The following is a 115,343-nucleotide window of genomic DNA, read 5'->3' as shown; positions in this document are numbered from 1 at the left end:
ACCAATCTGGCCGGCCACCCGGTGACGGGCCGGCGGCGGACCACCGTGCGGATCCCGACCTCTCGCATCTTCGACGACCGGGCGCTCTGCGAGATCATGACGCGGGTCGGGACGGGAGGGAGACCCTGATGCACCGCCCGATCGACGAATCCGCACCGCGGCCGGGCCGCTCCCCCGCGGTGCCGCACGCCCGCCCCGTGCCCCTGCCGTTCCCCGACGGGGTGCCCGCGCCCTGGTACGGCAGCGGAACCCCCGACCCCGCCCTGGTCGACCCCCTGGTTCTCGGCGCGCTGCTGCACCGGCACGGTTGGCGCAGACGCGGCGGGGCGGCCGGCCGGTACGCCCGCTGGACACCGCCCGGGCCCGGAGCCGGTGGCACGAGCCTGCTCGTGCCCGAGAGCCGGGAGTTCCCCGACTGCGAGGACCTGCTGGCCGAGGCTCTCACCGCGCTCGCCCGGTCCGCCGCGCCCTCGGCCCGCGAGGTGCTGGTCGGGCTGGCCGTGCCGAGCGACGAGATCCGCTGGTGGCGAGACGTGCCCCAGGGCCCGTCCGGCGCGGCGTCCTGGGCCGTGCAGGAACAGCTGAGGTCCGCCGCCCGGCAACTGCTGCTCGCGGGGGCGCTCGCCGTGCGCGGGCGCGCCGGCTACTACGGGGCGCGCCACCGGCGGCAGGCGCAGGCGGTGCTGGAGGGCGTCCTGGTCGGCCCGGCGCCGGGCGGGCGCGGACTGACCGCGTTCGTGCCCGTGGACACCGGCCGGTCCGTCGCCGTCCGGCTGCACCACGCGCTGCACGCGGCACGCGAGGCGATCGACTACCGGCGTGCCGCCGGCGGTATGGACGCCTTCGACGCGGCGGTCGCGGCGGGGGTCAGCCGCGAGCTGACCGAGGCGCTGGTGGCGCTGGTGCGGGGGGCCGAGGGCGCCCGGATCGCGGTGGCGTGGTCCCCCTCGGCCGGAGTGCCGGAGGGCTGCGCGGCCCGGCCCGAACCGGTGGAGTTCTCGCCCGGCGACCTGCCCGCCCTGCGCGCGGCCGGCGCGCGCTATCTGCGGAACGAGCCGTCCGTTCCGGTCCGCGTCACCGGCACGGTCGTCCGGATGCGGCGCTCGGACACGCGCGGCGAGGGGACCGTGCGGCTGCGCGTCCTCGCCGGAGCGGAGGTCCCGCACGTACGCGCGGTCCTGGACGAGGAGTCGTACCGGACCGCGGGTCACGCCCATCTCGTGGGGCTCCCGATCCGCGTCGTCGGCCGCCTCGAGAGCCGCGGCGGCTTCCGGCGCCTCAGCGACGCGACGGACGTCGTGCCGGTGCAGGTGGACGAGGCGGAACGGGACAGGCTGATGAAGGCGCTGCACGAGAATCTGGACTTCTTCGAGGAGGCGTGCGGAGGGGACGACTGACGGGCCCGCCGGGGTGCGCCCGCGTGACGGCGGGACGGTGCCGCGCCGGTGCGCGACGGCGGGCCGAGGGGACACCGGCGGATCCCGGCCCGCCCGGATCGCCTGGGGGACTCCCGGCTCCCGGATTCCCGGATGCGGGGCAGTCCTCGGTGAAGCCGGGCGGCACCGGTGGACGCGGTCGGCGGCGGGCGCTCGGCCGGGGGACGCCGCACACGGCGGCGGGACGCAGGCAGGTCCAACGGCTCGCAGGCAGAGAGGGTGCCGCGGGTCGAGTCCGCGCGCCGAAGCCGGCACGCCGCGACAGCCCGCGCTGCGACAGTCCGCCCTGCGACGGCCTGCGCTGCGACGGCGGGCACTGTGACGGCGGGCGCTGTGACGGCACGGCGCCGCGGCGGCCCGCCCTGCGACGGCCTGCGCTGCGACAGAGTGCGCTGTGACGGCATCGTGCCGCGGCGGGAGCGCACCCTTTCGGCCTCCCGGACGGGCGGGGTACGAGGCAGCCGGAACGTCCCGATCACCGCAGGCGCGCAGCGCGTTTCGCGGGGCCGATCCGACGCTCGGTAGCATGACGTAGTGCACGCGCGATACCTCGGCGCGTGCTCCCCCTTCAGACAGGAGAGACCGGTGTCAGACGTCCGTGTGATCATCCAACGCGATTCCGAGCGGGAAGAGCGCGTGGTGACCACGGGCACCACGGCGGCCGATCTCTTCGGCGGCGAGCGCACCGTGATCGCCGCCCGGGTCGGCGGGGAGCTGAAGGACCTCGCCCACGAGGTGAAGGACGGCGAGACCGTCCAGCCCGTCGGGATCTCGTCCGAGGACGGCCTGAACATCCTCCGCCACTCCACCGCGCACGTCATGGCGCAGGCCGTGCAGGAGCTGTTCCCCGAGGCCAAGCTCGGCATCGGCCCGCCGGTCCGGGACGGCTTCTACTACGACTTCGACGTGGAGAAGCCCTTCACCCCCGAGGATCTCAAGGCCGTCGAGAAGAAGATGCAGGAGATCCAGAAGCGCGGACAGCGCTTCTCGCGCCGCGTCGTCACCGACGAGGCCGCGCGTGAGGAGCTCGCGGACGAGCCGTACAAGCTGGAGCTCATCGGGATCAAGGGCTCCGCCTCGCACGACGACGGCGCCGACGTGGAGGTGGGCGGCGGCGAGCTGACCATCTACGACAACCTTGACGCCAAGACCGGCGAGCTGTGCTGGAAGGACCTCTGCCGGGGTCCCCACCTGCCCACCACCCGTAACATCCCGGCGTTCAAGCTGATGCGCAACGCTGCCGCGTACTGGCGCGGCAGCGAGAAGAACCCGATGCTGCAGCGCATCTACGGCACCGCATGGCCGTCCAAGGAAGAGCTGAAGGCGCATCTGGACTTCCTCGCGGAGGCCGAGAAGCGGGACCACCGCAAGCTGGGCAACGAGCTGGACCTCTTCTCGTTCCCGGACGAGGTCGGCTCCGGGCTCGCGGTCTTCCACCCCAAGGGCGGTGTGGTCCGCAGGGTCATGGAGGACTACTCGCGCAAGCGCCACGAGGAGCACGGCTACGAGTTCGTGTACTCGCCGCACGCGACCAAGGGCAAGCTGTTCGAGAAGTCGGGCCACCTGGACTGGTACGCCGAGGGCATGTACCCGCCCATGCAGCTCGACGAGGGCGTGGACTACTACCTCAAGCCCATGAACTGCCCGATGCACAACCTGATCTTCGACGCACGCGGCCGCTCGTACCGTGAACTGCCGCTGCGTCTCTTCGAGTTCGGCACCGTGTACCGGTACGAGAAGTCGGGTGTCGTGCACGGTCTGACCCGTGCCCGCGGCTTCACCCAGGACGACGCGCACATCTACTGCACCCGCGAGCAGATGGCGGAGGAGCTGGACAAGACCCTCACCTTCGTCCTGGACCTGCTGCGTGACTACGGTCTGACCGACTTCTACCTGGAGCTGTCCACCAAGGACCCGAACAAGTTCGTCGGCTCCGACGAGGTCTGGGACGAGGCCACCGAGGTCCTGCGGCAGGTGGCCGAGAAGCAGGGCCTTCCGCTCACCCCCGACCCGGGCGGCGCGGCCTTCTACGGCCCGAAGATCTCCGTCCAGGCCAAGGACGCGATCGGCCGTACCTGGCAGATGTCGACGGTCCAGCTCGACTTCAACCTGCCGGAGCGCTTCAACCTCGAATACACCGGCCCGGACGGCACCAAGCAGCGTCCCGTCATGATCCACCGGGCGCTGTTCGGCTCCATCGAGCGCTTCTTCGCGGTGCTGCTGGAGCACTACGCCGGCGCCTTCCCTGCCTGGCTGGCGCCCGTCCAGGCGTTGGGCATCCCGATCGGCGACGCCCACGTCCCGTACCTGCAGGAGTTCGCCGCGAAGGCGAGGAGGCAGGGGCTGCGCGTGGAGGTGGACGCCTCATCGGACCGCATGCAGAAGAAGATCCGCAACGCCCAGAAGCAGAAGGTCCCCTTCATGGTCATCGCGGGCGACGAGGACATGGAGCACGGTGCGGTGTCGTTCCGCTACCGCGACGGCTCCCAGGAGAACGGCATCCCCGTCGACGAGGCCATCGCCAAGATCGCCAAGGTCGTCGAGGAGCGCGCCCAGGTCTGAGCCGGTCCCGGCTCGCGAGTCCGGGCCGGCCGGGGACGCCGCTCCGCACCGTCAGGAGGAGGCCCCCGGAGGACGTCGGTCCTCCGGGGGCCTCCTCTCGTCCTCACGGGTGAAGACCTGGATCAGCCAGGACGAGAACGAGCCGGTCACCGCGCCCAGCAACGCCAGCCCGCAGATCATCAGCCCCACCGCGATGATCCTGCCCCACGCGGTCACGGGCGTGACGTCCCCGTACCCGACGGTGGTCAGCGTCTCGCACACCCACCACACCGCGTCGCCGAAGGTGAGGATCGTCGCCCCGGGAGCGGTCCGCTCCGCGTGGTAGACGGCGAGTGCCCCGGCCCAGCCCAGCAGCACCGCTCCCATACCGGCGTAGACGATCACCCGCGCGTAGAGGCTGAGGACCGGCTCGTCACGCCGCCGCTGGAGCGTCGTGTACAACTTCACCAGGCGCAGCGGGCGCAGCAGCGGCAGGAGCAGCACCAGGGCGTCCAGCCAGTGCGTCCGCAGGAAGCGGTGGAGCCGCCTTCCGCTGAGTCGCAGCCGCACCACGAAGTCGGTCAGGAAGACCAGCCACATCAGCAGCATCGTGGCGAGGGCGATCTCCCTCCACACCACGTCCACGCCGTGGGCCAGGATCCGCACCGAGTACGCGGCCAGGAAGACCAGTGAGGCGTAGAACAGCGGGAGCTCGGCCCGCTGCTCCCAGCGGTCCAGTGGGGTGTCTGCCCGTTCGGCGTCCATTCGGCCAGCATCGCCGGGAGCTGCCCGGGTCCGCCCCCGGCGACACGCTCCGTACGGGCGAAGTCATATGCTGCACCACATGACGAGTGAGCCGGAGCAGCAGATCGGGGTCGGCATCCAGGACGCCTTCCAGCGGCTGTGGACGCCGCACCGGATGGCCTACATCCAGGGCGAGAACAAGCCGACCGGCCCCGGGGCCGCCGACGGCTGCCCCTTCTGCTCCATCCCCGCCAAGTCCGACGAGGACGGGCTCGTCATCGCGCGCGGCGAGAGCGTGTACGCCGTGCTCAACCTGTACCCGTACAACGGCGGCCACCTGATGGTGGTGCCGTACCGGCACGTGGCCGACTACACGGACCTCGACGGGGCCGAGACCACCGAACTCGCCGAGTTCACCAAGCGGGCGATGACCGCACTGCGGACCGCCTCCGGAGCGCACGGCTTCAACATCGGCATGAACCAGGGCACGGTGGCCGGTGCCGGTATCGCCGCGCACCTGCACCAGCACGTGGTGCCGCGCTGGGGTGGTGACACCAACTTCATGCCGGTCATCGGCCACACGAAGGTACTGCCCCAACTCCTCGCCGACACCCGGAAGATGCTCGCGGACACCTGGCCCGCCCCGTAGCCGGCGGCCCTCCCGGCCCCGGGCGCCCCGGGGACGCTCCGGCATCCCTTCGTCACGTTTCGTACGTCTCACGCTTCGTACGCGTCCGCCTTGCGCGGCATCGGGTCCTGCACACCCGTGCTCAGGAACGACGAGCGGGTGCTGAAACGCTCCGTGTCCACACCGTGCTCCTCGAGCACCCGCATCGCGGCGGAGTGGGCGACCCGCAGCACCGGCGTCGCCGCCCGCATGGCGTCGTCGGCCATGAAGCGGTGCCGCCACGGCTGCTCGGCCCACGCGTGCCGCAGTCCGAACGGCTCGGGAAGGATCAGCTTCCCCCCGAGGAAGTCCAGCATCGGCGGATACCACGTGAACGGTGCCCGGACCATCTGCCGCACCACCTCCGGGGTTTCCACCAGCGGCAGCTGCCGCTCGACGGTCTCCCAGAACCGGACGGTCTTGGCGACCTCCACGGTCTTGGGTGCGGGCTTGCTGGTGAACAGGGAGTGCACCGGGCCGAGCGCGTGCCCGGTCACCTCGATGCGCAGCGTTTCGAACAGCACCGTCACCGTGATCATCATGGTGATGACCAGCTGGCCGTCCCACAGGGTGAACTGGACGCCCAGGTAGTGCCGGTTGCCGCTGCCGAACTGCTGGTGGTCGCAGATCCGCTGTATCTCGTGGCGCTTCACCTGGAAGGTGTCCACGTCCTGGCCCTCCGGCCGGGCCACCTCGGCCGCGCCCTCCCCGACCGGGACCACGATCCAGTGCTTCACCGACGGCTTGGGGAAGCCGCCCGTGTTCAGCGGGCCGCGCTGGAGCAGCGTCAGCTGGTCGTGGATGACCTTGACGACGTCCCAGCTGCGGAACTGGTGGAACTCCTTGCCCGGTTCCCTGGCCACCAGCTCCTCGGCGAGCTGCCAGCTGCCCCAGCGGGTGCCCATGCCGAGTATCCCCTTGGGGCCGGCGTAGAAGACCGAGTTGGACTGCTGTTCTGCGGTGAGCTTCTCCAGGCCCTGGCGCAACTGCTCGGCCGCGGTCTCGTTCGGGTTCCCCGGCACGGCCTCCGGGACCTTCGCCCCGATGCCGCCGCCGGAGAGGAGGCCGTCCCAGCGGGCCCGCAGGTCCTTCGCCGTGGACTCGCAGATGCGCTTGGCGAACAGCCAGCCGATCACGGGCGCGACCACCATGGCCCGCAGGTAGTACCCCCAGAAGCCGCTGAACGGCAGTGCGATCAGGAAGACCACCGCGAGCACGCCCACCGCCATCAGCAGCGCCGATCCGACGGCGCCGGCCTTCCGGTCCTTCGAACCGGCGAGCGTCCGGCGCAGCTGGAACACACCGATCCACAGCAGCGCGCCGGGCAGGAAGAGCAGTCCGAACACCACCATGACCGCGGTCAGCCGGGCGTCCCGCTGCTTGCGGATCCGGCTCGCCGCCAGCGCGTGCTCCACCACGGCCTGCGGCTCGGCTCCGAACGACTGGATCAGCGGTTTGCGGGCCCCGCCGAGCATCCGGACCTGGACCGCCCGTGAGAAGGCCTCGCCCAGGTTCGGCTCGAAGAGCGAGAACTTGCCCTTCTTCACCTTGGACTGGTGCCACTCGTTGTTGGCCTTGAGTATCTCCTCGAGCGGGCTGTCACGGTAGGCGGCCGAGGCGAGGGCATGTGTCGCCGCCGTCTGGCCGGCCGCCCCATGCACCGGGATCTGGGCCCCGGGAGAGAAATCGAATGCCTGGTCCGCCACTACCGCCCCCATCGCCGCCTCATCCGCACTGCGGCCTTCCCGACTACCGCGCCCCGCACACCTTCCGAGCGGCGCGACACAGCGTATCGGGGCGGTGGCCCACGCGTCAGCACCGCGTTCCGGCCCTGGGGGGCGACGGACCGGGCACGCGAGTGCCGCCCGCCGAAGGGGCGGTCGGCGGGCGGCACTCCCCACCGGGGCCGCTCCCCGCGTCCTGCCGCGCCCTGCGGCAGGGCGCGGCAGGGTGGGCCCCGGCTCCTACGCGGCCGTGCTCTCCTCCCGGACCTTGGCCGCCATCTGCGGCGGCATGGCCTCGTGCCGGGCGTACGTCCGGTCGAAGCGGCCCGTGCCGTGCGAGACGGACCGCAGGTCCACCGCGTAACGGCCGATCTCGATCTCCGGCACCTCGGCGCGTACGACCGTTCTGCCGGTGCCCGCCTGCTCGGTGCCGACCACCCGGCCGCGCCGGCCCGACAGATCGCTCATGACGGCGCCGACGTACTCGTCCGGCACCATCACCTGCACCTCGGCCACCGGCTCCAGCAGGTCGATCCGGGTCTGCGCCGCCGCCTCGCGCAGTGCCAGCGCGCCCGCGGTCTGGAACGCGGCGTCGGAGGAGTCCACCGAGTGCGCCTTGCCGTCCAGCAGTGTCACGCGCACGTCGACCAGCGGATGGCCGGCCGTGAGGCCCTTCGCGGCCTGTGCCCTGACGCCCTTCTCCACCGAAGGGATGAACTGGCGGGGGACGGCGCCGCCCACCACCTTGTCGACGAACTCGATGCCCGAGCCCGGCGGCAGCGGTTCGACCTCTATCTCGCAGATCGCGTACTGGCCGTGCCCTCCGGACTGCTTCACATGGCGGCCCCGCCCCGCCGACGGCCCGGCGAACGTCTCCCGCAGCGACACCTTGTGCGGCACCACGTCGACCTGGACCCCGTACCTGCTGCGCAGCCGCTCCAGCGCCACGTCCACATGGGCCTCGCCCAGACACCACAGCACCACCTGGTGGGTGTCCTGGTTCTGCTCCAGGCGCATCGTGGGGTCCTCCGCGACCAGCCTGGCCAGTCCCTGGGAGAGCCGGTCCTCGTCGGCCTTGCTGTGCGCCCGGATGGCCAGGGGGAGCAGCGGGTCGGGCATGGCCCAGGGTTCCATCAGCAGCGGGTCCGCCGTCGAGGAGATGGTGTCGCCGGTCTCGGCCCGTCCCAGTTTGGCGACGCAGGCGAGATCGCCCGCGACGCACTGGCCGACGGTGCGCTGCTGTTTGCCGAACGGTGAGGAGAGGGCACCCACCCGCTCGTCGACGTCGTGGTCCTCGTGCCCGCGGTCGGCAAGGCCGTGCCCCGACACATGCACCGTCTCGTCCGGGCGGAGCGTTCCGGAGAAGACCCGGACCAGGGACAGCCGGCCGACGTACGGGTCGGACGCGGTCCTGACGACCTCGGCGACCAGCGGCCCGTCCGGGTCGCAGCTGACCGCCGGCCTGGGCCGGCCCTCCGGGGTGGTGACCGCGGGCGCCTCGCGCTCCAGCGGGGTCGGGAACCCGCCGGTGATCAGCTCCAGCAGCTCGACCGTGCCGAGTCCCTGCCTCGACCCGTTCACCGCAGGCGCCGCGGCCAGCACCGGATGGAACGCGCCCCGCGCGACGGCCTTCTCCAGGTCGTCGATCAGCGTCTCGAGGTCGACCTCCTCGCCGCCCAGGTAGCGCTCCATGAGCGTCTCGTCCTCGCTCTCGGCGATGATCCCCTCGATCAGGCGGTTCCTGGCCCCGGCCAGCAGGGCCTCCTCCTCGGGTCCGGGCGTCTTCTCGACTCGCTCGCCGCCCGAGTAGTCGAACAGCTTCTGCGAAAGCAGCCCGACCAGTCCCGTCACCGGTGCGTGGCCGTCGGCCGCCTCCGGGCCGTACCGCGGCAGGTAGAGCGGCAGCACGGCGTCCGGGTCGTCACCGCCGAACAGCTGCCCGCAGACCTCGATCAGTTCGTCGAACCCGGTGCGGGCCGTCTCCAGGTGGGTGACCACGATGGCCCGGGGCATCCCGACCGCCGCGCACTCCTCCCACACCATCCGGGTCGAGGCGGGCACGGCGTCGGCCTCCTGAGCTGCCGAGACGACGAAAAGGGCCGCGTCCGCTGCTCGCAGACCGGCCCTGAGTTCCCCCACGAAGTCGGCGTACCCGGGGGTGTCCAACAGGTTGATCTTGTACCCGCCCCATTCGACGGGGACGAGACTCAGCTGTACGGAGCGCTGCTGGCGGTGCTCGATCTCGTCGTAGTCCGAGACCGTCCCGCCGTCCTCGACGCGTCCCGCCCGGTTGACCGCCCCGGCCGTCAGGGCCAGGGCCTCCACCAGGGTCGTCTTCCCCGATCCGCTGTGGCCGACCAGCACCACGTTCCGTACGGATGTCGGCCGGTCGGCCGCCGTAGCCCTGCCGGCGGCCCCGGATTGTGCATTCGCCTTGTCGCCCATGATTCGTTCCTCCCGACTCGGTGCACGGTGAGGTGAGGGCGCGGACCCGGGGGCGCGCGATGGGGAGACCCCCGGCCGGAGCCCGGGGGACGCGCCGGCGAAGCCCGCGGTTGTCCTTCGAGCTTTCCACTCCCGTCATGGTGCGTCCATACGTCGTACGCGACCGGGCCAGGCCGCTGGGCCGCCGCGTGCCTGGCTACGATGGGCCCGCCGGTGGCCGAAGGGGCCGCACGGCCCACCGACCCCTCGGGAAGGCCATGCTGAACAAGTACGCGCGTGCGTTCTTCACGCGTGTCCTCACGCCGTTCGCCGCGTTTCTGCTACGCCGCGGAGTGAGCCCCGACGCGGTGACCCTCGTCGGCACGGCCGGAGTGGTCGCGGGCGCGCTGGTCTTCTTCCCCCGCGGAGAGTTCTTCTGGGGGACGATCGTCATCACCCTGTTCGTCTTCTCCGACCTCGTCGACGGCAACATGGCCCGTCAGGCCGGGGTCTCCAGCCGCTGGGGCGCCTTCCTGGACTCCACGCTCGACCGGGTCGCGGACAGCGCCATCTTCGGCGGCTTCGCCCTCTGGTACGCCGGCAAGGGCGACGACAACGTGCTGTGCGCGGTGGCCATCTTCTGCCTCGCCAGCGGCCAGGTCGTCTCGTACACCAAGGCGCGGGGCGAGTCGATCGGGCTGCCGGTCGCCGTGAACGGGCTGGTGGAGCGGGCCGAGCGGCTGGTTATCTCGCTGGTCGCGGCCGGGCTCGCCGGACTCCACGCCTTCGGGGTCCCCGGTGTCGACGTACTGCTCCCCGTCGCGCTGTGGATCGTGGCCGCGGGCTCGGTGGTGACGCTGGCGCAGCGGGTGGTCACGGTGCGCCGGGAGGCGGCCGAGGCGGACGCCGCCACGCCCGGCGACGGCCCCCCGCCCGGGCCCTCGCACGGGACCACCCAGGGCACCTCGCAGGGGAGTGAGGCATGAGCGGCATGCAGGACCGGCTGACGGACACGCTGTACGGGCTGGGCTGGGGGACGGTCAAGAGGCTCCCCGAGCCCGTCGCCGCCGCGCTCGGACGCTCCGTCGCCGACACCGCGTGGAAGCGGCGCGGCAAGGGCGTGCTGCGGCTGGAGGCCAACCTGGCCCGGGTGGTGCCCGACGCCGGGCCGGAGCGGCTCGCCGGACTGTCCAGGGCCGGGATGCGCTCGTACATGCGCTACTGGATGGAGTCCTTCCGGCTCCCGGCCTGGGACGAGGAGCGCGTGCGCCGGAGCGTGGACATCGAGAACATTCAGCGCCTGCACGACGGCATGGCCGAGGGCAGGGGCGTCGTCCTGGCGCTGCCGCACCTGGCGAACTGGGACCTGGCGGGGGTCTGGGCGACCCGCGCGCTCGGCATACCGTTCACCACGGTCGCCGAGCGGCTGAAGCCGGAGACGCTGTACGACCGGTTCGTCGCCTACCGCGAGTCCCTCGGCATGGAGGTGCTGCCGCACACCGGCGGTTCCGCCTTCGGCACCCTGGCCCGGCGGCTGCGCGCCGGCGGGCTGGTCTGCCTGGTCGCCGACCGCGACCTGTCCGCCTCGGGCACCGAGGTGAAGTTCTTCGGCGAGACGGCCAGGATGCCCGCGGGACCCGCGCTGCTCGCCCAGCAGACCGGCGCCCTGCTGCTGCCCGTGACCCTCTGGTACGACGGGACGTCCGTCATGAAGGGGCGGGTCCATCCGCCCGTCGACGTACCCGAGACCGGCACCCGGGCCGAGAGGACGTCCGTGATGACACAGGCGCTGGCCGACGCCTTCGCCACCGGAATCGCCGACCACCCGGAGGACTGGCACATGCTGCAGCGGTTGTGGCTCTCGGACCTGGGAGACCGGGTCGACACGGGGGAGTCCCGGACGTGAGGATCGGGATCGTCTGCCCCTACTCGTGGGACGTCCCCGGCGGCGTCCAGTTCCACATCCGCGACCTCGCGGAGCACCTGATCGGACTGGGCCACGAGGTGTCCGTCCTCGCCCCGGCCGACGACGACACCCCGCTGCCGCCGTACGTCGTGTCGGCGGGCCGTGCCGTGCCCGTGCCGTACAACGGCTCGGTCGCCCGGCTCAACTTCGGCTTCCTCTCCGCGGCCCGGGTGCGGCGCTGGCTGCACGACGGCACCTTCGACGTGATCCACATCCACGAGCCGGCCTCGCCGTCCCTGGGCCTGCTGTCCTGCTGGGCGGCCCAGGGGCCGATCGTGGCGACCTTCCACACCTCCAACCCGCGTTCGCGGGCGATGATCGCGGCCTACCCGATCCTCCAGCCCGCCCTGGAGAAGATCAACGCTCGGATCGCGGTCAGCGAGTACGCCCGGCGCACGCTCGTGGAGCACCTCGGCGGCGACGCCGTGGTCATCCCCAACGGAGTCGACGTCGACTTCTTCGCGAAGGCCGAGCCGAAGGCGGAGTGGCAGGGCGCGACCCTGGGGTTCATCGGGCGCATCGACGAGCCGCGCAAGGGCCTGCCCGTCCTGATGAAGGCCCTGCCGAGGATCCTGGAGGCACGGCCGGACACCCGGCTGCTCGTCGCGGGGCGGGGCGACGAGGAGGAGGCAGTCGAGTCGCTCCCCGCGGCGATGCGCGAGCGCGTGGAGTTCCTGGGGATGGTCAGCGACGAGGACAAGGCCCGGTTGCTGCGCAGCGTCGACGTGTACGTCGCACCCAACACCGGCGGTGAGAGTTTCGGCATCATCCTGGTGGAGGCCCTGTCGGCGGGTGCGCCGGTACTCGCCTCGGACCTCGACGCGTTCGCCCAGGTACTGGACCAGGGGGCCGCGGGCGAACTCTTCGCCAACGAGGACGCCGGCGCGCTGGCCGACGCCGCGATCCGGCTGCTGGGCTCGCCGTCCCGGCGCGCCCGGCTCAGCGCCCGCGGGAGCGCCCATGTGCGGCGCTTCGACTGGTCCACGGTCGGCGCGGACATCCTCGCCGTGTACGAGACCGTGACGGACGGCGCGGCCTCGGTGGCCGCGGACGAACGTCCGGGCGGTCTGATGGCGCGCTTCGGCCTGGCCCGCGACTGAGGCGTCCAGGGCGGGTCGGGGTGCATCCGGAGCCGGCCCGGGGCCCGGGCGCGAGGGCGCTCCCCGACTCACCGGTAGATTGACCCGGCGTGACCGCAACCCTGATCTGGATCCTCGTCGCGCTCGTCGCCATCGGCCTGTACCTCAGCTGGACCGCCGGCCGGCTCGACCGCCTGCACGCCCGGATCGACGCCGCGCGGGCGGCACTGGACGCCCAGCTCCTGCGCCGCGCCTCGGTCACCCAGGAGCTCGCCACCTCAGGGGTGCTGGACCCCGCCGCCTCGATCGTGCTCTACGAGGCCGCGCACGCGGCCCGTCAGGCGGACGAGGAGCACCGCGAGGTGGCCGAGAGCGAGCTGAGTCAGGCGCTGCGCGCCGTGTTCGGTGAGGCGCAACAGGTGGAGGCCGTGCGGCAGGCGCCCGGGGGAGACGACGCCGCCGACGAACTGGCCGCGGCCGTACGGCGCGTCCCGATGGCGCGGCGCTTCCACAACGACGCCGTGCGGGCGGCGCGGGCGCTGCGCCGGCACCGCAAGGTCCGCTGGTTCCGCCTCGCCGGGCACGCCCCGTTCCCGCTGGCCTTCGAGATGGACGACGAGCCCCCGGTCGCGCTGGCGGACCGACCTTAGGACCTGCCCCGCGGCCCCGGAACCGGCGGCCCCGGGATCGGCGGCCTCTTCCGTGCCGGGGGACCGCCCGTGCCGGGACACCGCCGCGCGGGGCCGCCGTCCGGACAACCGGTCCGGACGGGTGTCCGGCGCCACCCCGCCCCTCGCACCGTCCCCGGCGCCCCTCGCGCGGCTCCGCGGCCGACGCCAAAACGATCCACAGGGTCCCCATTGGCCCTTGCCGTGGCCTGGCACCGGACTGTTTCCTCGTCGGAGCACCATTTGTCGTCACCGAATGAGGTCGATCGTGTCCAGCACGTTCCCCAACTCCCCGCAGGCTCCCGAGACCGGCACCGCGCGCGTGAAGCGAGGCATGGCCGAGCAGCTCAAGGGCGGCGTGATCATGGACGTCGTCACGCCTGAGCAGGCGAAGATCGCCGAGGACGCGGGCGCCGTGGCCGTCATGGCCCTGGAGCGCGTCCCCGCCGACATCCGCAAGGACGGCGGTGTGGCCCGGATGTCCGACCCGGACATGATCGAGGGCATCATCGACGCCGTCTCGATCCCGGTGATGGCCAAGTCCCGCATCGGCCACTTCGTCGAGGCCCAGGTCCTGCAGTCGCTCGGCGTGGACTACATCGACGAGTCCGAGGTGCTCACCCCGGCCGACGAGGTCAACCACTCCGACAAGTGGGCCTTCACCACCCCCTTCGTCTGCGGCGCCACCAACCTCGGCGAGGCCCTGCGCCGGATCGCCGAGGGCGCGGCCATGATCCGCTCCAAGGGCGAGGCCGGCACCGGCAACGTCGTCGAGGCCGTCCGCCACCTGCGCCAGATCAAGAACGAGATCGCCCGCCTGCGCGGCTTCGACAACAACGAGCTGTACGCCGCCGCCAAGGAGCTGCGCGCCCCGTACGAGCTCGTCGCCGAGGTCGCCCAGCTCGGCAAGCTGCCGGTCGTGCTCTTCTCCGCCGGTGGCGTCGCCACCCCCGCCGACGCCGCGCTGATGCGCCAGCTCGGCGCCGAGGGCGTCTTCGTCGGCTCCGGCATCTTCAAGTCCGGCGACCCGGCCAAGCGCGCCGCGGCCATCGTGAAGGCCACCACCTTCTACGACGACCCCAAGATCATCGCGGACGCCTCCCGCAACCTCGGCGAGGCCATGGTCGGCATCAACTGCGACACCCTGCCCGAGGCCGAGCGCTACGCGAACCGCGGCTGGTAGTCACCCATGAGCACACCCGGCACCCCTGTCATCGGAGTTCTGGCTCTGCAGGGCGACGTACGGGAGCACCTGATCGCCCTGGCCGCGGCCGATGCCGTGGCCAGGCCGGTCCGGCGCCCCGAGGAACTCGCCGAGGTCGACGGCCTCGTCATCCCGGGCGGCGAGTCCACCACCATCTCCAAGCTGGCGCATCTCTTCGGGGTGATGGAGCCGCTGCGTGAGCGCGTGCGCGCGGGGATGCCGGTCTACGGCACCTGCGCGGGCCTGATCATGCTCGCCGAGAAGATCCTCGACCCGCGGTCGGGCCAGGAGACCATCGGCGGCATCGACATGATCGTGCGCCGCAACGCCTTCGGTCGGCAGAACGAGTCCTTCGAGTCCGCGGTCGCGGTGACGGGTGTCGAGGGCGGTCCCGTGGAGGGCGTCTTCATCCGCGCCCCGTGGGTCGAGTCCGTCGGCGCCGAGGTCGAGGTGCTCGCCGAGCACGACGGCCACATCGTCGCGGTCCGCCAGGGCACCGCGCTGGCCACGTCGTTCCACCCGGAGCTGACCGGGGACCACCGTGTGCACGCCCTGTTCGTCGACATGGTGCGCACCGCGGGACCGGAAGGTGCGCGCGTCGGCGCTCCGTGAGGGGTGGTGGTCGGGCGGCGGTCGGAAGGTGCGCGCGTCGGCGCTCCGTGAGGGGTGGTGGTCGGGCGGCGGGTGGGAGCGTCCCGGTAGGATCACTGGGGAACGGAGCAGGGATTGGTTACGCGAAGGAGACAGGCAGATGTCCGGCCACTCTAAATGGGCCACGACGAAGCACAAGAAGGCCGTGATCGACGCCAAGCGCGGCAAGCTCTTCGCGAAGCTGATCAAGAACATCGAGGTCGCGGCCCGCACCGGCGGCGCCGACCCGGACGGCAACCCGACCCTATTCGACGCCATTCAGAAGGCGAAGAAGCAGTCGGTCCCCAACAAGAACATCGACTCCGCGGTCAAGCGCGGCGCGGGCCTCGAGGCCGGCGGCGCCGACTACGAGACGATCATGTACGAGGGCTACGGTCCGAACGGTGTCGCGGTGCTCATCGAGTGCCTCACCGACAACCGCAACCGCGCCGCCTCCGACGTGCGTGTCGCGATGACCCGCAACGGCGGCTCGATGGCCGACCCCGGTTCGGTGTCCTACCTGTTCAACCGCAAGGGCGTCGTCGTGCTCCCGAAGGGCGAGCTGACCGAGGACGACGTGCTCGGCGCGGTGCTGGACGCCGGTGCCGAAGAAGTCAACGACCTGGGTGAGAACTTCGAGGTCATCAGCGAGGCCACGGACCTGGTCGCGGTCCGCACCGCGCTCCAGGACGCCGGTATCGACTACGACTCGGCCGAGGCCAACTTCGTCCCGACCATGCAGGTCGAGCTGGACGAGGAGGGCGCGCGCAAGATCTTCAAGCTGATCGACGCGCTGGAGGACAGCGACGACGTGCAGAACGTCTTCGCCAACTTCGACGTCTCGGACGACGTCATGGAGAAGGTCGACGCCTGATCCCGCTTCGTGCGACGGGCCGACGGGGACACACCCCCGTCGGCCCGTCGCTTTTCGCCCGTCGCGTTGTCGGTGGTTGTCAGCGGCAGCCGATAGCCTGCACAAACGCCGGGAACACCTTCCGGTGGTGGCCGGGGGACGGCGAAGTGAGGGGTGGGCGTGTGCGTGTGCTGGGGGTGGACCCGGGGCTGACCCGGTGCGGCATCGGTGTCGTCGAGGGCGTCGCCGGGCGTCCGCTGACGATGCTCGGCGTCGGCGTCGTCCGTACCGACGCGGGCGCGGAGATCGGCGACCGGCTCGTCGCCGTCGAACGCGGGATCGAGGAGTGGCTGGACACGCACCGGCCCGAACTGGTCGCGGTCGAGCGGGTTTTCAGCCAGCACAACGTACGCACGGTCATGGGCACGGCCCAGGCCAGCGCTGTCGCCATGCTGTGCGCGGCCCGTCGCGGACTGCCCGTCGCCCTGCACACCCCGAGCGAGGTCAAGGCGGCCGTCACCGGCAGTGGCCGCGCCGACAAGGCGCAGGTGGGAGCGATGGTGACCCGGCTGCTGCGGCTGGACGCGCCGCCGAAGCCGGCCGACGCCGCCGATGCCCTCGCCCTCGCCATCTGCCACATCTGGCGGGCGCCCGCGCAGAACCGCCTGCAGCGGGCGGTCGCCGCCCATCACGCGACGAAAGGCCGTACCGCATGATCGCCTTTGTGAGCGGCCCGGTCGCCGCCCTCGCCCCGACCACCGCCGTGATCGAGGTCGGCGGCGTCGGCATGGCCGTCCAGTGCACGCCCGACACCCTTTCCGGCCTGAGAGTGGGTCAGGAGGCCCGGCTCGCCACGTCGTTGGTGGTCCGCGAGGACTCCCTGACGTTGTACGGCTTCGCCGACGACGACGAGCGGCAGGTATTCGAGCTGCTCCAGACCGCCAGCGGCGTCGGACCCCGGCTGGCGCAGGCGATGCTCGCGGTGCACAGCCCGGACGCGCTGCGGCGAGCGGTGACCACGGGTGACGAGAAGGCGCTCACGGCCGTCCCCGGTATCGGGAAGAAGGGCGCCCAGAAGCTGCTGCTCGAGCTCAAGGACCGCCTGGGCGAGCCGATCGGGGCCCCGGGCCGTGCCGTGGGTGCCCCGGTCACCCAGTCCTGGCGCGACCAGTTGCACGCCGCGCTGATCGGACTCGGCTACGCCACCCGCGAGGCCGACGAGGCGGTCACCGCCGTGACCCCGCAGGCGGAGGCGGCGGCGGGCGAGCCCCAGATCGGGCTGCTCCTCAAGTCCGCCCTGCAGACGCTGAACCGCACCCGCTGACCCCGAACCGCACCCGCCCACCCACGCGAGGCAATCCACTGTGAACTGGGACGACACCGCACCGCCGACCGACGACGCCGCCGACGGCAGGCTCGTGGGGGCCTCCGCCGACGGCGAGGACCAGGCCGTGGAGGCCGCACTGCGGCCGAAGTCGCTGGACGAGTTCGTCGGCCAGGAGCGCGTCCGCGAACAGCTCGACCTCGTACTGAAGGCGGCGCTCGCGCGTGGAGCCACCGCCGACCACGTCCTGCTCTCCGGAGCCCCCGGGCTCGGCAAGACCACGCTCTCCATGATCATCGCGGCCGAGATGGGCGCCCCGATCAGGATCACCAGCGGCCCGGCGATCCAGCACGCGGGAGACCTCGCCGCCATCCTCTCCTCCCTCCAGGAGGGCGAGGTGCTCTTCCTCGACGAGATCCACCGGATGTCCCGGCCCGCCGAGGAGATGCTCTACATGGCCATGGAGGACTTCCGCGTCGACGTGATCGTCGGCAAGGGCCCCGGCGCCACCGCCATCCCGCTGGAACTTCCTCCGTTCACCCTGGTCGGCGCCACCACCCGGGCCGGGCTGCTGCCCCCGCCGCTGCGCGACCGCTTCGGCTTCACCGCACACATGGAGTTCTACGAGCCCGCAGAGCTCGAGCGCGTCGTCCACCGCTCCGCACAGCTCCTGGACGTGGCGGTCGACAGGGACGGAGCGGCGGAGATCGCCGGACGCTCCCGCGGCACCCCGCGCATCGCCAACCGGCTGCTGCGCCGCGTCCGCGACTACGCCCAGGTCAAGGAGGACGGCCGGGTCACCCGTGAGATCGCGGCGGCCGCCCTCGCGGTGTACGAGGTGGACGCCCGCGGCCTCGACCGGCTCGACCGCGCGGTGCTCCAGGCGCTCCTCAAGCTGTTCGGCGGCGGCCCGGTCGGGCTGTCGACCCTGGCCGTGGCCGTGGGGGAGGAGCGGGAGACCGTCGAGGAGGTCGCGGAGCCCTTCCTAGTCCGGGAGGGCCTGCTGGCCCGCACCCCGCGGGGCCGCGTGGCGACGCCGGCGGCATGGGCGCACCTCGGCCTGGTGCCGCCCCGGCAGGGCTCCGGCGCAAGCGGACAACCAGGTCTGTTCGGGACGTGACGGCGCGGAGGGTCGCCCGGGCGGGAACCGGGGTGCGATGCTGGGCGTTGTTCCATCGATGCGGACTCGCTTAGACTCCGCCGATGCCGCCCGTGAAGGTCGGCGTACCCACCCCCGTAGACCAGGCCGCTCCTTACCGCGGTCGTGCGAAGGAATTCCGTCCCGTGGATATCGTGACCCTCCTCCCGTTCATCGTGCTCATCGGGGCCATGTTCCTGATGACCCGCTCCGCCAAGAAGAAGCAGCAGGCGGCGGTGAACATGCGGAACCAGATGCAGCCCGGCACCGGCGTCCGGACCATCGGCGGCCTTTACGCCACGGTCAAGGAGGTCAACGACGACACGGTCCTCCTCGAGGCCGCGCCCGGTGTGCACCTCGTCTTCGCCAAGAACGCCATCGGGGCCGTTCTGGAGGACGCCGAGTACAACCGGATCGTGCACGGCGACGGGGACGACGACCTCAAGGGCGACACGCCGATCGTGCCGGACGACGCCTCCTCGCTGACCGACGCGGGTGCTGCCGACGCCGCCCAGGATGCCAAGATCGACCTCGGCAAGAAGGACGAGGCGGACGACGCCGAGTCGGCGCCGGAGGCCAAGGACACCAAGGGCGCCAAGGGCGACGACAAGAGCGGCGGCGACACCGACGCGAAGTAGCCGCGACCGGGGACCGCGGCGCGCCCACCGGCGCGCGCGGTCCCCGGCGCGTGCCCACTTCCTCCGCGGGGGCAGGTCCCCACAACACATCGTGGCCGACCCGTCGCATACCCGGCGCGGGACGGTTGGACAGGGAGAAACGACAAGGTGGCAGCACCGAAGAAGGGCCGAAAGGCGCCGGGGGGTCAGGGGAAGCCGGGGCGCACCCTCGCGCTGATGCTGATCGTCATGGCCGGTCTCGTCGGCGGGATGTTCTGGTCCGGGGATACCACGCCGCGACTCGGTATCGACCTCGCGGGCGGTACGACGATCACTCTCAAGGCCGAGGCTGAGCCCGGCAAGGAGAGCGCGGTCAACGAGACCAACATGAACACGGCGGTCGGCATCATCGAGCGTCGTGTCAACGGTCTGGGTGTCTCCGAGGCCGAGGTCCAGACCCAGGGCAAAGAGAACATCATCGTCAACATCCCCAAGGGGACGGACTCGGAGCAGGCCCAGAAGCAGGTGGGCACGACGGCCCAGCTGTACTTCCGTCCCGTGCTCAACGTGGTGCCCGCCGGCCCGGCGAATCCCGAGCCCTCCGGCAGCCCGAGCGCCTCGCCCTCCGGCAAGCCCGGTGACAAGGCCACCGACGGCAAGGACAAGGCCACCGCGCCGAGCAGCAGCCCGACCACGCAGGGCCGTGCCGTCACCGACGCGCTGAAGGCGCCCTCGCCCTCGCCGAGCGGCGCGGCCTCGGACCAGCCGAAGGCCCCCGAGAGCCCCAACCCGGTGCCCACGCCGAGCGGTGCCGCCGCCGATCCCGCGCTGGAGAAGCAGTTCGCCGCCCTGAACTGCCTCGACCCGAAGGCCCGCTCCAACGCCGGCAAGGACGCCAAGCCCGAGCAGGCCACCGTCGCCTGCGGCAGGAACAGCGTCGGAGGCTGGGAGAAGTACCTGCTCGGCCCGGCCGAGGTCGACGGCAAGGACGTCGACGACGCCAAGGGCGTGCTGGACCCGCAGCGCGGCATCTGGATCGTGCAGATGGACTTCACGAACGCCGGCTCCAAGAAGTTCGCGAAGATCACCGGCAAGCTCTCGCAGCAGCCGTCGCCGATGAACCAGTTCGCGATCGTGCTCGACGGCGAGGTCGTCTCCGCTCCGCAGGTCAACCAGACCCTCAGCGCCAGCGCCGAGATCTCCGGCAGCTTCGACCAGCAGTCGGCCCAGGACCTGGGCAACATCCTGTCCTACGGCGCCCTGCCGCTGAGCTTCGAGCAGCAGAGCGTGACCACGGTCACCGCCGCGCTCGGCGGCGAGCAGCTCAAGGCGGGTCTCATCGCGGGCGCCATCGGCCTCGCGCTCGTCGTGATCTACCTGGTGGTCTACTACCGGGGTCTGTCGCTCGTCGCCCTGCTCAGCCTGCTGGCCTCGGCGATCCTGACCTACGCCCTGATGTCGCTGCTCGGCCCGGCCATCGGCTTCGCGCTGAACCTGCCGGCCGTCTGCGGTGCCATCGTCGCCATCGGTATCACCGCCGACTCCTTCATCGTGTACTTCGAGCGCATCCGGGACGAGATCCGCGAGGGCCGCACGCTGCGCCCCGCCGTCGAGCGCGCCTGGCCGCGCGCCCGGCGCACGATCCTCGTCTCCGACTTCGTGTCCTTCCTCGCCGCCGCGGTGCTCTTCGTCGTGACCGTCGGCAAGGTCCAGGGATTCGCGTTCACGCTCGGCCTGACCACCCTGCTCGACGTGGTCGTGGTGTTCTTCTTCACCAAGCCGCTGATGACGATCCTCGCCCGCACCAAGTTCTTCGCGAGCGGACACCCCTGGTCCGGTCTGGACCCGAAGCGCCTCGGCGCCAAGCCGCCGCTGCGCCGCTCGCGCCGTGTCTCCGCCCCCGTCGACCCGAAGGAGGCGTGAGATGTCGCGTCTCGGCACCCTTGGCGCCAGGCTCTACCGCGGTGAGGTCGGCTACGACTTCGTCGGCAAGCGGAAGATCTGGTACGGAATCTCGATCCTGATCACCATCACGGCCATCGTCGGCCTGGCGGTGCGGGGTCTGAACATGGGCATCGAGTTCAAGGGCGGTGCCGTCTTCACCACTCCGCAGACGAGCGTCTCCGTCACGCAGGCCCAGGAGTTCGCACAGGAGGCGTCGGGTCACCCGGCGATCGTCCAGAAGCTCGGCAACGGCACCCTTCGCATCCAGGTCAGCGAGCTGGACACCGAAGAGGCCAACCAGGTCGGCAAGGAGCTGTCCGAGGACCTGAAGATCCCGGCGGGCCAGATCAACGCCGAGCTGGTCGGTCCGAGCTGGGGCGAGCAGATCGCCAACAAGGCGTGGACCGGCCTCGGCGTGTTCATGATTCTCGTGGTGATCTACCTGGCCATCGCCTTCGAGTGGCGCATGGCACTCGCCGCCCTCGTGGCGCTGATCCACGACATCACGATCACGGTGGGCATCTACGCGCTCGTCGGGTTCGAGGTCACGCCGGGCACGGTGATCGGTCTGCTGACGATCCTCGGTTACTCGCTGTACGACACGGTGGTGGTCTTCGACAGCCTCAAGGAAGGCACGAAGGACATCACCAAGCAGACCCGCTGGACGTACGGCGAGATCGCCAACCGGTCGATCAACAGCACCCTGGTCCGTTCCATCAACACCACGGTCGTGGCGCTGCTGCCGGTCGCCGGCCTGCTGTTCATCGGCGGCGGCTTCCTCGGCGCGGGCATGCTGAACGACATCTCCCTGTCGCTCTTCGTCGGTCTCGCCGCCGGTGCCTACTCGTCGATCTTCATCGCCACTCCGCTGGTCGCCGACCTGAAGGAGCGCGAGCCCGCGATGAAGGCCCTGAAGAAGCGGGTCCTCGCCAAGCGCGCGGCGGCCGCCGCCAAGGGCGAGTCCGGCGAGGACGGCGACGCGGAGCCCCACGGCGAGTCCCGGGACGTCCTGCCCGGCGAGGCGGCGACAGCCGGAGCGGTCGTCGGGCAGCGCGGCCGCGGCCGGGGCCGTCCCTCGGGAAGGCGCCGATGACCGCGGACATGCGGGAGCTGCTGCTCAGCCGTATCCGGGACGTCTCCGACTACCCGCAGCCGGGCGTGATGTTCAAGGACATCACCCCGTTGCTCGCGGACCCGGCGGCCTTCACCGCGCTCACCGACGCCCTCGCCGGTGTGTGCGCCCGGCACGGCGCGACGAAGGTCGTCGGTTTGGAGGCCCGGGGATTCATCCTCGCCGCCCCGGTCGCGGTCCGTGCGGGCCTCGGCTTCATCCCCGTGCGCAAGGCGGGCAAGCTCCCCGGGGCGACGCTGTCGCAGGCGTACGAGCTGGAGTACGGCACGGCCGAGATCGAGATCCATGCCGAGGACCTCGGTGGCGACGACCGGGTCATGGTGATCGACGACGTCCTCGCCACCGGCGGCACCGCCGAGGCCTCGCTGGAGCTGATCCGCCGGGCCGGCGCCGAGGTCGCGGGCGTCGCGATCCTCATGGAGCTGGGCTTCCTCGGCGGGCGTGCCCGTCTGGAGCCCGCGCTGCAGGGTGCTCCGCTGGAGGCGCTGCTCACCGTCTGACCTGCTCAGCACCTCCGTGACGGCAGGGGAACGGGCACTCGGGAACACCGGGTGCCCGTTCCGCGTTGTGGACAGTCCCCGTCCCGGGGCGAGGTGAACGCCCGGGGTCGATACCATGGCCTTTCCGGGCCTGACCGGGGGACCCGGACCCGCACGAGGAGCGCTCTTGCCAGACGAGGCCCGTCCCGCCACCGCGCAGCCCGACCAGCAGGCCGACAAGGCTGTCGCGGCCCCTGCCACGCCCGAGAAGAAGCACGCGGAACGGACCGCGGCCGCTCAGGGGAGTGCGAACGGCCCGGCCTCCGTTCCCGTGACCGCCCCGAAGCCGGCGCCGCCCGCCCCGGCTCCCGCGCGCTCCGGTGGCTCCTCCAACCGGGTCCGCGCCCGTCTGGCCCGTCTGGGCGTCCAGCGCTCCAGCCCGTACAACCCGGTACTCGAGCCGCTGCTGCGTATCGTCCGCAGCAACGACCCGAAGATCGAGACCGCCACACTGCGCCAGATCGAACGCGCCTACCAGGTCGCCGAGCGCTGGCACCGGGGCCAGAAGCGCAAGAGCGGTGACCCGTACATCACGCATCCGCTGGCCGTCACCACGATCCTCGCCGAGCTCGGCATGGATCCCGCCACGCTGATGGCGGGGCTGCTGCACGACACGGTCGAGGACACCGAGTACGGGTTGGACACCCTGCGTCGGGACTTCGGCGACCAGGTGGCCCTGCTCGTCGACGGCGTCACCAAGCTGGACAAGGTCAAGTTCGGCGAGGCCGCCCAGGCGGAGACGGTCCGCAAGATGGTCGTCGCCATGGCCAAGGACCCGCGCGTCCTGGTCATCAAGCTCGCGGACCGCCTGCACAACATGCGCACGATGCGCTACCTCAAGCGGGAGAAGCAGGAGAAGAAGGCCCGCGAGACCCTGGAGATCTACGCCCCGCTGGCCCACCGGCTGGGCATGAACACCATCAAGTGGGAGCTCGAGGACCTCGCGTTCGCGATCCTCTATCCGAAGATGTACGACGAGATCGTCCGCCTTGTCGCCGAGCGCGCCCCCAAGCGCGACGAGTACCTGGCGATAGTGACGGACGAGGTGCAGTCCGATCTGCGGGCCGCCCGTATCAAGGCCACCGTCACCGGCAGGCCGAAGCACTACTACAGCGTCTACCAGAAGATGATCGTCCGCGGCCGGGACTTCGCGGAGATCTACGACCTGGTCGGCATCCGCGTCCTCGTCGACACCGTCCGCGACTGCTACGCCGCGCTCGGCACGGTCCACGCCCGCTGGAACCCCGTTCCGGGGCGGTTCAAGGACTACATCGCGATGCCGAAGTTCAACATGTACCAGTCGCTGCACACGACGGTCATCGGTCCCAGCGGCAAGCCGGTCGAACTCCAGATCCGTACGTTCGACATGCACCGCAGGGCCGAGTACGGCATCGCCGCGCACTGGAAGTACAAGCAGGAGGCCGTCGCCGGCGCGTCCAAGATCCGTACTGACGTCCCCAAGGGCTCGGGCAAGGACAAGGACGCCATCAACGACATGGCGTGGCTCCGGCAGTTGCTGGACTGGCAGAAGGAGACCGAGGACCCGGGCGAGTTCCTGGAGTCGCTGCGCTTCGACCTCTCCCGCAACGAGGTCTTCGTGTTCACGCCGAAGGGCGACGTCATAGCGCTCCCCGCCGGCGCCACGCCCGTCGACTTCGCGTACGCCGTGCACACCGAGGTCGGCCACCGCACGATAGGAGCACGCGTCAACGGCCGGCTGGTCCCCCTCGAGTCGACGCTGGACAACGGCGATCTGGTCGAGGTCTTCACGTCCAAGGCGACCGGCGCGGGCCCCTCGCGCGACTGGCTGGGCTTCGTCAAGTCGCCCCGGGCCAGGAACAAGATCCGCGCCTGGTTCTCCAAGGAGCGCCGGGACGAGGCGATCGAGCAGGGCAAGGACGCCATCGTGCGGGCGATGCGCAAGCAGAACCTGCCGATCCAGCGCATCCTCACCGGGGACTCGCTGGTCACGCTCGCGCACGAGATGCGCTACCCCGACATCTCGTCGCTGTACGCGGCGATCGGCGAGGGGCATGTCGCCGCACAGGGCGTCGTCCAGAAGCTCGTACAGGCACTCGGCGGCGAGGAGGCGGCCAGCGAGGACATCGCCGAGTCGACGCCGCCGTCCCGCAGCCGCGGCCGCAAGCGCCGAGCCAACGCCGATCCGGGTGTGGTCGTCAAGGGCGTCGACGACGTCTGGGTCAAGCTCGCCCGCTGCTGTACGCCCGTCCCCGGAGACCCGATCATCGGGTTCGTCACCCGCGGCAGCGGCGTCTCCGTGCACCGGGCGGACTGCGTCAACGTGGACTCGCTGTCGCAACAACCCGAACGCATGCTCGACGTCGAGTGGGCGCCGACGCAGTCCTCGGTCTTCCTGGTCGCCATCCAGGTCGAGGCGCTGGACCGGTCCCGGCTGCTGTCGGACGTCACCCGCGTGCTGTCCGACCAGCATGTCAACATCCTGTCCGCGGCCGTCCAGACCTCCCGCGACCGTGTCGCCACCTCGCGTTTCACCTTCGAGATGGGCGACCCCAAGCACCTGGGCCACGTCCTGAAGGCGGTCCGCGGGGTCGAGGGCGTCTACGACGTCTACCGCGTGACGTCGGCGCGGCGCCCGTAGCGCCCGCCGGCGGGCGCTACGGGCGCCGGTGAGGCCGGCCGGGGGGCGTCCCGGGCTCACCGGCACACATGCCCGCGTCCGGTGCCGAAGCAGCCCACGGGTACGGGACGGGCCCGGCAGCAGCTGCTGCCGGGCCCGTCCCGTACCCGTGTATCCGCGGTGTCAGCCGCCGAACTCCTCCAGGCCCTTCAGCGCCTGGTCGAGCAGTGCCTGACGTCCCTCGAGCTCACGCGAGAGCTTGTCGGCCTTCGCGTTGTTGCCGGCCGCACGAGCCGCGTCGATCTGCGTGCGCAGCTTGTCGACCGCGGCCTGCAGCTGACCCGTCAGGCCCTCGGCACGCGCCCGCGCCTCGGGGTTGGTGCGGCGCCACTCGGCCTCCTCGGCCTCCTGGATCGCCCGCTCCACCGCGTGCATCCGGCCCTCGACCTTCGGGCGGGCGTCACGCGGGACGTGACCGATGGCCTCCCAGCGCTCGTTGATGGAGCGGAAGGCGGCTCGCGCGGCCTTCAGATCCGTCACCGGCACCAGCTTCTCCGCCTCGACCGCCAGCTCTTCCTTGAGCTTCAGGTTCTCGGACTGCTCGGCGTCCCGCTCCGCGAACACCCCGCTGCGGGCGGCGAAGAAGATGTCCTGGGCCCCGCGGAAACGGTTCCAGAGGTCTTCCTCGTGCTCGCGCTGCGCTCGGCCCGCGGCCTTCCACTCCGCCATCAGCTCGCGGTAGCGCGCGGCCGTGGGACCCCAGTCGGTCGATCCGGACAGCGCCTCGGCCTCGGCGACCAGCCGCTCCTTCGTCTGCCGGGCCACCTCGCGCTGGGCGTCCAGCGCGGCGAAGTGGGCCTTGCGGCGCTTGGAGAACGCCGAGCGTGCGTGGGAGAAGCGGTGCCACAGCTCGTCGTCGGACTTCCGGTCGAGCCTGGGCAGGCCCTTCCAGGTGTCCACGAGAGCCCGCAGCCGCTCGCCGGCCGCCCGCCACTGCTCGCTCTGCGCCAGCTCCTCGGCCTCGGCGACCAGGGCCTCCTTGGCGTGCCGGGCCTCGTCGGTCTGCTTCGCCTTCTGGGCCTTGCGCTCCTCGCGCCGGGACTCGACCGTCGTCACGAGCGCGTCCAGCCGCTTGCCGAGCGCCTCGAGGTCGCCGACCGCGTGGTGCTCGTCGATCTGCCCGCGAATGTGGTCGATCGCGGTCATCGCGTCCTTCGCCGACAGATCGGTGGTCTTCACCCGCTTCTCGAGGAGGCCGATCTCGACAACCAAGCCCTCGTACTTGCGCTCGAAGTAGGCCAGCGCCTCCTCGGGAGAGCCGGCCTGCCACGATCCGACGACCTTCTCGCCGTCGGAAGTCCGCACGTACACGGTGCCCGTCTCGTCGACGCGGCCCCACGGGTCGCTGCTCACAGCGCCTCCTCCACATGATGCCCCGAGGGGCTCGGCCCCCGGGCATCGTCCACAGTTTCCTGGACGGGCATCGCCCGCCCTCCCGCAACGCGGACCCGGTCCGCGCTGCACAACGCCAATCTAGGCGACCGGCCGCCCGGCTGTCCGCACTCGGCGCCGCCGAATTCGCCGGGTCACCCCTTGCTGACCGCCGCCTTCTTCACCGTGACGGCCTTCGCGGGGGCACCGTCCGAGGTCCCGCCGACGGCGCCCGCCGCCCCGACCGCCTTGACCACGGACAGCCCTGCCTCGTCGATGCTGCCGAAGGGCGTGTAGGAAGGCGGCAGTTCGCTGTCCTTGTAGACCAGGAAGAACTGGCTTCCGCCGCTGTTCGGCTGACCCGTGTTCGCCATGGCCACCGTGCCCGCGGGATACGTGACCTTGCCGTCCGCCGCCGGCTTGCCGAGCGCCGTCAGGTTCTCGTCCGGGATCGTGTAGCCCGGGCCGCCGGTGCCGTCGCCCTTCGGGTCTCCGCACTGCAGCACGAAGATGCCCTCCGTGGTCAGCCGGTGGCACGTGGTGCCGTCGAAGAAGCCCTTGTCCGCGAGGTGCTTGAACGAGTTCACGGTGCGCGGCGTCTTGGCGGCGTCCATCGTGAACGCCACGGCGCCCTGGCTGGTGTCCAGCGACATCCGGTACGTGCCCTTGGCGTCGATGGCCATCTTCGGCTCGGGCGCGGTGCTCTCGCTCTCGGTGGGCGTCGGTGTCGGGGCGGCCTGCTGCGAGGCGTCGTCCCCCGCGTCGCCGTCCGCCAGACCCACCGAGAGGTACGCGGCGCCGCCCGCCGCCAGGGCGACGGCGAGACCGGCCGCGATGACCGCGTTGCGGCGCTTGGCCTTCCTGCGGGCCTCCTCGCGGCGCCGCTGCTGCCGCTCGAACTTCTCCCTGGCGAGCTGGCGCCGCCGCTGATCGCTGCTGACCACCGGGTCTTCTCCTTGGTGATGGTGTGATCCGTGGGGCACGGGTGTGCCCGTACCGTATACGGGTTGGCTGTGAAATGAGCAGCGCCGGTAGGCTCTGACCTGTTGCAATCCGTGACGCCATATCCCCGTCGGACGACACACCGAGGACGATCGTGCTTATTGCCGGGTTCCCCGCAGGGGCCTGGGGGACCAACTGCTACCTGGTCGCCCCGGCCGCAGGCGAGGAGTGCGTGATCATCGACCCGGGCCACCAGGCCGCCGCGGGAGTCGAGGAGACGCTCAGGAAGCATCGGCTCAAGCCCGTCGCCGTGGTGCTCACCCACGGCCACATCGACCACGTCGCCTCGGTCGTCCCGGTGTGCGGAGCCCATGACGTACCGGCGTGGATCCACCCCGCCGACCGGTACATGATGAGCGACCCGGAGAAGGCCCTCGGCCGCTCCATCGGGATGCCGCTCATGGGCGAGCTGACCGTGGGGGAGCCGGACGACGTCCACGAGCTCCACGACGGCGCCGCGCTGAAGCTGGCGGGTCTGGAGATGACCGTGCGGCATGCGCCCGGCCATACCAAGGGGTCGGTGACGTTCGGTCTGCCCGAGGCGGAAGACATTCCGCCGGTCTTCTTCTCGGGCGACCTGCTCTTCGCCGGCTCCGTCGGACGCACCGACCTGCCCGGCGGTGACATGGCCGAGATGCTCGACTCGCTGGCCCGCGTGTGCCTGCCGCTCGACGACTCGACCGTGGTGCTGTCCGGCCACGGCCCCCAGACGACCATCGGCCGCGAGCGAGCCGCCAACCCGTATCTGCGGGAGGTGGCCGCCGGCCAGGGAGACGGCGGCACCGCCGCTCCCCGACGAGGAATGTGACGAGACCTTCCGTGACGACCTTCCAGGCCCCCAAGGGCACGTACGACCTCATCCCGCCGGACTCCGCGAAGTACCTGGCGGTGCGCGAGGCGATCGCCGCGCCGCTCCGCAACTCCGGCTACGGCTACATCGAGACGCCCGGCTTCGAGAACGTGGAGCTGTTCGCGCGCGGCGTCGGCGAGTCCACCGACATCGTGACGAAGGAGATGTACGCCTTCGAGACCAAGGGGGGCGACAGGCTGGCCCTGCGGCCCGAGGGCACCGCGTCCGTGCTGCGCGCGGCGCTGGAGGCCAACCTCCACAAGTCCGGCAACCTGCCGGTGAAGCTCTGGTACTCGGGCTCGTACTACCGCTACGAGCGGCCCCAGAAGGGCCGGTACAGGCACTTCTCCCAGGTCGGCGCCGAGGCCATCGGTGCCGAGGACCCGGCGCTCGACGCCGAGCTGATCGTCCTCGCCGACCAGGCGTACCGCTCGCTGGGCCTGAGCGACTTCCGGATCCTGCTGAACTCGCTCGGCGACAAGGAGTGCCGCCCCGTCTACCGGGACGCGCTCCAGGGCTTCCTGCGCGGGCTCGACCTGGACGAGGACACCCGCCGCCGCGTCGACATCAACCCGCTGCGGGTGCTGGACGACAAACGCGACTCGGTCCGGAAGCAGCTCGTGGGCGCGCCGCTGCTGCGCGACTACCTGTGCGACGCGTGCAAGGGCTACCACGAGGAGGTGCGCGAGCTGCTGACGGCGGCCGGCGTGGCCTTCGAGGACGACGAGAAGCTGGTGCGCGGGCTGGACTACTACACGCGCACGACGTTCGAGTTCGTCCACGACGGACTCGGCTCGCAGTCCGCGGTGGGCGGCGGAGGGCGCTACGACGGGCTGTCCGAGATGATCGGCGGACCGGCGCTGCCGTCGGTCGGCTGGGCGCTCGGCGTGGACCGCACGGTCCTGGCGCTGGAGGCCGAGGGCATCGAGCTCGAACTGCCCGCGTCCACCAGCGTGTTCGCGGTCCCGCTCGGCGAGGAGGCGCGCCGTGCGCTCTTCGGCGTCGTCACCGGGCTGCGCAGGGCAGGGGTCGCCGCCGACTTCTCGTACGGCGGCAAGGGCCTCAAGGGGGCCATGAAGAACGCCAACCGCAGCGGCGCCCGGTACGCCGTCGTCGCCGGTGAGCGGGATCTCGCGGACGGTGTGGTGCAGCTCAAGGACATGGAGTCCGGCGAGCAGGCGCCGGTCGCCCTCGACTCGGTGGTGGAGGAGATCCGGTCGAGGCTGGGCTGACCGGGACCTGGTTCCGAAGGCCCGGCCCGCTGGGGCCGGGCCTTCGCGGCCCTGTTCCCGGGGCGGGACGGAGCCGGATCTTATGTCCACCGAACGGTGGACGGCGGCGTGAGTGCGGCAGAATGACCGTGCCAGAGCAGTGACCGAGCGATGGAAACGGCGATATGACGACTGCAGCGGTTGACGGCGTGTCCTCCGGCCGGGAAGCGGAGCGGGATCGCGGCGCCGTCGGCGGCAGCCGTGCGTTCGCATGGCTGCTGGTGATCACCGGAGCGGCCGGGCTGCTGGCCGCGTGGATCATCACGATCGACAAGTTCAAGATCCTCGAAGCCAAGATCGCCGGGACGACCTTCACCCCCGGCTGCAGCCTGAACCCGATCGTCTCCTGCGGCAGCGTGATGGAGAGCGAGCAGGCCGCGGCGTTCGGGTTCCCCAACCCGATGCTCGGCCTGGCCGGCTACGCCGTCGTGATCGGCGTCGGCATGAGCCTCCTCGCCGGTGCCCGCTTCCGCCGCTGGTACTGGTTGACGTTCAACGCGGGCACGCTCTTCGGCGTCGCGTTCTGCACCTGGCTCCAGTACCAGTCGCTGTACAGCATCAACGCCCTGTGCCTCTGGTGCTGCCTGGCCTGGGTCGCCACGATCTTCATGTTCTGGTACGTCACCTCGCACAACATCCGCAACGGACTTCTGCCGGCCCCGGCCTGGGCGAAGAACTTCCTGGCCGAGTTCACCTGGGTCCTGCCGGTGCTGCACACCGGCGTCATCGGCATGCTGATCCTGACGCGCTGGTGGGACTTCTGGCTCGGCTGAGCCGCACGGCCCCTGAACCACGGACGGCCGGTGGCCTGCGCGGGGTCCGCACGGAGGCCACCCCGACCGGGGTTGTCAGTGCCCTCACTTAGGCTTCCTCACGTGGAGCCCGATCTTTTCACCGCCGCCGCCGAGGAACGCCAGGAGAAGGACCCGTCGGCGAGCCCGCTGGCCGTCCGCATGCGTCCCCGCACTCTCGACGAGGTCGTCGGCCAGCAGCATCTGCTCAAGCCGGGGTCCCCGCTGCGCCGACTCGTCGGCGAGGGCTCCGGCGGGCCGGCGGGAGCCTCCTCGGTGATCCTCTGGGGGCCACCCGGCACGGGCAAGACGACCTTGGCGTATGTCGTCTCCAAGGCGACCAACAAGCGCTTCGTCGAGCTCTCCGCGATCACCGCCGGCGTCAAGGAGGTCCGGGCCGTCATCGACGGGGCCCGCCGCGCCGCGGGCGGATTCGGGAAGGAGACCGTCCTCTTCCTCGACGAGATCCACCGCTTCAGCAAGGCCCAGCAGGACTCCCTGCTCCCCGCCGTCGAGAACCGCTGGGTGACGCTGATCGCCGCCACGACAGAGAACCCGTACTTCTCGGTGATCTCCCCGCTGCTGTCCCGTTCCCTGCTGCTCACGCTGGAGCCGCTCACCGACGACGACGTGCGCGGACTGCTGCGCCGGGCCCTGACCGAGGCGCGCGGTCTCGACGGTGCCGTGACCCTGCCCGACGACTCCGAGGAGCATCTGCTGCGGATCGCCGGGGGAGACGCGAGACGTGCCCTGACCGCGCTGGAGGCCGCGGCGGGTGCCGCGCTCGCCAAGGGCGAGGCGGAGATCTTCCTCCAGACCGTGGAGGAGACGGTCGACCGGGCGGCGGTGAAGTACGACCGGGACGGCGACCAGCACTACGACGTGGCGAGCGCGCTCATCAAGTCCATCCGGGGCTCGGACGTGGACGCCGCGCTGCACTACCTGGCGCGGATGATCGAGGCCGGGGAGGATCCGCGTTTCATCGCCCGGCGGCTGATGATCTCGGCCAGTGAGGACATCGGGCTCGCCGACCCGACGGCGCTGCCGACCGCCGTCGCGGCCGCGCAGGCCGTGGCCATGATCGGTTTCCCGGAGGCGGCGCTCACCCTGAGCCACGCCACCATCGCGCTGGCCCTGGCGCCGAAGTCCAACGCCGCCACGACGGCGATAGGCGCAGCCCTGGCGGACGTGCGCGACGGACTGGCGGGACCCGTCCCGCGCCATCTGCGCGACGGGCACTACAAGGGCGCGGCGAAGCTCGGCCACGCCCAGGGCTATGTGTATCCGCACGACGTCCCGGGCGCGATCGCCCCGCAGCAGTACGCGCCGGACTCCGTCCACGGCAGGCGCTACTACGAGCCGACGCGGTACGGAGCGGAGGCGCGCTACGCGGACGTGGTCGAGAAGGTCCGCGAGCGGTTGCGGGGCGCGACCTCGCCGGGTGACTGACCCCGCAGCCCGGTTCGGCGTCCGGTCACCCCGTGGCCGCGGCGAAGAGGGTGTGCATCGCCCGCCGAAGCTCCCTGGTGTCCTTCACGGGCTCGGGGAAGTCGAAGCGCGCGTCGAACGCACGGCCGTCCGCGGTGGTGCAGCGCAGCCGCAGCCCGAAGCGGTCGAGCGCCAGCGGCACCACGTCGCGCACCGCGGCATCCTGCTTCCCCGTGCGCCCGCCGAGGAGGCACGCCAGCCCATGCACCTGGTCGCCGTGTGCCGAGTGCAGATGCTGCAGCAGTTCCGCCTCGTGCCGTGCGACGGGGTCGGGCTCGGCCGCCCCGAGGTCCACGGGCTCGGCGCTGCCCGCGCCCCACAGGTCGTCCACCGAGATCTCACCGGTCTCCAGCCGGACGAGCATCCAGGCGGGACGGTCCGCCTGCGTGTACGCGGGGGAGTGCTCGGGGTGCCGCTCGGCGAGCAGCCGCTCGTACCGCGCACGCTCGTCGTTGCGCACGGCGGTGAGCCAGCCGGCCAGCCGGGCCCGGCCCCGAATCCGTTGCCGCACCGCGACGGGTGCGACATCGGTGATCTCCATCACGCAGGACAGGTCGTCGTCCTGGGCGTAGGCGGCCGCCCGGGCCGTGGGAGAATCCCACGGCACAAGGAGAACGACGTCCCCCTCGGGCGTGACGGTGCGTGCGGCGGGTTCCCAGTAGCCGGGACCGTGGTCGCGAGCACCCGGCAGCGTGAGGGATACTGAGGCGTTGTTCTCAACGAGGGTTCGTACGCGCTCGGCTTCGGTGGGCTGCCGGGCGCCTTCCCTGGGACGCGGCTGACCTTGTTCATCGTCGTCGCAAGCGGACATCGATTCTGTCGAGTCGTCCGAACTGCGATGCGCACTGGGCAGGGGGATCCCATGCGGTCGAGACATTACGTCCTCCTCGAATAAGGTAAGGCTCACCTAACTTACATGGAGGTAGGTTCCCCGTGAACCAGTCGCGACCCAAGGTCAAGAAGTCGCGTGCTCTCGGCATCGCCCTGACGCCGAAGGCCGTCAAGTACTTCGAGGCTCGCCCCTACCCGCCGGGTGAGCACGGCCGCGGCCGCAAGCAGAACTCGGACTACAAGGTCCGTCTGCTCGAGAAGCAGCGCCTTCGCGCGCAGTACGACGTCTCCGAGCGTCAGCTGGTCCGCGCCTACGAGCGCGCCAGCAAGGTGCAGGGCAAGACCGGTGAGGCCCTGATCATCGAGCTCGAGCGCCGTCTCGACGCCCTGGTGCTCCGTTCCGGCATCGCCCGGACGATCTACCAGGCCCGTCAGATGGTCGTCCACGGCCACATCGAGGTCAACGGCCACAAGGTCGACAAGCCCTCGTTCCGTGTCCGCCCGGACGACGTCATCACGGTCCGCGAGCGCTCGCGCGACAAGCACCCGTTCCAGGTCGCCCGTGAGGGTGGCTACGCGCCCGACGGCGAGACCCCGCGTTACCTGCAGGTCAACCTCAAGGCGCTCGCCTTCCGCCTGGACCGGGAGCCGAACCGCAAGGAGATCCCGGTGATCTGCGACGAGCAGCTCGTCGTCGAGTACTACGCCCGCTGATCCAGCGGCGCAGTACCACCGGCCTTCGCGCCACGGCCCGCCGCCTCCCCCGCCCTCACCGGCGGGGGGAGCGGCGGGCTCTCGCGTTCCGCGCCCCCGGACGCCGGGGACCACGGAGCGTGTGCGGAGAGCGGCCGCCCGTGGAATCCCCGCAACTCCCGTTCCGCGGTCACTGATCCGTTACGGGGTCCGACCCCGGGCGCGATAGGGTCGGACGAAGACTTTCGAAGTGACCCTCGACGAGCAGAGAGCGGTGCAGCGTGACCGGTGGAGAGGTTGCCGGGATCCTGGTGGCCGTCTTCTGGGCGATCCTGGTCTCCTTCCTCGCCGTGGTCCTGGTGAGGCTGGCCCAGACGCTCAGGGCGACCACCAGGCTGATGGCGGAGGTGACCGAGCAGGCGGTGCCGCTGCTGGCCGACGCCTCGGCCACCGTCCGCTCCGCGCAGACCCAGCTCGACCGGGTCGACGCCATCGCCTCCGACGTCCAGGAGGTCACCTCGAACGCGTCGGCGCTCTCCACCACCGTCGCCTCGACGTTCGGCGGCCCGCTCGTGAAGGTCGCCGCGTTCGGCTACGGAGTGCGCCGAGCGATGAGCCGCAACAAGGACGGCGCGCCGCCCGCGCAGACCCGGCGCACGGTCGTCGTCGGCCGCACCGTACCGGCCGCGAGGCGCCGGAAGCAGAAGGACTGAGACCCGATGTTCCGTCGTGCGTTCTGGTTCACCGCCGGCGCCGCAGCCGGCGTGTGGGCCACCACCAAGGTCAACCGCAAGCTCAGGCAGCTGACCCCCGAGAGCCTCGCCGCCCAGGCGGCGAACAAGGCGATCGAGACCGGGCACCGGCTCAAGGACTTCGCACTCGACGTCCGGGCCGGGATGGCCCAGCGCGAGGCCGAGCTCGACGAGGCGCTGGGGATCGAGCGCCCCGTCGACCTGGGACTGCCCGCGCAGCGCCGCCGGGCCGCCCTGGAAAACCACAAGCACCACAGGAAGCACTACGAGATGCTTGACGAGAAGCGCTCGTACAACCGGAATGAGGACCACTGATGGAGTCGGCTGAAATCCGCCGCCGCTGGCTGAGCTTCTTCGAGGAGCGCGGGCACACCGTCGTGCCTTCGGCGTCGCTCATCGCGGACGACCCGACTCTGCTGCTGGTCAACGCGGGCATGGTCCCCTTCAAGCCGTACTTCCTGGGCGAGACCAAGCCGCCCGCCCCGCGCGCCACCAGCGTGCAGAAGTGCGTGCGCACCCCCGACATCGAAGAGGTCGGAAAGACCACCCGGCACGGCACGTTCTTCCAGATGTGCGGCAACTTCTCCTTCGGCGACTACTTCAAGGAAGGGGCCATCAAGTACGCCTGGGAGCTGCTGACCTCACCGCAGGACAAGGGCGGTTACGGCCTGGAGCCCGAGAAGCTCTGGATCACTGTCTACCTCGACGACGACGAGGCCGAGCGCATCTGGCGCGAGGTCGTCGGCGTCCCCGCCGAGCGCATCCAGCGCCTGGGCAAGAAGGACAACTTCTGGTCCATGGGCGTCCCCGGACCGTGCGGGCCCTGCTCGGAGATCAACTACGACCGCGGCCCCGAGTTCGGCCCCGAGGGCGGCCCGGCCGTCAACGACGAGCGCTACGTGGAGATCTGGAACCTGGTCTTCATGCAGTACGAGCGCGGCGAGGGCTCCGGCAAGGAGGACTTCGAGATCGTCGGCGACCTGCCGAGCAAGAACATCGACACCGGTCTCGGCCTCGAACGTCTTGCCATGATCCTGCAGGGCGTGCGGAACATGTACGAGACGGACACCCTGCGTGTCGTCATCGACAAGGCCACGGAGCTCACCGGCGTCCGCTACGGCGACAGCCACGAGTCGGACGTCTCGCTCCGCGTGGTCGCCGACCACATCCGCACATCCGTGATGCTCATCGGCGACGGCGTCACCCCCGGCAACGAGGGCCGTGGCTACGTCCTGCGCCGCATCATGCGCCGCGCCATCCGCAACATGCGGCTCCTCGGTGCCACCCGCCCCGTCGTCTCGGCGCTGGTCGATGTGGTGATCAAGACCATGGGGCAGCAGTACCCGGAGCTGGAGACCGACCGCAAGCGGGTCGAGACCGTCGCACTCGCCGAGGAGGCCCGCTTCCTCAAGACTCTCAACGCCGGCACGAACGTGCTGGACGGCGCCGTCACCGAGGCCCGCAGCGCCGGCTCGACCGTCCTCTCCGGCGACAAGGCCTTCCTGCTCCACGACACCTGGGGCTTCCCGATCGACCTCACCCTCGAGATGGCCGCCGAACAGGGCCTGTCCGTGGACGAGGAGGGCTTCCGCCGCCTGATGAAGGAGCAGCGGGAGCGCGCCAAGGCCGACGCCAAGGCCAAGAAGACCGGCCATGCCGATCTGTCCTCCTACCGCGAGGTGGCCGACACCTCCGGCTCGACCGAGTTCACCGGCTACACGCACACGGAGGGCGAGTCGACCGTCGTCGGCCTGCTCGTCGACGGCGTGCCCTCGCCGGCCGCCTCGGAGGGCGACGAGGTCGAGGTCGTCCTCGACCGCACCCCGTTCTACGCCGAGGGCGGCGGTCAGCTCGCCGACCAGGGCCGCATCAAGCTCGACACTGGTGCCGTCATCGAGGTCCGCGACGTGCAGCAGCCCGTCCCGGGCGTCTCCGTGCACAAGGGCTCGGTGCAGGTCGGCGAGGTGACCGTGGGCGCCTCCGCCCACGCCGCCATCGACGTCCGGCGCCGGCGCGCCATCGCCCGCGCCCACAGCGCCACCCACCTCACCCACCAGGCGCTGCGCGACGCCCTCGGCCCGACGGCCGCCCAGGCCGGCTCCGAGAACTCGCCGGGCCGCTTCCGCTTCGACTTCGGTTCGCCGGCCGCCGTCCCCGGCACCGTGCTGACCGACGTCGAGCAGCGGATCAACGAGGTCCTGGCCCGTGAGCTCGACGTCCAGGCCGAGGTCATGAGCATCGACGAGGCCAGGAAGCAGGGCGCCATCGCCGAGTTCGGCGAGAAGTACGGCGAGCGGGTCCGCGTCGTCACCATCGGCGACTTCTCCAAGGAGCTGTGCGGTGGCACGCATGTGCACAACACCTCGCAGCTGGGCCTGGTGAAGCTGCTCGGCGAGTCGTCGATCGGTTCCGGAGTGCGCCGCATCGAGGCCCTCGTCGGGGTCGACGCCTACCACTTCCTCGCCAAGGAGCACACGGTCGTCGCCCAGCTCCAGGAGCTGGTCAAGGGCCGTCCGGAGGAGCTTCCGGAGAAGATCGCCGGCATGCTCGGCAAGCTGAAGGACGCCGAGAAGGAGATCGAGAAGTTCCGCGCCGAGAAGGTCCTCCAGGCCGCCGCCGGTCTCGCCGAGAACGCCAAGGACGTCCGAGGCACGGCGCTGGTCACCGGCCAGGTCCCGGACGGTACGTCCGCCGACGACCTGCGCAAGCTGGTCCTGGACGTCCGCGGCCGGCTGCAGCAACTGCCGGGGTCGGGCGACCGTCCCGCCGTCGTGGCGCTGTTCAGCACCGCCAACGGACGTCCGCTGACCGTCATCGCCACCAACGAGGCAGCCCGTGAGCGCGGGCTCAAGGCGGGCGAGCTCGTCCGTGCCGCCGCCAAGACCCTCGGCGGCGGCGGAGGCGGCAAGCCGGACGTCGCCCAGGGCGGCGGCCAGAATCCGGAGGCCGTCGGCGACGCCATCGACGCCGTCGAGCGCCTGGTCGCCGAGAGGGCCTGATGCGCAGGGGACGCCGTCTCTCGATCGATGTCGGGGACGCCCGGATCGGGGTCGCCTCGTGCGACCCCGACGGGGTCCTCGCCACCCCGGTGGAGACCGTGCCGGGACGGGACGTCCCGGCCGCCCACCGGCGGCTGGGACAGCTGGTCGAGGAGTACGAGCCGATCGAGGTGGTCGTGGGGCTGCCGCGTTCGCTGAGCGGTGGCGAGGGCCCGGCGGCGGCCAAGGTCCGGACCTTCGCGCAGGAGCTCGCCCGCGGTGTCCAACCGGTGCCGGTGCGACTGGTCGACGAGAGGATGACCACAGTGACGGCCGGTCAGGGCCTTCGCGCTTCGGGTGTGAAGTCCAAAAAGGGCCGGTCTGTGATCGACCAGGCCGCGGCAGTTGTCATCCTTCAGAACGCTTTGGAGGCCGAACGGACCTCGGGGCGTCCCCCGGGCGAGGGCGTCGAAGTGGTCATCTGATCGCGATACGGTAACGTTCCGCGCGATGCGGCGGTGTTCGAACAACCGCCGCACAACGTAGAGGCGGAGCGTTCGGCGCTCGTCTCGCGGCTCTAGGGGATCGATGACTGAATATGGCCGGAGCCCCGGCTCCGAACCGTGGCACCCCGAGGATCCCTTGTACGGGGACCAGGGGTGGAGAGGGGAGCAGGGCGGCGCCGGCCCCGCGTCCTACGGCGGCCGGCCGCAGCAGCAGTACCCGCAGCAGCCGCAGGACCAGGCCCGGCACGCGGACGCCCGCTACCAGACGGGTCATGAGCAGCAGTACGGGCAACAGCAGTACGCACAGCAGCAGTTCGGGCAGCAGCAGTACGACACGGGACAGTACGACACCGGGCAGTACGACGCGGGTCAGTACGCCCCGCAGCAGTACGGCACGGGTCAGTACGACACCGGGCAGTACGGCCACCAGGACCACGCCGCCGCCCAGCAGTACGACGGCACCTGGGACACCGGGCAGCAGACCGGGATGCCGTACGACCCGAACGCGGGAGCCGCCCCCTACGGCGCCGGCGCGGACCACTACGCCACCCCCGATGCCTACCCGCCCCCGCAACCTCCCGGCCACCGCACCGCCCCGCCGCCCCAGGGGCAGCAGCAGCCTGCGGAAGACGACTGGGCGCCGGACCGGCAGGACGAGGACCATCCCTTCTTCACGGGGGACGACCGTCGCGGCGGCGACGATGACGACGAGCCGGGCGCGGCGTCCGGCAGCGGTGGCGGCCGCGGCCCGGCCAAGAAAAAGAAGAAGGGCCGCAACGGCTTCGCCTGCCTCTTCGTGGCCCTGGTCCTGGTCGGCGGCGCCGGCGGCGCAAGCTACGTCGGATACCAGTTCTGGCAGGGCCAGTTCGGTGAGGCACCCGACTTCGACGGCCCGGGCAGCGGAAGCGTGCAGGTCGAGATCGCCCTGGGTGCCAGCGGCACGGACATCGGCAACGCGCTCAAGAAGGCCGGCGTCGTGAAGAGCGTCGACGCCTTCGTCTCCGCGCAGAACGACAATCCTCGCGGCACCAGGATCCAGGACGGCATCTACACCCTGAAGAAGGGGATGTCGGCCGAGGAGGCCGTCAAGGCGATGCTCGACCCGAACAACCGCAACGCCCTCAGCATCGCCGAGGGGGCGCGGAACGCCGCGATCTACGAGCTGATCGACAAACGACTCGAACTCGATCCCGGCACCACGAGGTCCGTCGCCCTGAAGGAGGCGAAGAACCTCGGACTTCCCGTGTGGGCCCAGAACCACGAGAACGTCAAGGACCCGCTGGAAGGATTCCTCTACCCGGCCACGTATCCGGTCGCGCCGGGCTCCAAACCGGAGACGATCCTCAAGGCCATGGTCGCCCGGGCCAACCAGGAGTACGGGAAGATCGACCTCGAGGCCAAGGCGAAGCAGTTCAAGCTGAAGAACGCCTGGGAACTGATCACCGTGGCCAGCCTGGTGCAGGCCGAGGGCAAGAACGAGGACGACTACAGGAAGATGGCCGAGGTCGTCTACAACCGTCTGAAGCCCACCAACACCGAGACCAACCAACTGCTCCAGTTCGACTCGGCCTTCAATTACCTCAAGGGCCAGAGCGAGATCGACATCAGCGAGCGGGAGATCAACAGCAACCAGGACCCGTACAACACCTACACCCAGAAGGGGCTGCCGCCCGGGCCCATCGGCAACCCCGACCTGACGGCGCTCAACGCCTCGATCGCGCCGACCTCGGACGGCTGGCTGTACTTCGTGGCGACCGACGGCAAGCACAAGACCGAGTACGCCAGGACCCACGCGGACTTCGAGAAGCTCAAGGCCAAGTTCAATGACCAGCGCGACACGAACTGACAGGCGCAGGGCCGCGGTCCTGGGCTCCCCCATCGCCCACTCCCTCTCGCCGGTGCTCCACCGCGCCGCCTACGCGGCGCTCGGTCTGACCGGCTGGTCGTACGACCGCTTCGAGGTGACCGAGGGGGACCTGGCGGGCTTCCTGCAGGGGCTGGACACGAGCTGGGCCGGACTGTCGCTGACCATGCCGCTGAAGCGGGCCGTCATCCCGCTGCTCGACGGGATCAGCGACAGCGCCGCCGCCGTCGAGGCCGTCAACACGGTCGTCCTCACCGAGGACGGCCGGCGCACCGGCGACAACACCGATATTCCCGGCATGGTCGCCGCCCTGCGCGAGCGCGGCGTCGAGAAGGTCGACCACGCGGCCGTCCTGGGAGCCGGCGCGACCGCCTCCTCGGCGCTCGCCGCGCTCGGCCGGATCTGCACGGGGCCGGTCACCGCCTATGTGCGCAGCAGGGCCCGGGCCGACGAGATGCGCGGTTGGGGCGAGCGGCTCGGCGTCGAGGTGCACACCGCCGACTGGGCGGAGGCGGCACACGCCTTCGACGCTCCGCTGGTCGTCGCCACCACCCCCGCCGGGGCGACGGACACCCTGGTCCCGTACGTCCCGGAACGTCCCGGCACCCTCTTCGACGTGCTCTACGACCCGTGGCCGACACCGCTCGCGGCGGCGTGGACCGAGCGGGACGGCTCCGTCGTCAGCGGCCTCGACCTGCTGGTGCACCAGGCCGTCCTCCAGGTCGAGCGGATGACCGGGTGCTCGCCGGCACCGCTGGCCGCGATGCGGGCGGCCGGCGAGGAGGCCCTCGCCGGGCGCTGACCAAAGGGACGCTCCACGGCCCCGGATCGGCCGGGTCCCGTTCCGTCCGGCCGTCCGACTGTTGGACCACTGGCCTGGTGCGCGGGCCGGACGTGGGAGGATCGGTGTAGGCGGGCCCGGGCCGCGCCGCTCCCGGCCACCACAGGGCGGGGGTGTCTCCAGCCGCTGGAGGAGTGCCCCGAGGCCGCGCTGTCGCAGTTCCAGGCGCGAGCATGAGGAGCACCGTTGAGCAGGTTGCGTTGGCTGACGGCGGGGGAGTCGCACGGACCCGCACTGGTGGCGACGCTGGAGGGTCTTCCCGCCGGTGTCCCGGTCACCACGGAGATGGTGGCGGACCACCTGGCACGGCGGCGCCTGGGCTATGGACGCGGTGCCCGGATGAAGTTCGAGCGGGACGAGGTCACCTTCCTCGGCGGCGTGCGCCACGGGCTCACCCTCGGCTCCCCGGTCGCGGTCATGGTGGGCAACACCGAGTGGCCCAAGTGGGAGAAGGTCATGGCGGCCGACCCGGTCGACCCGGCCGAGCTCGCCGAACTGGCCCGCAACGCCCCGCTGACCCGGCCCCGGCCCGGCCACGCCGACCTCGCCGGGATGCAGAAGTACGGCTTCGACGAGGCCCGGCCGATCCTGGAGCGGGCGAGTGCCCGGGAGACCGCCGCTCGTGTCGCCCTCGGCGCCGTCGCCCGCTCCTACCTCCGGGAGACCGCGGGTATCGAGATCGTCTCCCATGTGACCGAGCTGGCCTCCGCCAGGGCCCCACAGGGGGTCTACCCCACCCCCGGCGACGTGGAGAGGCTCGACGCCGACCCCGTGCGCTGCCTGGACGCCGACGCGTCGAAGGCGATGGTCGCGGAGATCGACCAGGCACACAAGGACGGCGACACCCTGGGCGGGGTGGTCGAGGTACTGGCCTACGGCGTTCCCGTCGGGCTGGGTTCGCACGTCCACTGGGACCGGCGGCTCGACGCCCGCCTCGCGGCCGCGCTGATGGGCATCCAGGCCATCAAGGGCGTCGAGGTGGGCGACGGTTTCGAGCTCGCCCGGGTGCCCGGTTCCCGGGCCCATGACGAGATCGTCTCCACGGAGGACGGCATCCGTCGTGCCTCCGGCCGCTCGGGTGGGACCGAGGGCGGTCTGAGCACGGGCGAGCTGCTGCGGGTCCGGGCGGCGATGAAGCCGATCGCGACCGTGCCGCGCGCGCTCGGGACCGTCGACGTCAGCACCGGTGAGACCACCGTGGCGCACCACCAGCGTTCCGATGTGTGTGCGGTGCCTGCGGCGGGCATCGTCGCCGAGGCGATGGTGGCACTGGTGCTCGCGGATGCCGTCGCGGAGAAGTTCGGCGGGGACAGCGTCGGCGAGACCCGCCGCAATGTGCGCTCGTACCTCGAGAACCTGGCCATCCGGTGAGCGACGGGCAGGACACCGGGACCCCGCGGCCGGACACCCCGGTACCCGGCGGACCGAGGGTCGTACTGATCGGACCGATGGGCGTCGGCAAGTCCACGGTCGGCGCCCTGCTGGCGCAGCGGCTCGGCACCGGCTACCGCGACACCGACGCCGACATCGTGGCGGCCGAGGGCCGGGAGGTCTCGGACATCTTCATCGAGGACGGCGAGCCGCACTTCCGTGAGCTGGAGCGCGCGGCGGTCCGCACCGCCGTCGCCGAGCACACGGGCGTGCTCGCCCTCGGCGGCGGCGCGATCCTCGACCAGGGCACCCGCGAGCTGCTTTCCGGGCTCCCCGTCGTCTACCTCTCCATGGACGTCGAGGAGGCGGTGCGCCGCGTGGGGCTGAACACCGCCCGCCCGCTGCTGGCGGTCAACCCGCGCCGCCAGTGGCGTGAGCTGATGGAGGCCCGCCGGCAGCTCTACACCGAAGCCGCCCGGGTCGTCGTCGCCACCGACGGCCGTACGCCCGAAGAGGTCGCCCAGGCGGTCCTCGACGCACTCGAATGGAAGGACGCATGACCGAGCAGGCAGTCACCCGCATCCAGGTCGCAGGCTCCGCGGGCACCGACCCGTACGAAGTGCTCGTCGGCCGCAGCCTGCTGGGCGAGCTCCCGGGGCTGATCGGGCCCAGGGCCAGGCGCGTCGCCGTCATCCACCCCGAGGCACTGGCCGAGACCGGTGACGCCGTCCGCCAGGACCTCGCCGACCAGGGGTACGAGGCCGTCGCCATCCAGGTGCCCAACGCCGAGGAGGCCAAGACCGTCGAGGTCGCTGCGTACTGCTGGAAGGCCCTCGGGCAGACCGGCTTCACCCGCACCGACGCCGTCGTCGGCGTCGGTGGCGGCGCCACGACCGACCTCGCCGGGTTCGTGGCCGCGAGCTGGCTGCGCGGAGTGCGCTGGATCGCCGTGCCGACGACGGTGCTCGCCATGGTGGACGCCGCCGTGGGCGGCAAGACCGGGATCAACACCGCCGAGGGCAAGAACCTCGTGGGCGCCTTCCATCCGCCCGCCGGGGTGATCTGCGACCTCGGCGCCCTGGACTCCCTGCCCGTCCACGACTACGTCAGCGGCCTCGCCGAGGTCATCAAGGCCGGCTTCATCGCGGACCCGGTCATCCTCGACCTGATCGAGGCGGACCCGGAGAGCGCCCGCACCCCCGCCGGCCGGCACACCGCGGAGCTGATCGAGCGCTCGATCCGGGTCAAGGCGGACGTCGTCTCCAGCGACCTCAGGGAGTCCGGTCTGCGGGAGATCCTCAACTACGGGCACACGCTGGCGCACGCCATCGAGAAGAACGAGCGCTACAAGTGGCGGCACGGTGCCGCGGTGTCCGTCGGCATGGTCTTCGCCGCCGAGCTCGGCCGCCTGGCCGGAAGGCTCGACGACGCGACCGCCGACCGGCACCGGACCGTGCTGGAGTCGGTCGGCCTGCCACTCACCTACCGAGGTGACCAGTGGCCCAGGCTGCTGGAGACGATGAAGATCGACAAGAAGTCCCGCGGCGACCTGCTGCGCTTCATCGTGCTCGACGGCCTCGCCAAGCCCACCGTGCTGGAGGGCCCGGACCCGGCCGTGCTGCTCGCCGCGTTCGGTGAGGTGTCCGGGTGAGCCGCCGGGTCCTCGTCCTGAACGGCCCGAACCTCGGGCGCCTCGGTTCCCGTGAGCCGGACGTGTACGGCTCCACCTCGTACGCGGGCCTGGTCGACGCGTGCCGGACGCTGGGCAGGGAGCTCGGCTTCGACGTCGACGTCCGGGAGACCAACGACGAGGGCGAGATGATCCGCTGGCTGCACGAGGCCGCCGACGGCTCGATCCCCGTCGTCGTCAACCCCGGAGCGTTCACGCACTACTCGTACGGCATGCGCGACGCCGCCGCCCAGCGGACCGCCCCGCTGATCGAGGTGCACATCTCGAACCCGTACGCACGCGAGGAGTTCCGCCACACCTCGGTGATCGCGGCGGTCGCCTCGGGAACCGTCGCCGGATTCGGGATCGGCTCGTACCGGCTGGCGCTGCGCGCGCTGGCCGAGGAACTCGCCGGCTGAACCCGCCGGCCCCGGGCACGTCGCACCCTGCCCGGCCGTTCCCACAGGAGCGGCCGGGGAGGGTACCGTTCGGTGCGGACGGGCCAACTCCCGTCCGACCAGCGTGAAGTCGTACGAGACGGAGTGGCGCCGGATGCAGCACGCAGTGGGAGCTCCGCTGCCTCCCCACGGGCCGGGACACGTCCCGGGACCCGTACCCGGGCACGACCCGGCGGCCGGATGGCCACACCGGTCCCAGCACCCCGGCCCGCCGCCGCGGACCCCTCCGCCTCCGCAGGGGCCGCCCGCCCCGGGCTGGAGCGACCCCGGGCAGCAGGTCCCCGCGCCGCCCGCCCCGGACACGGGGCACGTCGCACTCCCGCCGGGCGGACCGGTTCCGCTCCCCGCACCGCCCGCCGACAACGGCACCGGCAGCGCCACCCTCGCGGTCCTGCTGATCGGCCCGGCGGGCGCGGGCAAGACGACCGTCGCCCGGCACTGGGCACAGCGCCGCCGCGTCCCCACCGCGCACATCAGCCTCGACGACGTCCGCGAATGGGTCTGCTCCGGCTTCGCCGACCCCCAGACCGGCTGGAACGACCAGTCGGAGGCCCAGTACCGCCTGGCACGCCGGACCTGCGGCTTCGCCGCCCGCAACTTCCTGGCCAACGGCATCTCCTGCATCCTCGACGACGCCGTCTTCCCCGACCGTCCCGTCGTCGGACTCGGTGGCTGGAAGCGCCACGTCGGACCCGGACTGCTGCCCGTGGTGCTCCTGCCCGGCCTGGATGTCGTCCTGGAGCGCAACGCCGAGCGCAGCGGCAACCGCCGTCTCTCGGACGAGGAGGTCGCCGGCATCCACGGCCGCATGGCCGGCTGGTACGGCTCCGGCCTCCCGATCATCGACAACTCCCAGTGCGACGTGGAGACGACCGCGCGCGTCCTGGACGACGTGCTGGCCAGGGCGCTGCAGAGCCCACCGGCCTGGTAGGCGCGTTGCGTGGCGCGGGGCCGTGCGCGGTGCGTACCCGCCGGGGGTGCCCCTCGCGGCGGCGGGGAGGCGCCGGGGCGCGGAGGCGGCGCGGGTCCGGGCTTCGAGCGTGGCGGTGGCGCGGAGAGCCGCCCTGCCCAGCGGGAGCGTGGGAGGGCCGTCGAGCACGCCGTCCCGGTCACGAGCCCCGGAGCGCGCCGGACGCCGGACGCCATGATCGGCCCCGCCGCCGCGAGAGGCGCCCCCCCTGCCCGCGCGGCAGCGGACCGCCCCTGCCCGCGCCGCGGCGCCGTCCGCCCGCCCGCCCCGCGAGGGCGCACCTCGGAGGAACCCCGCACGGACGCTCTCAACCGGCCGGATCCGCTCCGCGCTCTTAGGCTCGTCTCATGTCCGAGGTGTTCGCTGTCCGCCGCAGCCGGCTGCGCGACCGGTGTGTCGCGACCGGGAGCGCCGCGGCGCTGATCTCCCGGCCTGCCAACGTCCGTTACCTCGCGGGCGGCGCTCCGCCCGGCGCCGTCCTGCTCCTGGGGGCCGCCGGGGAGTCCGCGGACGAACTGCTGTGCCCCACCGCGCCCACCGGCGACCCCGTGGACGGACGTCTGGACGAGCAGCTGCGGCTGACCGTCCTGCCGCTGCACGGTCATGATCCCGCCGTCGCCGCGGCGGAGACCGCGGCCGGCTCCGGCGCGGACGGACTCGCCGTCGAGGAGAACCACCTCACCGTCGCCCGCCACCGCGCCCTCGGCACGGTCGCGCCGGGTCTCCGGCTGACCGATCTGGACGGCGCCGTCGAACAGCAGCGGATGGTGAAGGACGAGGACGAGATCGCGTGCCTGCGGATCGCGGCCGAGATCACCGACCAGGCCCTCGGTGAACTGCTGGAGTCCATCCTGGTCGGCCGCACCGAGCGCCATCTCGCCCTCGAGCTCGAACGCCGGCTCGTGGACCACGGTGCCGACGGCCCCGCCTTCCCGACCTCGGTCGCCACCGGGCCCAACGCCGGACGTCGCCGGCACCGGCCCTCGGACCGGCGCGTCGAGGAGGGTGATTTCCTCTCCGTCTGCCTCGGCGCCAACTACCGTGGCTACCGCTGCGAGATCGGCCGGACCTTCGTCATCGGCACCTCTCCCGCGGACTGGCAGATCGACCTGTACGACCTCGTCTTCGCCGCTCAGCGGGCCGGTCGCGAGGCGCTCCTGCCGGGTGCCGGGTACCGGGACGTCGACCGCGCGGCCCGCCACCTCCTCGACTCGGCGGGCTACGGCGAGGGACTCGCGCCCCTCACCGGCCACGGTGTAGGACTGGAAATCGACGAGGACCCGCAGCTGGCACCTGCGGCCATGGGTAAACTGGACGCTTGTGTGCCGGTCACCGTCGAACCGGGGGTCCACCTCCCGGGCCGGGGCGGAGTCCGGATCGATGACACGCTCGTCGTGCGCCAGGAGGCGGACGGCGGACCCGAGCTACTCACCATCACGACCAAGGAGCTGCTCGCGCTGTAGCTCCGCTCGCAGCGCGCACCTTCGCTCCTCCCCGGTCGTCCACCAGCGTCAGTCCAGGAGATTCCGCAACCGTGGCCACCACGAACGACCTCAAGAACGGCATGGTGCTCAAGCTCGACAACGACCAGCTCTGGTCCGTCGTCGAGTTCCAGCACGTCAAGCCCGGCAAGGGCCCGGCCTTCGTGCGCACCAAGCTCAAGAACGTGCTCTCCGGCAAGATCGTCGACAAGACCTTCAACGCCGGCGTGAAGGTCGAGACGGCCACCGTCGACCGCCGCGACATGCAGTTCTCGTACATGGACGGCGAGTACTTCGTGTTCATGGACATGCAGACGTACGACCAGCTGCACGTCGCCCGCAACGCCGTCGGCGACGCCGCCAACTTCCTCATCGAGGGCTTCACCGCCACCGTCGCGACGCACGAGGGCGAGGTGCTCTACGTCGAGCTGCCCGCGGCCGTCGAGCTCGTCATCCAGGAGACCGAGCCGGGCGTCCAGGGCGACCGCTCCACGGGCGGCACCAAGCCCGCCACCCTGGAGACCGGCTACACCATCCAGGTCCCGCTCTTCATCACCACCGGTGAGAAGATCAAGGTCGACACCCGTTCCGGCGACTACCTCGGCCGGGTGAACAGCTAACCGTGGCTGCCCGCAACAAGGCCCGCAAGCGTGCCTTCCAGATCCTCTTCGAGGCCGACCAGCGCGGTGCCTCCGTGCAGGAGGTCCTCGCGGACTGGATCCGGCACTCGCGGTCCGACGACCGTCAGCCGCCGGTCAACGAGTACACGATGGAGCTGGTCGAGGGGTACGCGGAGCACGCGGACCGGATCGACGAGCTGATCGCCGCATACGCGGTCGGCTGGACGCTCGACCGGATGCCCGTCGTGGACCGCAACATCCTCCGGCTCGGCGCTTACGAACTGGTCTGGGTGGACGACACCCCGGACGCCGTGGTGATCGACGAGGCGGTGCAGCTCGCCAAGGAGTTCTCCACGGACGAGTCGCCGTCCTTCGTGAACGGCCTGCTGGGGCGCTTCAAGGACCTGAAGCCGACCCTGCGCGACGCGTAGGCCCGGCTGGGGCCGGCCGAGCCGCGAAGGTCCGCAGCACCGCGGTGCTGCGGACCTTCGGCGTTCCCGCGCGGGGCGGGGCCCCGGGCAGTCGCTCGCCGTGGTGTCGGCCCGAGGGACCGCTGCGGGCCCGTCCCGGCGGCGGCACGTACAGGGGACGGAACACGGTCGGGCCGTGGGAGGCAGCCCCTCCCACGGCCCGGCGGCAACGTTTCTGCTGTTGGGGCGTCAGCCCTCTTCGTGGGCGACAGCGCGACGCGCGTCGGCGTCCAGCACGCCCCAGCTGATCAACTGCTCGGTGAGCACCGAGGGCGACTGGTCGTAGATGACGGCGAGCGTGCGCAGGTCGTCCTGGCGGATCGAGAGCACCTTGCCGTTGTAGTCCCCGCGCTGGCTCTGGATGGTCGCCGCATAGCGCTGCAATGGTCCGGCCTTCTCGGCGGGGACGTGGGCAAGACGCTCGAGATCGAGAACGAGCTTCGGCGGCGGCTCGGCGGCACCGCCCGGCGTGGTGCCGGGAAGGAGCTCCTGCACCGGAACACCGTAGAAGTCCGCCAGCTCGGCCAGGCGCTGAACCGTCACCGCGCGGTCCCCGCGCTCGTACGACCCGACGACGACGGCCTTCCAGCGGCCCTGGGACTTCTCCTCCACCCCGTGGAGCGAGAGCCCCTGCTGGGTACGGATGGCGCGGAGCTTGGCCCCGAGCTGTTTTGCGTATTCGCTGGACATATAGCTCCCCGGACGCTGTATCACGTGCGGCTCGGCCGCGCGGCTGGTCACTCACTGTGAAGGTTACGCAGCGTTACTTGGCCTCGTCAAGCCGAATGGTCCGTACGCCCCTCCCGAGGGGGTGGTCAGGGCCCCTCGCGGACCCTGGTAGCGTGGACGGCGCAAAATCCGACGTCCTTTAAGGTCCGTCCCGTGAGGCGGAGAAGGAGGTCCGTTTCGTATGGACGCACACACTTCCGACGTCGCGCGCCCCGTTCTCGAGGGCCCCGACATCGCGCGGGTACTGACCCGCATCGCCCACGAGATCGTCGAGCGCGCCAAGGGCGCCGACGACGTGGTGCTCCTCGGCATCCCGACCCGCGGCGTGTTCCTGGCCGACCGGCTCGCCGCCAAGCTTGCCGGGATCACCGGCCGCACCATCCCCGTCGGCTCGCTCGACATCACCATGTACCGCGACGACCTGCGGCTCCGTCCCGCCCGTGCCCTCGCGCGCACGGACATCCCGGCCGACGGCATCGACGGCCGGCTGGTCGTCCTCGTCGACGACGTGCTCTTCTCCGGCCGCACCATCCGCGCCGCCCTCGACGCGCTGAACGACATCGGCCGTCCGCGCGCCGTCCAGCTCGCGGTCCTGGTGGACCGGGGCCACCGCGAGCTGCCCATCCGCGCCGACTACGTCGGCAAGAACCTCCCGACGTCGCTGCGGGAGACGGTCAAGGTCCAGCTCTCCGAGGAGGACGGTCGCGACACCGTGCTCCTGGGCGTGCGGGAGACCGCCCCGGCCGGCGAGCAGTAGCAGCCCGGTCCGGCCCCCGTCACCGCCCCCGGGCAGCGCTCGCGCGCCCGCATGCCCGCACATCTCCACACCCTGGAGCACACCCAGATGAAGCGTCACCTCATCTCGGCCGCCGACCTCACCCGTGACGACGCCGTCCTGATCCTCGACACCGCCGAGGAGATGGCCCGGGTCGCCGACCGGCCGATCAAGAAACTGCCGACCCTGCGCGGCCGGACCGTCGTCAACCTCTTCTTCGAGGACTCGACCAGGACCCGGATCTCCTTCGAGGCCGCGGAGAAGCGGCTGTCCGCGGACGTCATCAACTTCGCCGCCAAGGGCTCGTCCGTCTCCAAGGGCGAGTCGCTCAAGGACACCGCTCAGACCCTGGAGGCGATGGGCGTCGACGCCGTCGTCATCCGGCACGGCGCCTCCGGCGCCCCCTACCGGCTCGCGACCTCCGGCTGGATCGACGCCGCGGTCATCAACGCCGGTGACGGCACCCACCAGCACCCCACCCAGTCGCTGCTCGACGCCTTCACCATGCGCCGCCGCCTCGTCGGGCGGGACGCCGGCCTGGGGCAGGACCTGTCGGGCAAGCGCATCACGATCGTCGGCGACATCCTGCACAGCCGTGTCGCCCGCTCCAACGTGGACCTGCTGCACACCCTCGGCGCCGAGGTCACCCTGGTCGCGCCGCCCACCCTGCTGCCCGTCGGCGTCGGCCACTGGCCCTGCGAGGTCTCCTACGACCTGGACAGCACGCTGCCGAAGAGCGACGCCGTGATGATGCTGCGGGTCCAGCGCGAGCGCATGAACGCGGCCTTCTTCCCGACCGAGCGCGAGTACTCGCGGCGCTACGGCCTCGACGGCGACCGCATGGCGCGGATGCCCGAGCACGCCATCGTGATGCACCCCGGCCCCATGGTGCGCGGCATGGAGATCACCGCCGAGGTCGCCGACTCCGGCCGCTGCACCGCCGTCGAACAGGTCGCCAACGGCGTGCACACCCGGATGGCGGTCCTCTACCTGCTTCTCGGCGGCAACGAGCCCGCCGTCACCCACGCCCGTACCGAGGAGACGAAGTAACCCATGAGCAAGATCCTTATCCGTGGCGCGAAGGTGCTCGGCGGCGAGGCGCGGGACGTACTGATCGACGGCGAGACCATCGCCGAGGTCGGCACCGGGATCGAGAGCGGCGACGCGACCGTCGTCGAGGCGGAGGGCAGGATCCTGCTCCCCGGCCTGGTCGACCTGCACACCCACCTCCGTGAGCCCGGCCGTGAGGACTCCGAGACCGTCCTCACCGGCACCCGCGCGGCGGCGAGCGGCGGTTACACGGCCGTGTTCGCCATGGCCAACACCTTCCCGGTGGCCGACACCGCCGGCGTCGTCGAGCAGGTGTGGCGGCTCGGCAGGGAGCACGGCTACTGCGACGTCCAGCCCATCGGCGCCGTCACCGTCGGCCTGGAGGGCAGGAAGCTCGCCGAGCTCGGCGCCATGCACGACTCCGCCGCCGCCGTCACCGTCTTCTCCGACGACGGCAAGTGCGTCGACGACGCGGTGATCATGCGCCGGGCGCTGGAGTACGTGAAGGCCTTCGGCGGCGTGGTGGCGCAGCACGCGCAGGAGCCCCGGCTCACCGAGGGCGCCCAGATGAACGAGGGCGTCGTCTCCGCCGAGCTGGGACTGGGCGGCTGGCCGGCCGTCGCCGAGGAGTCGATCATCGCCCGGGACGTGCTGCTGGCCGAGCACGTCGGCTCCCGCGTCCACATCTGCCACCTGTCGACCGCCGGCTCCGTCGCGATCGTCCGCTGGGCCAAGTCCCGCGGCATCGACGTCACCGCCGAGGTCACCCCCCACCACCTGCTCCTCACCGACGAGCTGGTCCGCACGTACGACCCCGTCTACAAGGTCAACCCGCCGCTGCGCACCGAGCGGGACGTGATGGCGCTGCGCGAGGCCCTGGCCGACGGCACGATCGACATCGTCGCCACGGACCACGCCCCGCACCCGCACGAGGACAAGGACTGCGAGTGGGCCGCGGCCGCGATGGGCATGGTCGGCCTGGAGACCGCGCTCTCCGTCGTCCAGCACACGATGGTCGACACCGGGCTGCTGACCTGGGAGGGCGTCGCCGACCGGATGTCGTTCAAGCCCGCCCGGATCGGCCGCGCCGAGGGCCACGGGCGGCCCGTCTCGGCAGGTGAGCCCGCCAACCTCACCCTGCTCGATCCGGCATACCGTGGAACCGTGGACCCCGCGGGCTTCGCCTCCCGCAGCCGCAACACCCCCTACGAGGGCCGCGAGCTGCCGGGGCGCGTCACCCACACGTTCCTGCGGGGCCGCGCGACGCTCATGGACGGGAAGCTGGCGTGACGACACCACTGATCATTCAGGCGGCCGGAGAGGTCGAGCGGAAGTCGGCGGAGGTGACCGACTGGGCCGCACGGCTCGGCTGGGTCGCCGGACTGCTGCTGTTCATCGCCCTCGTCTACTGGCTGATGCGCCAGGGCTGGAAGTGGCGGGGTGAGCTCCAGTCAGGGCTGCCCGAGCTTCCGACCGCCCCCGAGGACGCCGGTGAGGCCAAGCTCCGGCTCAGCGGCCGCTACCACGGCTCCACGACCGCCGGTCAGTGGCTCGACCGCATCGTCGCCCGGGGACTCGGCAACCGCAGCCGCGCCGAGCTGACGCTCACCGACGCCGGGATCGACGTCGTGCGCCCCGGGGCCGCCGACTTCTTCGTCCCGGCCGCGGCCCTGCGCGGGGCCCGCCTCGACAAGGGCATCGCCGGGAAGGTCCTCACCGAGGGCGGACTGCTGATCGTCACCTGGGAGCACGGCGACCGGCTGATCGACTCCGGTTTCCGCTCCGACCGGGCCGCCGGGCACCCGGCCTGGGTCGAGGCCCTCAACTCCATGACCAAGAACGACACGACGGAAGGCGCCGCACGATGACGACCTCCACCAGGGGAACCCGCGTTCCCGCCGTACTCGTCCTGGAGGACGGCCGCACCTTCCGCGGCCGCGCCTACGGGGCCGTGGGGGTGACCTTCGGCGAGGCGGTGTTCTCCACCGGTATGACCGGCTACCAGGAGACCCTGACCGACCCGTCGTACCACCGCCAGGTCGTGGTGATGACCGCCCCGCACGTCGGCAACACCGGCGTCAACGACGAGGACCCCGAGTCGTCGCGCATCTGGGTGTCCGGCTACGTCGTACGCGACCCCGCCCGGGTCCCCTCGAACTGGCGCTCCCGCCGGTCCCTCGACGAGGAGCTCGCCGCCCAGGGCGTGGTCGGCATCAGCGGTGTCGACACCCGCGCCCTCACCCGCCACCTGCGGGAGCGGGGCGCGATGCGCGTCGGCATCTTCTCCGGCAACGCCCTGCCCGACGAGGGCACGATGCTCGCCGAGGTCCGCCAGGCGCCCGAGATGAAGGGCGCCGATCTCTCCGCCGAGGTCGCCACGAAGGAGTCGTACGTCGTCCCCGCGATCGGCCCCGACGGCGAGGCCGTGGCGGTCGGCTCGGCGAGGTTCACCGTCGCCGCCGTCGACCTGGGCATCAAGGGCATGACACCGCACCGCATGGCCGAGCGCGGCATCGAGGTGCATGTGCTGCCCGCGACCGCCACGGTCGAGGACGTGTACGCGGTCGCCCCCGACGGCGTGTTCTTCTCCAACGGCCCCGGCGACCCGGCCACCGCCGACCACGCCGTGTCCGTCATGCGGGGCGTGCTGGAGCGTCGGACCCCGCTGTTCGGCATCTGCTTCGGCAACCAGATCCTGGGCCGGGCGCTCGGCTTCGGGACGTACAAGCTCAAGTACGGCCACCGCGGCATCAACCAGCCCGTGCAGGACCGCACGACCGGCAAGGTCGAGGTCACCGCGCACAACCACGGCTTCGCCGTGGACGCCCCTCTCGACAAGGTCTCCGAGACCCCCTACGGCCGCGCCGAGGTCTCCCACGTCTGTCTCAACGACGACGTGGTGGAGGGCCTCCAGCTGCTCGACCAGCCGGCCTTCAGCGTCCAGTACCACCCTGAAGCGGCCGCGGGCCCGCACGACGCCGCGTACCTGTTCGACCGCTTCGTCTCCCTGATGGAGGGCCAGCGTGCCTAAGCGCACCGATATCCAGTCCGTCCTGGTCATCGGCTCCGGCCCGATCGTCATCGGTCAGGCAGCCGAGTTCGACTACTCCGGCACCCAGGCCTGCCGGGTCCTCAAGTCCGAGGGCCTGCGCGTCATCCTGGTGAACTCCAACCCGGCGACGATCATGACCGACCCGGAGATCGCCGACGCCACGTACGTGGAGCCGATCACTCCCGAGTACGTCGAGAAGATCATCGCCAAGGAGCGCCCCGACGCGCTCCTGCCCACCCTCGGCGGCCAGACCGCGCTCAACACGGCGATCTCCCTCCACGAGGCGGGGACGCTGGAGAAGTACGGCGTCGAGCTGATCGGCGCCAACGTCGACGCGATCAACAAGGGCGAGGACCGCGACCTGTTCAAGGAGGTCGTGGAGGAGGTCCGCAAGAAGATCGGCCACGGCGAGTCCGCCCGCTCGGTGATCTGCCACTCCATGGACGACGTGCTCGCGGGCGTCGAGACCCTCGGCGGCTACCCCGTGGTCGTACGGCCCTCCTTCACCATGGGCGGCGCGGGTTCCGGCTTCGCGCACGACGAGGACGAACTGCGCCGCATCGCCGGCCAGGGCCTGACCCTGTCGCCCACCACCGAGGTGCTCCTGGAGGAGTCCATCCTGGGCTGGAAGGAGTACGAGCTGGAGCTGATGCGCGACAAGAACGACAACGTCGTGGTCGTCTGCTCCATCGAGAACTTCGACCCCATGGGCGTGCACACCGGCGACTCGATCACGGTCGCGCCCGCGATGACGCTGACCGACCGCGAGTACCAGACCCTGCGCGACATCGGCATCGCCGTCATCCGCGAGGTCGGCGTCGACACCGGCGGCTGCAACATCCAGTTCGCCGTCAACCCCGAGGACGGCCGGGTCATCGTCATCGAGATGAACCCGCGGGTGTCCCGCTCCTCCGCGCTGGCCTCCAAGGCCACCGGATTCCCGATCGCGAAGATCGCGGCCCGGCTCGCCGTGGGCTACACCCTCGACGAGATCCCCAACGACATCACGGAGCAGACACCCGCGTCCTTCGAGCCGACCCTCGACTACGTGGTCGTCAAGGCCCCGCGCTTCGCCTTCGAGAAGTTCCCCTCCGCGGACAGCACGCTCACCACCACCATGAAGTCCGTGGGCGAGGCCATGGCCATCGGCCGCAACTTCACCGAGGCCCTGCAGAAGGCGCTGCGCTCGCTGGAGAAGAAGGGCAGCCAGTTCGACTTCGCGGGCGAGCCCGGCGACAAGGACGAGCTGCTGCGCGAGGCGGGCCGCCCGACCGACGGCCGGATCAACACGGTGATGGGGGCCATCCGTGCCGGAGCCACCCAGCAGGAGGTCTTCGACGCGTCGAGGATCGACCCCTGGTTCGTCGACCAGCTCTTCCTGATCAAGGAGATCGCCGACGACCTGGCCGCCGCCGAGAAGCTCGACCCCGAACTGCTGGCCGAGGCCAAGCGGCACGGCTTCTCGGACGCCCAGATCGGCGGCATCCGCGGCCTGCGCGAGGACGTCGTCCGCGAGGTGCGCCACGCCCTGGGCATCCGCCCGGTCTACAAGACCGTCGACACCTGCGCCGCCGAGTTCGCCGCGCGCACCCCGTACTTCTACTCGTCCTACGACGAGGAGTCCGAGGTCGCCCCGCGCGAGAAGCCCGCGGTGATCATCCTGGGCTCCGGCCCGAACCGCATCGGCCAGGGCATCGAGTTCGACTACTCCTGCGTCCACGCCTCCTTCGCGCTCCACGACGCCGGCTACGAGACCGTCATGGTCAACTGCAACCCCGAGACGGTCTCCACCGACTACGACACCTCCGACCGGCTGTACTTCGAGCCGCTCACCCTGGAGGACGTCCTGGAGATCGTGCACGCCGAGCAGCAGGCCGGACCGGTCGCCGGTGTCGTGGTCCAGCTCGGCGGGCAGACCCCGCTCGGTCTCTCGCAGGCCCTGAAGGACAACGGCGTCCCGATCGTCGGCACGTCACCCGAGGCCATCCACGCCGCCGAGGACCGCGGCGCCTTCGGCCGGGTCCTCGCCGACGCCGGCCTCCCGGCGCCCAAGCACGGCACCGCGACCACCTTCTCCGAGGCCAAGGCCATCGCCGACGAGATCGGCTACCCGGTGCTCGTCCGCCCCTCGTACGTGCTCGGCGGCCGCGGCATGGAGATCGTCTACGACGAGACCCGGCTGCAGGCGTACATCTCGGAGTCCACCGAGATCGGACCCGACCGGCCGGTCCTGGTCGACCGCTTCCTCGACGACGCCATCGAGATCGACGTGGACGCGCTCTACGACGGCTCCGAGCTGTACCTCGGCGGCGTCATGGAGCACATCGAGGAGGCCGGTATCCACTCCGGCGACTCGGCCTGCGCCCTTCCTCCGATCACGCTCGGCGGTTTCGACGTCAAGCGGCTGCGGGCGTCGACCGAGGCCATCGCCCGCGGCGTCGGTGTCCGCGGACTGATCAACATCCAGTTCGCGATGGCCGGCGACATCCTGTACGTGCTGGAGGCCAACCCGCGCGCCTCCCGCACCGTCCCGTTCACCTCGAAGGCGACCGCCGTACCGCTGGCCAAGGCCGCCGCGCGGATCTCGCTCGGCGCCACCATCGCCGAACTGCGCGAGGAGGGCCTGCTGCCGGCCCAGGGCGACGGGGGCACGCTCCCGCTGGACGCCCCGATCTCCGTCAAGGAGGCCGTGATGCCGTGGAGCCGTTTCCGCGACATCCACGGACGCGGTGTCGACACCGTCCTCGGTCCGGAGATGCGCTCCACCGGCGAGGTCATGGGCATCGACAACGTCTTCGGCACGGCGTACGCGAAGTCGCAGGCCGGGGCCTACGGCCCGCTGCCCACCAAGGGCCGCGCCTTCATCTCGGTCGCCAACCGGGACAAGCGCTCGATGATCTTCCCGGCCCGGGAACTGGTCGCGCACGGCTTCGAACTGCTCGCCACGTCGGGCACCGCCGAAGTGCTCAAGCGCAACGGCATCCATGCCACGGTCGTGCGCAAGCAGTCCGAGGGGGAGGGGCCCGGCGGTGAGAGGACCATCGTCCAGCTCATCCACGACGGCCAGGTCGACCTCATCGTCAACACTCCCTACGGCACGGGCGGCCGCCTCGACGGCTACGACATCCGCACCGCGGCCGTGGCCCGCGGCGTGCCCTGCCTGACGACGGTCCAGGCGCTCGCGGCGGCGGTCCAGGGCATCGACGCGCTCAACCTCGGCGGGGTGGGCGTCCGTTCACTCCAGGAACACGCGGAGCAGCTGACCGCGGCCCGCGACTAGCAGCCCACGAGGGGGACACCGGAGCGGTGTCCCCCTCTTCGTGAGGACACCCGTCCTCGTGAGGACACACAGGACACCACTGAGATGTACAAGCTCTTCTTCAACCTGGTCTTCAAGCGGATGGACCCGGAGGAGGCCCACCACCTCGCCTTCCGGTGGATCCGGCTCGTGGCCCGCGTCCCGGTGCTGCGCACGTTCGCCGCCGCCGCGCTCGCACCCCGCTACGAGGAACTGCGCACCGAGGCCCTCGGACTGCGGATGCACGGCCCGTTCGGGCTCGCCGCGGGCTTCGACAAGAACGCCGTCGCCATCGACGGCATGTCCATGCTCGGGTTCGACCATGTGGAGATCGGCACCGTCACGGCACAGCCCCAGCCGGGCAATCCCCGCAAAAGGCTCTTCCGGCTCGTGCCGGACCGGGCGCTGATCAACCGCATGGGCTTCAACAACGACGGCTCCGCCGCCGTCGCCGCCCGGCTCGCCGCCCGCCGGGAGATCTTCCGGACGGTCGTCGGCGTCAACATCGGCAAGACCAAGGTCGTCCCCGAGGACGAGGCCGTCGGGGACTACGTGACCTCCACCGAGCGGCTCGCCGCCCACGCGGACTACCTGGTCGTCAACGTCAGCTCGCCGAACACCCCCGGCCTGCGGAACCTCCAGGCCACTCAGGCGCTGCGCCCCCTGCTCAGCGCGGTGCGCGCGGCCGCCGACCGCACGGTCACCGGCCGTCGCGTCCCCCTCCTGGTCAAGATCGCCCCGGACCTCGCCGACGAGGACGTGGACGCCGTCGCCGATCTCGCCGTGGAGCTGGGCCTCGACGGCATCATCGCCACCAACACCACCATCGCCCGCGACGGTCTCGGCCTGAGGTCCGACCCGGCGCTGGTGAAGGAGACCGGCGGGCTCTCCGGCGCCCCCGTCAAGGAGCGCTCCCTGGAGGTGCTCCGCCGCCTGTACGCACGCGTGGGCGACCGCATCACCCTCGTGGGCGTCGGCGGCATCGAGAACGCCGAGGACGCCTGGCAGCGCATCCTGGCGGGGGCCACCCTCGTCCAGGGCTACAGCGCGTTCGTCTACGAGGGCCCGTTCTACGCCCGGGCCGTCCACAAGGGCCTGGCCGCCCGGCTCGCCGCGAGCCCCTACGCCACCCTCGCCGAGGCCGTCGGCGCCGAGACCCGAAAGGCAGCCACCGCATGAGCCCCACGGAACCGTTCGGCACCCGTCTGCGCCACGCCATGGACACCCGCGGCCCCCTGTGCGTGGGGATCGATCCGCACGCCTCGCTGCTCACCGCCTGGGGGCTGGACGACGACGTCAACGGTCTGGAGCGGTTCACCCGTACTGTGGTCGAGGCGCTGGCCGACCGGGTCGCCGTCCTCAAGCCGCAGTCCGCCTTCTTCGAGCGTTTCGGCTCGCGCGGCATCGCGGTGCTGGAGAAGGCCGTGGAGGACTCCCGGGCCGCCGGCGCGCTGGTCCTGATGGACGCCAAGCGCGGCGACATCGGCTCCACCATGGGCGCCTACGCGGAGGCGTTCCTCCGGAAGGACTCGCCGCTGTTCTCCGACGCCGTGACGGTCTCGCCGTACCTCGGCTTCGGGTCACTGCGACCGGCGCTCGACCAGGCCGTCCTCAGCGGCTGCGGGGTCTTCGTCCTCGCACTCACCTCCAACCCGGAGGGCGCCGAGGTCCAGCGCGCGACGGCGTCCGGCGGAGGCTCGCTCGCCCAGCTCATGCTGAACCACATGGCCGACGAGAATGCCGGGGCTGACCCGATGGGCCCGGTCGGCGCCGTGGTCGGCGCCACGCTCGGCGACGCGGGCGTGGACCTGGACATCAACGGCCCGCTCCTCGCACCGGGCATCGGCGCCCAGGGGGCGACCCCGGCCGACCTGCCCGGCGTGTTCGGTCCCGCCGTGCGCAACGTCGTGCCGAGCGTGAGCCGCGGCGTCCTGCGCCACGGCCCGGACGCGGCCTCCCTGCGCGGGGCCGCGGAGCGCTTCGCCGACGAGGTCCGTGCGGCGGTCGAGGGCGCGTAGGCGTACGCGAGGGTCGGCCCGGGGACCCGGCTCTCCCCGGGGCCGTGCCTTGAGGCGCTCCGCGTCCGCTCCGAGCCCGCTCCCGGGGAGTCCCGGGTACCCGTCCCGGGCCCCTGACCGGTTCTCCGGGGCGGAGCCAGGCCCTCCGAGGGCCCTGCCGAAGCACTGGGCAGGGCCCTCATCTGCGTCTTCGACCGACGCTTTCTTGACAGAAAGCGGGTCAGTATGTCTGGAATATCCAGGTCGGCCGATGCTGACCAGGACTTTTCCGCTGTTCTCGCTGACTGGAGCGGTCTCGGCCGCTAGTCTCCGTCGAGAGTCAGCGATGCAACGGCCACTGCGTTGTTCGTTGCTCGCCTGGTGTGGGCCGACTAGGTTCCTCACCGGTCCGTATCCGACAGTTCGACATCCGAGGTGACGTAGGCGTGGCTCTTCCGCCCCTTACCCCTGAACAGCGCGCAGCCGCGCTCGAAAAGGCCGCCGCGGCTCGCCGGGAGCGGGCCGAGGTCAAGAATCGACTCAAGCACTCCGGCGCCTCCCTCCACGAGGTCATCAAGCAGGGCCAGGAGAACAACGTCATCGGCAAGATGAAGGTCTCCGCCCTGCTCGAGTCGCTCCCCGGCGTCGGCAAGGTCCGTGCCAAGCAGATCATGGAGCGACTGGGCATCTCCGAGAGCCGCCGTGTGCGGGGTCTCGGTTCGAACCAGATCGCGTCGCTCGAGCGTGAGTTCGGCGGCGGCCCCGCCTGACGTTCCCGGGCACTCCCGGGAACCTGGATAATCGCTGCATGGCAGCAGAGGCACGTCCGCGGCTGACCGTGCTCTCCGGCCCCTCAGGGGTCGGCAAGAGCACGGTCGTCGCCCATATGCGCAAGGTCCACCCCGAGGTCTGGCTCTCGGTGTCGGCCACCACCCGGAAGCCGCGCCCCGGCGAGCGTCACGGTGTCCAGTACTTCTTCGTCGGCGACGACGAGTTCGACAAGCTGGTCGCCAACGGCGAGTTGCTGGAATGGGCTGAGTTCGCGGGCAACCGCTACGGCACTCCGCGCCGTGCGGTCCAGGATCGCCTGGAGGCCGGGGAGCCGGTGCTCCTGGAGATCGATCTCCAGGGCGCGCGTCAGGTCAAGGAGTCCATGCCGGACTCCCAGCTGGTCTTCCTGGCCCCGCCGAGCTGGGACGAACTGGTCCGCCGCCTCACCGGCCGCGGCACCGAGGCCCCCGACGTCATCGAGCGCCGCCTCGAGGCGGCGAAGGTCGAGCTGGCCGCGGAGTCCGAGTTCGACACCACCCTGGTCAACACCTCCGTCGAGGACGTCGCGCGCGAGCTGCTAGCCTTGATGGAAGTTGTCTGATCTTTCTGATTTCCCCGTAGTTTCTTCGGAAGGCTAGAGCGTGTCCTCTTCCATCACCGCGCCCGAGGGCATCATCAACCCGCCGATCGACGAGCTGCTCGAGGCGACCGACTCGAAGTACAGCCTGGTGATCTACGCGGCCAAGCGTGCGCGTCAGATCAACGCGTACTACTCGCAGCTCGGTGAGGGTCTCCTCGAGTACGTCGGTCCGCTGGTGGACACCCACGTGCACGAGAAGCCGCTCTCGATCGCCCTGCGCGAGATCAACGCGGGCCTGCTGACCTCCGAGGCCGTCGAGGGCCCGGCCCAGTAGTACCCGTCCGGATCGGCCGCGGCCGCCCCGGGAGCAATCGGCACTGTCACCACAGGCCCGGCGGAGCATCCGCCGGGCCTGTGGTGTGTCATAGAGGCGATACGTATCGCCACCGGTGGGGAGCGGGAGACGCAGTGGACAAGCCGAAGGTCGTCCTGGGGGTCAGCGGCGGCATCGCCGCCTACAAGGCGTGCGAGCTGTTGCGCCGGCTGACCGAGTCCGGACACGACGTCCGGGTGGTGCCCACCGCCTCGGCGCTCCAGTTCGTCGGCGCCGCGACATGGTCGGCCCTGTCGGGGCACCCGGTCTCCACCGAGGTCTGGTCGGACGTCCACGAGGTCCCGCACGTGCGCATCGGGCAGGGCGCCGACCTCGTCGTCGTCGCCCCGGCCACCGCCGACGTGCTCGCCAGGGCCGCCCACGGCCTCGCCGACGACCTGCTGACGAACACCCTGCTCACCGCCCGCTGTCCGGTCGTCTTCGCGCCCGCGATGCACACCGAGATGTGGGAGCACCCCGCCACCCGGGAGAACGTGGCGACGCTGCGCCGCCGCGGCGCGGTCGTCGTCGATCCCGCGGTCGGCCGGCTCACGGGCGTCGACACCGGCAAGGGCCGGCTGCCGGAGCCGGCGGAGATCTTCGAGGTCTGCCGCAGGGTGCTGGCCCGCGGCGTGGCCGCCCCGGACCTGGTCGGCCGTCACGTCGTGGTGAGCGCCGGCGGGACCCGGGAGCCGCTCGACCCGGTCCGGTACCTGGGGAACCGCTCCTCCGGCAAGCAGGGCTACGCGCTGGCCCGCACCGCCGCTGCGCGCGGGGCCCGGGTCACGCTGATCGAGGCCAACACCGGCATGGCCGACCCGGCCGGGGTCGACGTGGTCCACGTCGGCACCGCGGTGCAGCTGCGCGAGGCGGTGCTGAAGGCGGCCGCCGACGCCGACGTGGTCGTGATGGCCGCGGCCGTCGCCGACTTCCGTCCGGCCGCGTACGCCGAGGGAAAGATCAAGAAGAAGGACGGCCAGGAGCCCGCGCCGATCGTCCTGGTGCGCAACCCCGACGTCCTCGCCGAGATCTCCGCCGAGCGGGCCCGTCCGGGGCAACTGGTGGTGGGTTTCGCCGCCGAGACCGACGACGTGCTCGCCAACGGCCGGGAGAAGCTCCGCCGCAAGGGCTGCGACCTGCTGGTCGTCAACGAGGTGGGGGAGCGGAAGACCTTCGGCTCGGAGGAGAACGAGGCGGTGGTCCTGGCTGCGGACGGGGCCGAGACGCCGGTTCCGTACGGCCCCAAGGAAGGACTCGCGGACACGGTCTGGGACCTCGTCGGGGCCCGGCTGGTGTGACGCGCCCCTCCATGACGGTCCCGGTGGCGGGGTGTGACGAAGCGCTCACTCCCGGGTCCCGCCCGGTGGACACGCCGGAACCGAGTGAATCCGGGATGAATTTCTCATCCCTCGCGAAGGCCGCGTGAAATCCGGCGAATCATGCCCTTCCGGGTGCGTGCGGCCGTCGTCCGTGCCCGTGGGACGGGTGATTCGGCCCACGGTTGGCCGCCCAGGGTGCGAGACGCTGGTCCGGTCGCCGGGAGTGCCCGATAAACTGTCCCTCGGACACGACGCGGGGCGCAGCCCCCCGGCCGGTCCACCAATGATCAGCCAGCAGCCGCTGCAACCCCAGGGAGCGTTGTGTCCCGTCGCCTGTTCACCTCGGAGTCCGTGACCGAAGGTCACCCCGACAAGATCGCTGACCAGATCAGCGACACCATTCTCGACGCACTGCTTCGCGAGGACCCCACGTCCCGCGTCGCCGTGGAGACCTTGATCACCACCGGCCTGGTGCACGTCGCAGGCGAGGTGACCACCAAGGCGTGGGCGGACATTCCCACGCTGGTGCGCAACAAGATCCTCGAGATCGGCTACGACTCCTCGAAGAAGGGCTTCGACGGCGCCTCCTGCGGTGTCTCCGTCTCCATCGGGTCCCAGTCGCCCGACATCGCCCAGGGTGTGGACACGGCCTACGAGAGCCGGGTCGAGGGCGATGACGACGAGCTCGACAAGCAGGGTGCCGGCGACCAGGGTCTGATGTTCGGGTACGCCTGCGACGAGACCCCCGAGCTGATGCCGCTGCCGATCTACCTCGCGCACCGGCTGTCCCGCCGTCTCTCCGAGGTCCGCAAGAACGGCACCATCCCGTACCTGCGCCCGGACGGAAAGACCCAGGTCACCGTCGAGTACGACGGCGACAAGGCCGTCCGTCTCGACACGGTGGTGGTCTCCTCGCAGCACGCCTCCGACATCGACCTGGACTCGCTGCTCGCGCCGGACATCCGTGAGTTCGTCGTCGAGCACGTGCTGAAGCAGCTCGTCGAGGACGGCATCAAGCTGGACACGGACGGCTACCGCCTGCTGGTCAACCCGACCGGCCGCTTCGAGATCGGCGGGCCGATGGGCGACGCCGGCCTGACCGGCCGCAAGATCATCATCGACACCTACGGCGGCATGGCCCGCCACGGCGGTGGCGCGTTCTCCGGCAAGGACCCGTCGAAGGTCGACCGCTCGGCCGCCTACGCGATGCGCTGGGTCGCCAAGAACGTCGTGGCCGCCGGTCTCGCCTCGCGCTGCGAGGTCCAGGTCGCCTACGCGATCGGCAAGGCCGAGCCGGTGGGCCTGTTCGTCGAGACCTTCGGCACCGCCGCGGTCGACGTGGAGAAGATCGAGAACGCCATCGGCGAGGTCTTCGACCTGCGCCCGGCCGCGATCATCCGCGATCTCGACCTGCTCCGCCCGATCTACGCCCAGACCGCCGCCTACGGCCACTTCGGCCGCGAGCTGCCGGACTTCACCTGGGAGCGCACGGACCGCGTCGACGCGCTGCGCGCGGCGGCGGGCCTCTGACGGCACCCGCTCGGCACGAGGGGCCCCGGACCGGACAGGTCCGGGGCCCCTCGCGCGTTCGCCGGCCCCGGCGCGGAAGGCGCTGCGCAGGCCCGGGCACTGTCGGTGCCGTCTGGTAGGAATGTGGCTGTGAGCAGCGACGACGAAGCCTCCGTGCGGCCCGGGGACGGTTCGCCGGAGCAGCTTGCGCTCATCCGGGAGACCGTACGGAAGGCGGCGAAGCCACGTGCCAAGCCGCGCACCTGGCGCGGGGCGGCCCTCGCCGCGGAACTGCCGGTGGCCCGGGTCGTGGTCAACAAGGGCGTGCTGCACCTCGACCAGTACTTCGACTACGCGGTGCCCGAGGAACTGGACGAGGCGGCGCAGCCCGGAGTCCGGGTCCGGGTGCGCTTCGGCGCTGGGTCCCACCAGGTCCGGGAGGGCCGCCGTGAGGGCGGCCGGCTGATCGACGGCTTCGTCGTCGAGCGACGGGCCGACTCCGACTACTCGGGTCCGCTCGCCGCCCTCGCGGGTGTGGTCTCGCCGGAACCCGTGCTCGGCCCCGCGCTGCTCGGCCTGGCCAGGGCGGTCGCGGACCGTTACGCGGGCAGCCTCGCAGACGTCTTGCAGCTCGCCGTGCCGCCCAGGAGCGCACGCGCCGAGTCCCGGCCCTCGCCCCCTCCGCTGCCTCCTCCGGCGGCCCCGGAGCCGGGCACCTGGACGCGCTACGAGCAGGGACCGGCGTTTCTGAACGCCCTGGCGGAGGGCGGCACGCCGAGGGCCGTGTGGACGGCGCTCCCCGGCCCGCACTGGGCCGGCGAGCTGGCGGGCGCCGTCGCGGCGACCCTCGCGTCCGGCCGGGGCGCGCTGGTGGTCGTCCCGGACGGGCGGGCCGTCGCCCGGGTGGACGCGGCCCTGACCGCGCTGCTCGGCGAGGGACGCCACGCGGTGCTCACCGCGGAAGCGGGCCCCGAGAAGCGGTACGGGCAGTGGCTCGCCGTACGGCGCGGTTCCGTGCGGGCGGTGGTCGGGACGCGTGCGGCGATGTTCGCACCGGTCCACGACCTGGGGCTGGTCGCGATATGGGACGACGGCGACTCCAGCCACAGCGAACAGCACGCGCCGCTGCCGCACGCGCGCGAGGTCCTGCTGCTGCGTGCCGCTCACGAGCGCTGCGGATTCCTGCTCGGCGGCGTCAGCTGCACGGTCGAGGCCGCCCAGCTCGTCGAGACCGGCTGGGCACGGCCCCTGGCGGCGGGCAGGGAACACGTGCGCCGTGCCGCACCGCTGATCCGCACGGTCGGTGACGGCGAACTCGCGCGCGACGAGGCGGCACGGGCCGCCAGGCTCCCGTCGCTGGCGTGGCAGACCGTCCGGGACGGACTGCGCACGGGACCGGTGCTGGTCCAGGTGCCCCGTCGCGGATATGTCCCGAGGCTGGCCTGCGAGCGCTGCCGGGCGCCCGCGCGCTGCGGGCACTGCGCAGGCCCACTGGAGGCTCCACGGGAGCAGGACCTCAGGTGCGGCTGGTGCGGACGGGACGCCTCCGGCTGGCACTGCGCCGAGTGCGGCGGGACCCGGCTGCGCGCCCGGATCGTGGGGGCCCGGCGCACCGCGGAGGAGCTGGGCCGGGCCTTTCCCGCGGTGCCGGTGCGGACGTCGGGGCGCGACCATGTGCTGGACTCCGTATCCGGCCGTCCCGCGCTCGTGGTCAGCACACCGGGCGCCGAGCCCGTCGCCGAGGGCGGCTACGCGGCCGCGCTGCTGCTCGACGGCTGGGCCATGCTCGGGCGGGCCGATCTGCGTGCGGGCGAGGAGGCGCTGCGGCGCTGGACGGGTGCCGCCTCGCTGGTGCGGGGCCAGGCGGAGGGCGGCACGGTCGTCGTGGTCGCCGAGCCCACGCTGCGCCCCGTCCAGGCCCTGGTGCGATGGGACCCGGTCGGCCACGCCCAGCGCGAGCTGGCCGAGCGCGCCGAGCTGGGCTTCCCGCCGGTGTCGCGGATGGCCTCGGTGACCGGTCGGGCGGAGGCGGTCGCGGGCTTTCTCGCCACGGCGTCCCTGCCCGACGACGCGGAGGTACTGGGGCCGGTGCCTCTGCCGCAGCCCCCGCCGGGGCGACCGCGCCGGCCGGGCGACCCGCCACCCGCCCCCCCGTCCGGTCCTCGGCCGGGGGAGCAGTGGGAACGCGCCCTGCTGCGCGTACCGCCCGGCAGCGGTGCGGCGCTCGCCGCCGCGCTGAAGTCCGCCCAGGCCGCCAGGCTCGCGCGGGGCGGTGGCGATCCCGTGCGGATCCGGGTGGATCCGCCGGACATCGGCTGACGGGGAGGCGGGGCCGGTCTGCGCCCGGGGGCCCGCCCGGGTGGCCGGGCCGGGCAAGCCGACGTGCCGCCCCGCACGGCACCGCCCCGGCGTCCCGAGGGCGCGCCGGGGCGGTCGGGAGAGGGTCAGCCGTTGCGCGGGCCGGGGAAGGCGCTCGGGCGGACCTCCTCGCGGAGCGGGTGGGCGCCGGGTCCCGGCTGCGGCGGCATGGAACGTGCCGCGGGTACCGCCGGTACCGCGGGGGCGACGGGCATCGTGCGGGTCGCACCCTGCTCGGGCTCCGCGGGCACGGCGGTGGGCTGCGGCGTGTTCCGCCGTGACCCGTAACGGCGGTGCACCGCCTGCTTGGTGACGCCGAGAGCCGAGCCCACCGCGTCCCACGAGAAGCCCAGCGAGCGGTCGAAGTCGACCGCGGCGGTCACCAACGTCTCGACGCTGTCCCGCAGTTCCTGGGCCAGTCGGACGGTCGGGGCGGGTGCCCTGCCGTAGACGACGAAGCCCGTGGACGGGCCCGAGCGACGCGGACGGTAGACGTTCCCCAACTGGGCCGTGAGCGTGCGCAGAGCGTCCACCTGCCGGCGGACCCGCTCGATGTCCCGCACCAACAGATGCAGACTCGCCCGGGCCTGGGCGTCGTGGGTTGCGTGGTCGGCCATGAACAAGCCTCTCGAACCGGCGTTGAAAAGGGTCGGGCCGCTCCGGCGGCCCGCTTCGGTCAATCTCTCTTGACAACGCGCCACCAGTGGTTCTGGTCACGCTGCGGAGGAGCAATCGCACGTGCGCGGGGCGCGCGGCAGTCCGCGCGCCCCCTGTCGGTGCGGCCAAATAGACTGGTGCGTCGCGTGATCACCCGGCACACAGAGCGAGGTATTACCAGTGAAACTTGTCTTCGCAGGCACCCCCGAGGTCGCCGTACCCGCCCTGGACGCCCTGATCGCTTCCGGCCGGCACGACGTGGCCGCGGTCGTCACCCGTCCGGACGCCCCCGCGGGCCGCGGACGCCGTCTGGTGGCCAGCCCCGTTGCCCAGCGCGCGCACGAGGCCGGCATCGAGGTCCTGAAGCCCACGAGGCCGCGCGACGAGGACTTCCTGGCCCGGCTGCGCGAGATCGCGCCGGACTGCTGCCCCGTGGTCGCCTACGGCGCGCTGCTGCCCAAGGCGGCTCTGGACATCCCGGCGCGCGGCTGGGTCAATCTGCACTTCTCGCTGCTGCCCGCCTGGCGCGGAGCGGCGCCGGTGCAGCACGCGATCCTCGCGGGCGACGAGATGACCGGGGCTTCCACTTTCCAGATCGAGGAGGGGCTGGACTCGGGCCCGGTCTACGGCGTGATCACCGAGCACGTACGGCCTACGGACACCAGCGGCGATCTGCTCACCCGGCTCGCCTTCGCCGGTGCCGGACTGCTGGCCGCGACCATGGACGGCATCGAGGACGGCACGCTCCAGGCCGTGCCGCAGCCGGCCGACGGGGTCACCATGGCGCCGAAGATCACCGTCGAGGACGCGCACGTGGACTGGCGCACGCCCGCCCTCCGCATCGACCGCCTCGTCCGCGGCTGCACTCCCGCGCCCGGTGCGTGGACGCTGTTCCGCGGCGAGCGGCTCAAGCTGATCAACGTCCAGCCGCTGCCGGACCGCACGGAGCTGGCCCCCGGTGAGCTCTCGGCCGGCAAGAGCCATGTGCACGCCGGTACCGGTTCGCACGCGGTCGAGCTCCACTGGGTGCAGCCGCAGGGCAAGAAGCCGATGCGTGCCGCGGACTGGGCGCGCGGCGTGCGGATCGCTCCCGGGGAGGTCCTCGGCTCGTAGGGCCGCGTCGGCCGGGTCCGCCCGTCGGGGAACGGCGCGCGGTGCACCGGGCCTCTCCCTCCCGCGTGCCGAGGGGATGGACCACGGGGCGCCCGACCGGCCTCCTGGTGGGACCGTTCGGTCGATGCGGGAACGCCGCGAGTCGCCGTGCCGGGCGTCGCGAGGCGACGGAGGGGCCCACGCGGCACCGGGCCGCGCACCGGGGCGGGGCGGGGACGCCGGGCCGGCCGACGTAGGCTGAAGAGGTTCGACCCTTCCGGAACGCGGAGCACCTTTGAGCCAGCAGAGCCGTCGCCGTCCCCCCCAGCCCTACCGCCCCCCGAAGAAGGACCCCGTGCGGATCCTCGCCTTCGACGCGCTGCGGGCGGTGGACGAGCGTGACGCGTACGCCAACCTCGTCCTGCCCCCGCTGCTGCGCAGGGCGCGTGAACAGGGCGACTTCGACAGCAGGGACGCGGCGCTCGCCACGGAGCTGGTGTACGGCACGCTGCGGCGCCAGGGCACCTACGACGCGATCATCGCCGAGTGCGTGGACCGGCCGCTGCGCGAGGTCGACCCGCCCGTCCTCGACGTGCTGTCGCTCGGTGCGCACCAGTTGCTGGGCACGCGCATCCCGACGCACGCCGCCGTGTCGGCCAGCGTCGAGCTGGCCCGGGTCGTCCTCGGCGACGGCCGGGCCAAGTTCGTGAACGCCGTGCTGCGCCGGATCTCGCAGCACGACCTCGCCGGCTGGCTTGACCGGGTCGCACCGCCCTACGACGAGGACCCCGAGGACCACCTCGCCGTCGTCCACTCCCATCCCCGCTGGGTCGTCTCGGCCCTCTGGGACGCGCTGGGCGGCGGCCGCGCCGGGATCGAGGACCTGCTGGAGGCCGACAACGAGCGGCCCGAGGTGACGCTGGTCGCCAGGCCGGGCCGGTCGTCCGCCGGCGAACTGCTCGAGCTGCTGGGCGAAGGGGGCGGACTGCCCGGGCGCTGGTCGCCGTACGCCGTGCGGCTCGCCGAGGGCGGGGAGCCGGGCGCCCTCGAACCGGTGCGGGAGGGACGCGCGGGGGTGCAGGACGAGGGCAGCCAGCTCGTAGCGGTCGCCCTCGCGGGCGCGCCGCTCGACGGCCCGGACGAGCGCTGGCTGGACGGCTGCGCGGGCCCCGGCGGCAAGGCCGCCCTGCTGGGCGCGCTGGCCGCCGAGCGCGGTGCCGTCCTGGTCGCGGCCGAGAAGCAGCCGCACCGGGCCCGTCTCGTCGAGCGGGCGCTGGCCGGCAATCCCGGCCCGTACCAGGTCGTGACCGCCGACGGCACCCGCCCGGCCTGGCGCCCGGGCGCCTTCGACCGCGTCCTCGTCGATGTGCCGTGCTCGGGCCTGGGCGCTCTCCGGCGCAGGCCCGAGGCCCGTTGGCGCCGCCGCCCCGGGGACCTGGACGGTTTCGCCCCGCTGCAGCGGGCCCTGCTGCGCGAGGCGCTGGAATCGGTACGGGTGGGCGGAGTGGTCGGGTACGCCACGTGCTCGCCGCATCTCGCCGAGACCCGTGCGGTGGTCGACGACGTCCTCGCGGCGCTCGGCGGATCCGTCCGGGCCGAGTGGATCGACGCCCGCCCCCTGATGCTCGGGGTCCCGGCCCTGGGGGACGGCCCGGACGTCCAGCTGTGGCCGCATCTCCACGGCACCGACGCGATGTACCTGGCACTGCTGCGCCGCACGGCCTGACGCCCTCGGGAGTCCGCACCCCGCCGCACGTCCCGGCGTCGCGCGGCGCAGCGGCGCGGGGCTTCCCGGCTCAGCGCAGCGGGCGGCAGAGCAGTGCGTCCGGGGTCCGGGACGAGCCCGGGCGGCCGGTGTAGGCGATGCCTGCGGCGTACTCGTCGGTCGCGCACTGCCCCTTGTGGTGGCCGTGTGCGAAGTCGCCCCCGCCCGCGGCCGGCGGACGGTTGTCGGACCGGTCGAACCACACGGTCCGGCCCGCGGTGCCGAGGGGCCCGCCCGCCTCGACGCACAGGGCGGCCGAGACGGCGGCGCCCCGCACGCTGTAGCCGGCCAGGAAGTAGCGCGGCGGACACTGGAGTTTGGTCCAGCCGGAGGCCCAGTCACGGCCGGGTTCGACGTGCCGTTCGTCGCGGACGACCTCATGGGCGCCGCCTGGCGGGCGCAGACCGCGGGCACCGGCGTCGGAGCACAGCCCGCGGTTGCCGGAGTGGCTGAGCCCGACCAGCCGCTGGTCGTCCGGGCAGACGGCCTTCCTCGCCCCGGGGTCCCAGTCCGGCAGTGCGCGCATCCGCAGGGACTGGACGTAGTCGCCGTGGTCCGGGCTGAGCATCGACCAGCGGTCCGCCGGGGCCACCACGCCCGTTCTGCCGTTCGCTCCGACCAGCCGCTTCCAGGGTTCGGCGCGCCAGTCGTCCCCGTCGAACAGACCGGCGCGCCGTCCCGCCGAGTCCCAGTGGAGCAGCGCCCAGCCGTTGCCCTTCCGGTCCTCGTGCCACCCGACGAGCGGCCAGTAGGCGAAGTCGGCGTCCGTCTCGACGAGGAAGTCGACGAAGTGGTGGAACCACGCCCGCTGCGCGGCCCCTGTCTCCTCGCGGCCGCCGACGCCGAACTCGCTGATCCAGACCGGTGCGGTGAAGTGCCGGTCCGGCTGCGAGGCGACGTAGAAGGCCTGCCGGCGCAGCACCTCGTACAGCTCGGAGCGGCCGAAGTCGCGGTAGCGGGGGTCGGATGTCTCGCCCAGCCCCGTGGCACCGCTGTGGTTCGGCCCGGTGTAGTCGTAGAAGTGGGCCGAGTACACGAGCTTCCCCGATCGCACCAGGGTGTGCGAGAGCCGCTGGACGGGCTCGAGCGTGGGCCGTTCGTGGGGGAACCCGTCCACGGGGATCCCGGTCCAGTTGATTCCCTCGACGATCACCAGCAGATCGGCGTTGGCCTCCTGGAGGATCCGGTCCCCGAGCCGCTGGGAGGCGGCGAACCAGTCGTGCCGGTCACCGCGGCCCCAGTTGGGGTCGTCGAGGACGGTACGCCGCACCTCGTTGTAGAGATCGGCGCCGACGACACGGGGGTTGCCACGGTAGCGGCGGGCCATGAAGAGCCAGTCGTCCTCCCACGTCCCCGTGGTCTGGGACGTGTTCCACCGCTCGTTTCCGTCGAGGCCGCAGCACCAGCGCGTGGTGTTGGTGTGGTTGTTGAGGATCACCGCGAGACCGGCGTCCGTCAGGGCCTCGACGGTCGCGTCGTAGACCTGGAGCGGCGTCATGCCCTTCAGCGACGGGTTGGCGGCCACCGAGGCGTCCGCGACAGGGCGGGTGTCGTGGATCATCTCGTTGGAGAACGGCAGTCGGACGCTGTTGAGACCGAGTTCGCGGAAACCGGCGACGATCCCGGACATCGGAGCGCGGTCCAGGCCCAGGGGCATCCGGTCCGACTTCTCCCCGGCGTGGTTGTTCGCCGGGTCGTCGGGGCTGCCCGAGCCGGTCCAGGTACCGCTTGCCCCGTGCCAGTTGCCCGACTTCAGTCTGAACCGGTTGCCGTCGGCGTCGACGACGTACCGGCCCCGGGTGCTCAGTGGCGGGGTCCACTCCGGTGCCGGCCGACCCTCGGTCGCTCCGGCGCGCGCGGAGGGGGCGGGGCCCGGTCCCGCCGCGGCCGGGGACGCGACGGGGACGGCCGCCAGGGTGCAGAGCAGCGCCAGGGCCGGCACCGGCCTGAGCAAGGACCTTCTCGCGAGCACCGGCACCCCCGTCGAGCACGGCCGGCGACCCGGCGTGATTGGCATGCATGCGACATGATGTCGGGTGCCGGGAGGATTGACCAGTGCGCCGAGCTCCCGGTCCCGTGTCCGTCCCGGATGCACCCTTCCCGCGGCCGTGGCGCCCGGGAGGACCCCGCGCCGCGGCACTGCGTGCGGGGGTCCCGTCGGTCGGCCCGCCGAACCCGGGCGAGGCCACCGGGCGGTGCGGAATGCCGGAATCATGGTGACTGGGATGCCCCGCAGGGCCTGCGGGACCGCGGAAAGGACGGCTTCTGCCGTCTCCGAGGCCGGGAAGTGCTCCGGAGCATGGCAGTCTTGGCACATGGCCCAGATCAACCCCAGCATCCTGTCCGCCGACTTCGCCCGACTCGCCGAGGAGGCGGAGGCGGTCCGAGGCGCCGACTGGCTCCACGTCGATGTCATGGACAACCACTTCGTGCCCAATCTGACGCTGGGGGTTCCGGTCGTCGAGTCGCTGAGCCGGGCGACGGACACCCCGCTGGACTGTCACCTCATGATCGAGAGCCCGGACCGCTGGGCTCCCCAGTACGTGGAGGCCGGCGCCGGGTCCGTCACCTTCCACGCGGAGGCAGCCGCGGCACCGGTGCGGCTGGCGCGGGAGATCCGGGCCAAGGGCGCGCGCGCCTCCATGGCGCTCAAGCCCGCCACGCCCATCGAGCCGTACGAGGACCTGCTGCCCGAGCTCGACATGCTGCTGGTCATGACCGTGGAACCGGGCTTCGGCGGTCAGTCGTTCCTCGACATCATGCTCCCCAAGATCCGCCGTACCAGGGAGCTCATCAACAAGCACGGTCTGGAGCTGTGGCTCCAGGTCGACGGCGGCGTCTCCGAGTCCACGATCGAGCGGTGCGCCGAGGCCGGCGCCGACGTGTTCGTCGCCGGATCCGCGGTCTACGGGGCCGAGGACCCGGCGCAGGCCGTCCGCACGCTGCGCGAGCAGGCCGACCGGACGATCGCGTCGGCACCCTGGGTGTGCGACCACTGAGCCACGGCTCGGTGAACGGGGCCCTACCGGGCTGATCAACATCACCCGGATCTGTCAGGATGGCGGTTCCGGAGTGTGAACAGCAGTGAGGAGAACGCGGTGTCTGCTATGTCGGCGGGACGGTCGGCCCTGCGGATGGGACCCGCGGAGCTGGTGCAGGCGGCGGCCATGGCCCGCCGCTTCTATCTCGAGGGCAAATCCAAGATCCAGATCGCCGAGGAGTTCGGCGTCAGCCGCTTCAAGGTGGCCCGGGTCCTGGAGACCGCGCTCGAACGCGACCTCGTACGGATCGAGATCCGCGTCCCCGCCGAGCTGGACGCGGAGCGCTCCGACGCCCTCCGCGCCCGCTACGGACTGCGGCACGCGGTGGTCGTGGAGTCTCCGACCGAGGGTGAGGACGAGTCGCCCGACCCGGAGAACCTCGGAGAGGTCGCGGCGGACCTCCTCGGTGAGCTCGTCACCGAGGGAGACGTGCTGGGCCTGGCCTGGGGCCGGTCCACGATCCATATGGCGGCCGCGCTCGACCGGCTGCCGCCCTGCACGGTCGTCCAGCTCACGGGGGTGTACGACGCCGGGACCGCGGAGCGCGGCTCGGTGGAGGCGGTGCGGCGCGCCGCACAGGTGTCCGGCGGCGAGGCGCACCCGATCTACGCGCCGATGCTGCTGCCGGACCCGGCGACGGCCGCCGCGCTGCGGAACCAGACGGGCATCGCCAGGGCCTTCGAGTACTTCGACAAGGTCACGGTCGCCTGTGTCTCGATCGGCTCCTGGGAGCCGGGGATCTCGACGGTGCACGACATGCTGAGCGACGAGGAGCGGGCGCACTACGCCTCGCTCGGTGTCGCGGCCGAGATGTCCGCCCATCTGTTCGACGCCGACGGCCGACGCATCGGCCGTGACCTGGGCGAACGTTGTATCACGGTCGAGGCCGACCGGCTGCGCCGCATTCCCGAGGTGGTCGCCATCGCCGGCGGCCAGCGCAAGGCCGCGGCCATCGGGGCGGTCCTGCGGTCGGGCCTGGTGACCAGTCTGGTGACGGACACCTCGGCCGCGGACTACCTCCTCACGGAGTCCCGCCCCGCACCGCGCCCGGCGCTGGAGCGGGCCGACCCGGACGACTGACCGCCGGCACCCTTCCCGTTCCGGCCGTCGTGCACCACTCCACGGCCGGGCCTCCGGGGCCGGGCGCCCCGCCCCGGCAGCGGCCGGGGCGGCTGAAGGGGCTGGTAAGGCCGGCGGCGGGCGCGGTCGGCCGCGGCACGGCGTCCGCATGGGCCCGCCCGCCGGCGCGCCTCACGACTCCGCCGGTACCAGCCCGTACAGCCGCGCCGCGTTGCCCGCGGCCAGCAGACCCGCGATCCGTTCCGCGTCGCGCCCCGACCAGGCACCGGAGGACGTCCAGTCGTCGGTGAGCCGGGTGAGCGCGTCCTCGAACACCCTGGCGCCGACGAGGTACAGCTCCGGCAGCCCGTACGCGTCGCTCGAGTAGAGCAGTTTGCCGAACGGGGTGAGCTCCAGCGCCTCGGCGAGCACGGCGGCCGCCCTGACGCCCGTGTGGGACAGGGCGAGGCCCACATCCGCGTACACGTGTGTGAACGCATGGGCGAGGTAGGCGGCGTTCCGGTGGTACGGGTAGCCGTGCAGCAGCACCAGCGGGCAGCCGTGCGGGGCGACGGCCCTGATGAAGTCCGTGAGCAGCAGTGGATCACAGCGGTCGAGCCGAAGATCGGGATCGCCGAAGCCGGTGTGCAGCTGGAGCGGCAGTCCGGTGCGGACCGCCGCCCAGAGCAGATACCGCAGCAGCACCGGGTCCGTGAGCCGCCCACCCGGGCCGCGCTCCGCCAACCAGCGGGCCGCGGCCGCGTGGACCTCGGCGGTGTCGGGCGGATCGGGGTCCAGCCCGAGCCCGTGGCGGTACGCCGCGACCGACTTGAAGCCGATCGCCGTGCGGGCCGAGGCCGGCACCGCGTGGTCGAACACCTCCATGAAGCCGGCGGCGTCGCGGCTCGCGTCCGCCACACGTTCGGCGAGGGACTCCAGACGCACGATCACGCCCGCGTCCCCACCGCCCAGCTCCGCCAGCTCGGCGGGCCCGGTGAGGTCGCCCGGAAGCCCGGTGTCGACCAGATAGGTGCCGGTGCCGCTCGCCCGCAGCAGCAGCCGCGTCGCCTCCTCTGACCCCAGTTCGCGACGGCGCTCCAGATAGCGCTCCGGCGGGCAGTGCGCCTCCAGCCCCAGCAGGGGCGGACACCAGCGGAGCACCGCGAACCCCAGCTGGCTGTCGAAGAAGCTCGTACCGGGCGCGGGCGGGGCGTCCGACTCGGTCAGGAACGAGGCGAACCCGTCCCGTGCCGGTGAGCGCCGCAGCACCCCGTGGCAGTGGTGGTCGACGAGCGGGGGCAGCGCGAGGGGCATTCAGTACCGCCCGCGGGTAGCGTCGGCGATCTGCTGCGGGGCCCTGCCCGCGAACAGCTCGCCCTCCGCACGGCGTACCGCCGCGATCGCCTCGAAGAGCGCGTCGCCGAGCGCCTCACGCAGCAGCTCCGAGCGTTCGAAGTGCTCCAGCGCCTCCGGAAGCGACCGGGGCAGCCGCTCGGGCCCGGTGCGCGTGTCCTCGCGCTCGGCTCCGGCACCGGTCGCCCGTGCGGCCGGTTCCCCGGCCCGTGCGCGCCCGCCCGTTCCGGTCGGCGACGGTTCGCCGGCCCCCGCCACGCCCGTCACCGCCGGGTCGCCCCGCACCGGCTCCGGGAGTTTCGCGCCCGCCGCCAGGCCCGCCAGCCCCGCCGCGATCACGGCGCCCGTGACCAGATACGGATTGGCCGCCGCGTCGAAGCACTTCACCTCCGCGTTCGCACCCTCCGGGTCGTCGGGGGCGCCGGTGATGAAGCGCAGCGCCGCCTCGCGGTTCTCCAGTCCCCAGCACCTGAACGCGCCCGCCCAGCGGGACGGTTCGAGGCGGAGATAGCTCGCCGGGGTCGGCGCTCCGACGGCGAGCAGCGCCGGGAGCGCGTCCAGCACACCGGCGAGGAACGACTCGCTGTCCCCGGACATCCCGAACGGGCCGTCGCCACCCCGGCACAGATTGCGGCCGTCCCGCCACAGGCTCAGATGCAGATGGCCGCCGTTGCCGACACCGCCCGCCTCCACGACGGGGCCGAAGAGGGCGGTGAGTCCGTGCCGCAGGGAGACCGCGCGGACCGTCTCGCGCACGAGCACGGCGAGGTCCGCCGCCCCGACCGGATCCGCCGGGGCCACGGAGACCTCGAACTGCCCGGTCGCGTACTCGGGATGGATCTGCAGCACCTCCACGCCCTGGGCTCGCAGCGCGCGCAGCACCTCGTCCACGTAGTCGGAGAGCTCGACGATCCGGGCCATCCCGTACGCGGGACCGGTCCAGGGGCAGGTGCCGTCCCGTTGCACGATCCATTCGGTCTCGAAGCCCATCCGCAGCTCGATGCCCCGGTCGGCGGCCCGCCGTGCCATCCGGCGGGCGAACAGCCGCTGGCAGGCGGCGTAGGGCCGGCCTTCCTGGTCGTAGCGGTCGACGGGGGCCCAGGCCCAGCCCGGCTGGGCCGCGAGCACGGTGAGCCGCTCCAGGTCAGGCACCAGTCTCAGATCGCCGTCCGGGCCGCCGATGTGCGGGCTGGTGGTGATCGAGTCGTCCACCAGGTAGACGTCGAACACCGGGGACATGCCGACCCCTCGGGCGGCGGCATGCGCGAGGCGGCCGGTGGGGACCGCCTTGACCCTGGTGAGACCGGCATTGTCCACCCAGGTCAGGGCCACGCCGTGGACGTTCTCGGCATCCAGCCGGGCGGCCTCCCTGCGGGCCGCGCGCTGAGTCTCGTCACTGTGCTGCACGGGGCATTCCCTACCCGCGCGGGGGGCCGTCCTCACCGCCTGCGCCACCCCGGCGTGACAGCATCGGCCGCATGCCGAACCGGACCCCACGGCTCCTTCTCGCGCTGCTGTCGGCCCTCACCGCCCTGCTGCTGACCGGCTGCACGGAGGACCGCGCCGGCTCGGGGACCGGCACCGCAACGCACAGCCCCGCGGTCCCGGCACCTGCCGGCCTGGCCACCGTGCGGGTCGCCGACCTGCCTCCGGAGGCCCGCGAGACGCTGCGGCTGATCGACGAGGGCGGACCATTCCCGTACCGGAAGGACGGCAGCACCTTCGGCAACTTCGAGGGGATCCTGCCCGAGCGGGAACGGGGGCACTACCGGGAGTACACGGTGCCCACGCCGGGGGAGCCCGACCGGGGCGCACGCCGCATCGTCACGGGCCGGGAGGGGGAGATCTACTACACCGACGACCACTACGAGACGTTCAGGGTGGTACTCCGATGAGAAACGATCCCCTCGCCGCGCTGTTCGGTGCCACCCCGGGGCGGAACATCACCGTGCTCGACCTCCACGGCGTCACCGCCAAGAAGACCTTCATGGAGCGCTGCGCCGGCGACCTGGGGCTCCCCGCGTGGTTCGGCAGGAACTGGGACGCCCTCGCCGACTGCCTCACCGACCTCCCCGGCGAGGAGGGCACCCTCGTGCTCGTCTGCCGCTGGCAGGGGTACGCCGCAGCCCGGCCGGGGGAATGGGCGATCGCCCAGGAGGTCTTCACCCACGCCGTCGACACCATGCCGGGGCAGCTCGCCGTGCTGCTGGCCCTTGGAGGATCCGACGAGAGGGCCTCCCGCAGAGCTGGATGATCGGCCCGCACGGTCCGGCCCCCCGCTCATGGGACAATGAAGTACGTGCGTTTTCCCCCGGGTGAGTGCCCGGGACCCCTCCGAATCGACTGGGATGTTCAGCACGTGCGTTTCCTCAATGACATCAAGCCGCCGTACGACCTGACGTACGACGACGTGTTCATGGTCCCGAGCCGCTCGGCCGTGGGCTCCCGCCAGGGCGTCGACCTCGCTTCCCCCGACGGCACGGGCACCACCATCCCGCTGGTCGTCGCCAATATGACGGCGATCGCGGGTCGCCGGATGGCCGAGACCGTGGCCCGCCGCGGCGGTCTTGTCGTCATTCCGCAGGACATCCCGATCGACGTCGTCACCGACGTCATCACCTGGGTGAAGACCCGTCACCTGGTGCTCGACACGCCCATCGTGCTCACCCCGCACCAGACCGTCGCCGACGCGTTCTCGCTGCTGCACAAGCGCGCCCACGGGGCGGGCGTCGTCGTGGACGAGGAGCAGCGGCCCGTCGGCGTCGTCACCGAGCACGACCTGTCCGGCGTGGACCGCTTCACCCAGCTGGCCGAGGTGATGTCGAAGGACCTGCTGCTCGTCGACGCGGACATCGATCCGCGCGAGGCGTTCACCAGGCTCGACGGTGCCAACCGCAAGCTCGCCCCGGCGGTGGACGGGGACGGCCGCCTCGCCGGCATCCTGACCCGCAAGGGCGCCCTGCGCGCCACGCTGTACACGCCGGCCACCGACGCCGACGGCAGGCTGCGCATCGCCGCAGCCGTCGGCATCAACGGCGATGTGGCGGGCAAGGCCAAGCAGCTCCTCGACGCCGGCGTGGACACGCTGGTCGTCGACACCGCGCACGGGCACCAGGAGTCGATGATCGCGGCGATCAAGGCCGTCCGCGCGCTCGACCCGCACGTGCCGATCGTCGCGGGCAACATCGTGGCCGCCGAGGGCGTCCGGGACCTCGTCGAGGCCGGCGCGGACATCATCAAGGTGGGCGTGGGCCCGGGCGCCATGTGCACCACCCGCATGATGACCGGCGTGGGCAGGCCGCAGTTCTCCGCCGTCCTGGAGTGTGCCGCCGAGGCGAGGAAGTACGGCAAGCACGTGTGGGCCGACGGCGGTGTCCGCCACCCGCGCGACGTCGCCATGGCGCTCGCCGCCGGAGCGTCCAACGTGATGGTGGGGTCCTGGTTCGCCGGGACGTACGAGTCGCCCGGCGACCTGCAGCAGACCGCCGACGGCCGGCTCTACAAGGAGTCCTTCGGCATGGCCTCCGCGCGTGCGGTCCGCAACCGTACGAGCGAGGAGTCGGCGTACGACCGGGCCCGCAAGGCGCTCTTCGAGGAGGGCATCTCCACCTCGCGCATGTTCCTCGACCCGGCCCGCCCGGGCGTCGAGGACCTGATCGACTCGATCATCGCTGGTGTCCGTTCCTCCTGCACCTACGCGGGCGCCGGCTCCCTGGAGGAGTTCGCCGAGAAGGCGATCGTCGGTATCCAGAGTGCCGCCGGCTACGCGGAGGGCAAGCCGCTGCACGCCAGCTGGAACTGACGCCCCGCGCACGGCCGGGCCCGAGCCCGTCCGTGCCGCCCGGTCCGGGCAGGGGCGTCGGGATGTGTCGGGGCGGTCCCGCTGAGCGGCGGTTCCGTGGGTCCGGTCGTGCGGCGCGCCGCGTCCGGGCCCGGCGCGTGGGGGAGGTTCAGGCGCCCGCCACGGCCGCCGCGCCGCCTTCCGTCCCCACCCCCGCGCTCGTGGCGCCGGGTGCGGGTGCGAAGCCCGACGCCCGGACGGCACCGGCCACCGCGGAGGCCATCCGGGCGTGTCCCCTGTCGTTCGGATGCAGGCCGTCCGCCAGGTCGTCGGCCGTCAGCAGACCGGCACCGGGCAGCAGGGCCAGCCGGTCGTCGCCGCCCGCGACGAGGTCCCGGACGGCCTCCTCCATCGCCGCGCGGAGGTCCGCGAGCGTCGCGCCCAGCGGATTCCGCGCCGTCTCGGCGTCCGGGCGCAGGACGGGGGAGACCAGCAGCAGTGGGGTGGTCGGGTGCCCCCGGCGGACGAGGGAGACGAAGGCGCGGGTCTTCTCGTAGAGCAGGGGAGCGGAGCAGGGGACGCCCGACCAGCAGTTGGTGCCGAAGGCGAGCGTCATCAGGTCCGCCGGGAGCGAGGCGAGCTGCTGCGCGGTCGCGAGTTCGCCGCGGGCCGACCCCGCGTAGCCGAGGTTCACGCAGTCCAGGCCGAGGCTCCGGCCGGCGGCCGAGGGCCAGGCGTGCGCGGGGCGGGTGGACCACCAGCCCTCGGTGATCGAGTCGCCGTGGACCGCCCAGCGTGGCCGGCGCGGTGCCGGGACCACCCTGCCGCCCAGTCCGCGCACCCCGAGAACCACCGGTGCCTGGGACTCCGGCGGATGGACGGTGAACGGCCCCCGCCCCTGTGGCAGGGGGATCGTGACCGTCGCCTCCTCGGCGGGCTCGGTGAACGACTCGGCCGCACAGCGGTCGCCCTCCCACAGGGCGAAGCAGTGCGCGAGGTCGCGCAGCGCGTCCGCCGCACCGGGCACCCGGGCCCGGTAGCGCAGCTGGACCGCCCGGGCGCCGTCGGGAGCCGTGAACTCCAGCCGTACGCCGATGGGGAGCGCGGCGCGCTCCCGGGTGTCCCACGGCAGCCGGGCGAGATCACCGGGGTCGGCCCTGACCGGACGCCCGCCGTCGAGCCAGGCCACGCCGCGCAGGAACGGTCCGGGGTCGAGCCAGTTCGGGTCCGGCGTCACGGAGGCCTCCGTCCGGTCGGGTGCGGGATCGTACGCGGGACTTGACTCCTACCCCGCAGGCGGCGAACGGTGCCTCCCGTCCGGCTGCGCCGTTCTCCGGCCCGCCGGTGGGGTGTCCGCCGACGTGTCTCACCGCCGGTGGCCGATGACCGCCCCCCGGCGTTACCGGGGGGAGCATTGCGCCGCCCGTGACCGATCGCGTAGCTTCTGCCCCTACCCGGCGGTAACCCGCTGGTCGTATGCCCGAACGTCCAGGGGAGCCCATGCGCCGGCGATTGCGCCCTCCCACGATCCGTGGCCGGATCGTGGCCCTCACCGTCGTGCCCGCCGTGGCCCTGCTGGCGTTGTGGAGCTTCGCCATGGTGTCCGTGACGGGCGATCTGCGAGCGCTGGTCCGGCTCCAGAGCGTGTACGAGACGTTCGGCACCCCCGTCGACACGGCCGTCGGGCAGATCCAGATCGAACGCCGGCTCGCCGCGGCCTATCTGGGCGCCGGTCAGCGTAACGCCGGGGCGGCCGACGCCGCCGCGCTACTTGCCCAGCAGCGCTCGACCGACCGGGCCGTGGAGGAGATGCTGGACGCCGTCGGGGACCGGGAACGCCGCGAGGACCTCTCCGACCGGCAGCGGGCGTCCCTGGACGCGATGGTCCGGGCCGCCGCGCGGCTGGAGCCGCTGCGGGAGGAGGTGGTCGACCGCAGGCTCTCCTGGAGCGAGGCGGTCGACGCCTACACGGTGATCGTCGAGCCGACCTTCGATGTCCAGTCCCAGCTCACCGCGCTGCAGGCCGGACAGCTCGCACGTGAGGCGCAGGTCGTGGTGGAACTCGTACGGGTGCGCGAGTTCGTCTCCCGGGAGGACGCGCTCGTCGCCGGGGCACGGGCCGCCGGCACCCTCACCGACGGCCAGTACGACACGCTCACCGCCGCCATCGAGGACCGCCGGGTCTTCCACCGCACCTACGTCCCCGATCTGCCGGCCGACTCCCGCAAGCTCTTCACGGACTTCCAGCGGGGCGCCGAGTACCGGGCGCTGACCTCGGGGGAGGACGCGCTGCTACGGGCGGGGGCGGGGAACGCGGGCCAGGCCATGGCGGACGCCTCGTGGCGGACGACGACGGACCGCGCCGTGAAGCGGTACATGCTGCTGTGCACCGAGTCGGCCCTGAACGCGGCCGAGCGCGGACGAGCCTTCGCCTACCGCGAGATGGTCAAGGCGGCCGTCGTCGGCCTCACGGGGCTGGCCGCGGTCGGGCTCTCCGTCTGGCTCTCGGTGAGCGCCGGCCGCCGGATCGCCCGGCGGCTGGAGGAACTGCGGGACGCGGCGGACGTCCTCGTCACCCGGCGGCTGCCCGAGGTGATGGAGCGGCTCGGGGCGGGCGAGGACGTCGACCCGGCCGCGGCGGCGCCGCCGCTCGACTTCGCCGACGGGGACGGGGAGCCCGACGAGATCGCGCAGGTGGGCACGGCCCTCAACGCGGCTCGCCGGGCGGCCGTCGAGGCGGCGGTGAAGCAGGCGACGCTTCGGCGCGGCATCTTCGCCGTGCTGCTGAACATCGCCCGGCGGAACCAGGCGCTGGTGCACCGGCAGGCGAAGCTCGTCGACACACTCGAACGCCGGACGACGGACCCCGACACGCTCGAGGACCTGTTCCGCATCGACCATCTGACGACCCGGATGCGGCGCCACGCGGAGGGCCTGATCATCCTCTCGGGAGCGGCGCCCGGACGGCGTTGGCGCAAGCCGGTGCCCCTCGTGGACGTGGTGGCGGCCGCGGTCGGCGAGATCGAGGAGTACACCAGGGTCGTGGTGCCCCCGATGCCGGCGGTGGGCGTCGGCGCGGACGCCGTGGCGGACGTGGTGCACCTCGTCGCGGAACTGGTCGAGAACGCCACCGCCTTCTCGCCGCCGCACACCCAGGTGACGATGCGCACCGGCGAGGCCCGCAACGGCTTCGTACTGGAGATCGACGACCGCGGCCTCGGCATGGACGGCGACGAGCTCGCCCAGGCCCACCGCACCCTGGCGCGGCCGGGCGACTTCGACCCGGTCCAGGACGAACGCCTCGGGCTGTACATCGTGGGCCGTCTCGCCGCCCGGCACGGCATCACCGTCACCCTCACCCGCTCTCCGTACGGGGGTACCACCGCGGTGGTGCTGCTGCCGAACGTGATCATCACCCCGGTGGAGCGGGAAACGGAGCCTGGGCCCCGGCCGGAGCAGGGCCCGGTTCCGCTCCCGTCCTCCGCAGCGGAGCGGGAGTACGCGGAGGCTCCCGCGGGCGCGGCGACGGCGTCCGGCGCCGGGACCGCGCCGCCCGAGCACGCGCCGGCTTCCGCGGGCGCCGTGCTCCACGCCCTTCCCGCGCGCGCCCGGCCGGCCCAGGACGGGTCGGCCGGGCACGGCGCGGCCGCGCCTTCCGCAGGGGGAGGCGCCGCCGGCCCGCGGTCCGGCACCGACGGCGAGGTCGCGGGTGCACGGCCCGGCGGGGGCCCGGTGACAGGAGCCGGTCCCGCCGACGACGGTACGGACGCGGGAGTCCGTCCCGGTCCGGATGCCGGGGAGGCAGGCGTCGGGCCCGGCGGTCCACCGAGCCCACTCCCCGCCCGCCGGAGCTCCGACCCCCTGACGGCGGAGCGGCCCCGGCCGACGACGGAGCAGCAGGCCGCGCCCGGAACCGCCCCCGGGCGGGAGCGGCCCCCCGCCGGCCCGGTGCCGCACCCGGACGCCGGGCCGGGGAGCGATCCCGCCCCGCGCACCGCGGCCGTCCCCGGGCCACGGGCCGTCGGGGAAGCGTCCGCGCAGGAGCCGGCGCCTCGGCCGTTGCCCACCAGGATCCGGCAGGCCTCGCTCGCCGGCCCGTTGCGCGAGGGACCCGGGGGACCGTGGCAGGACGGGCCCGGGAGGCCGGAGAGGGAGGTGAGCGCCGAGGAGATGCGCGCCATCTTCGGGGCCTTCCAGCGAGGGCTCGACCGCGGACGGAGAAGCGAGCCCCGCGGGCTCGAAGCCCGGGGCGGCCCGCCCGAAGGGCCGGGAACCACGAACCACGAAGGGACGCACGACGATGGCTGAGCCGTACGACAGAGAGACCGGACGGACCGCCGCCGGTGACCTCGGCTGGCTCCTCGACGACCTGCTCGAGCGGACCGACCACGTCCGGCAGGCCGTGCTGCTCACCGCGGACGGCCTGGTCACCTCCGCCTCCCGGGGCATGCCGCAGCGCGACATCGAGCATCTGTCCGCCGTGTGCGCGGGCTTCCACAGCCTCGCCAAGGAGGCGGGGTCCCGATTCGCGGCCGGGAAGGTCCGCCAGACGATGGTCATGCTCGACGACGCCTACCTCTTCATCACCCCGGCGGGCGACGGGAGCCGTCTCGCCGTGCTCAGCGACACCGAGACCGACGTGGGGCAGCTTGCCCACGAGATGGCGCTCCTGGTGAAGCGCGTCGGCCGGCACATGGCCGTCCCCGCGCGCTCGGCCGCCGAGGCCCCAGACGCGTAGGCCCGTGAACGATCACTGGTACGAGGACGAGACCGGATCGATGGTGCGGCCGTACACCGTCACCCGTGGCCGGACCCGTCCCGTCGCGGAGCACCACATCGATCTGATGTCACAGGTCAGGGCCGTGGAGTGGGACAAGCCCGAACCACGGCTCGACCATGCCGGCAGCGCGCTGCTGGCGCTGGTGCGCCGTGCGCCGCGACCCGTCGCCGAGGTCGCGGCGGACGCCGACTTGCCCCTCACGGTCGTCCGGGTCGTGCTCGTGGACCTGGTGGAGGCGGGTCTGGTGCGGATCTCCGAGCCGCCCGCCCGGCGGGACGCGCACGCTCCGTCCCTGCTGAGGGAGATAGCCGACCGGCTGCGCGAGATCTGAACACTTTTGCGCGGCTGTGCAATGTTCCCCCGCTGTCGCGCCCAGTACGCAACGATCGATCGCGGGTGCGCAAAGCTCATGCATTACGGTCGGGAACGTCAACCTCGTAGGGTCCTGCCTGTACGTGGAGTGGCGGGGACCGTCTGCTCGGCGATTCCCCGCGCTCCGGGCTGCCCTCAGCCATGCCGGCGCGGGCCGCCGCGGTCGCCGCCTCACCGATAGGCAGCGATAAGGAGCCTCCCCAGTGTTGGACCACGGCGCAGCGCCCACCGTCACCCCCCAGAGGGATCCCGGTGGCCCCGCCCAGGGCCTCGGCAGCCGTCTGATGCGGCGCAAGCCCGTCGAACAGCTCGTCTCCGAGGGCGGCCAGGGCGAGGGCGGCACACTCCGCCGCTCGCTCACCATGTGGCAGCTGACCATGATCAGCATCGGTGCCACCCTCGGCACCGGCATCTTCGTCGTCCTCGGCGAGGCCACCCCGCTCGCCGGCCCGGCCGTCGCGATCTCCTTCGTGGTCGCCGGCCTGACCGCGCTGTTCTCGGCCCTGTCCTACGCCGAGCTGGCCGGTGCCGTGCCGGTCTCGGGCTCGTCGTACTCCTACTCGTACGCGACCATGGGCGAGCTGATCGCCTGGGTCTGCGGCTGGTGCCTGGTGCTGGAGTACGGCGTCTCCGTCGCGGCCGTCGCCGTCGGCTGGGGCGAGTACCTCAACGAGCTGCTCGACGGCACGATCGGGGTCACGATCCCCGAGGCCGTGTCCGCGCCGATCGGCGAGGGCGGGTTCATCAACCTCCCCGCGCTCGTCGTGGTGCTGCTCGCCATGGTCTTCCTGATGGGCGGCGCGAAGGAGAGCGCCCGCGTCAACACCGTCATGGTCGTCATCAAGATCGTGACGCTGCTGCTCTTCATCGGCATCGGCTTCATGGGCATCAAGGCCGGCAACTACGCCCCGCTCGCCCCGCTCGGCGTCACCGGCATCAGCGCCGCCGCGGCCACGCTGTTCTTCTCGTACATCGGCTTCGACGCCGCCTCCACCGCCGGTGAGGAGGCGAAGAACCCGAAGAGGGACCTTCCCCGCGCGATCATGCTGTCGCTGCTGATCGTCACCGTCCTCTACTGCCTCGTCGCCCTGGTCGCCGTCGGCGCCATGCCGTGGCAGGACTTCGAGGGCACCGAGGCAGCGCTCGCGCAGATCATGAAGGACGTCACGGGTCAGAGCTTCTGGGGCGTGGTGCTCGCCGCCGGCGCGGTCATCGCCATCGCCAGCGTCGTCTTCGCCGTGCTGTACGGCCAGACCCGGATCCTGTTCGCGATGTCCCGGGACGGCCTGGTGCCCAAGGTCTTCGCCAAGGTGAACGAGAAGACCGGCGCCCCGCGCGCCAACACCGTGATCGTCTCGCTCTTCTGCGGCGTCCTGGCCGCCTTCATCCCGCTCGGCGAACTGGCCAACGCCACCAGCATCGGCACGCTCTTCGCCTTCGCGCTGGTCAACGTCGCCGTGATCATCCTGCGGTGGAAGCGCCCGGACATGAACCGCACCTTCAAGGTCATGCTCTTCCCGGTCACCCCGATCCTGGGCTTCGGCTTCTGCGCCTACATGATGCTCAGCCTCCCCGGCATCACCTGGGTGTGGTTCGGTGGCTGGATGGCGGCCGGGCTCGTGTTCTACTTCCTGTACGGCCTTCGCCGCTCCCGGTTGGCAACAGCAGAGAAGTGATCCACCCCCCGTGCGACTGAACGATCTCGACGAACGCATCGTCCACGCCCTCGCCGAGGACGCCCGCCGTTCCTACGCCGACATCGGTTCGCTCGTCGGCCTGTCCGCGCCCGCCGTCAAGCGGCGCGTGGACAGGCTCCGGGCGGAGGGAGTCATCACCGGCTTCACGGTCCGCGTCGACCCGGCCGCGATGGGCTGGGAGACCGAGGGCTTCATCGAGATCCACGCACGCAGCAACACCTCGCCCGAGACCATCAAGCGCGGCCTCGAGCGGTACCCGGAAGTCGCGTCCGCCTCCACCGTCACCGGTGAGGCGGACGCGATCGTCCAGGTCTTCGCCTCCGACATGCGCCACTTCGAGCGCGTCCTGGAGCGGATCGCCGGCGAACCCTTCGTCGAGCGGACCAAGTCGGTCCTCGTGCTGTCCCCCCTGCTCAGGCGGTTCTCCTCGGGCGCACCCGCCTGAGTCGCGGCGGCCGGAGCCGCGGCGGGAAGGGCGGTCCCACCGGTGCCGAGCGGGCCCGTCCGGGTCCACCGGCAGCCGCGGGGAACCGTCGGGTGCGCCGGCGCCCGAGGCGCAACGAATCACCGGCCCTCGCCGGATTCCCGCAACGGATCGACACGCGGAACGCAACGGTCTCGCCTTGTCCCGGCGGTTGGCCGGAACGTACCGTTTTTGACGTCTCCCCGACACCCTCCGCACTCCTTCCGAGGTAGGTCCATGCCGCCGCTGCGCACCGCCCTGCTCCAGAGCTCCGGGACCCCCGGCGACATCGCGAAGAACCTCGAGATCCTCGACACCCACGCCGCCCGCGCCGCCGCCGCCGGGGCCGGCCTCCTCGTCGCCCCGGAGATGTTCCTCACCGGCTACGCGATCGGCGCCGACGTGCACCGCCTCGCCGAGACCGCCGACGGCGCCGCCGCCGGGGCCGTCGCGGAGATCGCCGCCCGTCACGGGATCGCCGTCGTCCTCGGCTACCCGGAGCGCGGCACCGGGCACGAGTCGGAGAGGGTCTACAACGCGACGCAGCTGATCGGTCCCGACGGCGCCCGCCTCGCGAACTACCGCAAGACCCATCTCTTCGGCTGCTTCGAGAAGGAGTGGTTCACGCCCGGCGACGAGACGGTCGTCCAGGCCGAGCTCGGCGGACTCCGAGTCGGCCTGCTGATCTGCTACGACGTCGAGTTCCCGGAGAACGTGCGCGCCCACGCCCTGGCCGGCACGGACCTGCTGGTGGTGCCGACGGCGCTGATGAACCCGTTCCGGTTCGTCGCCGAGAAGCTCCTCCCGGTGCGCGCCTTCGAGAGCCAGATGTACGTGGCCTACGCCAACCGCACCGGCCCCGAGGGCGACTTCGACTTCGCCGGGCTGAGCTGCCTCGCCGGCCCCGACGGCGTCACCCGGGCCCGCGCCGGCCACGGAGAGGACCTGGTGATCGGCGACGCCGACCCGGCCCTGCTGGCCGCCTCCCGCGCCGACAACCCGTATCTGCGCGATCGCCGGCCCGGCCTGTACGGGCCGCTCGCCCGCTGAGACATCCCGCCCCGCCCCGCCACACCAGGAGCAACGCCCCATGACGTCCACGGTGCCCACCGCCGTCCCGCACACCGACGCGCAGCCGCCCATCACCATGTTCGGGCCGGACTTCCCCTACGCCTACGACGACTTCCTCGCGAACCCGGCGGGTCTGGGGCAGATACCCGCGACCGAGCACGGCACCGAGGTCGCGGTCATCGGCGGCGGTCTCTCCGGCATCGTCGCCGCGTACGAGCTGATGAAGATGGGCCTCAAGCCGGTCGTCTACGAGGCGGACCAGATCGGCGGACGGCTGCGCACGGTGGGCTTCGAGGGCTGCGACCCGTCGCTCACCGCCGAGATGGGCGCCATGCGCTTCCCGCCGTCCTCGACGGCGCTGCAGCACTACATCGACCTGGTGGGGCTGGAGACCCGGGCCTTCCCCAACCCGCTCGCCGAGGCCACCCCCTCCACCGTCGTCGACCTCAAGGGCGAGTCGCACTACGCGGAGACCATCGACGACCTGCCGCAGGTGTACCGGGACGTCGCCAAGGCGTGGAACGCCTGCCTGGAGGAGGGTGCGGACTTCTCCGACATGAACCGGGCCATGCGCGAGCGCGACGTCCCGCGGATCCGTGAGATCTGGGCGAAGCTCGTCGAGAAGCTCGACAACCAGACCTTCTACGGCTTCCTCTGCGACTCCGAGGCCTTCAGGTCCTTCCGGCACCGCGAGATCTTCGGCCAGGTCGGCTTCGGCACCGGTGGCTGGGACACCGACTTCCCCAACTCCATCCTGGAGATCCTCCGCGTCGTCTACACCGAGGCCGACGACCACCACCGCGGCATCGTCGGCGGCTCCCAGCAGCTGCCGCTGCGGCTCTGGGAGCGCGCGCCGGAGAAGATCACGCACTGGGCCTACGGCACCTCGCTCGCCACACTGCACGTGGACGGTGCGCCCCGGCCCGCCGTGACCCGGCTGCACCGCACCGCGGGCAACCGCATCACCGTCACGGACGCCTCCGGCGACATCCGCACCTACCAGGCGGCGATCTTCACCGCGCAGTCCTGGATGCTGCTCTCCAAGATCGCATGCGACGACTCGCTGTTCCCCATCGACCACTGGACGGCGATGGAGCGCACGCACTACATGGAGTCGTCCAAGCTGTTCGTCCCGGTTGACCGGCCCTTCTGGCTGGACAAGGACGAGCAGACCGGCCGCGACGTCATGTCGATGACGCTCACCGACCGGATGACGCGCGGCACCTATCTGCTGGACGACGGCCCGGACAAGCCCGCCGTCATCTGCCTCTCGTACACCTGGTGCGACGACAGCCTCAAGTGGCTGCCGCTGTCCGCGAACGAGCGCATGGAGGTCATGCTCAAGTCGCTCGGCGAGATCTACCCGAAGGTCGACATCCGCAAGCACATCATCGGCAACCCGGTGACCGTGTCCTGGGAGAACGAGCCCTATTTCATGGGTGCGTTCAAGGCCAACCTGCCGGGCCACTACCGCTACCAGCGGCGGCTGTTCACCCACTTCATGCAGGACCGGCTGCCCGACGACAAGCGTGGCATCTTCCTCGCCGGCGACGACATCTCGTGGACGGCCGGCTGGGCCGAGGGCGCGGTGCAGACGGCGCTCAACGCGGTGTGGGGCGTGATGCACCACCTCGGTGGCGCCACCGACGCCACCAACCCGGGCCCGGGTGATGTCTTCGACGAGATCGCCCCGGTGGAGCTCCCCGAGGACTGACACCCTTCCCGGGACCCGCACGCCGCGGGTCCCGCCCGAACGAACCCCCGCCGCCGACCGCGATCCGGCCGGTCCCGGGAGGTCACCCCAGCCGCCGCCGGCCGGACACCCCGGTCGGCGGCGGCCCCGTGTGTGCGCCGGGTCGGGCGCGGCGGGTCCCGGCAGGCCGCGCGGGCTCGCGCCCTTCCGGCCGGGGCGGTGTGCCCTCAGCGGAGGGGGGTGAGCAGGCAGCGCCCGACCAGTCCGACCCCGGTGTCCAGCCGTTCGGTGAACTCCTCGGACAGCGAGGGCAGTTCCCGAAGTCCCCACAGCAGCCGCGCCGCGGACCAGGCGCCGTCGCGGGCCCGCTCCAGGCTCCATGAGGCGAGGAGATGGGTGAGGGGATCGGCGATCTCCAGCAGATCGGGCCCGGGCATCAGATCCTCGCGGATGCGCTCCTCCAGCATCGTGAGGATGTCGCCCACGCGGTCGAAGTCGGCTTCGAGGTCCGGCGGTCGGCAGCCGAGCGTACGGCAGGTGTCCACGACGGCCAGCGCGAGGTCGTGTCCGATGTGCGCATTGATCCCGGCCAGCGCGAACTGCAGCGGGCGTACGCCGGGATGACGCCGGAACTGGAACAGCGGGCGCCAGCAGGCGGGCGCCCGGCCGCCCGCGGCGACGGTGTCCGCGACCGACAGATAGCGCTCGGCGAAGAGGACCTGCAGGGTGACGGCGGACTCGCGGTCGGGGAACTCGCCGTCGTCGATGCACCGGCCGAGCCGTTCCGTGACGGTCAGGTACACGCGGTTGAAGACCGCGATCCCGTCACCCGCGGGCCAGTCGGAGCGGAACGCGCGCATCCGGTCCAGCACCGTGCCGATCGGGGCACGCCGCGCTCCGCCGCCGGCCGAGTACTGTGCGATCTTCGCCATGGGGGCAGCGTCCCAGCCATGGGCCAGGACACGCGTCGCCCGGCCGCAGGCGTCCCCGGAACGGGGGAACGCCAGAGCCGCGGCGGCCTGGGGAGGGAGCACAGCACATGTCAGGCGTACGCAAACGGCGCCGCGCGGAACGGCAGGACCGGCGCCTCGCGGCCGGCCGGGGCGTCATGGCCGCGGCGGCCTCCGCGGTGGTGGCCCTGGGCACCGTCGCCGGGCTGATGTCGGGCACCGACCGGGGCGGCGAGCACGACGCGGCACGGCCCGAGGTGAGCAGTTCGACCGTGACCGTCCCGCTGCCCGCACGCCCGAGCCGCACGCCGTCCGCGCCCGAGGAGCCCCCCGCGCCCTCGCCGTCGCCCGTGGCCCCGGCCGTCTCCGCCACCTCGTCCCCGAAGAGCCGCCCCGCCGGCGGCCCCGGGACGCCCGCGGCCGCCGCCCGCCTCTACCGCCATCCGCAGTCCCAGGTCCTGGACTGGGTACGGGAGCACCGTGACGATCCCCGCAGGCCGCTGATCGAGTCGCGCATCGCCGCGCACCCCGCCGCGGTCTGGTTCCCCGAGCACGACCCCGGCCGGATCGCGGGCCGGGTGCGCGCGGTGACCTCGGGTGCGGCCGCCTCGGGCCGCGTGCCGGTGCTGGTGCCGTACGCGATCCCGGACCGGGACTGCGGTGGCGCCTCCCGGGGCGGCGCGCCCGATCTCGCCGCGTACGACGCCTGGATACGGCAGTTCGCCGCCGGCCTCGGCGGCGGCCCCGTCATCGTCGTCCTGGAACCCGACTCCATCGCCCTCGCCGACTGCCTCGCGGACGACCGCCGCGCGGCCCGCTACGCCTCGCTCGCCCGAGCGGCGCGCACCCTGAAGGCCGCCAACCCCCGGGCGAGGGTGTACTTCGACGCAGGCCACTCCGGCTGGCACCCGGCCGTGAAGCAGGCCGCCGAGCTGCGTGCCGCGGGCGCCGCCACCAGTGGCGACGGTATCTTCACCAACGTCTCCAACTTCCACGGCACCGCCGAGGAGACGCGGTACGCACGCCGGGTACTGGACTCCCTCGGCGGGTCCCCGGGCCTGGGCGCCGTCATCGACACCAGCCGCAACGGCAACGGTGCGCCGCGGCAGGGCGCCTGGTGCGATCCGGACGGCCGCGCCCTCGGCAGGGCGCCGACCACAGCGACGGGGGAGGCCCGGATCGACGCCTACCTGTGGGTGAAACTGCCCGGGGAGTCGGACGGGTGCAGGGGCGCGGCGGGCACCTTCACCCCGGACTACGCCTATGACCTGGCGACCGGCTGATCGCCGCCGTCACCCTCGTCGTACGTGGACGTGCCCGCGTCCAGCAGCGGCCCCGGCGGCTTCATGTGGGCTGGGGCGAAGGCACGCAGCACGTGGTAGCCGGTGATGACGACGAGCGTGCCGAGGGCGATGCCGCCGAGTTCGAAGTTCTCGCTGAACTTCAGGCTGACGCCGCCCACCCCGATGATGATGCCCGCGGCGGCCGGGACGAGGTTCAGCGGATTGCGCAGATCCACCTCCGCGTTGATCCAGATCTGCGCGCCGAGCAGGCCGATCATTCCGTACAGGATGACGGTGATGCCGCCGAGCACGCCTCCCGGGATCGCGGCGACGACCGCGCCGAACTTCGGGCAGAGTCCGAACAGCAGCGCGAAGGAAGCGGCGGCCCAGTATGCGGCCGTGGAGTACACGCGGGTCGCGGCCATGACGCCGATGTTCTCCGAGTACGTGGTGTTCGGCGGGCCGCCCACCGCGCTCGACAGCATCGACGCGGCGCCGTCGGCGGCGATGGCCGTGCCCAGCTTGTCGTCGAGCGGATCGCCGACCATCTCGCCGACGGCCTTCACATGGCCGGCGTTCTCCGCGATCAGGGCGATGACGACGGGCAGCGCGACCAGGATCGCCGACCACTCGAACGCCGGGGCGTGGAAGTCGGGGAGCCCGACCCAGTCGGCCGTTCCGACCCCCGACAGGTCGAGCCGCCAGTGGTCGACGGCCTCGGCGCCGCCCGCAGGGGAGTGGATCCTCCCGAGGAGCCGGTCGAACACCCAGGAGATGCCGTACCCGAAGATCAGGCCCAGGAAGATCGCGATGCGCGACCAGAAGCCGCGCAGGCACACCACGGCCAGCCCGGTGAACAGCATGGTGAGCAGGGCGGTCCACTGGTCCTGCGGCCAGTACGTCGAGGCCGTGACCGGTGCCAGGTTGAAGCCGATCAGCATGACCACGGCGCCGGTGACGATCGGCGGCATCGCCGCGTGGATGATCCGGGCGCCGAAGCGCTGTACGGCCAGGCCCGCGAGGAAGAGCACGGCGCCGACCACGAGGGTCGCGCCGGTGATCGTGGCGCTGTCGCCGCCGCCGGCGCGGATCGCCGCGGCCACTCCGACGAACGAGAGCGAGCAGCCCAGATAGCTCGGGATCCGGCCGCGGGTCGCGAGCAGGAAGATCATGGTCGCGACCCCGGACATCATGATGGCCAGATTGGGGTCCAGGCCCATGAGCACCGGCGCCACGAACGACGCGCCGAACATGGCCACGACGTGCTGGGCGCCCAGCCCCGCCGTGCGGGGCCACGAAAGGCGTTCCTCGGGCCGTACGACCGCTCCCGGAGCGGGGGTTCGTCCGTCGCCGTGCAGGCTCCAGCGCACGCCGAGGTTCATACGGGCTCCACTTCCGAGGGCGGCGGTGATCAGCGCCCATGCTACGAGGAGTGTGGCGTTCCGATTCCGCTCCCGCCGGTCGGCGTGAAGCGCGTTCCACCGCTCCGTGGCGCAACCCCCGCACTACGCCGGGAGATCCGGTGCCGGTGCCGGAGCGGGGGCCTGGGTTCCGGAGGCGCCCGGCGCGGCCGGCGCCGGCCCCCGGACGCTGCCCCGCAGCACTCCCGCCCCCAGTACGAGCCCGAACGCGAGCGCCGTCACCAGCCCGAACGACACGACCAGCGAGGTCAGATCGGCGATCCCACCGATCGCCGAGGGGGCGATCAAGCCGGACGTGTACGTGATCGTCGCCACCCCCGCGATCGACTGGCTGGGGTTCGTCCCGCTGCGCCCCGCCGCCGCGAACGCCAGCGGCACCACCACGGCGATACCGAGCCCGATGCAGCCGAACCCCGCCATCGCGGCCGCCGGGTGGGGTGCCAGGACCACCAGCACGCCTCCGGCCGTCGCCAGCACCCCGCCGACGCGGACCGTGCGGACCGGGCCGAACCGGTCCACGACCCGGTCGCCGGCCAGCCGTGCCACCGCCATGGTCAGCGCGAACGCCGTCGTGGACGCGGCGGCGAGCCCGGCCGAGGTGCCCAGCACATCCCTCAGGTACACCGCGGACCAGTCCAGGCTCGCACCCTCGGCGAACACCCCGCAGAACCCGATCGCGCCGATGACCACCGCGGACTTCGGCGGCAGCGCGAACCGCGGGGGCGGCTCCTCGTCCGCGGGCCCGCGCAGGTCGAGCACTCCCCGGCAGGCCAGCAGTCCGGCCGCCGTCAGGGCGGCGGACGCGAGCAGGTGGTGGAGCCGTGCGTCGCTGCCGAGGTGCGCGGCCACCGTGCCCGCGGCGGAGCCGAGGAGTGCGCCGACGCTCCACATGCCGTGCAGCCCGGACATGATCGAGCGGTCCAGACGGTTCTCGACCTCGACCCCCAGGGCGTTCATGGCGACGTCGGACATCCCCGCGGTGGCGCCGTAGACGAACAGCGCGGCGCACAGGGCGTACACGTCGGGGGACAGTGCCGGGAGCGCCAGGGACAGCGTCCAGAGCGCGAGCAGCCCGCGCAGCGCGGTGCGAGCCCCGAAGCGATGGCTGACGGCGCCCGCGAGGGGCATCGCGAGGGACGCGCCGATGGCGGGGAAGGCGAGTGCGAGGCCCAGTTGTCCCGCGCTGACGCCCGCGTGGTCCTGGATCCACGGGATGCGGGTGGCGAAGCTGCCCGTCACGGCGCCGTGCACACAGAACACGGCGGCCACGGCAACGCGCGCCCTGGTGAGCCGTCGCTTGTCGTGGGCCACCTCTGTCGGCATCGGCGCCGTCCTCCCCGGGAATCGTGGTCTGCGCGTAAACTATCAGGAACCCTGCCTGATAAATACCCTGCAGTGGGGCAGGGATCTGGAAGGATTCCGGCATGCCCGCATCCCCGAGCACCGCCCGGGCCATCAACGACCGGCTCGCGCTGCGACTGCTGCAGCAGGAGGGCCCGTTGACGGCAGGTCAGCTGAAGACGCTCACCGGGCTCTCCCGGCCCTCCGTCGCGGACCTGGTGGAACGGCTGCAGGTGTCGGGGCTGATCCGGGTCGTGGGAGAGGCCGGCGAGCAGCGCCGCGGGCCCAACGCCCGGCTGTACGGGATCGCCGCCGACCGGGCCCACCTCGCGGCCCTCGACGTCCGCACCCAGGGCCTCTCCGTCGTGGTCGCGGACCTGGTGGGCGCCACACTGGCCGAGGCGACGCTGCCCATCGGCAGCGACACCGGCACGGAACCGGCCGTCGAGCGGGCCGTGGGCCTGCTGGAGAGCACTGCCCACGAGGCCGGCGTCCGGCGTCTGCACAGCGTCGGCATCGGCGCGCCCGGGCTGATCGACCCGGTCACGGGGGAACTGCGGAACTCCGGCAAGCTGCCCGCCTGGCACCGCAGACTCGTCGGCGCCCTCCAGCAACGGCTCCCGGCGACCGTGCTCGTGGAGAACGAGACCAATCTCGCTGCCGTCGCCGAACAACGCCTGGGGTCCGCCCGCGGCCTGGACGACTTCGTGCTGCTCTGGCTCGGCCAGGGCGTCGGCGCGGCCGTCGTGCTCGGCGGAGCACTGCGGCGGGGGGCGTCGGGCGGCGCGGGCGAGATCGGCTTCCTGCCGGTGCCCGGCACCGGCGGACTGCCGTCCGCGACGGGCTGCGAAGCCGGGTTCCACGCCCTGGCCGCCGCGGCCGCCGTCCGGGAACTCGCCGTGCAGCACGGCATCGACGCGGAAGCCGAGGAGGCGGTGCGGGCCGCGGCGGAGGGGGAGTGCCCCGGCGGGCGGGGCGACGACTTCCTCGACGCGCTCGCCGGGCAGTTGGCGGTGGGGGCCGCCGCGGTCGCCGCCGTGCTCGACCCCGGCTGCGTGGTCCTCGGCGGGGAGATCGGGTACGCCGGCGGGGCGGCCCTCGCCGGGCGGGTGGAGGCGCGCCTGGCGGCCCTGTCGCCGCTGCGCACGGGCATCCGGCCGACGGAGCTGGGCGGTGCGGCCGTGCTGCGGGGTGCCCTGCTCGCGGCCCGGGACGCGGCCCAGGCCGAGATCTTCGCGCCGGCGCCCTGAGGATTCGCGTGTCCGCGGGCGTCGCTCTGCCGCCGCCTCGGCGGTACACCCGCGGGCCGTACGCCCGACGGCCGCGGTGCGTGCGCGGGCCGTCGAACAGGGATACCGGAAGGCGAGCGGGCGCAGAGGGCCCGAGGGTCCGGCGGCGGACCATCCCGGGTCGAGGGTCCGTGTGAGCCAGCACACAGAGACTCACCCGCATGGCCCGCGGGTGCCCATGGCACACTGGGCCTGTATCAGCAGCAGCGCACTCCGGGGTCGGTGCAATTCCGAACCGGCGGTTACAGTCCGCGACCCGTCCGCAGCCAGCGGCCGGTTGACCAGGTGAAATTCCTGGACCGACGGTGAAAGTCCGGATGGGAGGCAGTGCGCGGCGGGCGGCTCCGGCGGTCCGCCGGTCGTGGCGGCTGATCGTCCTCGAAGCACAGTTCGAGGACGGTCGGAACCGTTGACGCCGGTGCTCCCGAAGTGTCGCTCCGCTTCTCTGTCGACATCGACAGCCCCGGAGTCCGTGCCCGAAGAGGCAGGAGGACCCGGTGGCCACCGCAGCCGACACGCACGCCATGCGCCGAGCCGTCGCGCTCGCCGCTCGCGGTCTCGGCTCCACCAGCCCCAACCCGGTCGTCGGGTGCGTCGTCACCGACGCGTCCGGGCGCCGGATCGGCGAGGGCTTCCACCAGCGCGCCGGCGGACCCCACGCGGAGATCCACGCCCTCGGGGAAGCGGGCGGGCACGCCCGCGGCGGCACCGCGTACGTCACCCTCGAGCCCTGCAACCACACCGGCCGCACCGGCCCCTGTGCCCAGGCCCTGATCGAGGCCGGGATCGCCCGTGTCGTGTACGCGGTCGCCGACCCGAATCCGCAGGCCACCGGAGGGGCCGACACCCTGCGCGCGGCCGGCGTCCGGGTCGAGCAGGGCCTTCTCGAGGAGGAGGCGGAGGCAGGCAACACCGCCTGGCTCACCGCGGTGCGGCTGCGCCGCCCCTACGTCGTGTGGAAGTACGCCGCCACCCTCGACGGCCGGATCGCCGCCGCCGACGGGACCAGCCGCTGGATCACCTCGGCCGAGTCCCGCGCCGACGTCCACAGGCTGCGCGCCGAGGCCGACGCCGTGGTCGTCGGCTCCGGCACGGCCCGGGCCGACGACCCGCACCTCGCGGTCCGCGGCATCGACGGCGCCACCCAGCCGCTGCGGGTCGTCCTCGACACCGATGCCCGGGCCGTGCAGCCGGGCGCCCGGGTCCTCGACGACGCCGCGCCCACCCTGGTCGCCGTCGCCGAGGACGCCGAGACAGCGCTCCCCGGCGTGCTGCGGCTGCCCCGGGACGGCAGCGGCCTGTCCGTCCCCGCCCTCCTCGAAGCGCTGTACGCGCGCGGCGTCCGCTCCGTGCTCCTCGAAGGCGGCCCCACGCTCGCCGGATCCTTCGTCGCCGCGGGCGGCGTCGACCGAGTCGTCTGCTACCTCGCGCCCGTACTCCTCGGCGACGGCCCCGCGGCCCTCGCGGGCGCCGGAATCACCACCATCACCGAGGCGTTGCGGCTCGACGTGGCCGAGACCGTGCGTCTCGGCCCCGACCTGCGCATCACCGCGACCATCCCCAAGGGAGCCTGACAGTGTTCACCGGAATCGTCGAAGAGCTGGGCGAGGTCACCGCCGTGGAGGACCTCGGCGACGCCTCCCGCTTTCGAGTGCGCGGACCCGTCGTCACCGAGGGGGCCAAGCACGGCGACTCCATCGCCGTCAACGGGGTCTGCCTCACTGTCGTGGAGACCGCCGACGGCGAGTTCACCGCCGATGTGATGGCCGAGACGCTGAAGCGCTCCGGCCTCGGCGCCCTGGACGCCGGCTCCCGGGTCAACCTGGAGCGGCCCATGGTCGCCGACGGACGTTTCGGCGGGCACATCGTTCAGGGCCACGTCGACGGCACGGGCACGATCGTCGAACGCACCCCGTCCGAGCACTGGGAGATCGTCAAGGTCTCCCTCCCGGCCGAGCTCTCCCGCTACGTCGTGGAGAAGGGCTCCATCACGGTCGACGGCGTCAGCCTCACCGTCGTCGACGCGGGCCGGGACCACTTCACCGTCAGTCTGATCCCCACCACCCTCGCGCTGACCACGCTCGGCACCAAGCAGCCCGGCGACCCGGTCAACCTCGAGGTCGACATCGTCGCCAAGTACGTCGAGCGGATGCTCGGCGCCCGCTCCGACAGCGCCGGGGGGACCGCCGAGTGAGCGCCGTCGACTGGCTGAACTCCGAGGCGTTCACCGCCTTCGGACAGCACATCAAGTGGTCCGACATGACCGGCAACGTGATCGGGCTGATCGCCCTCGCGCTCGGCTGGCGCCGCTCCATATGGACCTGGCCCGCCCAGTTCCTGTCCGGACTCATCCTCTTCGCCGCGTTCGCCCCGCATCTGACCGGCAGCGCCGGCAAGCAGGTCGTGGTGATGGCCGTGGCCGGATGGGGCTGGTGGCAGTGGACCCGGGGCCGGGGGCAGGCCCAGGACGGCTCCATCGCCGTCCGCTTCGCCACCTGGCCCGAGCGCGCCCTCATGCTGGCCGTGGCCGCCCTCGGTACCGTCGCCGTCGCCCTGCTCTTCACGGCCTACCCCACGCTGTCGTGGGACCCCTGGCCGGACGCCTACATCTTCGTCGGCACGCTCGTCGCCATGTACGCCCAGGCCCGCGGCATGGTCGAGTTCTGGTTCGCCTGGCTCCTGGTCGACCTCGTCGGCGTGCCGCTGAACTTCGCCAACGGCTACGCCTTCTCCGGTTTCGTCTACGTCATCTACGGCGCGCTCGTCCTGTGGGGCCTGCGCGACTGGTGGCTCCGGTCCCGTACGACCACTGCTCTGGAAGGAGCGGCAGCATGAGCGTCCGCCCGTCTACCACCACCGCCCTGCCGGACGCGGCGGGTCCCGTCGCCCCGGCGCCCTGGTTCCCGGCCGACGGCGGCGAGGAGGACCTCCGCCTCGACCCCGTCCAGCAGGCGGTTCGCGACATCGCCGCCGGCCGGCCCGTCGTGGTCGTCGACGACGAGGACCGCGAGAACGAGGGCGACCTCGTCATCGCCGCCGAGAAGGCCACCCCGGAGATCGTCGCCTTCATGATGAGCGAGTGCCGCGGACTGATCTGCGCCCCCATGGAGAGCGAGGAGCTGGAGCGGCTCGAGCTGCCCCAGATGGTGGCGCACAACACCGAGTCGATGAGCACGGCCTTCACCGTCTCCGTCGACGCCGGGCCCGCGCACGGCGTGACCACCGGCATCTCGGCCGCCGACCGTGCCACCACCCTGCGGCTGCTGGCGGGCGGCACGGCCGACGCGGCCGACTTCGTCCGCCCCGGCCACGTCTTCCCCCTGCGCGCCCGGCCCGGCGGGGTCCTGGCGCGCCCGGGCCACACCGAGGCCGCCGTGGACCTCGCCCGGCTCGCCGGTCTGCGTCCCGCCGGGGCGATCGTCGAGATCGCGGGCGAGGACGGGGTGATGCTGCGGCTGCCCGAGCTGGTGCCGTTCGCCCGCAAGCACGGACTCACGATCATCTCCATCGAGGACCTGATCGCCTACCGCCGCAGCGCGGAGCCGACCGTCCGCCGCGAGGCCGAGGTCGACCTGCCCACCGCGCACGGCGCGTTCACGGCCTACGGCTACCGGTCCACCGTCGACGGCGTCGAGCACATCGCGCTCGTCCACGGCGACATCGGCGACGGCGAGGACGTCCTGGTCCGGGTCCACTCCGAGTGCCTGACCGGCGACATCTTCCACTCGCTGCGCTGCGACTGCGGCCCCCAGCTGCGGGAGTCCATGGAGCGCATCACCGAGCAGGGCCGCGGTGTGGTCGTCTACCTCCGCGGTCACGAGGGCCGGGGCATCGGACTGCTCTCCAAGCTCCGCGCGTACGAGCTGCAGGAACGGGGCCGTGACACGCTGGACGCCAATCTCGAGCTCGGGCTGCCCGCCGACGCCCGCGACTACGCCGCCGGCGCCCGGATCCTGGACGACCTCGGCGTGCGCAGTCTGCGGCTGATGACCAACAACCCCGACAAGACCACCGCCCTGGTGCGGCACGGGCTGAAGGTCGTCGACCGGGTGGCCATGCCCGTCCAGGCGGGCGAGCACAACCTGCGGTACCTGCGCACCAAGCGCGACCGCATGGGGCACGACCTGCCCTGGCTCGACTCCGTGACGGCGTCGACCTGCGGCAACCAGTAAGACCTGCGGCAACCAGTAGGAACAGGAACGAGGAGACACGTGAGCGGCAAGGGCGCACCCGAACTTTCCGTACGCAACTGCGGAGACCTCCGCGTGGCCGTCATCGCGGCCCAGTGGCACGAGAAGATCATGGACGGACTCGTCGACGGCGCCCTGCGCGCCCTGCACGAGCTGGGCATCGACGAGCCGACCCTGCTGCGGGTCCCCGGCAGCTTCGAGCTCCCCGTCGTCGCCAAGGTGCTGGCCGGACGGGGCTACGACGCCGTCGTGGCGCTCGGCGTCGTGATCCGGGGTGGCACGCCCCACTTCGACTACGTGTGCCAGGGCGTCACTCAGGGCCTGACCCAGGTCTCGGTCGACACCGGCGTCCCCGTCGGCTTCGGCGTGCTCACCTGCGACACGGAGGAGCAGGCGCTCGACCGGGCCGGTCTGGAGGGCTCGAGCGAGGACAAGGGGCACGAGGCGGTCACCGCCGCGGTGGCCACCGCGGCGACGCTGCGTTCAGTATCCGAACCCTGGCGCTGACGAGAGCCCACTTCCGCGTAGGGTGGGACCACCATGTCCAAGAAGACGTTCGAGGAGCTCTTCGACGAGCTCCAGCACAAGGCCGCCAACGGCGACCCCGCGACCTCCCGCACCGCCGAGCTGGTGGACAAGGGCGTCCATGCCATCGGCAAGAAGGTCGTCGAGGAGGCCGCCGAAGTGTGGATGGCCGCCGAGTACGAGGGCAAGGAAGCCGCCGCCGAGGAGATCTCGCAGCTGCTGTACCACGTCCAGGTGATGATGGTCGCGCGCGGGATCAGCCTCGACGACGTCTACGCCCATCTCTGAGCACACTCGTCCCGTACACCCGAACACTCTCCACGCAAGCACCTACGCACCCGAAGGAAGCCCGTCTCATGCTGCGCATCGCCGTCCCCAACAAGGGTTCACTCTCCGGACCTGCGGGGGAGATGCTCCATGAGGCGGGCTACCTCCAGCGCAAGGACTCCAAGGAACTCGTGCTCGTCGACCCCGAGAACGAGGTCGAGTTCTTCTACCTCCGTCCGCGCGACATCGCGATCTACGTCAGCTCGGGCCGTCTCGACATCGGCATCACCGGGCGGGACCTGCTCCTCGACTCGGGTGCCAACGCCGAGGAGATCCTCCAGCTCGGCTTCGCCCGCTCCACGTTCCGCTACGCAACCAAGCCCGGAACGGCCTCCGGCGTCGAGGAGTTCGGTGGTCTGACGATCGCCACCTCGTACGAGGGCATCGTCGCCAAGCACCTCGCGGACAACGGCATCGACGCGTCCGTCGTCCACCTCGACGGAGCCGTGGAGACCGCGATCGAGCTGGGCGTCGCCCAGGTCATCGCCGACGTCGTGGAGACCGGCACGAGCCTGCGCAACGCCGGCCTCGCCGTCATCGGCGAGCCGATCCTCACCTCCGAGGCCGTCGTGATCCGCCGCACCGGCGCCGAGGCCGACGACCCCAAGGTGCAGCAGTTCCTCCGCCGCCTCCAGGGCGTCCTGGTCGCCCGCTCCTACGTGATGATGGACTACGACTGCCGGGTCGAGCACCTGGAGAAGGCCGTCGCCCTCACTCCCGGCCTGGAGTCGCCGACCGTCTCCCCGCTCCACCACGAGGGCTGGGTCGCCGTCCGCGCGATGGTCCCGGCCAAGGAGGCGCAGCGGATCATGGACGACCTCTACGACCTGGGTGCGCGCGCGATCCTGACGACGGCGATCCACGCCTGCCGCCTCTGAGGACCGGAACGGCACGGAGTATGTCCATGGACCAACAGGAGCTGCCCACGCTTCCGGTGACCTTCCGGCCCACCCGCACGCGGGCGGTGCTGCTGTCCGTCGGGGCCGTGATGTTCGCCGTGATCACCGCGGTCGCCGTCGCGCTGGAGAAGCTAGGCCCGGGGGAGCGGATCAGCTTCGTCCTGACCGCGGTGCTGTTCTTCGCCGTGCTGGCGCTGCTCAGCCGCCCCAAGGTCGTCGCCGACGAACGGGGCGTCACGGTCGTGAACCTGACCCGGACCCGCCGGCTCGACTGGGCGGAGATCCTCCGTGTCAACCTCCGTCCGGGTGACCCCTGGGTGTTCCTCGATCTGAGTGACGGAACCAGCCTCCCGGTCCTCGGGATCCAGCCCGGAATCGCCCGCCACCACGCCATCCGCGACGCCCGGGCGCTGCGGCTGCTCGCCGAATCGCGAGGGACCGGCACGGACGTCCGCTGAGCCCCTGCCCCTCCGGGCGGACTCGTGATTACTCTTTACCCGGAGGCGCCGAGTGCGCCTCCGCCTCACACCTGTGGGCCGGCCACGGCCCGTGAGGCACCCCTGCGACCCGAGGAGTGACCCTCTCCGGCAATGGACGGATCGTCCGGTAGTACCTGCGCCGCCCCCTCCCAGGAGGCGGCGGCATGATCATCCCGCTACTGCTGCTCTTCGCGGCATTCCTGCTCATCCTCGCCAACGGGTTCTTCGTGGCCGCCGAGTTCGGCCTGGTCACCGTGGAGCGCGCGGACGCCGAACGCGCCGCCGCCGAGGGCGACCGCCGCGCCGGGACCGTCGTCCGGGCCCTGCGTGAGCTGTCGTTCCAGCTGTCCGGGACCCAGCTCGGCATCACCATCACCTCCCTCGTCGTCGGCATGCTGGCCGAGCCCGCGCTCGCCCGGCTGCTCGGCGGCCCGCTCGCAGCGGCGGGGATCCCCGACGGGGCCGTACCCGGCGTCGCCGTCGTGATCGGCATGCTGCTCGCCTCCGCCGTCCAGATGGTGGTCGGCGAACTCGTCCCGAAGAACTGGGCCGTGTCGCGGCCGCTGCAGGTCGCCCGGTTCGTGGCCGGCCCGCAGCACCGCTTCTCGGCGGTGTTCCGGCCCGTGATCGCCCTGCTCAACGCCGTGGCCAACCGTCTCGTACGGGCGTTCGGCGTGGAGCCCGCCGAGGAGCTGGCCTCCGCCCGTACGCCCGGTGAACTGGTCTCCCTCGCCCGTCACTCGGCGCGCGCCGGAGCCCTCGAGGAGGACACGGCGGACCTCTTCGTCCGGACCCTGTCGCTCAGCGGGCTCACCGCCCAGCACGTGATGACCCCGCGGGTGAAGATGAGCGCCCTGCAGTCCGACGCGACCGCGGCGGACGTCCTCAATCTGACCCGGGCCACCGGTCTCTCCCGGTTCCCCGTCTACCGGGACCGCATCGACGAGATCGTCGGCATGGTCCATCTCAAGAACGCCCTGGCGGTGCCGGCGCACGCGCGGCTGCGCACCCCGGTCGGCCGTGTCGCCGTGCCCCCGCTGCTCGTGCCCGAGACCCTGCCGGTGCGGCAGCTGCTCGGGCGGCTGCGCAGCGAACAGCCCATCGCCGTGGTCGTCGACGAGTACGGCGGCACCGCCGGCGTCGTCACCCTGGAGGACATCGTCGAGGAGATCGTCGGCGAGGTCCTCGACGAGCACGACGCGGAGGCCGACGGCGTGCCCGAACTGGCCCCGGCCCCGCCCGAGGACGGCAGCCCGGCCTGGGAGGCCGACGGCAGCTGCCGCGTCCTCACCCTGCGGCGGATAGGCCTCGACGTGCCCGACGGCCCGTACGAGACCGTCGCAGGTCTGGTCGCCGACCTCCTCGGCCGGATCCCGGCGCCCGGCGACCGGGCGGAGCTGCCCGGCTGGCGGCTCTCGGTCCGCCAGGTCGACCGCTACCGCGCCGAGCGGGTCAGGCTCGTCCGCACGGCGGACGCCAAGGCCATGGCGGAGGCCGCCCGATGAGCGTTCTCCAGCTGCTGTTCGCGTTGCTGCTGGTGCTCGCGAACGGCTTCTTCGTCGGCGCGGAGTTCGCGCTCGTGTCGGTGCGCCGCAGCCAGGTGGAACCGCTCGCCGCCCAGGGCTCCTCCCGGGCCCGGCAGGTACTGCACGGGCTCGAGAACCTGCCGCAGATGATGGCGGCGGCCCAGTTCGGTATCACCGTCTGCTCGCTGACCCTGGGCGCGGTCGCCGAGCCGACCGTGGCGCACCTGCTGGAGCCGGTGTTCCACGCCCTGCGGGTGCCCGACGCGCTGGTCCACCCCCTCGGTTATGTGATCGCCCTCGCCGTCGTGGTCTTCCTGCACCTCGTCGTCGGCGAGATGCTGCCGAAGAACCTGGCGATGGCCGCCCCTGAGCGGACCGCGCTCTGGCTCAGTCCCGCGCTGGTCGGCTTCGCCCGGCTGTGCCGCCCGGTGACCGTGGCGCTCGGCGCCTGTTCCCGGCTGGTGCTGAAGCTGTTCGGGGTCGAGCCGAAGGACGAGGTCGAGGCGGTCTTCACCAGCGACCAGTTGGGCCAGCTGGTCGAGGACGCCGGTCAGGCCGGACTGCTCGACCCGGAGGAGCAGGAGCGTCTCGGGGACGCCCTGGAGCTGGGCAGCCGCCCCGTGACGGACGTCCTGATCGCCCGGTCGACCCTGGTCACGGTGCCGCCCTCGGTGACGCCCAGGCAGATCGAGGAGCTGACCGTCCGCACGGGCTACTCCCGCTTCCCGGTACGCGGCGAGGGCAGCGGGAGGTTCATGGGCTACCTCCACGTCAAGGACGTCCTGGACCTGGAGGACGGCGAGCGGGCCGTGCCGCAGCACATCTGGCGCCCCATGGCCATGCTGCGGTCGGAACTGCCGCTCGACGACGCTCTCACCGTGATGCGCCGCGCGGCCACGCATCTGGCTCAGGTCGCCGACGCGTCGGGACGGGTCCTGGGCCTCGTCGCCCTGGAGGACGTCCTCGAGATGCTGGTGGGCGAGGTGCGCGACCCGGCCCACCGTCCGGTGCCGCCTGCCGCGTCCGTCCGGGGCTCCCACGCGACGGTCGTGCGGGGCGGCCTGCGGACGGATCCGCCGCACCAGCAGGATGTGCGTTCCCAGCAGCCGAGCCCGAGCGGAGTGTGACGCCGGGACCCCGTCCTCCCGGGCGGACGCGACCGGAGGCACGACGGTGCCCCCGGTCGCGGGCCGTTCCGGACGCGTGACCCGGAGGGTTCACGGTCCGGTGGGGTCCTGGGGGCCGCGGTCCCGGGGGCCGCGGCCCGAGAGCACCTCCCCGTACGCCTGCATCAGATCGGGCAGCCGCAGCGTCGCCAGGTCCTCGCGCGTCGGCGTACCCGCGTACCCCGAGAGGCGCAGGTCCCGGTAGGCACAGCTCTTCTCGTAGAGCGTGCGCAGGAAGCGGCCGTTGCCCAGCTCGTCGATCCAGCTCTGGTCCACCACATGGCCGCTGATCGACCGCAGCTCGTCCAGCGCCTCCTCGTCCCACAGATCGCCGTTGGCCGCCGCGAGCACCTGGCCGATCGCCGTCAGCTCCAGCGGCCGGTACGAGGGGAAGTCGACCCGGGTGGTGAACCGCGAGGACAGCCCTGGGTTGGTGGCGAGCAGCCGGTCCATGCCCTCCGGATAGCCGGCGAGGATGACCACCAGGTGGTCCCGGTTGTCCTCGGCCCGCTTCAGCAGTACCTGCAGTGCCTCGTCCCCGTAGGCGTCGCCCTTGCTGTAGCCGGTGTTGGAGAGTGCGTACGCCTCGTCCACGAACAGCACGCCGCCGAGCGCGGAGTCGATCAGCTCATTGGCCTTCACCGCGGTCTGGCCCAGGAACTCCCCGACCAGGTCGGAGCGCTGCGCCTCCACCAGATGGTCGCCGCCCAGCAGCCCGAGCGCGTAGAAGACCCGACCCAGGATGCGGGCCACGGTCGTCTTGCCGGTGCCGGACGGGCCGGAGAACACGAAGTGCCGCTTCGGGGGCTGGACGGGGAGGCCCTGCCCGGCCCGCAGCCGGGCCATGTGCAGCTGTGCGGAGAGGGCCTTCACCTGGCGTTTCACCGGCTCCAGGCCCACCATCCGCTCAAGCTCCGCGAGCGCCTCGGCGAGCAGCACCGGATCGGTCGGCCCGGACGGGAACGGCGGCGCCGACCGCCGCGGGGCCCCGGACTTCTCCCGCGCCCGGTCGGCCGGGCCCGCGGCGGCCGGGGGCCCGAGCGGGGGCTGGGGCTCGCTCCCGTAGCGCGGTTCGGGGACGAAGGGCGTCTCGGGCTCGGCCGGCTGGGCGTCCGCGCCGTCCTGCCCCGCACCCGCTCCCGCGCCCGCCAGCGAAACGGTGGCCAGGCCGGCGGCCTCGTCCGTCCCGTCGATGCCGTCGTAGTCCGCGATCGCGGTGAGCCGGGCCGAGGTGTCCATGAAGGCCGGGTCCACCCGGTGCACGGCCCGGTACAGCGGCAGCGCTGCAGCGCTTCGACCGGTGCCCTCATGGGCCCGGGCGAGCCAGTAGCGGAGTTCCTTGCGCTGGGGCTGCTCGCTGCGGCAGCGCATCAGCGCCGCGGACAGCAACGGCTCCGCCTGCCCGTACATCTCCAGCCGCACCCGCGCCATGCCGGCGAACAGGCCGGCCTCGATCCCGAGCAGCGGATCGTCCACGAGCGGTTCGGTGTGCCGCACCAGCTGGTCCCAGTCCTTGACCAGGTAGGCGCGGCAGGCGTGCAGAAAGCGGACCTGGGGGTCGGCGTCGACCGGCGGCAGCCCCGCGAGCGCGCGGTCCAGCTCGGGCACATGGCGTCCGTCCAGCCAGTGCGAGGCGTGCGCGAGCAGGAGGTCGCGCGGGCTCTCCAGCACGGGCTGCACCCACCAGCCGAGCCAGTACCAGGAGTTCAGCGTGCGGCGGTGGCGGCCACGCTGCTCGCCGAAACGCTCCCGGTTCCGGTACATCCTCAGCAGCGCGGTGGTGGTGTCCACGCGAAGGGCGTGCAGTCCGAGCCAGCCGTCCGCCATCCCGGGGTCGAGCCGCACCGCGCTCCTGAACTCCTCCTCGGCCTGCGGGTACGCGCCCATGGTGTAGGCGTCGACGCCGCGCACCCAGGCGAGGTCGGCCGGGGCCGGTGAGCCCTGCGTGCCGATGTCCATCGGGTCCCCCACATACCTGCCCCCGTGCTGTCCCACCGGGCGGACGCCCGGCGGAGCGTGCCGAACCACCGTGTCGCGGACGGGAATTGACCGCACCGGGGTGCATCGTACCTGCGCGGGGGGCGGCTGATTAAGGGCGCACGAGCAGAGGCGCAGGGTGACCCTGGGTGAGCGTGGACCGCCCAAGGAGTGCCGGGGAATGTGCCGAGGGGCAGAACGAAGCCCCCGATCACGGGGGAACAACCGGGGGCTTCGCGTCCGGGCGGCTCCGAAAAGCCGCACATTGAGAACGTAAGACCTGTAAGGGCCCTGGGTCAAGCAGAGTTGGGGCACCCGGCAGGGTGGATTTCCGACTGCTCAGTACGGCGGCCGGAGGTGGTCACGTTCCGTGAGGGAGTGGATCGCTCCTGCTGTCGCGCCTGGCCCTGGCAGCCACTCGTACCCCTCGGGCAACTCGCGTACCAGGGTGTCGGCGAACGGGCGCGAGGGGTCGTCCGCGAAATGGCGGCTCTCCGCCGCGGTCCAGTCGTCCCAGAAGCCGGAGAGCTCCGGGCCGTCGCGGCGCCGTCCGCGGATCCACGACTCCTGCGGGCCCCGCTCCATCCACAGCAGGCACGCCAGACGGGGCCGCAGCGCCCGGCGGCCCGCGCCCACGCCCTCGACCAGGACGACCGGCGCCGCGGGCAGGGCGCGCGGCGCCCCGAAGCGGCGGAGATTCCAGTCGTACGGGTGATACAGCCCGCTCTCGCCCCGCGACCACGGACCGATCACCTGGTCGACCAGGCGGCCGGTCCAGGAGAAGAGTTCGTCGTGGGTGGCGATGTCGTCGAGGCGCAGCACCGGCGCCCCACCGAGTGCCTCCGCGAGCCCGGCGGCGAATGTGCTCTTGCCGGAGCCCGCGTGGCCGTCGACCGCGATCAGCCGCACCGGGCCGCAGGACGGCGGCAGCGCGCGCAGGCCCGCGGCGGCGCGTTCGAGGGACACGGGGCGGCTCATGGGGATCACCCTAAGGGGGTGCGCGGGCCGACCGTCGGGCCGTCGCAGGTCATGCCACTGGTCGAGACCAATATTGGTCGGGGTGGCGCCGTGCGAGTCACTGGCAGAAGTCGCTCCGGAACCGCGATAGTTGGCCCACCGACGCACCCCCCGAGACCGCTCCGGAGGTCCCATGACCACGCCTGCCTCGCGCAGATCCGTACTCACCGCGGCACTCGCGGCCGCGGCCGGGGGAAGCGCCCTGACCTCCGCTGCGGCCGCCGCCGCCGGAGTTCCGGTGCCCGCCGCGGGCCCCCGTCCACTCGTGGACAACCGCTTCTGGAATTCGTACACGGACTGGCGCAGCGGCGAGGGCGCGGGCACCCGCGCCGTCGCGGGCAGCCGCCCGGGACTGGTGATCGGCGCCCCGGCGGGCCGCACGCGGTACACCGACCCACACACCGGCCGCACCACGGCCTGGGACTACGCGCGGTGGACCTCGCCGGTGCACCGCCCCCGGGTGGCCGCCACCGAGGTCATCGCCTCCTGGAACGCCCGCACCCCGGCCGGGACCTGGCTGCAGACGGAACTGTCCGGCACCTACAGCGACGGCAGCACGACCCCGTGGTTCGTCATGGGCCGCTGGGCGGCCGGCGACGGGGACATCCTGCGCACCTCCGTCGACGGCCAGACCGACGGCAGGGGCGGCATCTGGACCGACACCTTCTCGTTGAGCGACCCGGCGAGCGGGCTGCGGCTGGTCTCCTACCGGCTCCGGCTGACCCTCTACCGCAGGCCGGGGACGGCCCTCACCCCGACCGTGTGGCGCGTCGGTGCCATGGCCTCGGACGTTCCGGACCGCTTCACCGTGCCGGCCTCCGCGCCCCGGGTCGCCGGCGAACTGGTGGTGCCGCGTTATTCGCAGAACACCCACATCGGTCAGTACCCCGAGTACGACAACGGCGGCGAGGCCTGGTGCAGCCCCACGTCCTCGCAGATGGTCGTCGAGTACTGGGGTCGCAGGCCGACGGCCGGGGAGCTGGCCTGGGTCGACCCGGACTTCGCCGACCCCCAGGTCTGCCACGCGGCCCGCCACACCTACGACCACCAGTACGAGGGCTGCGGGAACTGGCCGTTCAACGCCGCCTACGCGGCCACGTACCGCGAGATGAACGCCGTGGTCACCAGGCTGGAGTCGCTCGGCAGCCTCGAGACGCTGATCGGTGCGGGCATCCCGGTGATCACCTCCCAGTCCTTCCTGAAGGAGGAGCTGACCGGCGCGGGCTACGGCACCTCCGGCCATCTGATGACCGTGATCGGCTTCACCGCCGGCGGGGACGTGATCGCGAACGACCCCGCCTCGCCCAGCAACGAGGCAGTGCGCCGGGTGTACCGGCGGGCGGAGTGGGAGACGATCTGGCTCCGCACCAAGCGGTACAACGCGAGCGGGAAAGTGGCGTCCGGCACAGGGGGCGTCTGCTACCTCTTCTGGCCCGAACGCCCGACGGCCGCCCAGCGCAAGGCCCTCGCCGCTCTCGGCGTCGCCTGACGCGCCTCCGCCGCGCCGGCGGGCCGTGACCGGTGTCACTGCCGGCGGGCGGCGCGGCGGGCACTGTGTTCGGGGCAGGTCCCCCGCACCTCCGTGAGGGCGCGGCCGGGCCGCCGGGGGGCGACCGGAACCACGAGGACGACCGAGCGAGCTGCCATGACCACGACCACCGCCAACCCCACCGTCGCACGGGCCCGCACCGGAGGCCCCGAGGACGACGGCCCCAAGATCGTCGAGCACATCCTGGGATGGGTGCTCGTGGTCGTCCTGGCGATGCTCGTCACCAGGGCAGGGCTCCTCTGACGGTCGTACGCGCGTGTGAGGGCAGGGAACCCGACCGGCTCCCCTGCCCGCCCCCTTGCCGCCGAGCCGGTCGGCCGCGGAGTCCTCGGGGTGCCCCGGGACGGGTCCGGTGGCCGTGCCGCTGCGGAACGTCGCTGCAACGGGTGAGCGGGGGTGCGACGCGGTGGGCCCTCGCCCGCCCGGGCCCCACGGCGTGAATTCCGCCAGTGACGGACGGCGTCCGATGGGGCATACTCAAGCCGCCACAGCCGCTGGTCAGCCACTTCCGTGATCCGGGAGGGCAGCATCGGCGCACCAGTGACATCCGGCGGCGCCGCCCAACCCTTCGCGTGCGACCGCCGCAGCGCCCGACAGGGAGGAGAGCGCCGCCATGCCCGACCGCGCCCCGCAGCCGGTGGACCGCACACTGCCCACCGAGGAGGCCAGGGATCTGATCACCCTGGTCCGAGAGATCGTCCAGCGGGAGATCGCTCCACGCGCGGCCGAGGAGGAGGAAGCGGGCCGCTTCCCGCGCGAACTGTTCTCCCTGCTCTCCGAGTCGGGACTGCTCGGCCTCCCCTACGACTCCGAGTACGGCGGTGGCGACCAGCCGTACGAGGTCTACCTGCAGGTCCTCGAGGAACTGGCCGCGGCCCGCCTCACCGTGGGCCTGGGCGTCAGCGTCCACTCCCTCGCCTGCCACGCGCTCGCCGGTTACGGGACCAAGGAGCAGCGCGGAGAACACCTCCCCGCGATGCTCGGCGGCGGGCTGCTCGGAGCCTACTGCCTCTCCGAGCCGTCGTCGGGTTCGGACGCGGCCTCCCTGCGCACGAAGGCCGAGCGCGCCGGCGACGACTGGGTCATCAGCGGGACCAAGGCCTGGATCACCCACGGCGGGGTCGCCGACTTCTACACCGTGCTGGCCCGCACCGGCGGCGAGGGCGCTCGCGGCATCTCGGCGTTCCTCGTGCCGGGCGACGCGGAGGGGCTGAGCGCGGCGGCGCCCGAGAAGAAGATGGGCATGAAGGGCTCGCCCACCGCCCAGCTCCACTTCGACGGCGTACGCGTCTCCGACGCCCGCCGGATCGGTGACGAAGGGCAGGGCTTCGCGATCGCGCTCTCGGCGCTCGACTCGGGACGCCTCGGCATCGCCGCCTGTGCGATCGGCGTCGCCCAGGCCGCACTCGACGAGTCCCTCGCCTACGCCACCGGCAGGAAGCAGTTCGGCCGCCCCATCGCCGACTTCCAGGGACTGCGATTCATGCTCGCGGACATGGCCACGAAGGTCGAAGCCGGCCGTGCGCTGTACCTCGCCGCCGCACGGCTGCGCGACCGGGGCCTGCCGTTCTCGAAGGAGGCGGCGATGGCCAAGCTGTTCTGCACGGACACCGCGATGCAGGTCGCCGTCGACGCCGTGCAGATCCTCGGCGGCTACGGCTACACCGCGGACTTCCCGGTGGAGCGGTTGATGCGTGAGGCCAAGGTGCTGCAGATCGTCGAGGGCACCAACCAGATCCAGCGGATGGTCATCGCCCGTCACCTCGCTGGGCCAGAGTCCCGCTGACCCAGCCGGTCCGCCCGCTCCACACCGGTGCCGCCGTGAGCCTGTTCCACTCCTGGTCACGGCGGCCCGGCAGGGTCCGTCCGGCGCTGGCCCAGCGGTGCAGCAGATCGCGGTAGATCGGCGGGTCGGGCGTATGCGGAACCGATTCTTCTCGACGCGGCGTCATCAGCCGGCGGCGGCCCTGGCCGCCCTTGGGGTGCTGCGCGGTCATGCCCGTCCCAACGGCGTCCGGGCGCACGGAGTCACCCTCGATGTCGTTCGAGCACCGGTTCGCCCCCTCACCGGGGCGTGCGGGCACGGCCCGGCCGGGTGACCTTCGGCACGAACGAGCCGCGAGGGGAGGATCCACGTGCCCGCGGACGACCGTCGCACGACCCGGGCGTGACATTCCGTCAAATGCGCTTCGGCTGCAGGAAGATGTCCGCGCCTCGGCGGCGCGCCGTCGTGGGGCCGGGGAATCCGGGTGGGCGGAGCCGCCGCTCAGGCGGCGCGCCTCATCGGGGGCACCCTCAGGGGCCGCGAGCCCGGGCCGCCGACGTGCGAGAAGGGCTGCGTCCGCCAGTCCAGTTCCTGAGGGAGCGTCAACAGCAGTGCCGTGTCCTGTTCCTGGACCTCGAGCGTGTCGTCCGCGGGGCGGGCCTCCGCCGCCGCCCGGCCCGTCCCGGCGCACACCGAGAGCACGAACGGGTTCCACGGCGTCGGGCACAGTGCGTGCTCGGGGAGCACGTGCTCGTCCGCGAGCAGCGCGATCGGCTGCGCGCAGTCCGGGCAGACGACCCGGTACATCTCGAAGGTCTCGTAGGAGTCGAGCTCGTCGTCCTCCTGGGAAACGGCGGAACCAGCAGGCTCCGATTCATGACGTCCGGTGCGCTTCAGGCTCTGCATGTGAATCTCCCCCTCGGGTGGGCCGACCAGGCGCTTGCGGCCTCGACCACAGCAAGCACTTCCCTCCCGGCACCCGGGGTAACCGCACGGCCGGGGCGGACCCGGCCCCATACCTGTGGTGTTCGTCACATGCCTGCCGCAGGTGCCCTCCCAGGGGGCGGCCGACTGTGCCGGAGGGCGCCCGGGGCAATAGGTTGACGTGCATGGAGGAGCTGGATCGTCAGATCGTCGAGTTGCTCGTCAGGGACGGGCGCATGAGCTACACCGACCTGGGCAAGGCCACGGGCCTGTCCACCTCGGCGGTGCACCAGCGCGTGCGCCGGCTCGAGCAGCGGGGCGTCATCCGGGGGTACGCCGCCGTCGTCGACCCCGAGGAGGTCGGACTGCCCCTCACCGCGTTCATCTCGGTGAAACCGTTCGACCCCAGTGCCCCCGACGACATCGCCGAGCGGCTGGCCGGCGTACCCGAGATCGAGGCCTGCCACAGCGTCGCAGGCGACGAGAACTACATCCTCAAGGTCCGGGTCGGCACCCCACTGGAGCTGGAGGAACTGCTGGGGCAGATCCGCTCCCTGGCCGGTGTCTCCACACGCACGACGGTGGTGCTCTCCACCCCGTACGAGGCACGGCCGCCGCGAATCTAGGCTGTTCCCATGAGTGAGAGCGCGACCCCGGCCGAACACCGCACCGTGCTGCTGCGCGGTGGGGAAGTCCACAGCCCCGCCGACCCCTTCGCCACCGCGATGGTCGTCGAACGCGGGCACATCGCCTGGGTGGGCTCCGAAGGGGCCGCGGACGCCTTCGCCCCGGGGGTGGACGAGGTGATCGACCTCGAGGGCGCCCTCGTCACCCCGGCCTTCGTGGACGCGCATGTGCACACGACGGCCACGGGCCTGGCCCTCACCGGCCTCGACCTCTCGTCCGCCGCCTCGCTCGCCGAGGCGGCGGAACGCATCCGGGCGTACGCCGGCTCCAGGCCCGCCGACCGCGTCCTCATCGGACACGGCTGGGACGCCTCGCGCTGGCCCGAGCGGCGGCCGCTCAGCCGTGCGGAGCTGGACGGGCTCACCGGGGGCCGGCCGCTGTACCTCACCCGCATCGACGTCCACTCCGCGCTGGTCACCACCGCGATGCTCGACCTCGTGCCCGGGGTCCGCGGCAGGGACGGCTTCCGCGACGGCGAGCCGCTCACCGGCGAGGCGCACCACGCCGTCCGGGCGGCCGCGTACGCATCGGTCTCGCCCGGGCAACGGGCCGAGGCCCAGCGTGCTGCGCTGCGGCACGCCACGTCCCTCGGTATCGGCACCGTCCACGAGTGCGGCGGGCCCGACATCTCCTCCGAGGACGACTTCACGGGGCTGCTGAAGGCGGCGGCCGACGAGCCGGGACCGCGCGTCGTGGGCTACTGGGCCGACACGGACGTGGAGCGGGCCCACGCCCTCGGTGCCGCCGGAGCGGCCGGAGACCTTTTCGCCGACGGCTCGCTCGGCTCGCACACCGCCTGCCTGCACGAGCCGTACGCCGACGCCCCGCACGCCGGTGCCGCCCATCTCGACGCGGACGCCGTCGCCGCGCATGTCACCGCGTGCACCGAGGTCGGGCTCCAGGCCGGTTTCCACGCCATCGGCGACCATGCGATCGGCAACGTCGTGGCGGGAGTGAGGTCCGCCGCGGACGCCCTCGGGCTCGCCCGGATCCGGGCCGCCCGCCACCGGGTCGAACACGCCGAGATGCTCACCCCCGAAACGGTCGCCGCGTTCGCCGAGCTCGGTCTGACCGCCTCGGTGCAGCCCGCGTTCGACGCGGCCTGGGGCGGCGACACCGGTATGTACGCGCAGCGCCTGGGCGTCGAGCGGGCCCGCACCCTCAACCCGTACGCCGCCCTGCTGCGCGCCGGGGTCCCGCTGGCCTTCGGCTCGGACAGCCCGGTCACCCCCCTCGACCCGTGGGGCACCGTGCGGGCCGCGGCCTTCCACCGCACGCCCGAGCACCGGATCTCCGTGCGCGCCGCCTTCACCGCCCACACCCGCGGCGGCTGGCGCGCCGTCGGACGCGACGACGCGGGCACGCTGGTGCCCGGCGCCCCCGCGGACTACGCGGTCTGGCGCACCGGTGAGCTCGTCGTCCAGGCGCCCGACGACCGGGTCGCCCGCTGGTCCACCGACCCCCGTTCCGGTACGCCCGGCCTGCCCGATCTCACCCCCGGCAACACGCTCCCGGAATGCCTGCGGACCGTGGTCTTCGGACAAACGGTCTACGTACGGCCGGGCGAGTGACATCGGCACGCGTCCTCCCGGCGCCCGCCGCCGTGCGGGTTCCTCCGCGACCTGCGGATCTTCGTCGCTGACCAGCCCAATCGGTCAATCGCCGCAGATCGCAGGACTGTTGACAGAGTGCGCCCGTCGGCCGGTAGGTTCGGCGGGTCCACCACGGGACGTCCGACCGGCCGGCTTCCACGCAGTCGTCGAACGCCGCTGGGCCAGGGGGTGGAGCGCCGCACCGGCTCTCCACCACTGGGAGCCAGGTCCAGCGCCCGCGCCTCGGGGCGAGGGAAGACCGCGGCCGGTGGGGGTCCCCCCTGCGAGCTCGGGGGAAGGTGCGACCCGGGTGGGGCCCGGCGTTCAGTAGACAACGGCTCTCGGTCGACCCGCAGCCAGCGGTTCCCAGGCCGGCCCGAAGGACGCCGGGCCCCACCCTCCGCCCCGCACCGTGCCGTCGTCACCCCACCGGCAGCGCTCGCTATGGTGGGTCCCTGCGTACGGACGTTAAGGGGCAGCATGAACGACGGCGGTCAGCGGCGGTACGGCCCGCTCGGCAGAGCCTTGGTGATCATTCCGACCTACAACGAGGCGGAGAACATCGAGCCGATCGTCTCCCGGGTGCGTGCCGCCGTGCCGGAGGCCGACATCCTGGTCGCCGACGACAACAGCCCCGACGGCACGGGAAAGATCGCCGATGAGCTCTCGGCCGAGGACAGCCAGATCCACGTACTGCACCGCAAGGGCAAGGAGGGCCTCGGAGCCGCCTACCTCGCGGGCTTCCGCTGGGGCATCGACAACGGCTACGGCGTCCTGGTCGAGATGGACGCCGACGGCTCCCACCAGCCGGAGGAACTGCCCAGGCTGCTCACCGCGCTCAAGGGTGCCGATCTGGTGCTCGGCTCCCGGTGGGTGCCCGGCGGGCGCGTCGTGAACTGGCCCAAGTCCCGGGAGTTCCTCTCGCGCGGGGGCAGCACCTACTCGCGGCTGCTGCTCGGTGTGCCGATCCGCGACGTCACGGGCGGCTTCCGCGCCTTCCGCAGGGAGACCCTCGAAGGGCTGGGGCTGGACGGAGTGGCCTCGCAGGGCTACTGCTTCCAGGTCGACCTCGCCCGGCGGGCCGTGGAGGCCGGCTTCCACGTGGTGGAGGTGCCGATCACCTTCGTCGAGCGCGAGCTGGGCGACTCCAAGATGAGCCGCGACATCGTCGTCGAGGCGCTGTGGCGCGTCACCGCCTGGGGCGTCGGCGCCCGGGCCGGCAAGATCATCGGCCGCAGGCCGTTCTGACGGGTCCCGGCCGCAGGAGCGCCCGGGCTCCTGATCGCCGCTCCCGCCCGGCAGGCCCAGGCGCGGCGCTCCCACCCCGTCGGCCGGATTGCCGACCGGCCTTACGGCACTCCTGCCGCGGCCCAGGCACACTGGGAGCATGACGACCGGCGCAACGACACCGACGACACCGACGGCCCCCAGGCGCTCACGCGCCCGCACCTTCGTTCCCCTCGGCATCGCCGCCTGGCTCGTGCTGGAGATCTGGCTGCTGACCCTCGTGGCGGGCGCCGCGGGCGGGTTCACCGTCTTCGCGCTGCTCGTGGCCGGGGGTGTGCTCGGTGCCGTGGTGATCAAACGGGCCGGCCGTCGTGCCTTCCGCAATCTGTCGGAGACCATCCAGCGGCAGCAGTCGGGCACGGCGAGCACGGCCGGCGCCGAGGACGCACGGAGCACGGGGAACGGCTTCCTGATGCTCGGCGGACTGCTGCTCATGCTGCCCGGCCTGGTATCGGACGCGGCCGGTCTCCTGCTGCTCCTGCCGGCGGTCCGCACGGCGCTCGGGCGGAGGGCGGAGCGGTCGCTGGAGCGCAGGATGCGGCAGGGGGGTCCCGGTTCCCTCGGTGACGCCTTCCAGCAGGCCCGCATTCACCGCCCGGACGGAAAGATCGTGCAGGGTGAGGTCATCCGCGAGGAAACCCCCGCGGGACCCCGACCCGAGCCGGGGCCGCGTCCGCCGCTGTCGTCGTAGCCTCGGGCGCCGCACGGCCGAGACCCCGGGGCCGTGCGCGAACGCCGAAGGGAACACGCCGGGTCCCGGGTGCCGGGCCGTCGCCGCCGTGCCGCGCGGAGCCGTCCGGCACGTGCCCGAGCCGTGTGCCCCGCGTACCGGAGCACATGCCAACCGGCGTACCGGAGCGCATACGAAGGAGCCGCGGGGGGGGGCGCACCCAACCCGGTGGGCGGCCCCGCGCGCCAGCGGTCGGGGGGGCGGGGGCGGGGGGGGCC

104 protein-coding genes and 1 riboswitch (1 of these 105 running past the window's edge) are annotated in these 115,343 nt (G+C 72.3%); of the genes, 85 read left to right on the top strand and 19 right to left on the bottom strand.

Annotation, left to right across the window (positions count from 1 at the left end; translation table 11 throughout):
- The 3 genes from AB0J10_RS04665 to thrS all read left to right on the top strand — a co-directional run.
- Positions 1-129, top strand: partial view of a DUF4365 domain-containing protein gene (locus AB0J10_RS04665; RefSeq protein ID WP_363057796.1) — the 3' portion only. The gene continues 435 nt to the left of window position 1, outside the view; the window shows 129 of its 564 coding nt (coding positions 436-564); the start codon falls outside the window, past its left edge; the stop codon is at positions 127-129.
- Positions 129-1,397, top strand: coding sequence for a hypothetical protein (locus AB0J10_RS04660; protein ID WP_363057794.1), 1,269 nt, complete (start codon positions 129-131; stop codon positions 1,395-1,397). Before AB0J10_RS04665 ends, AB0J10_RS04660 begins: the two co-directional genes overlap by 1 nt.
- Positions 1,398-2,021: 624 nt before the next feature.
- On the top strand, positions 2,022-3,998 hold the full coding sequence (gene thrS / locus AB0J10_RS04655; protein ID WP_363057792.1) for a threonine--tRNA ligase: 1,977 nt from the start codon (positions 2,022-2,024) through the stop codon (positions 3,996-3,998).
- A gap of 51 nt (positions 3,999-4,049) precedes the next feature.
- Here thrS and AB0J10_RS04650 read toward each other — a convergent pair whose 3' ends face one another.
- Positions 4,050-4,742, bottom strand: coding sequence for an ion channel (locus AB0J10_RS04650; RefSeq protein WP_363057790.1), 693 nt, complete (start codon positions 4,740-4,742; stop codon positions 4,050-4,052).
- 67 nt (positions 4,743-4,809) lie between these two features.
- Between AB0J10_RS04650 and AB0J10_RS04645 the strand changes: the two genes are divergently transcribed.
- Entirely contained in the window at positions 4,810-5,370 is a 561-nt protein-coding gene (locus AB0J10_RS04645; RefSeq protein WP_363057788.1) for an HIT domain-containing protein, read from the top strand.
- A 68-nt stretch (positions 5,371-5,438) separates the two neighbouring features.
- Here the strand turns inward: AB0J10_RS04645 and AB0J10_RS04640 are convergent, their stop codons facing one another.
- The gene (locus AB0J10_RS04640) at positions 5,439-7,094 is read right to left on the bottom strand and encodes a hypothetical protein (protein WP_363058254.1); all 1,656 of its coding nucleotides are present in this window, start codon (positions 7,092-7,094) and stop codon (positions 5,439-5,441) included.
- A 258-nt stretch (positions 7,095-7,352) separates the two neighbouring features.
- Positions 7,353-9,557: an elongation factor G-like protein EF-G2 gene (locus AB0J10_RS04635; protein WP_363057786.1), complete on the bottom strand. Its 2,205-nt coding sequence runs from the start codon at positions 9,555-9,557 to the stop codon at positions 7,353-7,355.
- A gap of 257 nt (positions 9,558-9,814) precedes the next feature.
- On the opposite strand from AB0J10_RS04635, the gene pgsA reads away from it, so the two are divergent.
- The 15 genes from pgsA (at position 9,815) to AB0J10_RS04560 (ending at position 25,250) form a co-directional block, all read left to right on the top strand.
- Positions 9,815-10,522: a phosphatidylinositol phosphate synthase gene (gene pgsA / locus AB0J10_RS04630; RefSeq protein WP_363057784.1), complete on the top strand. Its 708-nt coding sequence runs from the start codon at positions 9,815-9,817 to the stop codon at positions 10,520-10,522.
- Positions 10,519-11,442 (top strand): phosphatidylinositol mannoside acyltransferase, encoded by a 924-nt coding sequence (locus tag AB0J10_RS04625; RefSeq protein WP_363057782.1) that lies wholly within the window; start codon positions 10,519-10,521, stop codon positions 11,440-11,442. Before pgsA ends, AB0J10_RS04625 begins: the two co-directional genes overlap by 4 nt.
- Entirely contained in the window at positions 11,439-12,602 is a 1,164-nt protein-coding gene (locus tag AB0J10_RS04620; RefSeq protein ID WP_363057780.1) for a glycosyltransferase family 4 protein, read from the top strand. The genes AB0J10_RS04625 and AB0J10_RS04620 overlap by 4 nt, the downstream gene beginning before the upstream one ends.
- 89 nt (positions 12,603-12,691) lie before the next feature.
- Positions 12,692-13,231 (top strand): hypothetical protein, encoded by a 540-nt coding sequence (locus AB0J10_RS04615; protein ID WP_363057778.1) that lies wholly within the window; start codon positions 12,692-12,694, stop codon positions 13,229-13,231.
- Positions 13,232-13,517: 286 nt separating this feature from the next.
- Positions 13,518-14,432, top strand: coding sequence for a pyridoxal 5'-phosphate synthase lyase subunit PdxS (pdxS, locus tag AB0J10_RS04610; RefSeq protein ID WP_093658343.1), 915 nt, complete (start codon positions 13,518-13,520; stop codon positions 14,430-14,432).
- Positions 14,433-14,438: 6 nt separating this feature from the next.
- A complete protein-coding gene (gene pdxT / locus AB0J10_RS04605; RefSeq protein WP_363057776.1) occupies positions 14,439-15,065 on the top strand; it encodes a pyridoxal 5'-phosphate synthase glutaminase subunit PdxT in 627 nt (208 codons plus the stop codon).
- Positions 15,066-15,204: 139 nt separating this feature from the next.
- Complete coding sequence (locus AB0J10_RS04600; RefSeq protein ID WP_363057774.1) at positions 15,205-15,957, top strand: YebC/PmpR family DNA-binding transcriptional regulator; 753 nt, start codon at positions 15,205-15,207, stop codon at positions 15,955-15,957.
- A 161-nt stretch (positions 15,958-16,118) separates the two neighbouring features.
- Entirely contained in the window at positions 16,119-16,652 is a 534-nt protein-coding gene (gene ruvC / locus AB0J10_RS04595; RefSeq protein ID WP_363057772.1) for a crossover junction endodeoxyribonuclease RuvC, read from the top strand.
- Entirely contained in the window at positions 16,649-17,260 is a 612-nt protein-coding gene (gene ruvA, locus AB0J10_RS04590; RefSeq protein WP_363057770.1) for a Holliday junction branch migration protein RuvA, read from the top strand. The genes ruvC and ruvA overlap by 4 nt, the downstream gene beginning before the upstream one ends.
- Before the next feature lie 40 nt (positions 17,261-17,300).
- Positions 17,301-18,380, top strand: a complete 1,080-nt coding sequence (ruvB, locus tag AB0J10_RS04585) for a Holliday junction branch migration DNA helicase RuvB (RefSeq protein WP_363057768.1) — start codon at positions 17,301-17,303, stop codon at positions 18,378-18,380.
- A 164-nt stretch (positions 18,381-18,544) separates the two neighbouring features.
- Positions 18,545-19,036, top strand: coding sequence for a preprotein translocase subunit YajC (yajC, locus tag AB0J10_RS04580; RefSeq protein WP_363057766.1), 492 nt, complete (start codon positions 18,545-18,547; stop codon positions 19,034-19,036).
- A 147-nt stretch (positions 19,037-19,183) separates the two neighbouring features.
- Positions 19,184-20,938 (top strand): protein translocase subunit SecD, encoded by a 1,755-nt coding sequence (secD, locus tag AB0J10_RS04575; RefSeq protein WP_363057764.1) that lies wholly within the window; start codon positions 19,184-19,186, stop codon positions 20,936-20,938.
- Between the two features lies 1 nt (position 20,939).
- Entirely contained in the window at positions 20,940-22,052 is a 1,113-nt protein-coding gene (gene secF, locus AB0J10_RS04570; RefSeq protein WP_363057762.1) for a protein translocase subunit SecF, read from the top strand.
- Positions 22,049-22,591 carry an adenine phosphoribosyltransferase gene (locus tag AB0J10_RS04565; protein WP_363057760.1) on the top strand — a complete coding sequence of 181 codons (543 nt, stop codon included), beginning with the start codon at positions 22,049-22,051 and terminating at the stop codon, positions 22,589-22,591. The genes secF and AB0J10_RS04565 overlap by 4 nt, the downstream gene beginning before the upstream one ends.
- Before the next feature lie 166 nt (positions 22,592-22,757).
- Positions 22,758-25,250, top strand: a complete 2,493-nt coding sequence (locus tag AB0J10_RS04560) for a bifunctional (p)ppGpp synthetase/guanosine-3',5'-bis(diphosphate) 3'-pyrophosphohydrolase (RefSeq protein ID WP_363057758.1) — start codon at positions 22,758-22,760, stop codon at positions 25,248-25,250.
- Between the two features lie 162 nt (positions 25,251-25,412).
- Here AB0J10_RS04560 and AB0J10_RS04555 read toward each other — a convergent pair whose 3' ends face one another.
- A complete protein-coding gene (locus AB0J10_RS04555) occupies positions 25,413-26,642 on the bottom strand; it encodes a DUF349 domain-containing protein (RefSeq protein ID WP_363057756.1) in 1,230 nt (409 codons plus the stop codon).
- Between the two features lie 173 nt (positions 26,643-26,815).
- Complete coding sequence (locus tag AB0J10_RS04550; protein WP_363057754.1) at positions 26,816-27,604, bottom strand: peptidylprolyl isomerase; 789 nt, start codon at positions 27,602-27,604, stop codon at positions 26,816-26,818.
- 152 nt (positions 27,605-27,756) lie between these two features.
- Here AB0J10_RS04550 and AB0J10_RS04545 point away from each other — a divergent pair, with 152 nt between their 5' ends.
- The 4 genes from AB0J10_RS04545 to AB0J10_RS04530 all read left to right on the top strand — a co-directional run bounded on the left by AB0J10_RS04545 (position 27,757) and on the right by AB0J10_RS04530 (position 32,023).
- A complete protein-coding gene (locus AB0J10_RS04545) occupies positions 27,757-28,470 on the top strand; it encodes an MBL fold metallo-hydrolase (RefSeq protein WP_363057752.1) in 714 nt (237 codons plus the stop codon).
- A gap of 11 nt (positions 28,471-28,481) precedes the next feature.
- The gene (hisS, locus tag AB0J10_RS04540) at positions 28,482-29,744 is read left to right on the top strand and encodes a histidine--tRNA ligase (protein WP_363057750.1); all 1,263 of its coding nucleotides are present in this window, start codon (positions 28,482-28,484) and stop codon (positions 29,742-29,744) included.
- Between the two features lie 164 nt (positions 29,745-29,908).
- A complete protein-coding gene (locus AB0J10_RS04535; protein WP_363057748.1) occupies positions 29,909-30,556 on the top strand; it encodes a vitamin K epoxide reductase family protein in 648 nt (215 codons plus the stop codon).
- Positions 30,557-30,658: 102 nt separating this feature from the next.
- A complete protein-coding gene (locus AB0J10_RS04530) occupies positions 30,659-32,023 on the top strand; it encodes a replication-associated recombination protein A (protein WP_363057746.1) in 1,365 nt (454 codons plus the stop codon).
- Positions 32,024-32,048: 25 nt separating this feature from the next.
- Here AB0J10_RS04530 and AB0J10_RS04525 read toward each other — a convergent pair whose 3' ends face one another.
- The gene (locus AB0J10_RS04525) at positions 32,049-32,873 is read right to left on the bottom strand and encodes a DUF2470 domain-containing protein (RefSeq protein WP_363057744.1); all 825 of its coding nucleotides are present in this window, start codon (positions 32,871-32,873) and stop codon (positions 32,049-32,051) included.
- Between the two features lie 122 nt (positions 32,874-32,995).
- On the opposite strand from AB0J10_RS04525, the gene rpsD reads away from it, so the two are divergent.
- The 15 genes from rpsD to nusB all read left to right on the top strand — a co-directional run bounded on the left by rpsD (position 32,996) and on the right by nusB (position 47,527).
- A complete protein-coding gene (rpsD, locus tag AB0J10_RS04520; RefSeq protein ID WP_363057742.1) occupies positions 32,996-33,607 on the top strand; it encodes a 30S ribosomal protein S4 in 612 nt (203 codons plus the stop codon).
- A gap of 260 nt (positions 33,608-33,867) precedes the next feature.
- On the top strand, positions 33,868-34,299 hold the full coding sequence (locus AB0J10_RS04515) for a DUF948 domain-containing protein (RefSeq protein ID WP_363057740.1): 432 nt from the start codon (positions 33,868-33,870) through the stop codon (positions 34,297-34,299).
- Positions 34,300-34,305: 6 nt separating this feature from the next.
- Entirely contained in the window at positions 34,306-34,653 is a 348-nt protein-coding gene (locus AB0J10_RS04510; RefSeq protein ID WP_363057738.1) for a DUF6167 family protein, read from the top strand.
- On the top strand, positions 34,653-37,337 hold the full coding sequence (alaS, locus tag AB0J10_RS04505) for an alanine--tRNA ligase (protein WP_363057736.1): 2,685 nt from the start codon (positions 34,653-34,655) through the stop codon (positions 37,335-37,337). The genes AB0J10_RS04510 and alaS overlap by 1 nt, the downstream gene beginning before the upstream one ends.
- On the top strand, positions 37,337-37,801 hold the full coding sequence (ruvX, locus tag AB0J10_RS04500; RefSeq protein WP_363057734.1) for a Holliday junction resolvase RuvX: 465 nt from the start codon (positions 37,337-37,339) through the stop codon (positions 37,799-37,801). Before alaS ends, ruvX begins: the two co-directional genes overlap by 1 nt.
- Before the next feature lie 103 nt (positions 37,802-37,904).
- Complete coding sequence (gene mltG / locus AB0J10_RS04495; protein ID WP_363057732.1) at positions 37,905-39,668, top strand: endolytic transglycosylase MltG; 1,764 nt, start codon at positions 37,905-37,907, stop codon at positions 39,666-39,668.
- The gene (locus AB0J10_RS04490) at positions 39,646-40,488 is read left to right on the top strand and encodes a shikimate dehydrogenase (protein WP_363057730.1); all 843 of its coding nucleotides are present in this window, start codon (positions 39,646-39,648) and stop codon (positions 40,486-40,488) included. The genes mltG and AB0J10_RS04490 overlap by 23 nt, the downstream gene beginning before the upstream one ends.
- A gap of 225 nt (positions 40,489-40,713) precedes the next feature.
- Positions 40,714-41,898 carry a chorismate synthase gene (gene aroC / locus AB0J10_RS04485; protein ID WP_363057728.1) on the top strand — a complete coding sequence of 395 codons (1,185 nt, stop codon included), beginning with the start codon at positions 40,714-40,716 and terminating at the stop codon, positions 41,896-41,898.
- A 77-nt stretch (positions 41,899-41,975) separates the two neighbouring features.
- Complete coding sequence (locus tag AB0J10_RS04480; RefSeq protein ID WP_363058252.1) at positions 41,976-42,458, top strand: shikimate kinase; 483 nt, start codon at positions 41,976-41,978, stop codon at positions 42,456-42,458.
- Positions 42,455-43,549, top strand: a complete 1,095-nt coding sequence (gene aroB, locus AB0J10_RS04475; protein ID WP_363057726.1) for a 3-dehydroquinate synthase — start codon at positions 42,455-42,457, stop codon at positions 43,547-43,549. Before AB0J10_RS04480 ends, aroB begins: the two co-directional genes overlap by 4 nt.
- On the top strand, positions 43,546-43,986 hold the full coding sequence (gene aroQ / locus AB0J10_RS04470) for a type II 3-dehydroquinate dehydratase (protein WP_363057724.1): 441 nt from the start codon (positions 43,546-43,548) through the stop codon (positions 43,984-43,986). The genes aroB and aroQ overlap by 4 nt, the downstream gene beginning before the upstream one ends.
- Before the next feature lie 133 nt (positions 43,987-44,119).
- Positions 44,120-44,956: an AAA family ATPase gene (locus AB0J10_RS04465; protein ID WP_363057722.1), complete on the top strand. Its 837-nt coding sequence runs from the start codon at positions 44,120-44,122 to the stop codon at positions 44,954-44,956.
- A gap of 386 nt (positions 44,957-45,342) precedes the next feature.
- Positions 45,343-46,458, top strand: coding sequence for an aminopeptidase P family protein (locus tag AB0J10_RS04460; RefSeq protein ID WP_363057720.1), 1,116 nt, complete (start codon positions 45,343-45,345; stop codon positions 46,456-46,458).
- 71 nt (positions 46,459-46,529) lie between these two features.
- On the top strand, positions 46,530-47,096 hold the full coding sequence (gene efp, locus AB0J10_RS04455) for an elongation factor P (RefSeq protein WP_018892597.1): 567 nt from the start codon (positions 46,530-46,532) through the stop codon (positions 47,094-47,096).
- 2 nt (positions 47,097-47,098) lie between these two features.
- Positions 47,099-47,527, top strand: coding sequence for a transcription antitermination factor NusB (gene nusB / locus AB0J10_RS04450; protein ID WP_363057718.1), 429 nt, complete (start codon positions 47,099-47,101; stop codon positions 47,525-47,527).
- A 228-nt stretch (positions 47,528-47,755) separates the two neighbouring features.
- Here the strand turns inward: nusB and bldD are convergent, their stop codons facing one another.
- The gene (bldD, locus tag AB0J10_RS04445) at positions 47,756-48,256 is read right to left on the bottom strand and encodes a transcriptional regulator BldD (RefSeq protein WP_017945577.1); all 501 of its coding nucleotides are present in this window, start codon (positions 48,254-48,256) and stop codon (positions 47,756-47,758) included.
- A gap of 220 nt (positions 48,257-48,476) precedes the next feature.
- Between bldD and pyrR the strand changes: the two genes are divergently transcribed.
- The 14 genes from pyrR to AB0J10_RS04375 all read left to right on the top strand — a co-directional run bounded on the left by pyrR (position 48,477) and on the right by AB0J10_RS04375 (position 65,338).
- Positions 48,477-49,052, top strand: coding sequence for a bifunctional pyr operon transcriptional regulator/uracil phosphoribosyltransferase PyrR (gene pyrR, locus AB0J10_RS04440; RefSeq protein WP_363057715.1), 576 nt, complete (start codon positions 48,477-48,479; stop codon positions 49,050-49,052).
- Between the two features lie 87 nt (positions 49,053-49,139).
- Entirely contained in the window at positions 49,140-50,120 is a 981-nt protein-coding gene (locus AB0J10_RS04435) for an aspartate carbamoyltransferase catalytic subunit (protein ID WP_363058250.1), read from the top strand.
- A 3-nt stretch (positions 50,121-50,123) separates the two neighbouring features.
- Entirely contained in the window at positions 50,124-51,410 is a 1,287-nt protein-coding gene (locus AB0J10_RS04430; protein ID WP_363057713.1) for a dihydroorotase, read from the top strand.
- Positions 51,407-51,988 carry a hypothetical protein gene (locus AB0J10_RS04425; protein ID WP_363057711.1) on the top strand — a complete coding sequence of 194 codons (582 nt, stop codon included), beginning with the start codon at positions 51,407-51,409 and terminating at the stop codon, positions 51,986-51,988. The genes AB0J10_RS04430 and AB0J10_RS04425 overlap by 4 nt, the downstream gene beginning before the upstream one ends.
- Entirely contained in the window at positions 51,985-53,151 is a 1,167-nt protein-coding gene (gene carA, locus AB0J10_RS04420) for a glutamine-hydrolyzing carbamoyl-phosphate synthase small subunit (RefSeq protein WP_363057709.1), read from the top strand. The genes AB0J10_RS04425 and carA overlap by 4 nt, the downstream gene beginning before the upstream one ends.
- The gene (carB, locus tag AB0J10_RS04415; RefSeq protein ID WP_363057707.1) at positions 53,144-56,452 is read left to right on the top strand and encodes a carbamoyl-phosphate synthase large subunit; all 3,309 of its coding nucleotides are present in this window, start codon (positions 53,144-53,146) and stop codon (positions 56,450-56,452) included. The genes carA and carB overlap by 8 nt, the downstream gene beginning before the upstream one ends.
- An 84-nt stretch (positions 56,453-56,536) precedes the next feature.
- On the top strand, positions 56,537-57,649 hold the full coding sequence (locus tag AB0J10_RS04410; protein ID WP_363057705.1) for a quinone-dependent dihydroorotate dehydrogenase: 1,113 nt from the start codon (positions 56,537-56,539) through the stop codon (positions 57,647-57,649).
- The gene (gene pyrF / locus AB0J10_RS04405; RefSeq protein WP_363057703.1) at positions 57,646-58,488 is read left to right on the top strand and encodes an orotidine-5'-phosphate decarboxylase; all 843 of its coding nucleotides are present in this window, start codon (positions 57,646-57,648) and stop codon (positions 58,486-58,488) included. The genes AB0J10_RS04410 and pyrF overlap by 4 nt, the downstream gene beginning before the upstream one ends.
- Before the next feature lie 425 nt (positions 58,489-58,913).
- On the top strand, positions 58,914-59,237 hold the full coding sequence (locus tag AB0J10_RS04400) for an integration host factor (protein ID WP_017945586.1): 324 nt from the start codon (positions 58,914-58,916) through the stop codon (positions 59,235-59,237).
- A gap of 38 nt (positions 59,238-59,275) precedes the next feature.
- Complete coding sequence (gene gmk / locus AB0J10_RS04395; protein WP_363057700.1) at positions 59,276-59,839, top strand: guanylate kinase; 564 nt, start codon at positions 59,276-59,278, stop codon at positions 59,837-59,839.
- 40 nt (positions 59,840-59,879) lie between these two features.
- A complete protein-coding gene (rpoZ, locus tag AB0J10_RS04390; protein WP_003982715.1) occupies positions 59,880-60,152 on the top strand; it encodes a DNA-directed RNA polymerase subunit omega in 273 nt (90 codons plus the stop codon).
- 134 nt (positions 60,153-60,286) lie between these two features.
- Positions 60,287-61,489, top strand: coding sequence for a bifunctional phosphopantothenoylcysteine decarboxylase/phosphopantothenate--cysteine ligase CoaBC (coaBC, locus tag AB0J10_RS04385; RefSeq protein WP_363057698.1), 1,203 nt, complete (start codon positions 60,287-60,289; stop codon positions 61,487-61,489).
- Between the two features lie 342 nt (positions 61,490-61,831).
- The gene (gene metK, locus AB0J10_RS04380) at positions 61,832-63,040 is read left to right on the top strand and encodes a methionine adenosyltransferase (protein ID WP_363057696.1); all 1,209 of its coding nucleotides are present in this window, start codon (positions 61,832-61,834) and stop codon (positions 63,038-63,040) included.
- Between the two features lie 129 nt (positions 63,041-63,169).
- Positions 63,170-65,338, top strand: a complete 2,169-nt coding sequence (locus AB0J10_RS04375; protein WP_363057694.1) for a primosomal protein N' — start codon at positions 63,170-63,172, stop codon at positions 65,336-65,338.
- Between the two features lie 125 nt (positions 65,339-65,463).
- Here AB0J10_RS04375 and AB0J10_RS04370 read toward each other — a convergent pair whose 3' ends face one another.
- Entirely contained in the window at positions 65,464-65,994 is a 531-nt protein-coding gene (locus AB0J10_RS04370; RefSeq protein ID WP_363057692.1) for a hypothetical protein, read from the bottom strand.
- A gap of 220 nt (positions 65,995-66,214) precedes the next feature.
- On the opposite strand from AB0J10_RS04370, the gene fmt reads away from it, so the two are divergent.
- A complete protein-coding gene (gene fmt / locus AB0J10_RS04365) occupies positions 66,215-67,147 on the top strand; it encodes a methionyl-tRNA formyltransferase (protein ID WP_363057690.1) in 933 nt (310 codons plus the stop codon).
- Between the two features lie 274 nt (positions 67,148-67,421).
- Entirely contained in the window at positions 67,422-68,852 is a 1,431-nt protein-coding gene (locus tag AB0J10_RS04360) for a transcription antitermination factor NusB (protein WP_363057688.1), read from the top strand.
- Positions 68,853-68,922: 70 nt separating this feature from the next.
- On the opposite strand, the gene AB0J10_RS04355 is transcribed toward AB0J10_RS04360, so the two are convergent.
- On the bottom strand, positions 68,923-70,845 hold the full coding sequence (locus AB0J10_RS04355; protein ID WP_363057686.1) for a cellulase family glycosylhydrolase: 1,923 nt from the start codon (positions 70,843-70,845) through the stop codon (positions 68,923-68,925).
- A gap of 361 nt (positions 70,846-71,206) precedes the next feature.
- On the opposite strand from AB0J10_RS04355, the gene rpe reads away from it, so the two are divergent.
- Together rpe and AB0J10_RS04345 are read left to right on the top strand one after the other, a co-directional pair.
- Complete coding sequence (rpe, locus tag AB0J10_RS04350) at positions 71,207-71,890, top strand: ribulose-phosphate 3-epimerase (RefSeq protein WP_363057684.1); 684 nt, start codon at positions 71,207-71,209, stop codon at positions 71,888-71,890.
- A gap of 75 nt (positions 71,891-71,965) precedes the next feature.
- On the top strand, positions 71,966-73,012 hold the full coding sequence (locus AB0J10_RS04345; RefSeq protein ID WP_363057682.1) for a sugar-binding domain-containing protein: 1,047 nt from the start codon (positions 71,966-71,968) through the stop codon (positions 73,010-73,012).
- A gap of 171 nt (positions 73,013-73,183) precedes the next feature.
- On the opposite strand, the gene AB0J10_RS04340 is transcribed toward AB0J10_RS04345, so the two are convergent.
- Positions 73,184-74,305 carry an amidohydrolase family protein gene (locus AB0J10_RS04340; RefSeq protein WP_363057680.1) on the bottom strand — a complete coding sequence of 374 codons (1,122 nt, stop codon included), beginning with the start codon at positions 74,303-74,305 and terminating at the stop codon, positions 73,184-73,186.
- On the bottom strand, positions 74,306-75,751 hold the full coding sequence (locus tag AB0J10_RS04335) for a glutamine synthetase family protein (protein WP_363057678.1): 1,446 nt from the start codon (positions 75,749-75,751) through the stop codon (positions 74,306-74,308).
- A 71-nt stretch (positions 75,752-75,822) separates the two neighbouring features.
- Here AB0J10_RS04335 and AB0J10_RS04330 point away from each other — a divergent pair, with 71 nt between their 5' ends.
- From AB0J10_RS04330 to AB0J10_RS04320, 3 genes are read left to right on the top strand one after another with little or no spacing between them, the layout of a single operon-like run.
- Positions 75,823-76,239 (top strand): ribonuclease domain-containing protein, encoded by a 417-nt coding sequence (locus AB0J10_RS04330; RefSeq protein WP_363057676.1) that lies wholly within the window; start codon positions 75,823-75,825, stop codon positions 76,237-76,239.
- Positions 76,236-76,598, top strand: coding sequence for a barstar family protein (locus AB0J10_RS04325; protein ID WP_363057674.1), 363 nt, complete (start codon positions 76,236-76,238; stop codon positions 76,596-76,598). The genes AB0J10_RS04330 and AB0J10_RS04325 overlap by 4 nt, the downstream gene beginning before the upstream one ends.
- Positions 76,599-76,634: 36 nt before the next feature.
- Positions 76,635-78,146 carry a GuaB1 family IMP dehydrogenase-related protein gene (locus tag AB0J10_RS04320; RefSeq protein ID WP_363057672.1) on the top strand — a complete coding sequence of 504 codons (1,512 nt, stop codon included), beginning with the start codon at positions 76,635-76,637 and terminating at the stop codon, positions 78,144-78,146.
- A gap of 148 nt (positions 78,147-78,294) precedes the next feature.
- On the opposite strand, the gene AB0J10_RS04315 is transcribed toward AB0J10_RS04320, so the two are convergent.
- On the bottom strand, positions 78,295-79,362 hold the full coding sequence (locus AB0J10_RS04315) for a GDSL-type esterase/lipase family protein (RefSeq protein ID WP_363057670.1): 1,068 nt from the start codon (positions 79,360-79,362) through the stop codon (positions 78,295-78,297).
- 305 nt (positions 79,363-79,667) lie between these two features.
- Between AB0J10_RS04315 and AB0J10_RS04310 the strand changes: the two genes are divergently transcribed.
- From AB0J10_RS04310 to AB0J10_RS04280, 7 genes are all read left to right on the top strand, one after another.
- Positions 79,668-82,433, top strand: coding sequence for a nitrate- and nitrite sensing domain-containing protein (locus AB0J10_RS04310; protein WP_363057668.1), 2,766 nt, complete (start codon positions 79,668-79,670; stop codon positions 82,431-82,433).
- The gene (locus tag AB0J10_RS04305; protein WP_363057666.1) at positions 82,426-82,863 is read left to right on the top strand and encodes a roadblock/LC7 domain-containing protein; all 438 of its coding nucleotides are present in this window, start codon (positions 82,426-82,428) and stop codon (positions 82,861-82,863) included. Before AB0J10_RS04310 ends, AB0J10_RS04305 begins: the two co-directional genes overlap by 8 nt.
- Positions 82,864-82,867: 4 nt before the next feature.
- On the top strand, positions 82,868-83,236 hold the full coding sequence (locus AB0J10_RS04300; protein ID WP_363057664.1) for a DUF742 domain-containing protein: 369 nt from the start codon (positions 82,868-82,870) through the stop codon (positions 83,234-83,236).
- 244 nt (positions 83,237-83,480) lie between these two features.
- Positions 83,481-84,953, top strand: a complete 1,473-nt coding sequence (locus AB0J10_RS04295; protein ID WP_363057662.1) for an amino acid permease — start codon at positions 83,481-83,483, stop codon at positions 84,951-84,953.
- Between the two features lie 10 nt (positions 84,954-84,963).
- Positions 84,964-85,419 carry an Lrp/AsnC family transcriptional regulator gene (locus tag AB0J10_RS04290; protein WP_138056358.1) on the top strand — a complete coding sequence of 152 codons (456 nt, stop codon included), beginning with the start codon at positions 84,964-84,966 and terminating at the stop codon, positions 85,417-85,419.
- 255 nt (positions 85,420-85,674) lie between these two features.
- Positions 85,675-86,487: a carbon-nitrogen hydrolase family protein gene (locus tag AB0J10_RS04285; protein ID WP_363057659.1), complete on the top strand. Its 813-nt coding sequence runs from the start codon at positions 85,675-85,677 to the stop codon at positions 86,485-86,487.
- Between the two features lie 40 nt (positions 86,488-86,527).
- Positions 86,528-88,222: an NAD(P)/FAD-dependent oxidoreductase gene (locus tag AB0J10_RS04280; protein ID WP_363057657.1), complete on the top strand. Its 1,695-nt coding sequence runs from the start codon at positions 86,528-86,530 to the stop codon at positions 88,220-88,222.
- 206 nt (positions 88,223-88,428) lie between these two features.
- Here the strand turns inward: AB0J10_RS04280 and AB0J10_RS04275 are convergent, their stop codons facing one another.
- Complete coding sequence (locus AB0J10_RS04275) at positions 88,429-89,133, bottom strand: DUF5995 family protein (RefSeq protein ID WP_363057655.1); 705 nt, start codon at positions 89,131-89,133, stop codon at positions 88,429-88,431.
- Between the two features lie 107 nt (positions 89,134-89,240).
- Here AB0J10_RS04275 and AB0J10_RS04270 point away from each other — a divergent pair, with 107 nt between their 5' ends.
- Entirely contained in the window at positions 89,241-90,434 is a 1,194-nt protein-coding gene (locus AB0J10_RS04270; protein ID WP_363057653.1) for a glycoside hydrolase family 6 protein, read from the top strand.
- Here AB0J10_RS04270 and AB0J10_RS04265 read toward each other — a convergent pair.
- The gene (locus AB0J10_RS04265; RefSeq protein ID WP_363057651.1) at positions 90,413-91,816 is read right to left on the bottom strand and encodes a solute carrier family 23 protein; all 1,404 of its coding nucleotides are present in this window, start codon (positions 91,814-91,816) and stop codon (positions 90,413-90,415) included. The genes AB0J10_RS04270 and AB0J10_RS04265 overlap by 22 nt on opposite strands.
- 123 nt (positions 91,817-91,939) lie before the next feature.
- A complete protein-coding gene (locus tag AB0J10_RS04260; RefSeq protein WP_363057649.1) occupies positions 91,940-93,178 on the bottom strand; it encodes an MFS transporter in 1,239 nt (412 codons plus the stop codon).
- 101 nt (positions 93,179-93,279) lie between these two features.
- On the opposite strand from AB0J10_RS04260, the gene AB0J10_RS04255 reads away from it, so the two are divergent.
- From AB0J10_RS04255 to AB0J10_RS04205, 11 genes are all read left to right on the top strand, one after another.
- Positions 93,280-94,446 (top strand): ROK family transcriptional regulator, encoded by a 1,167-nt coding sequence (locus AB0J10_RS04255; RefSeq protein ID WP_363057647.1) that lies wholly within the window; start codon positions 93,280-93,282, stop codon positions 94,444-94,446.
- Between the two features lie 243 nt (positions 94,447-94,689).
- Positions 94,690-94,820: riboswitch (FMN riboswitch) on the top strand.
- A gap of 162 nt (positions 94,821-94,982) precedes the next feature.
- Positions 94,983-96,059, top strand: a complete 1,077-nt coding sequence (ribD, locus tag AB0J10_RS04250) for a bifunctional diaminohydroxyphosphoribosylaminopyrimidine deaminase/5-amino-6-(5-phosphoribosylamino)uracil reductase RibD (RefSeq protein ID WP_363057645.1) — start codon at positions 94,983-94,985, stop codon at positions 96,057-96,059.
- Between the two features lie 2 nt (positions 96,060-96,061).
- Positions 96,062-96,679: a riboflavin synthase gene (locus tag AB0J10_RS04245; protein WP_363057643.1), complete on the top strand. Its 618-nt coding sequence runs from the start codon at positions 96,062-96,064 to the stop codon at positions 96,677-96,679.
- Positions 96,676-97,320 carry a nicotinamide mononucleotide transporter family protein gene (locus tag AB0J10_RS04240; RefSeq protein WP_363057641.1) on the top strand — a complete coding sequence of 215 codons (645 nt, stop codon included), beginning with the start codon at positions 96,676-96,678 and terminating at the stop codon, positions 97,318-97,320. Before AB0J10_RS04245 ends, AB0J10_RS04240 begins: the two co-directional genes overlap by 4 nt.
- The gene (locus AB0J10_RS04235; protein ID WP_363057639.1) at positions 97,317-98,657 is read left to right on the top strand and encodes a bifunctional 3,4-dihydroxy-2-butanone-4-phosphate synthase/GTP cyclohydrolase II; all 1,341 of its coding nucleotides are present in this window, start codon (positions 97,317-97,319) and stop codon (positions 98,655-98,657) included. Before AB0J10_RS04240 ends, AB0J10_RS04235 begins: the two co-directional genes overlap by 4 nt.
- Positions 98,658-98,696: 39 nt before the next feature.
- Positions 98,697-99,182: a 6,7-dimethyl-8-ribityllumazine synthase gene (gene ribH / locus AB0J10_RS04230; protein WP_017949544.1), complete on the top strand. Its 486-nt coding sequence runs from the start codon at positions 98,697-98,699 to the stop codon at positions 99,180-99,182.
- A 33-nt stretch (positions 99,183-99,215) separates the two neighbouring features.
- Positions 99,216-99,488 carry a phosphoribosyl-ATP diphosphatase gene (locus AB0J10_RS04225; protein WP_363057636.1) on the top strand — a complete coding sequence of 91 codons (273 nt, stop codon included), beginning with the start codon at positions 99,216-99,218 and terminating at the stop codon, positions 99,486-99,488.
- Between the two features lie 68 nt (positions 99,489-99,556).
- Positions 99,557-100,405, top strand: a complete 849-nt coding sequence (gene hisG, locus AB0J10_RS04220; RefSeq protein ID WP_363057634.1) for an ATP phosphoribosyltransferase — start codon at positions 99,557-99,559, stop codon at positions 100,403-100,405.
- A gap of 26 nt (positions 100,406-100,431) precedes the next feature.
- The gene (locus AB0J10_RS04215; protein ID WP_363057632.1) at positions 100,432-100,884 is read left to right on the top strand and encodes a PH domain-containing protein; all 453 of its coding nucleotides are present in this window, start codon (positions 100,432-100,434) and stop codon (positions 100,882-100,884) included.
- 185 nt (positions 100,885-101,069) lie between these two features.
- Positions 101,070-102,410, top strand: a complete 1,341-nt coding sequence (locus tag AB0J10_RS04210) for a hemolysin family protein (RefSeq protein ID WP_363057630.1) — start codon at positions 101,070-101,072, stop codon at positions 102,408-102,410.
- Positions 102,407-103,558, top strand: coding sequence for a hemolysin family protein (locus tag AB0J10_RS04205; protein WP_363057628.1), 1,152 nt, complete (start codon positions 102,407-102,409; stop codon positions 103,556-103,558). Before AB0J10_RS04210 ends, AB0J10_RS04205 begins: the two co-directional genes overlap by 4 nt.
- Before the next feature lie 90 nt (positions 103,559-103,648).
- Here the strand turns inward: AB0J10_RS04205 and AB0J10_RS04200 are convergent, their stop codons facing one another.
- Both AB0J10_RS04200 and AB0J10_RS04195 read right to left on the bottom strand, forming a co-directional pair.
- Positions 103,649-105,556, bottom strand: coding sequence for an AAA family ATPase (locus AB0J10_RS04200; protein ID WP_363057626.1), 1,908 nt, complete (start codon positions 105,554-105,556; stop codon positions 103,649-103,651).
- Positions 105,557-105,913: 357 nt separating this feature from the next.
- On the bottom strand, positions 105,914-106,552 hold the full coding sequence (locus AB0J10_RS04195) for a hypothetical protein (protein ID WP_363057624.1): 639 nt from the start codon (positions 106,550-106,552) through the stop codon (positions 105,914-105,916).
- 172 nt (positions 106,553-106,724) lie between these two features.
- On the opposite strand from AB0J10_RS04195, the gene AB0J10_RS04190 reads away from it, so the two are divergent.
- The 3 genes from AB0J10_RS04190 to AB0J10_RS04180 all read left to right on the top strand — a co-directional run bounded on the left by AB0J10_RS04190 (position 106,725) and on the right by AB0J10_RS04180 (position 109,926).
- Positions 106,725-108,080, top strand: coding sequence for a peptidase C39 family protein (locus tag AB0J10_RS04190; RefSeq protein ID WP_363057622.1), 1,356 nt, complete (start codon positions 106,725-106,727; stop codon positions 108,078-108,080).
- Between the two features lie 156 nt (positions 108,081-108,236).
- Positions 108,237-108,383 (top strand): SCO1431 family membrane protein, encoded by a 147-nt coding sequence (locus AB0J10_RS04185; protein ID WP_363057621.1) that lies wholly within the window; start codon positions 108,237-108,239, stop codon positions 108,381-108,383.
- A gap of 370 nt (positions 108,384-108,753) precedes the next feature.
- Positions 108,754-109,926: an acyl-CoA dehydrogenase family protein gene (locus AB0J10_RS04180; RefSeq protein WP_363057619.1), complete on the top strand. Its 1,173-nt coding sequence runs from the start codon at positions 108,754-108,756 to the stop codon at positions 109,924-109,926.
- On the opposite strand, the gene AB0J10_RS04175 is transcribed toward AB0J10_RS04180, so the two are convergent.
- Positions 109,889-110,137: a hypothetical protein gene (locus AB0J10_RS04175; protein ID WP_363057617.1), complete on the bottom strand. Its 249-nt coding sequence runs from the start codon at positions 110,135-110,137 to the stop codon at positions 109,889-109,891. The genes AB0J10_RS04180 and AB0J10_RS04175 overlap by 38 nt on opposite strands.
- 269 nt (positions 110,138-110,406) lie before the next feature.
- Complete coding sequence (locus AB0J10_RS04170; RefSeq protein ID WP_363057615.1) at positions 110,407-110,811, bottom strand: hypothetical protein; 405 nt, start codon at positions 110,809-110,811, stop codon at positions 110,407-110,409.
- A gap of 203 nt (positions 110,812-111,014) precedes the next feature.
- Between AB0J10_RS04170 and AB0J10_RS04165 the strand changes: the two genes are divergently transcribed.
- From AB0J10_RS04165 to fxsA, 4 genes are all read left to right on the top strand, one after another.
- Positions 111,015-111,455 carry an Lrp/AsnC family transcriptional regulator gene (locus AB0J10_RS04165; RefSeq protein WP_269731485.1) on the top strand — a complete coding sequence of 147 codons (441 nt, stop codon included), beginning with the start codon at positions 111,015-111,017 and terminating at the stop codon, positions 111,453-111,455.
- A gap of 9 nt (positions 111,456-111,464) precedes the next feature.
- Positions 111,465-113,087, top strand: coding sequence for an amidohydrolase (locus AB0J10_RS04160; protein WP_363057613.1), 1,623 nt, complete (start codon positions 111,465-111,467; stop codon positions 113,085-113,087).
- 501 nt (positions 113,088-113,588) lie between these two features.
- The gene (locus tag AB0J10_RS04155; RefSeq protein WP_363057611.1) at positions 113,589-114,356 is read left to right on the top strand and encodes a polyprenol monophosphomannose synthase; all 768 of its coding nucleotides are present in this window, start codon (positions 113,589-113,591) and stop codon (positions 114,354-114,356) included.
- Positions 114,357-114,495: 139 nt separating this feature from the next.
- Positions 114,496-115,086, top strand: coding sequence for an FxsA family membrane protein (gene fxsA, locus AB0J10_RS04150; RefSeq protein ID WP_363057609.1), 591 nt, complete (start codon positions 114,496-114,498; stop codon positions 115,084-115,086).
- Positions 115,087-115,343: the final 257 nt, after the last annotated feature.

Source organism: Streptomyces sp. NPDC049887 (assembly GCF_040656535.1).
GTDB lineage: Bacteria > Actinomycetota > Actinomycetes > Streptomycetales > Streptomycetaceae > Streptomyces.
Note: the sequence above shows the minus strand (reverse complement) of the source record. Positions and strands in the feature narration are given on the sequence as shown.

Bases quoted from the DNA above. Each gene is read 5' to 3' on its own strand.
- AB0J10_RS04265 (WP_363057651.1), bottom strand. From the start codon at position 91,816: ATGAACCTCGGCGTGCGCTGGAGCCTGCACGGCGACGGACGAACCCCC.
- AB0J10_RS04410 (WP_363057705.1), top strand. From the start codon at position 56,537: ATGTACAAGCTCTTCTTCAACCTGGTCTTCAAGCGGATGGACCCGGAG.
- hisG (WP_363057634.1), top strand. From the start codon at position 99,557: ATGCTGCGCATCGCCGTCCCCAACAAGGGTTCACTCTCCGGACCTGCG.
- AB0J10_RS04330 (WP_363057676.1), top strand. From the start codon at position 75,823: ATGCCGAACCGGACCCCACGGCTCCTTCTCGCGCTGCTGTCGGCCCTC.
- AB0J10_RS04175 (WP_363057617.1), bottom strand. From the start codon at position 110,137: ATGACCGCGCAGCACCCCAAGGGCGGCCAGGGCCGCCGCCGGCTGATG.
- AB0J10_RS04255 (WP_363057647.1), top strand. From the start codon at position 93,280: ATGCCCGCATCCCCGAGCACCGCCCGGGCCATCAACGACCGGCTCGCG.
- AB0J10_RS04225 (WP_363057636.1), top strand. From the start codon at position 99,216: ATGTCCAAGAAGACGTTCGAGGAGCTCTTCGACGAGCTCCAGCACAAG.
- AB0J10_RS04465 (WP_363057722.1), top strand. From the start codon at position 44,120: ATGCAGCACGCAGTGGGAGCTCCGCTGCCTCCCCACGGGCCGGGACAC.
- AB0J10_RS04320 (WP_363057672.1), top strand. From the start codon at position 76,635: ATGAAGTACGTGCGTTTTCCCCCGGGTGAGTGCCCGGGACCCCTCCGA.
- AB0J10_RS04525 (WP_363057744.1), bottom strand. From the start codon at position 32,873: ATGTCCGCTTGCGACGACGATGAACAAGGTCAGCCGCGTCCCAGGGAA.
- AB0J10_RS04535 (WP_363057748.1), top strand. From the start codon at position 29,909: ATGACGACTGCAGCGGTTGACGGCGTGTCCTCCGGCCGGGAAGCGGAG.
- AB0J10_RS04635 (WP_363057786.1), bottom strand. From the start codon at position 9,557: ATGGGCGACAAGGCGAATGCACAATCCGGGGCCGCCGGCAGGGCTACG.
- gmk (WP_363057700.1), top strand. From the start codon at position 59,276: ATGGCAGCAGAGGCACGTCCGCGGCTGACCGTGCTCTCCGGCCCCTCA.
- mltG (WP_363057732.1), top strand. From the start codon at position 37,905: ATGACTGAATATGGCCGGAGCCCCGGCTCCGAACCGTGGCACCCCGAG.
- AB0J10_RS04260 (WP_363057649.1), bottom strand. From the start codon at position 93,178: ATGCCGACAGAGGTGGCCCACGACAAGCGACGGCTCACCAGGGCGCGC.
- AB0J10_RS04165 (WP_269731485.1), top strand. From the start codon at position 111,015: ATGGAGGAGCTGGATCGTCAGATCGTCGAGTTGCTCGTCAGGGACGGG.
- ruvX (WP_363057734.1), top strand. From the start codon at position 37,337: ATGCGCAGGGGACGCCGTCTCTCGATCGATGTCGGGGACGCCCGGATC.
- AB0J10_RS04270 (WP_363057653.1), top strand. From the start codon at position 89,241: ATGTCAGGCGTACGCAAACGGCGCCGCGCGGAACGGCAGGACCGGCGC.
- AB0J10_RS04660 (WP_363057794.1), top strand. From the start codon at position 129: ATGCACCGCCCGATCGACGAATCCGCACCGCGGCCGGGCCGCTCCCCC.
- pdxT (WP_363057776.1), top strand. From the start codon at position 14,439: ATGAGCACACCCGGCACCCCTGTCATCGGAGTTCTGGCTCTGCAGGGC.
- alaS (WP_363057736.1), top strand. From the start codon at position 34,653: ATGGAGTCGGCTGAAATCCGCCGCCGCTGGCTGAGCTTCTTCGAGGAG.
- AB0J10_RS04210 (WP_363057630.1), top strand. From the start codon at position 101,070: ATGATCATCCCGCTACTGCTGCTCTTCGCGGCATTCCTGCTCATCCTC.
- AB0J10_RS04275 (WP_363057655.1), bottom strand. From the start codon at position 89,133: ATGGCGAAGATCGCACAGTACTCGGCCGGCGGCGGAGCGCGGCGTGCC.
- AB0J10_RS04460 (WP_363057720.1), top strand. From the start codon at position 45,343: ATGTCCGAGGTGTTCGCTGTCCGCCGCAGCCGGCTGCGCGACCGGTGT.
- fxsA (WP_363057609.1), top strand. From the start codon at position 114,496: ATGACGACCGGCGCAACGACACCGACGACACCGACGGCCCCCAGGCGC.
- AB0J10_RS04305 (WP_363057666.1), top strand. From the start codon at position 82,426: ATGGCTGAGCCGTACGACAGAGAGACCGGACGGACCGCCGCCGGTGAC.
- AB0J10_RS04195 (WP_363057624.1), bottom strand. From the start codon at position 106,552: ATGAGCCGCCCCGTGTCCCTCGAACGCGCCGCCGCGGGCCTGCGCGCG.
- AB0J10_RS04155 (WP_363057611.1), top strand. From the start codon at position 113,589: ATGAACGACGGCGGTCAGCGGCGGTACGGCCCGCTCGGCAGAGCCTTG.
- AB0J10_RS04200 (WP_363057626.1), bottom strand. From the start codon at position 105,556: ATGGACATCGGCACGCAGGGCTCACCGGCCCCGGCCGACCTCGCCTGG.
- ruvA (WP_363057770.1), top strand. From the start codon at position 16,649: ATGATCGCCTTTGTGAGCGGCCCGGTCGCCGCCCTCGCCCCGACCACC.
- AB0J10_RS04340 (WP_363057680.1), bottom strand. From the start codon at position 74,305: ATGCCCCTCGCGCTGCCCCCGCTCGTCGACCACCACTGCCACGGGGTG.
- bldD (WP_017945577.1), bottom strand. From the start codon at position 48,256: ATGTCCAGCGAATACGCAAAACAGCTCGGGGCCAAGCTCCGCGCCATC.
- AB0J10_RS04430 (WP_363057713.1), top strand. From the start codon at position 50,124: ATGAGCAAGATCCTTATCCGTGGCGCGAAGGTGCTCGGCGGCGAGGCG.
- AB0J10_RS04185 (WP_363057621.1), top strand. From the start codon at position 108,237: ATGACCACGACCACCGCCAACCCCACCGTCGCACGGGCCCGCACCGGA.
- AB0J10_RS04480 (WP_363058252.1), top strand. From the start codon at position 41,976: ATGGGCGTCGGCAAGTCCACGGTCGGCGCCCTGCTGGCGCAGCGGCTC.
- AB0J10_RS04235 (WP_363057639.1), top strand. From the start codon at position 97,317: ATGAGCGTCCGCCCGTCTACCACCACCGCCCTGCCGGACGCGGCGGGT.
- carA (WP_363057709.1), top strand. From the start codon at position 51,985: ATGACGACCTCCACCAGGGGAACCCGCGTTCCCGCCGTACTCGTCCTG.
- AB0J10_RS04625 (WP_363057782.1), top strand. From the start codon at position 10,519: ATGAGCGGCATGCAGGACCGGCTGACGGACACGCTGTACGGGCTGGGC.
- AB0J10_RS04510 (WP_363057738.1), top strand. From the start codon at position 34,306: ATGTTCCGTCGTGCGTTCTGGTTCACCGCCGGCGCCGCAGCCGGCGTG.
- secF (WP_363057762.1), top strand. From the start codon at position 20,940: ATGTCGCGTCTCGGCACCCTTGGCGCCAGGCTCTACCGCGGTGAGGTC.
- AB0J10_RS04565 (WP_363057760.1), top strand. From the start codon at position 22,049: ATGACCGCGGACATGCGGGAGCTGCTGCTCAGCCGTATCCGGGACGTC.
- AB0J10_RS04490 (WP_363057730.1), top strand. From the start codon at position 39,646: ATGACCAGCGCGACACGAACTGACAGGCGCAGGGCCGCGGTCCTGGGC.
- AB0J10_RS04325 (WP_363057674.1), top strand. From the start codon at position 76,236: ATGAGAAACGATCCCCTCGCCGCGCTGTTCGGTGCCACCCCGGGGCGG.
- pyrF (WP_363057703.1), top strand. From the start codon at position 57,646: ATGAGCCCCACGGAACCGTTCGGCACCCGTCTGCGCCACGCCATGGAC.
- AB0J10_RS04215 (WP_363057632.1), top strand. From the start codon at position 100,432: ATGGACCAACAGGAGCTGCCCACGCTTCCGGTGACCTTCCGGCCCACC.
- AB0J10_RS04600 (WP_363057774.1), top strand. From the start codon at position 15,205: ATGTCCGGCCACTCTAAATGGGCCACGACGAAGCACAAGAAGGCCGTG.
- AB0J10_RS04190 (WP_363057622.1), top strand. From the start codon at position 106,725: ATGACCACGCCTGCCTCGCGCAGATCCGTACTCACCGCGGCACTCGCG.
- AB0J10_RS04280 (WP_363057657.1), top strand. From the start codon at position 86,528: ATGACGTCCACGGTGCCCACCGCCGTCCCGCACACCGACGCGCAGCCG.
- AB0J10_RS04160 (WP_363057613.1), top strand. From the start codon at position 111,465: ATGAGTGAGAGCGCGACCCCGGCCGAACACCGCACCGTGCTGCTGCGC.
- AB0J10_RS04645 (WP_363057788.1), top strand. From the start codon at position 4,810: ATGCTGCACCACATGACGAGTGAGCCGGAGCAGCAGATCGGGGTCGGC.
- AB0J10_RS04435 (WP_363058250.1), top strand. From the start codon at position 49,140: ATGAAGCGTCACCTCATCTCGGCCGCCGACCTCACCCGTGACGACGCC.
- AB0J10_RS04170 (WP_363057615.1), bottom strand. From the start codon at position 110,811: ATGCAGAGCCTGAAGCGCACCGGACGTCATGAATCGGAGCCTGCTGGT.
- pgsA (WP_363057784.1), top strand. From the start codon at position 9,815: ATGCTGAACAAGTACGCGCGTGCGTTCTTCACGCGTGTCCTCACGCCG.
- pyrR (WP_363057715.1), top strand. From the start codon at position 48,477: ATGGACGCACACACTTCCGACGTCGCGCGCCCCGTTCTCGAGGGCCCC.
- AB0J10_RS04370 (WP_363057692.1), bottom strand. From the start codon at position 65,994: ATGGCCGACCACGCAACCCACGACGCCCAGGCCCGGGCGAGTCTGCAT.
- AB0J10_RS04205 (WP_363057628.1), top strand. From the start codon at position 102,407: ATGAGCGTTCTCCAGCTGCTGTTCGCGTTGCTGCTGGTGCTCGCGAAC.
- AB0J10_RS04285 (WP_363057659.1), top strand. From the start codon at position 85,675: ATGCCGCCGCTGCGCACCGCCCTGCTCCAGAGCTCCGGGACCCCCGGC.
- rpe (WP_363057684.1), top strand. From the start codon at position 71,207: ATGGCCCAGATCAACCCCAGCATCCTGTCCGCCGACTTCGCCCGACTC.
- AB0J10_RS04180 (WP_363057619.1), top strand. From the start codon at position 108,754: ATGCCCGACCGCGCCCCGCAGCCGGTGGACCGCACACTGCCCACCGAG.
- AB0J10_RS04650 (WP_363057790.1), bottom strand. From the start codon at position 4,742: ATGGACGCCGAACGGGCAGACACCCCACTGGACCGCTGGGAGCAGCGG.
- aroB (WP_363057726.1), top strand. From the start codon at position 42,455: ATGACCGAGCAGGCAGTCACCCGCATCCAGGTCGCAGGCTCCGCGGGC.